105 protein-coding genes (2 of these 105 cut by a window edge) are annotated in these 113272 nt (G+C 72.6%); 53 read left to right on the top strand and 52 right to left on the bottom strand.

What is annotated here, in order from left to right; all coding sequences use genetic code 11:
- Nucleotides 1–99, bottom strand: partial view of a DUF2277 domain-containing protein gene (locus QUV83_RS07410; RefSeq protein WP_289563557.1) — the beginning only. It extends 174 nt beyond the left edge of the window; only the first 99 of its 273 coding nucleotides appear in the window; the start codon lies at nt 97–99; the stop codon falls past the left edge of the window.
- 123 nt (nt 100–222) lie between these two features.
- On the opposite strand from QUV83_RS07410, the gene QUV83_RS07415 reads away from it, so the two are divergent.
- The 4 genes from QUV83_RS07415 (at nt 223) to QUV83_RS07430 (ending at nt 7194) form a co-directional block, all read left to right on the top strand.
- Nucleotides 223–723 carry a GyrI-like domain-containing protein gene (locus QUV83_RS07415; protein ID WP_289563558.1) on the top strand — a complete coding sequence of 167 codons (501 nt, stop codon included), beginning with the start codon at nt 223–225 and terminating at the stop codon, nt 721–723.
- A gap of 91 nt (nt 724–814) precedes the next feature.
- On the top strand, nt 815–3916 hold the full coding sequence (gene aroA / locus QUV83_RS07420) for a 3-phosphoshikimate 1-carboxyvinyltransferase (RefSeq protein ID WP_289563559.1): 3102 nt from the start codon (nt 815–817) through the stop codon (nt 3914–3916).
- Nucleotides 3913–5112, top strand: coding sequence for an acyl-CoA dehydrogenase family protein (locus tag QUV83_RS07425; protein ID WP_289563560.1), 1200 nt, complete (start codon nt 3913–3915; stop codon nt 5110–5112). The genes aroA and QUV83_RS07425 overlap by 4 nt, the downstream gene beginning before the upstream one ends.
- A 6-nt stretch (nt 5113–5118) precedes the next feature.
- Nucleotides 5119–7194 carry an FAD-dependent oxidoreductase gene (locus QUV83_RS07430; protein WP_289563561.1) on the top strand — a complete coding sequence of 692 codons (2076 nt, stop codon included), beginning with the start codon at nt 5119–5121 and terminating at the stop codon, nt 7192–7194.
- Here QUV83_RS07430 and purT read toward each other — a convergent pair.
- A complete protein-coding gene (gene purT / locus QUV83_RS07435) occupies nt 7175–8374 on the bottom strand; it encodes a formate-dependent phosphoribosylglycinamide formyltransferase (protein ID WP_289563562.1) in 1200 nt (399 codons plus the stop codon). The genes QUV83_RS07430 and purT overlap by 20 nt on opposite strands.
- Before the next feature lie 224 nt (nt 8375–8598).
- Between purT and QUV83_RS07440 the strand changes: the two genes are divergently transcribed.
- Genes QUV83_RS07440 through QUV83_RS07455 form a run of 4 tightly spaced genes read left to right on the top strand, consistent with a single transcriptional unit; the run spans nt 8599 to nt 13075 of the window.
- A complete protein-coding gene (locus tag QUV83_RS07440) occupies nt 8599–9948 on the top strand; it encodes an ABC transporter substrate-binding protein (RefSeq protein WP_289563563.1) in 1350 nt (449 codons plus the stop codon).
- Nucleotides 9949–9976: 28 nt separating this feature from the next.
- The gene (locus QUV83_RS07445; RefSeq protein WP_289563564.1) at nt 9977–10948 is read left to right on the top strand and encodes a carbohydrate ABC transporter permease; all 972 of its coding nucleotides are present in this window, start codon (nt 9977–9979) and stop codon (nt 10946–10948) included.
- Nucleotides 10941–11780: a carbohydrate ABC transporter permease gene (locus tag QUV83_RS07450; RefSeq protein WP_289563565.1), complete on the top strand. Its 840-nt coding sequence runs from the start codon at nt 10941–10943 to the stop codon at nt 11778–11780. Before QUV83_RS07445 ends, QUV83_RS07450 begins: the two co-directional genes overlap by 8 nt.
- Nucleotides 11781–11836: 56 nt before the next feature.
- Nucleotides 11837–13075 carry an MFS transporter gene (locus QUV83_RS07455; RefSeq protein WP_289563566.1) on the top strand — a complete coding sequence of 413 codons (1239 nt, stop codon included), beginning with the start codon at nt 11837–11839 and terminating at the stop codon, nt 13073–13075.
- 24 nt (nt 13076–13099) lie between these two features.
- On the opposite strand, the gene ligD is transcribed toward QUV83_RS07455, so the two are convergent.
- The 4 genes from ligD to QUV83_RS07475 form a co-directional block, all read right to left on the bottom strand.
- Entirely contained in the window at nt 13100–14170 is a 1071-nt protein-coding gene (gene ligD, locus QUV83_RS07460; protein ID WP_289563567.1) for a non-homologous end-joining DNA ligase, read from the bottom strand.
- A 52-nt stretch (nt 14171–14222) separates the two neighbouring features.
- Nucleotides 14223–14933, bottom strand: a complete 711-nt coding sequence (locus QUV83_RS07465) for a head GIN domain-containing protein (protein WP_289563568.1) — start codon at nt 14931–14933, stop codon at nt 14223–14225.
- A gap of 219 nt (nt 14934–15152) precedes the next feature.
- Nucleotides 15153–17561, bottom strand: a complete 2409-nt coding sequence (locus tag QUV83_RS07470) for a hypothetical protein (protein ID WP_289563569.1) — start codon at nt 17559–17561, stop codon at nt 15153–15155.
- A gap of 1 nt (nt 17562) precedes the next feature.
- Nucleotides 17563–18165 carry a hypothetical protein gene (locus QUV83_RS07475; RefSeq protein WP_289563570.1) on the bottom strand — a complete coding sequence of 201 codons (603 nt, stop codon included), beginning with the start codon at nt 18163–18165 and terminating at the stop codon, nt 17563–17565.
- A 412-nt stretch (nt 18166–18577) separates the two neighbouring features.
- On the opposite strand from QUV83_RS07475, the gene QUV83_RS07480 reads away from it, so the two are divergent.
- Genes QUV83_RS07480 through QUV83_RS07505 form a run of 6 tightly spaced genes read left to right on the top strand, consistent with a single transcriptional unit; the run spans nt 18578 to nt 21131 of the window.
- Nucleotides 18578–19060 (top strand): Asp23/Gls24 family envelope stress response protein, encoded by a 483-nt coding sequence (locus tag QUV83_RS07480; protein WP_289563571.1) that lies wholly within the window; start codon nt 18578–18580, stop codon nt 19058–19060.
- Nucleotides 19057–19374: a hypothetical protein gene (locus tag QUV83_RS07485; protein ID WP_289563572.1), complete on the top strand. Its 318-nt coding sequence runs from the start codon at nt 19057–19059 to the stop codon at nt 19372–19374. Before QUV83_RS07480 ends, QUV83_RS07485 begins: the two co-directional genes overlap by 4 nt.
- Nucleotides 19375–19398: 24 nt before the next feature.
- Entirely contained in the window at nt 19399–19581 is a 183-nt protein-coding gene (locus QUV83_RS07490; protein ID WP_289563573.1) for a DUF2273 domain-containing protein, read from the top strand.
- The gene (locus tag QUV83_RS07495; RefSeq protein ID WP_289563574.1) at nt 19574–19978 is read left to right on the top strand and encodes an Asp23/Gls24 family envelope stress response protein; all 405 of its coding nucleotides are present in this window, start codon (nt 19574–19576) and stop codon (nt 19976–19978) included. Before QUV83_RS07490 ends, QUV83_RS07495 begins: the two co-directional genes overlap by 8 nt.
- Entirely contained in the window at nt 19975–20553 is a 579-nt protein-coding gene (locus tag QUV83_RS07500) for a DUF6286 domain-containing protein (protein ID WP_289563575.1), read from the top strand. Before QUV83_RS07495 ends, QUV83_RS07500 begins: the two co-directional genes overlap by 4 nt.
- Nucleotides 20550–21131, top strand: a complete 582-nt coding sequence (locus QUV83_RS07505; protein ID WP_289563576.1) for a hypothetical protein — start codon at nt 20550–20552, stop codon at nt 21129–21131. The genes QUV83_RS07500 and QUV83_RS07505 overlap by 4 nt, the downstream gene beginning before the upstream one ends.
- Before the next feature lie 30 nt (nt 21132–21161).
- Here QUV83_RS07505 and QUV83_RS07510 read toward each other — a convergent pair whose 3' ends face one another.
- Together QUV83_RS07510 and QUV83_RS07515 are read right to left on the bottom strand one after the other, a co-directional pair.
- On the bottom strand, nt 21162–21905 hold the full coding sequence (locus tag QUV83_RS07510; RefSeq protein ID WP_289563577.1) for a YoaK family protein: 744 nt from the start codon (nt 21903–21905) through the stop codon (nt 21162–21164).
- The gene (locus QUV83_RS07515; protein ID WP_289563578.1) at nt 21905–22609 is read right to left on the bottom strand and encodes a FadR/GntR family transcriptional regulator; all 705 of its coding nucleotides are present in this window, start codon (nt 22607–22609) and stop codon (nt 21905–21907) included. The genes QUV83_RS07510 and QUV83_RS07515 overlap by 1 nt, the downstream gene beginning before the upstream one ends.
- A 291-nt stretch (nt 22610–22900) precedes the next feature.
- Between QUV83_RS07515 and QUV83_RS07520 the strand changes: the two genes are divergently transcribed.
- The 7 genes from QUV83_RS07520 (at nt 22901) to QUV83_RS07555 (ending at nt 29794) form a co-directional block, all read left to right on the top strand.
- Complete coding sequence (locus QUV83_RS07520) at nt 22901–23821, top strand: ABC transporter substrate-binding protein (protein ID WP_289563579.1); 921 nt, start codon at nt 22901–22903, stop codon at nt 23819–23821.
- Nucleotides 23822–23873: 52 nt separating this feature from the next.
- Entirely contained in the window at nt 23874–25457 is a 1584-nt protein-coding gene (locus QUV83_RS17665; protein ID WP_354003931.1) for an amino acid ABC transporter permease/ATP-binding protein, read from the top strand.
- Between the two features lies 1 nt (nt 25458).
- Entirely contained in the window at nt 25459–25872 is a 414-nt protein-coding gene (locus QUV83_RS07535) for a RidA family protein (protein ID WP_289563580.1), read from the top strand.
- Nucleotides 25869–27002, top strand: a complete 1134-nt coding sequence (locus tag QUV83_RS07540) for an acetamidase/formamidase family protein (RefSeq protein WP_289563581.1) — start codon at nt 25869–25871, stop codon at nt 27000–27002. Before QUV83_RS07535 ends, QUV83_RS07540 begins: the two co-directional genes overlap by 4 nt.
- Before the next feature lie 190 nt (nt 27003–27192).
- Nucleotides 27193–28335 carry an LLM class flavin-dependent oxidoreductase gene (locus tag QUV83_RS07545; protein WP_289563732.1) on the top strand — a complete coding sequence of 381 codons (1143 nt, stop codon included), beginning with the start codon at nt 27193–27195 and terminating at the stop codon, nt 28333–28335.
- Nucleotides 28332–28964, top strand: a complete 633-nt coding sequence (locus tag QUV83_RS07550) for an FMN reductase (protein WP_289563582.1) — start codon at nt 28332–28334, stop codon at nt 28962–28964. The genes QUV83_RS07545 and QUV83_RS07550 overlap by 4 nt, the downstream gene beginning before the upstream one ends.
- Nucleotides 28965–29026: 62 nt before the next feature.
- Entirely contained in the window at nt 29027–29794 is a 768-nt protein-coding gene (locus tag QUV83_RS07555; RefSeq protein WP_289563583.1) for a carbon-nitrogen hydrolase family protein, read from the top strand.
- A 10-nt stretch (nt 29795–29804) separates the two neighbouring features.
- Here QUV83_RS07555 and QUV83_RS07560 read toward each other — a convergent pair whose 3' ends face one another.
- Complete coding sequence (locus tag QUV83_RS07560) at nt 29805–30632, bottom strand: SGNH/GDSL hydrolase family protein (protein ID WP_289563584.1); 828 nt, start codon at nt 30630–30632, stop codon at nt 29805–29807.
- Nucleotides 30633–30800: 168 nt separating this feature from the next.
- On the opposite strand from QUV83_RS07560, the gene QUV83_RS07565 reads away from it, so the two are divergent.
- The 3 genes from QUV83_RS07565 to QUV83_RS07575 are packed head-to-tail and all read left to right on the top strand — an operon-like array spanning nt 30801 to nt 32972.
- A complete protein-coding gene (locus tag QUV83_RS07565) occupies nt 30801–31526 on the top strand; it encodes a YoaK family protein (protein WP_289563585.1) in 726 nt (241 codons plus the stop codon).
- Nucleotides 31527–31560: 34 nt separating this feature from the next.
- A complete protein-coding gene (locus tag QUV83_RS07570; protein ID WP_289563586.1) occupies nt 31561–32301 on the top strand; it encodes a YoaK family protein in 741 nt (246 codons plus the stop codon).
- The gene (locus tag QUV83_RS07575; protein WP_289563587.1) at nt 32298–32972 is read left to right on the top strand and encodes a YoaK family protein; all 675 of its coding nucleotides are present in this window, start codon (nt 32298–32300) and stop codon (nt 32970–32972) included. Before QUV83_RS07570 ends, QUV83_RS07575 begins: the two co-directional genes overlap by 4 nt.
- Here QUV83_RS07575 and mqo read toward each other — a convergent pair.
- Nucleotides 32956–34434, bottom strand: coding sequence for a malate dehydrogenase (quinone) (mqo, locus tag QUV83_RS07580; protein ID WP_289563588.1), 1479 nt, complete (start codon nt 34432–34434; stop codon nt 32956–32958). The two genes, QUV83_RS07575 and mqo, sit on opposite strands and share 17 nt — an antisense overlap.
- A 124-nt stretch (nt 34435–34558) precedes the next feature.
- Between mqo and QUV83_RS07585 the strand changes: the two genes are divergently transcribed.
- The 6 genes from QUV83_RS07585 to QUV83_RS07610 all read left to right on the top strand — a co-directional run bounded on the left by QUV83_RS07585 (nt 34559) and on the right by QUV83_RS07610 (nt 38094).
- Nucleotides 34559–35068 carry a hypothetical protein gene (locus QUV83_RS07585; protein WP_289563589.1) on the top strand — a complete coding sequence of 170 codons (510 nt, stop codon included), beginning with the start codon at nt 34559–34561 and terminating at the stop codon, nt 35066–35068.
- Nucleotides 35069–35127: 59 nt separating this feature from the next.
- The gene (locus tag QUV83_RS07590; protein WP_289563590.1) at nt 35128–35325 is read left to right on the top strand and encodes a hypothetical protein; all 198 of its coding nucleotides are present in this window, start codon (nt 35128–35130) and stop codon (nt 35323–35325) included.
- A gap of 68 nt (nt 35326–35393) precedes the next feature.
- A complete protein-coding gene (locus QUV83_RS07595) occupies nt 35394–36635 on the top strand; it encodes a molybdopterin molybdotransferase MoeA (protein ID WP_289563591.1) in 1242 nt (413 codons plus the stop codon).
- Nucleotides 36632–37258 carry a molybdenum cofactor guanylyltransferase gene (gene mobA, locus QUV83_RS07600; protein ID WP_289563592.1) on the top strand — a complete coding sequence of 209 codons (627 nt, stop codon included), beginning with the start codon at nt 36632–36634 and terminating at the stop codon, nt 37256–37258. Before QUV83_RS07595 ends, mobA begins: the two co-directional genes overlap by 4 nt.
- A gap of 93 nt (nt 37259–37351) precedes the next feature.
- Nucleotides 37352–37597, top strand: a complete 246-nt coding sequence (locus QUV83_RS07605) for a hypothetical protein (RefSeq protein ID WP_289563593.1) — start codon at nt 37352–37354, stop codon at nt 37595–37597.
- Between the two features lie 155 nt (nt 37598–37752).
- On the top strand, nt 37753–38094 hold the full coding sequence (locus QUV83_RS07610; RefSeq protein WP_289563594.1) for a DUF6457 domain-containing protein: 342 nt from the start codon (nt 37753–37755) through the stop codon (nt 38092–38094).
- 15 nt (nt 38095–38109) lie between these two features.
- On the opposite strand, the gene moaA is transcribed toward QUV83_RS07610, so the two are convergent.
- Entirely contained in the window at nt 38110–39192 is a 1083-nt protein-coding gene (gene moaA / locus QUV83_RS07615) for a GTP 3',8-cyclase MoaA (protein WP_436231894.1), read from the bottom strand.
- Complete coding sequence (locus QUV83_RS07620) at nt 39189–39671, bottom strand: MogA/MoaB family molybdenum cofactor biosynthesis protein (protein ID WP_289563595.1); 483 nt, start codon at nt 39669–39671, stop codon at nt 39189–39191. The genes moaA and QUV83_RS07620 overlap by 4 nt, the downstream gene beginning before the upstream one ends.
- Nucleotides 39672–39760: 89 nt before the next feature.
- Between QUV83_RS07620 and QUV83_RS07625 the strand changes: the two genes are divergently transcribed.
- Nucleotides 39761–40531, top strand: coding sequence for a helix-turn-helix transcriptional regulator (locus QUV83_RS07625; RefSeq protein WP_289563596.1), 771 nt, complete (start codon nt 39761–39763; stop codon nt 40529–40531).
- Here QUV83_RS07625 and QUV83_RS07630 read toward each other — a convergent pair.
- Nucleotides 40522–41229, bottom strand: coding sequence for an alpha/beta fold hydrolase (locus QUV83_RS07630; RefSeq protein ID WP_289563597.1), 708 nt, complete (start codon nt 41227–41229; stop codon nt 40522–40524). The genes QUV83_RS07625 and QUV83_RS07630 overlap by 10 nt on opposite strands.
- 94 nt (nt 41230–41323) lie before the next feature.
- Between QUV83_RS07630 and QUV83_RS07635 the strand changes: the two genes are divergently transcribed.
- Nucleotides 41324–41815 carry a DsbA family protein gene (locus QUV83_RS07635; RefSeq protein WP_289563598.1) on the top strand — a complete coding sequence of 164 codons (492 nt, stop codon included), beginning with the start codon at nt 41324–41326 and terminating at the stop codon, nt 41813–41815.
- Between the two features lie 16 nt (nt 41816–41831).
- Here QUV83_RS07635 and QUV83_RS07640 read toward each other — a convergent pair whose 3' ends face one another.
- Both QUV83_RS07640 and nhaA read right to left on the bottom strand, forming a co-directional pair.
- Complete coding sequence (locus QUV83_RS07640; RefSeq protein ID WP_289563599.1) at nt 41832–43547, bottom strand: alpha/beta hydrolase; 1716 nt, start codon at nt 43545–43547, stop codon at nt 41832–41834.
- Entirely contained in the window at nt 43544–44908 is a 1365-nt protein-coding gene (gene nhaA, locus QUV83_RS07645; RefSeq protein ID WP_289563600.1) for a Na+/H+ antiporter NhaA, read from the bottom strand. The genes QUV83_RS07640 and nhaA overlap by 4 nt, the downstream gene beginning before the upstream one ends.
- A gap of 110 nt (nt 44909–45018) precedes the next feature.
- Here nhaA and QUV83_RS07650 point away from each other — a divergent pair, with 110 nt between their 5' ends.
- Nucleotides 45019–45831: an SDR family NAD(P)-dependent oxidoreductase gene (locus QUV83_RS07650; protein ID WP_289563601.1), complete on the top strand. Its 813-nt coding sequence runs from the start codon at nt 45019–45021 to the stop codon at nt 45829–45831.
- 27 nt (nt 45832–45858) lie between these two features.
- On the opposite strand, the gene QUV83_RS07655 is transcribed toward QUV83_RS07650, so the two are convergent.
- Entirely contained in the window at nt 45859–46302 is a 444-nt protein-coding gene (locus QUV83_RS07655; RefSeq protein WP_289563602.1) for an HIT family protein, read from the bottom strand.
- A gap of 25 nt (nt 46303–46327) precedes the next feature.
- A complete protein-coding gene (locus QUV83_RS07660) occupies nt 46328–46879 on the bottom strand; it encodes a DUF1697 domain-containing protein (RefSeq protein WP_289563603.1) in 552 nt (183 codons plus the stop codon).
- A 131-nt stretch (nt 46880–47010) separates the two neighbouring features.
- Here QUV83_RS07660 and QUV83_RS07665 point away from each other — a divergent pair, with 131 nt between their 5' ends.
- A complete protein-coding gene (locus QUV83_RS07665) occupies nt 47011–47769 on the top strand; it encodes an alpha/beta hydrolase (RefSeq protein ID WP_289563605.1) in 759 nt (252 codons plus the stop codon).
- 78 nt (nt 47770–47847) lie between these two features.
- On the opposite strand, the gene QUV83_RS07670 is transcribed toward QUV83_RS07665, so the two are convergent.
- From QUV83_RS07670 to QUV83_RS07680, 3 genes are all read right to left on the bottom strand, one after another.
- Nucleotides 47848–48417 (bottom strand): NYN domain-containing protein, encoded by a 570-nt coding sequence (locus tag QUV83_RS07670; RefSeq protein ID WP_289563606.1) that lies wholly within the window; start codon nt 48415–48417, stop codon nt 47848–47850.
- 107 nt (nt 48418–48524) lie between these two features.
- The gene (locus QUV83_RS07675; RefSeq protein WP_289563608.1) at nt 48525–49988 is read right to left on the bottom strand and encodes an endo-1,4-beta-xylanase; all 1464 of its coding nucleotides are present in this window, start codon (nt 49986–49988) and stop codon (nt 48525–48527) included.
- Nucleotides 49989–50105: 117 nt separating this feature from the next.
- Nucleotides 50106–50999 carry an FKBP-type peptidyl-prolyl cis-trans isomerase gene (locus QUV83_RS07680; protein WP_289563610.1) on the bottom strand — a complete coding sequence of 298 codons (894 nt, stop codon included), beginning with the start codon at nt 50997–50999 and terminating at the stop codon, nt 50106–50108.
- Between the two features lie 270 nt (nt 51000–51269).
- Here QUV83_RS07680 and QUV83_RS07685 point away from each other — a divergent pair, with 270 nt between their 5' ends.
- On the top strand, nt 51270–51776 hold the full coding sequence (locus QUV83_RS07685) for a flavodoxin domain-containing protein (protein WP_289563612.1): 507 nt from the start codon (nt 51270–51272) through the stop codon (nt 51774–51776).
- 22 nt (nt 51777–51798) lie between these two features.
- Here QUV83_RS07685 and QUV83_RS07690 read toward each other — a convergent pair whose 3' ends face one another.
- Nucleotides 51799–52704: a serine/threonine-protein kinase gene (locus QUV83_RS07690; RefSeq protein WP_289563614.1), complete on the bottom strand. Its 906-nt coding sequence runs from the start codon at nt 52702–52704 to the stop codon at nt 51799–51801.
- Between the two features lie 265 nt (nt 52705–52969).
- Here QUV83_RS07690 and QUV83_RS07695 point away from each other — a divergent pair, with 265 nt between their 5' ends.
- Together QUV83_RS07695 and hemQ are read left to right on the top strand one after the other, a co-directional pair.
- A complete protein-coding gene (locus QUV83_RS07695) occupies nt 52970–54130 on the top strand; it encodes a ferrochelatase (RefSeq protein WP_289563735.1) in 1161 nt (386 codons plus the stop codon).
- Nucleotides 54127–54876, top strand: a complete 750-nt coding sequence (gene hemQ / locus QUV83_RS07700) for a hydrogen peroxide-dependent heme synthase (RefSeq protein WP_289563615.1) — start codon at nt 54127–54129, stop codon at nt 54874–54876. Before QUV83_RS07695 ends, hemQ begins: the two co-directional genes overlap by 4 nt.
- Before the next feature lie 9 nt (nt 54877–54885).
- Here the strand turns inward: hemQ and QUV83_RS07705 are convergent, their stop codons facing one another.
- The 5 genes from QUV83_RS07705 to QUV83_RS07725 all read right to left on the bottom strand — a co-directional run bounded on the left by QUV83_RS07705 (nt 54886) and on the right by QUV83_RS07725 (nt 60199).
- Nucleotides 54886–55974, bottom strand: coding sequence for an LLM class flavin-dependent oxidoreductase (locus QUV83_RS07705; RefSeq protein ID WP_289563616.1), 1089 nt, complete (start codon nt 55972–55974; stop codon nt 54886–54888).
- A 58-nt stretch (nt 55975–56032) separates the two neighbouring features.
- Entirely contained in the window at nt 56033–57307 is a 1275-nt protein-coding gene (locus QUV83_RS07710) for a Glu/Leu/Phe/Val family dehydrogenase (RefSeq protein ID WP_289563617.1), read from the bottom strand.
- Nucleotides 57308–57454: 147 nt separating this feature from the next.
- Nucleotides 57455–58561 carry a M15 family metallopeptidase gene (locus tag QUV83_RS07715; RefSeq protein WP_289563618.1) on the bottom strand — a complete coding sequence of 369 codons (1107 nt, stop codon included), beginning with the start codon at nt 58559–58561 and terminating at the stop codon, nt 57455–57457.
- A 2-nt stretch (nt 58562–58563) separates the two neighbouring features.
- On the bottom strand, nt 58564–59367 hold the full coding sequence (locus QUV83_RS07720) for an aldo/keto reductase (RefSeq protein WP_289563620.1): 804 nt from the start codon (nt 59365–59367) through the stop codon (nt 58564–58566).
- 58 nt (nt 59368–59425) lie between these two features.
- Nucleotides 59426–60199: a helix-turn-helix domain-containing protein gene (locus tag QUV83_RS07725; protein ID WP_289563621.1), complete on the bottom strand. Its 774-nt coding sequence runs from the start codon at nt 60197–60199 to the stop codon at nt 59426–59428.
- Nucleotides 60200–60322: 123 nt separating this feature from the next.
- Here QUV83_RS07725 and QUV83_RS07730 point away from each other — a divergent pair, with 123 nt between their 5' ends.
- Nucleotides 60323–63625 (top strand): proline dehydrogenase family protein, encoded by a 3303-nt coding sequence (locus QUV83_RS07730; protein WP_289563622.1) that lies wholly within the window; start codon nt 60323–60325, stop codon nt 63623–63625.
- A 62-nt stretch (nt 63626–63687) separates the two neighbouring features.
- On the opposite strand, the gene QUV83_RS07735 is transcribed toward QUV83_RS07730, so the two are convergent.
- The 7 genes from QUV83_RS07735 to QUV83_RS07765 all read right to left on the bottom strand — a co-directional run bounded on the left by QUV83_RS07735 (nt 63688) and on the right by QUV83_RS07765 (nt 69814).
- Complete coding sequence (locus tag QUV83_RS07735; protein WP_289563623.1) at nt 63688–64077, bottom strand: fluoride efflux transporter FluC; 390 nt, start codon at nt 64075–64077, stop codon at nt 63688–63690.
- Nucleotides 64074–64556 (bottom strand): FluC/FEX family fluoride channel, encoded by a 483-nt coding sequence (locus QUV83_RS07740; protein ID WP_289563625.1) that lies wholly within the window; start codon nt 64554–64556, stop codon nt 64074–64076. The genes QUV83_RS07735 and QUV83_RS07740 overlap by 4 nt, the downstream gene beginning before the upstream one ends.
- On the bottom strand, nt 64553–65590 hold the full coding sequence (locus tag QUV83_RS07745; RefSeq protein ID WP_289563627.1) for a LacI family DNA-binding transcriptional regulator: 1038 nt from the start codon (nt 65588–65590) through the stop codon (nt 64553–64555). Before QUV83_RS07745 ends, QUV83_RS07740 begins: the two co-directional genes overlap by 4 nt.
- 103 nt (nt 65591–65693) lie before the next feature.
- Entirely contained in the window at nt 65694–66614 is a 921-nt protein-coding gene (locus QUV83_RS07750; RefSeq protein ID WP_289563629.1) for a carbohydrate ABC transporter permease, read from the bottom strand.
- On the bottom strand, nt 66611–67615 hold the full coding sequence (locus tag QUV83_RS07755) for a carbohydrate ABC transporter permease (RefSeq protein ID WP_289563630.1): 1005 nt from the start codon (nt 67613–67615) through the stop codon (nt 66611–66613). The genes QUV83_RS07750 and QUV83_RS07755 overlap by 4 nt, the downstream gene beginning before the upstream one ends.
- A gap of 89 nt (nt 67616–67704) precedes the next feature.
- Nucleotides 67705–69012 carry an ABC transporter substrate-binding protein gene (locus QUV83_RS07760; protein WP_289563632.1) on the bottom strand — a complete coding sequence of 436 codons (1308 nt, stop codon included), beginning with the start codon at nt 69010–69012 and terminating at the stop codon, nt 67705–67707.
- 286 nt (nt 69013–69298) lie between these two features.
- Complete coding sequence (locus QUV83_RS07765) at nt 69299–69814, bottom strand: DUF2505 domain-containing protein (RefSeq protein WP_289563634.1); 516 nt, start codon at nt 69812–69814, stop codon at nt 69299–69301.
- A gap of 109 nt (nt 69815–69923) precedes the next feature.
- Between QUV83_RS07765 and QUV83_RS07770 the strand changes: the two genes are divergently transcribed.
- A complete protein-coding gene (locus QUV83_RS07770) occupies nt 69924–71411 on the top strand; it encodes a sensor histidine kinase (RefSeq protein ID WP_289563636.1) in 1488 nt (495 codons plus the stop codon).
- Nucleotides 71412–71597: 186 nt separating this feature from the next.
- Here the strand turns inward: QUV83_RS07770 and QUV83_RS07775 are convergent, their stop codons facing one another.
- Nucleotides 71598–71846: a WhiB family transcriptional regulator gene (locus QUV83_RS07775; protein ID WP_066582690.1), complete on the bottom strand. Its 249-nt coding sequence runs from the start codon at nt 71844–71846 to the stop codon at nt 71598–71600.
- Nucleotides 71847–72303: 457 nt separating this feature from the next.
- Between QUV83_RS07775 and QUV83_RS07780 the strand changes: the two genes are divergently transcribed.
- Nucleotides 72304–72720 carry a hypothetical protein gene (locus QUV83_RS07780; RefSeq protein WP_289563639.1) on the top strand — a complete coding sequence of 139 codons (417 nt, stop codon included), beginning with the start codon at nt 72304–72306 and terminating at the stop codon, nt 72718–72720.
- Here the strand turns inward: QUV83_RS07780 and QUV83_RS07785 are convergent.
- The 6 genes from QUV83_RS07785 to QUV83_RS07810 form a co-directional block, all read right to left on the bottom strand.
- Complete coding sequence (locus tag QUV83_RS07785) at nt 72706–76728, bottom strand: FtsK/SpoIIIE domain-containing protein (protein ID WP_289563641.1); 4023 nt, start codon at nt 76726–76728, stop codon at nt 72706–72708. The genes QUV83_RS07780 and QUV83_RS07785 overlap by 15 nt on opposite strands.
- Nucleotides 76729–76825: 97 nt before the next feature.
- Nucleotides 76826–79459 (bottom strand): ABC transporter permease, encoded by a 2634-nt coding sequence (locus QUV83_RS07790; protein WP_289563643.1) that lies wholly within the window; start codon nt 79457–79459, stop codon nt 76826–76828.
- Nucleotides 79459–80283, bottom strand: a complete 825-nt coding sequence (locus QUV83_RS07795) for an ABC transporter ATP-binding protein (protein WP_289563645.1) — start codon at nt 80281–80283, stop codon at nt 79459–79461. Before QUV83_RS07795 ends, QUV83_RS07790 begins: the two co-directional genes overlap by 1 nt.
- A 155-nt stretch (nt 80284–80438) precedes the next feature.
- Nucleotides 80439–81155 carry a response regulator gene (locus tag QUV83_RS07800; RefSeq protein WP_289563646.1) on the bottom strand — a complete coding sequence of 239 codons (717 nt, stop codon included), beginning with the start codon at nt 81153–81155 and terminating at the stop codon, nt 80439–80441.
- 16 nt (nt 81156–81171) lie between these two features.
- On the bottom strand, nt 81172–82515 hold the full coding sequence (locus QUV83_RS07805) for a sensor histidine kinase (RefSeq protein WP_289563647.1): 1344 nt from the start codon (nt 82513–82515) through the stop codon (nt 81172–81174).
- A 94-nt stretch (nt 82516–82609) separates the two neighbouring features.
- Nucleotides 82610–84559, bottom strand: a complete 1950-nt coding sequence (locus QUV83_RS07810) for a cellulase family glycosylhydrolase (protein ID WP_289563649.1) — start codon at nt 84557–84559, stop codon at nt 82610–82612.
- Nucleotides 84560–84712: 153 nt separating this feature from the next.
- Here QUV83_RS07810 and QUV83_RS07815 point away from each other — a divergent pair, with 153 nt between their 5' ends.
- The gene (locus QUV83_RS07815) at nt 84713–85405 is read left to right on the top strand and encodes a response regulator transcription factor (RefSeq protein ID WP_066582682.1); all 693 of its coding nucleotides are present in this window, start codon (nt 84713–84715) and stop codon (nt 85403–85405) included.
- Between the two features lie 2 nt (nt 85406–85407).
- Complete coding sequence (locus tag QUV83_RS07820; protein ID WP_289563651.1) at nt 85408–86730, top strand: ATP-binding protein; 1323 nt, start codon at nt 85408–85410, stop codon at nt 86728–86730.
- Nucleotides 86731–86749: 19 nt separating this feature from the next.
- Here QUV83_RS07820 and QUV83_RS07825 read toward each other — a convergent pair whose 3' ends face one another.
- Nucleotides 86750–87256, bottom strand: coding sequence for a GtrA family protein (locus QUV83_RS07825; protein ID WP_289563653.1), 507 nt, complete (start codon nt 87254–87256; stop codon nt 86750–86752).
- A gap of 168 nt (nt 87257–87424) precedes the next feature.
- Between QUV83_RS07825 and QUV83_RS07830 the strand changes: the two genes are divergently transcribed.
- Nucleotides 87425–88606 (top strand): 5-(carboxyamino)imidazole ribonucleotide synthase, encoded by a 1182-nt coding sequence (locus QUV83_RS07830; protein WP_289563654.1) that lies wholly within the window; start codon nt 87425–87427, stop codon nt 88604–88606.
- Nucleotide 88607: 1 nt separating this feature from the next.
- The gene (purE, locus tag QUV83_RS07835; protein WP_289563656.1) at nt 88608–89153 is read left to right on the top strand and encodes a 5-(carboxyamino)imidazole ribonucleotide mutase; all 546 of its coding nucleotides are present in this window, start codon (nt 88608–88610) and stop codon (nt 89151–89153) included.
- A gap of 42 nt (nt 89154–89195) precedes the next feature.
- Here the strand turns inward: purE and QUV83_RS07840 are convergent, their stop codons facing one another.
- The 5 genes from QUV83_RS07840 to QUV83_RS07860 all read right to left on the bottom strand — a co-directional run bounded on the left by QUV83_RS07840 (nt 89196) and on the right by QUV83_RS07860 (nt 95249).
- A complete protein-coding gene (locus QUV83_RS07840; protein ID WP_289563658.1) occupies nt 89196–90104 on the bottom strand; it encodes an LCP family protein in 909 nt (302 codons plus the stop codon).
- Nucleotides 90105–90625: 521 nt separating this feature from the next.
- A complete protein-coding gene (locus QUV83_RS07845; protein ID WP_289563660.1) occupies nt 90626–91951 on the bottom strand; it encodes an LCP family protein in 1326 nt (441 codons plus the stop codon).
- 73 nt (nt 91952–92024) lie between these two features.
- Nucleotides 92025–93020 carry a dTDP-glucose 4,6-dehydratase gene (gene rfbB / locus QUV83_RS07850; protein WP_289563661.1) on the bottom strand — a complete coding sequence of 332 codons (996 nt, stop codon included), beginning with the start codon at nt 93018–93020 and terminating at the stop codon, nt 92025–92027.
- 64 nt (nt 93021–93084) lie between these two features.
- Nucleotides 93085–94161 (bottom strand): glycosyltransferase family 2 protein, encoded by a 1077-nt coding sequence (locus QUV83_RS07855; RefSeq protein ID WP_289563662.1) that lies wholly within the window; start codon nt 94159–94161, stop codon nt 93085–93087.
- A complete protein-coding gene (locus tag QUV83_RS07860; protein ID WP_289563664.1) occupies nt 94158–95249 on the bottom strand; it encodes a glycosyltransferase family 4 protein in 1092 nt (363 codons plus the stop codon). The genes QUV83_RS07855 and QUV83_RS07860 overlap by 4 nt, the downstream gene beginning before the upstream one ends.
- Before the next feature lie 205 nt (nt 95250–95454).
- Here QUV83_RS07860 and QUV83_RS07865 point away from each other — a divergent pair, with 205 nt between their 5' ends.
- The 4 genes from QUV83_RS07865 (at nt 95455) to QUV83_RS07880 (ending at nt 101047) form a co-directional block, all read left to right on the top strand.
- A complete protein-coding gene (locus QUV83_RS07865; RefSeq protein WP_289563666.1) occupies nt 95455–96291 on the top strand; it encodes an ABC transporter permease in 837 nt (278 codons plus the stop codon).
- Nucleotides 96292–96374: 83 nt separating this feature from the next.
- Entirely contained in the window at nt 96375–97496 is a 1122-nt protein-coding gene (locus QUV83_RS07870; protein WP_289563667.1) for an ABC transporter ATP-binding protein, read from the top strand.
- Nucleotides 97489–98535: a class I SAM-dependent methyltransferase gene (locus QUV83_RS07875; protein ID WP_289563669.1), complete on the top strand. Its 1047-nt coding sequence runs from the start codon at nt 97489–97491 to the stop codon at nt 98533–98535. Before QUV83_RS07870 ends, QUV83_RS07875 begins: the two co-directional genes overlap by 8 nt.
- Before the next feature lie 34 nt (nt 98536–98569).
- Nucleotides 98570–101047: a glycosyltransferase gene (locus tag QUV83_RS07880; RefSeq protein WP_289563671.1), complete on the top strand. Its 2478-nt coding sequence runs from the start codon at nt 98570–98572 to the stop codon at nt 101045–101047.
- Between the two features lie 103 nt (nt 101048–101150).
- Here the strand turns inward: QUV83_RS07880 and QUV83_RS07885 are convergent, their stop codons facing one another.
- Together QUV83_RS07885 and QUV83_RS07890 are read right to left on the bottom strand one after the other, a co-directional pair.
- Nucleotides 101151–101549 (bottom strand): DUF2304 domain-containing protein, encoded by a 399-nt coding sequence (locus tag QUV83_RS07885; protein WP_289563673.1) that lies wholly within the window; start codon nt 101547–101549, stop codon nt 101151–101153.
- Nucleotides 101546–102289, bottom strand: a complete 744-nt coding sequence (locus tag QUV83_RS07890; RefSeq protein ID WP_234346480.1) for a glycosyltransferase family 2 protein — start codon at nt 102287–102289, stop codon at nt 101546–101548. The genes QUV83_RS07885 and QUV83_RS07890 overlap by 4 nt, the downstream gene beginning before the upstream one ends.
- A gap of 215 nt (nt 102290–102504) precedes the next feature.
- On the opposite strand from QUV83_RS07890, the gene QUV83_RS07895 reads away from it, so the two are divergent.
- The 5 genes from QUV83_RS07895 to QUV83_RS07915 are packed head-to-tail and all read left to right on the top strand — an operon-like array spanning nt 102505 to nt 108124.
- On the top strand, nt 102505–103581 hold the full coding sequence (locus tag QUV83_RS07895) for a DegT/DnrJ/EryC1/StrS family aminotransferase (protein ID WP_289563677.1): 1077 nt from the start codon (nt 102505–102507) through the stop codon (nt 103579–103581).
- 2 nt (nt 103582–103583) lie between these two features.
- Nucleotides 103584–104543, top strand: a complete 960-nt coding sequence (locus tag QUV83_RS07900) for a glycosyltransferase family 2 protein (RefSeq protein ID WP_234346479.1) — start codon at nt 103584–103586, stop codon at nt 104541–104543.
- The gene (locus QUV83_RS07905; protein WP_147525055.1) at nt 104530–104952 is read left to right on the top strand and encodes a GtrA family protein; all 423 of its coding nucleotides are present in this window, start codon (nt 104530–104532) and stop codon (nt 104950–104952) included. Before QUV83_RS07900 ends, QUV83_RS07905 begins: the two co-directional genes overlap by 14 nt.
- Nucleotides 104949–105899 carry a WxcM-like domain-containing protein gene (locus QUV83_RS07910; protein WP_066582667.1) on the top strand — a complete coding sequence of 317 codons (951 nt, stop codon included), beginning with the start codon at nt 104949–104951 and terminating at the stop codon, nt 105897–105899. The genes QUV83_RS07905 and QUV83_RS07910 overlap by 4 nt, the downstream gene beginning before the upstream one ends.
- Nucleotides 105896–108124, top strand: coding sequence for a hypothetical protein (locus tag QUV83_RS07915; RefSeq protein ID WP_289563682.1), 2229 nt, complete (start codon nt 105896–105898; stop codon nt 108122–108124). The genes QUV83_RS07910 and QUV83_RS07915 overlap by 4 nt, the downstream gene beginning before the upstream one ends.
- A 273-nt stretch (nt 108125–108397) precedes the next feature.
- Here the strand turns inward: QUV83_RS07915 and QUV83_RS07920 are convergent, their stop codons facing one another.
- The 4 genes in view from QUV83_RS07920 to QUV83_RS07935 are tightly spaced (at most 48 nt apart) and all read right to left on the bottom strand, a layout consistent with a single transcriptional unit that may run on beyond the window.
- Nucleotides 108398–110824: a hypothetical protein gene (locus QUV83_RS07920; RefSeq protein WP_289563684.1), complete on the bottom strand. Its 2427-nt coding sequence runs from the start codon at nt 110822–110824 to the stop codon at nt 108398–108400.
- Entirely contained in the window at nt 110824–111393 is a 570-nt protein-coding gene (locus tag QUV83_RS07925) for a hypothetical protein (protein WP_289563685.1), read from the bottom strand. Before QUV83_RS07925 ends, QUV83_RS07920 begins: the two co-directional genes overlap by 1 nt.
- A 48-nt stretch (nt 111394–111441) precedes the next feature.
- The gene (locus tag QUV83_RS07930; protein ID WP_066582663.1) at nt 111442–113052 is read right to left on the bottom strand and encodes a DUF2142 domain-containing protein; all 1611 of its coding nucleotides are present in this window, start codon (nt 113050–113052) and stop codon (nt 111442–111444) included.
- A gap of 40 nt (nt 113053–113092) precedes the next feature.
- Nucleotides 113093–113272: the 3' portion of a hypothetical protein gene (locus QUV83_RS07935; RefSeq protein WP_066582662.1), read on the bottom strand. 1302 nt of this gene lie beyond the right edge of the window; 180 of the gene's 1482 nt are visible here — the last part of the coding sequence; its start codon lies beyond the right edge, outside the window; it ends in the stop codon at nt 113093–113095.

Raw genomic sequence — 113272 nt, forward strand, 5'->3', positions numbered from 1 at the left:
GCCGCTGACCTTGCGCACGAACTGCAGGGCCGCGGCGTGCACCTCGTCATCCGAGGCGGCGGGCTCGAAGTTGTGGAGGGTTCGGATGTTCCGGCACATCCTTCGAGGCTAGGAGTCGCCAGCCCCGAAGGGAACAGCAGCGCAGCGCAGGACGTCGTGGGCCTCCCGGCCTAATGTCGGGATTGCCTCACGCCCGTGGGGCGCCGTCTCCGAGGAGCCGACATGCCGCAGCCCAGCATCCAGCAGCGCGACGCCCAGCCCTACCTGGGCATCCGCGAGTCGATCACCATGTCCTCCTTCGACAAGGTCGTGGAGCGGCTCGACCAGCTCGCGATCTGGATGGCGGCGGCGGGCGTCGAGGCGTCGGGGCCGCAGTTCATCCGCTACCACGTCATCGACATGGACCGCGAGCTGCTCGTGGAGGCCGGCGCGCCCGTCGCCGAGCCCGTGCAGGGGGAGGGCGACGTGGTCGCCGGGGTGCTGCCCGCGGGGAGTTACGCGACGGTCACCCACACCGGCCACCCGGACGAGCTCATCGGTGTCACAGGCGACCTGCTGGCCTGGGCGGAGCGCGCCGGGCTCGACTTCGACAGGTGGGACGACCCGCGGGGCGACGCCTGGGCCTGCCGGGTCGAGTCCTACCTGACCGACCCGGACGACGAGCCCGACATGACCCGCTGGCAGACCGCGCTGTACTTCCGCCTGGCCGATCCTCCGCGCTGACCTCACGGCATGCCCCATGGTGGTGGCCGCCCCCGCCCACTAGCGTCGTGGACAAAGCGGACATTGCTGACGGCACGGGGGGCGCTCAGGCATGTATCTGTCAGTTCTCGGCACGCATCAACCCATCGGCGGCGCCGTGCAGGTGCCCAACTCGAAGTACCACGCGCATCGGGCGCTGATCCTCGCGTCGTTGGCGCCGGGAACCAGCCGCATCACGGGCCTCACCGACGCCCGCCACGTCCAGTACACGGTGGCGATGCTGCGCCAGCTCGGCGTCCGCATCGACGTCCAGGACGGCACCTACGTGGTCCACGGCGGCCCGTACCGCCCGCACCGCGACGTGGTCACGGCGGGCAGCTCTGGCACCACGCTGTACTTCATGGCCGGCCTGGCCGCGCTGGGCGACCGGGATGTCACGGTCACCGGGCAGAAGTACTTCCAGCGCCGCCCGATCGGCCCGCTGCTCGCCGCGCTGCGCCAGATGGGCCTCGATGTGGCCTCCGCCGACGACTGCCCGCCCATCCGGGTGCGCGCCGCCCGGCCACGCGGCGGCGAGGTGCACATCGCCGGCACCCTCTCGCAGTGGATCTCGGGGCTGCTGTTGCTGGCGCCGTTCGCGTCGTCCGCCACCACGGTGGTCGTGGACGGGCCGCTCAACGAGCGCTCCTACCTGCAGCTCACCGTCGAGATGATGAAGCAGTTCGGGCTGCACGTGCAGGTGTCCGACGACTGGCGCCGCTTCGAGGTGGAGCCCGACCAGCAGGCCGTGGCCACCGATCTGCGGATGCCGCCGGACATCGGCTCGGCGGCGTTCGGGCTGGCCGCCGGGGCCCTGCACCCCTCTGACATCGTGCTGCACGGGCTCCGCTCGACCAGCTCGGCGCGGTCCGACCATCCCGAGGCGCATCTGCTGGACATCGCCACGGCGATGGGCGTGCCGATGGCCTACGACCCGCAGGTCGACGCGGTGCGGGTGCGGCATGACGGCGCACGGCTGCGCCCCGCTGACATCGACTGCCGCAGCGTGCCGGACATGCTGCCGATCCTGTCGGTGCTGGCCTGCTTCGCCGACGGCGAGAGCGTCTTCCGCAACGTCGAGCATGTGCGGCTTAAGGAGTCAGACCGGGTGGCCGCGATGCTGCAGCTCAACAGCATGGGCGCGGATGTGCGGATCGAGGGCGCCGAGCTGCGGGTGCGCGGGGTGCCCGGGCTCAGCGGCGCGGACCTGTCGTCCTTCAACGACCACCGGGTGCTGATGTCGCTGGCCGTGGCGGCCTCCGCTGCGGAAGGGCGCAGCACCCTCACCTACCCGCACGCCTACCGGATCTCCTACCCGGAGTACCTGGAGTCGATGACGACCTTCGGGCTGGACATGCGGGTGGACGACGGCCGGCTCCGTCGCCGGGCGCCCCACCACCCGGCGGTCCGCACAGCTCGGGCGGCAAGGCCGCACACCATCGCCGGGCCGGGGATCGACGCGGCGGCGCAAGTCACCGGCGGCCAGTGGGTGCGGCGGTGGGCGGCCGAGCGGCCCAACGAGACGGCAGTCGTGGACGCGCGCGACAACGCCACCGGGCATCTGACCTGGGCGCAGCTCGACGCCGAGGCGGATCGCGCGGCCGCCGCGCTGCTGGGCCTGGGGGTGCGGCAGGGGGACCGGGTGGCCTTCCAACTGCCGAACTGGCGGGAGTTCGTGGTGCTGTCGACGGCTGTGCTGCGCGTCGGCGCGGTGGTGGCCCCGATCATGCCGATCTTCCGCGAGCGCGAGGTCGCATTCGCCCTGCACAGGTCGCGCGCGCGGGTGATGGTCGTGCCGGACGAGTTCCGGGGCCGGCGCCACGCGGAGGAGCTCGACGGCATCCTGCGCGCCGGCACGGGCCGGGACCCGGGGTACGGGCTGTTCCTGGAGCACGTGCTCGTGATCGGCGAGGTCCCGGAGCGCTGTCGGCCCGGCGTCGCGCCAGAGCCCGGGGATGCCGCCGCGCCCGACGAGCCGGGTCGCACACCCCGCTGGCACAGCTGGGCCGAGGCGATGGCCGGGGCCGAGGTGCGGCGCGACGTGCTCGACGACCGCGCCCCACGCCCCGACGACGCCGCGCAGCTCCTGTTCACCTCCGGCACCACCGGCGAGCCGAAGGGCGTGCTGCACCGGCACCAGACGCTCAGCCGCGCGGCGGCGATGGAGGTCGCGCACCTGGGCCTGACCAGCGACGACGCGATCTTCATCCCGTCGCCGCTCGCCCACCAGACGGGCTTCCTCTACGGGATGTGGCTGTCCTTCGTGCTGGGCGCCCCGCAGATCCTGCAGCCCGTCTGGGACCCGGTGCGCGCGCTGCGGCTGCTGGGCGGCTGGAAGGGCACGTTCGCGCAGGCCGCGACGCCGTTCCTCACCGACCTGGTCAAGGCGGTGGAGGCCGGGGAGCCCGCGCCCGCGAGCCTGCGGATCTTCGTGAACACCGGCGCCGCGGCGCCCCGACACCTGGCCGAGCGCGCCACCCGCGTGCTGGGCGCCGCGGTGTGCGGGGCGTTCGGCACCACCGAGACGTGCCTGGGCAGCCTGGCCGCCCCGCAGGACGACCCGGCGCTGGTCTGGGGCACCGACGGGCGGCTGCTCGACGGGGTGCGGGCCCGCATCGTCAGCGACGACGGCCACCTCATCCCGGCGGGCGGGGAGGGCAACTTCGAACTGCACAGCCCCACGATGTTCGACGGCTACCTGGACCGCCCCGACCTCACCAAGGAGGCGCTCACCGAGGACGGCTGGTACCGCACCGGCGACCTGGCCACCCTCGACGACGCGGGGTTCCTGCGGATCACCGGCCGGGTCCGCGACGTGGTGAACCGAGGCGGGGAGAAGATCCCCGTCGCCGAGATCGAGCAGCTCCTGTACCGGCATCCCGGCGTCGACGACGTGGCCATCGCCGCGATGCCCGACCCACGCCTGGGCGAGCGGGCCTGCGCGTTCGTGGTCCCCGCCGCCGGGGCGACCCTCACCCTGGCCGACCTCACCGCCTACCTGGACGGCCACCAGGTGTCCAAGCACTACTGGCCGGAGCGGCTCGAGGTGCTGGAGAGCCTGCCCCGCAACGCCGTGGGCAAGGTGCAGAAGTTCCTGCTGCGGGACCTCGCCCGGCAGTTCACCACCACATCCCACGCAGCCCCATCCGCCGACACCCCAGGGAGCACCTCGTGAGCATCGCCGCCATCACCGCCGACGGCCGGGGCAGCAGCATCCCCGACCAGGAGTTCGACCAGCTCCTCGCCGAGGTCACCGCCTGGGTCGAGGGCCCGGGGGAGGCCTGGGCGGAGCGCATCGAGGCCGACGGCGACGTGCCCGACGCGCTGTGGGACGAGCTGGTGGGCCTCGGCTACCTGGCGCTCGCGGCGCCACGCGACCTGGGCGGGCGCGGCGTCAGCTTCGTGCAGTGGATGGGGCTGATGGAGGTGTTCTCCCGGTCGCACGCGTCGGTGCGGATGATCGTGCACGTGGTCAACGGGACGTGGCGGGCCATGAACCCCTACGCCGACGAGCGCCAGCGCGAGCTGTTCATCAAGCCCGCGATCGCCGGGAAGCTCACCGTCGCGTTCACGCTGACCGAGCCCGGCAACGGCACGGGCGCGGACATCACCTCCACGGTGCGCCGCGAGGGGGACGTGTACCTGCTGACCGGGCGCAAGCACCTCATCACCTTCGGGGTGCGGTGCGACTACTGGCTGCTGTTCGCCCGGCTGGCCGGCAGCAGCGGCAAGGAGGGCACTGTCGCCCTGCTGGTGGACCGCCAGACCCCCGGCGTGGTCGTCGAGGACAGCTCGCAGACCATGGGCGTGCGCGGCACCGACCACGCCACCCTGCTGTTCGAGGACGCGCCGGTGCCGGTGTCGCAGCGGCTCGGCGCGGAGGGCGAGGGGCTCGCGGTGGCGCTCGGCGGGTTCCTCACCCCCAGCCGCATCTCCGTGGCGATGAGCTGTGTGGGCCTCGCGCAGCGCGCGCAGCAGCTCGCCGTCGCGTACGCCACCGAGCGGGTCACCTTCGGCAAGCCGTTGGCGTCCCGGCAGGCCATCGCGTTCCAGCTCGCCGAGAACGCGGCGGATATCGAGGCTGCGAAGGCCCTGACCCTCACCGCGGCGCGCGCCTGGCAGGACGGCGACGACCGGGCCCCCGCGCTGTCCTCGATGGCCAAGCTCACCGCCGTGGACATGCTCACCCGCGTCACCGACAAGGCCCTGCAGGTGCACGGCGGCATCGGCTACTGGAAGTCGATGCCCATCGAGCGGGTGTACCGCGACGCCCGCGCGCAGCGCTTCGAGGAGGGCACCAACGAGATCCAGAAGACGGTGATCGCCCGGGACCTGCTGCTTCGCGCGGGACTCGGCAGCGGCCAGGGCTGAGCGTCGATGCTCACCCGGGTCTTCTCGCCCGTCCGGATCGGGAGCCTGCGGCTGCCGCACCGGGTGGTCATGGGCTCCATGCACCTCAACCTCGAGCACGACCCGCCGGCGCTCGCGGCCTTCTACCGTGAGCGTGCCGAGGGCGGCGCCGGGCTGATCGTCACGGGCGGGGCGGGGGTGGACCGGGCGGGCGCGGGCAGCCCGGAGTACCTGGTGCTCAGCGAGCCCGGCGCCTGGGACGCACTGGAGCCCGCGCTCCACGCCGTGCATCAGGCGGGCGCCCTGCTCGCGCTGCAGCTCTTCCACGCCGGGCGGTACGCCATGGGCGTCACGCCGGTGGCGCCGTCGGCGGTCTTCTCCCGCTTCTCCCGGCAGACGCCTGCCGCGATGACCGAGGAGCAGATTCAGCAGACCATCGCGGCCTTCGCGGCCGCCGCCGCCACCGCGCTGCGACGCGGATTCGACGCCGTCGAGGTGATGGGCTCCGAGGGGTACCTGATCAACCAGTTCGCCTCGCCGCTGACGAACCTGCGCGACGACGCATGGGGCGGCGACGAGGACCGCCGGGCCGCGTTCCCGCTCGCCGTGCTGGCCGCGGTGCGGGCGGCGGTGGGCGCCGACTTCCCGGTGATCGTCCGCACATCGGGCGCAGACTTCGTCGACGGGTCCAGCACACCGGAGCAGAGCGCCGACCTTGCGCTGCGGCTCGCGGGGGGCGGCGCGGACGCCCTGAACATCGGCATCGGATGGCATGAGTCGTCGGTGCCGAGCGTGCAGTCCCTGGTTCCGCACGGCATGTGGCTCGACATCGCGGGGGGCATCCGGCGCCGGATCGCGCAGGCGGGCCTGGACGTGCCCGTCATCGGCTCCAACCGCGTCAACTCGCTCCCGCTCGCCGAGCAGGCGCTTGCGCGGGGCGACGTCGACCTGGTGTCGATGTCCCGCCCGTTCCTGGCCGACGCGCGCCTCGTCGCCACCTCGCGCGACGGCGACCTCGACCTGGTGAACGAGTGCATCGCGTGCAACCAGGCCTGCATCGACCGCTCTCTCGGCGTCGAGCGCGTGTCCTGCCTGGTCAACCCGCGTGCCGGGCGGGAGCTGGAGTTCCCGCTCCTGGTGCGAGGGCCCGAGCCCCGTTCGCCCCGCGTGGCGGTGGTGGGGGCTGGCCCCGCCGGCATGCAGGCCGCCGCCACGCTGGCCGCCACGGGGGCGCCGGTGGACCTCGTCGAGGCGTCCGACTCGATCGGCGGGCAGTTCCTGCTCGCGGGCCAGGTGCCCGGCAAGGAGGACTACCTGGCGACAGTCCGCTACTTCCGCCACGAGCTCGCCCGGCTCGGGGTGCGCATCCGCACGGGCGCCGCGCCCAGCGCCGCCGACCTGGCGGACCACGCCCACGTGATCGTCGCGACGGGGGTGCGCCCCCGCCGGGTGGCGCTGCCCGGCGCCGGCGCGCTGCCGGTGCTCGACTACCAAGAGGCGTTCGCGGCGCCGTGGCGGGTCGGTCGCAGGGTTGCGGTGATCGGGGCGGGCGGCATCGCCGTGGACCTGGCGCACCTGCTGGTGGAGGGGGTCGGGCTCGGCGGCCCGGATGGCGTGCAAGGGCGTGGGGGCGACCATGCCGACAGCCGGACCGCCGAGCGTGCCCGCTTCCGGCGCGAGGCCGGGCTGGACCAGCCGCACGCGGGAGCCCCCGCACGGGAGATCACGCTGCTGCGCCGGGGCCGCCACATCGGCGAGGGCATCGGGCCGTCCACCCGGTGGGCCGTGCTGCAGGCCATCCGCATCGCGGGGGTGCGCAGCAGGACGGGGGTCGAGTACCGCCGGATCACCCCCGACGGGCTCGTCGTCGCCGATGCTGACGGCGTCGAGGAGGTGATCCCGGCCGACACCATCGTGGTCGCCGCCGGCCAGGAGCCGCACGCCCCGCTGGCGGCGGAGCTGGCGGCGCTCGGCATCCCGCACACGGTGATCGGCGGGGCGCTGGACGCCTCCGGCCTCAACGCCGTGCGCGCGTTCGAGCAGGGCCTGCGGGCCGGGACAGCAGTGGCCGCCGGCCTGGCGGTCAGGCTGGCCGCGCCGTGACCTTGCTCGCCGCCAGGGCCGCCTGCGCCCGGGCCGTCTCCACGTCGTCGTCGTGGACCAGCGCCACGCCCATGCGGCGGCGGACCCCGCTGGCGGGCTTGCCGAACAGCCGCAGGTCGCTGTGCGGCACGCGCAGGGCCTCGGCGACGCCCTCGAACACCACAGCCTCGGCGTCCACGCCGCCGTAGACGACGGCGCTGGCGCCCGGGCTCAGCAGCGTGGTGTCCACCGGCAGCCCCAGGATCGCCCGGGCGTGCAGGTCGAACTCGCTCTGCCGCTGCGTGGCCATCGTGACCATGCCGGTGTCATGCGGGCGTGGGCTGACCTCGCTGAACCACACATCGTCGCCGCGCACGAACAGCTCCACGCCGAACACGCCCCGCCCGCCGAGGTCGCCGGTCACGGCCCGCGCGATCTCCTGCGCCCGGCTGAGGGCCACCGGCGACATGGGCTGCGGCTGCCAGCTCTCCACGTAGTCGCCGCCCACCTGGCGGTGCCCCACGGGCTCGCAGAAATGCGTGCCGACAGTGCCGTCGGCCTGCACTGCCCGCACGGTGAGCAGGGTGATCTCGTAGTCGAAGTCGACGAACCCCTCGACGATGACCCGTCCGCCCGCCACACGCCCGCCCGCCATGGCGTGCTCCCAGGCCGGGCCGATGTCGTCGGGCCCGTCGAGGCGGCTCTGGCCCTTGCCGGAGCTGCTCATCACCGGCTTGACCACGCACGGGTACCCGATGGCGTCGATCGCCGCCCGCAGCTCGTCCTCCGAGTCGCAGAAGCGGTAGGGGCTGGTGGGCAGGCCCAGGGTCTCGGCGGCGAGGCGCCGGATGCCCTCGCGGTCCATCGTCAGGCAGGTCGCGCGCGCCGTGGGGACCACCTGGACCAGGCCGTCCCGCTCGAGCCCCTCGAGCGCTGACGTGGCGATGGCCTCGATCTCCGGCACCACCAGGTCGGGGCGCTCGGCCAGGATGAGGTCCCGCAGGGCCTGCGGGTCGGTCATGTCGAGGGTGTGCGCGCGGTGGGCCACCTGGTGGCCGGGGGCGCCGGGGTACCTGTCGACGGCGATGGTCTCCACGCCGAGCCGCTGCAACGCGATCAGCACCTCCTTGCCGAGCTCGCCGGAGCCCAGCAGCATCACGCGGGCGGCGGCGGGGGACAGGGGCGTGCCCCAGGGCTTCATGGCGGAGGTGCTCCTTCGGGGGGTGAGACCGGGTCGGGCCATTCTCCCGCGTCGCGGCGCCCACGAGGCGCGCGCGCTGGGCCGCAGCCCGTGGACGCGCTCCCGACGCGCTGTCACGCGAGACCGCGCATACCATCAAAAAGGGCTCAATGCACGCATCGACGCCCCGTGTGGACCGGCCGCCATCCGGACGCCGATCCCGTGATGACCAGGGGGGACATCTCGTGAAGACACGATCTCTGGGCGCCTCCGTCGTCGCCGCAGCCCTGCTGCTCGGCATGACGGCCGCCTGCACCAGCGACTCCGACGGCTCTGATAACTCCGATGGTGGCGGCGCCACCGAGGAGGGAGGGGGCGGCGGAGGAACCCTGACCTACTGGGCCAGCAACCAGGGCACGAGCATCGACAACGACAAGGAGGTGCTCACCCCCGTCCTCGAGGCGTTCACCGAGCAGACCGGCATCCCGGTCGAGCTCGAGGTGATCGGGTGGAACGACCTCCAGACGCGCATCCAGACCGCCGTGACGTCCGGGCAGGCCCCGGACGTGGTGAACATCGGCAACACGTGGGCGGCGTCGCTGCAGGCCACCGGCGCGTTCATGCCGTTCGGCAGCGAGGAGATGGACGCCATCGGCGGCGCCGACAAGTTCGTCGAGACGGCGCTGGCCACCGGCGGCGCCGAGGGCGAGGACCCCACCTCGGTGCCGGTGTACGGGCTCGCGTACGGGCTCTACTACAACAAGGCCATGTTCGAGGCGGCAGGCGTGCAACCGCCCACCACCTGGGAGGAGATGGTCTCGGCCGCCCAGGCCACCACCGACGCGGCCGCCGGGGTGTACGGCATGACCCTCGCAGCGGGCAGCTACACCGAGAACAGCCACTTCGCGTTCATCAACGCCGCGCAGAACGGCGCCGAGCTGTTCGACAGCGACGGCAACCCGACGTTCACCGAGGACGGCGTCGTCGAGGGCGTGCAGCGCTACCTCGACCTCATGCAGGAGGACGGGGTGGTCAACACCTCGAACGCCCAGTACGACAACGGCGCCCTCGCCGTCGCGGACTTCGCCACCGGCAAGGCCGCGATGATCCTCACGCAGAACAACGCGGGCGCCACCATCGCCGCCAACGGGATGCCCGAGGACGCGTTCGGAGTCGTCGCCTTCCCGGCGCCGGCCGACGCCGAAGACGACATCGCCAGCCACGTGGCCGGCATCAACCTGTCGATCTTCGACAACACCGACAACAAGGACGGCGCCCTGCAGTTCGTCGAGTACATGACCAGCCCCGAGGTGCAGACCCAGCTCGGCCTGCCGTTCTCGACGCTGCCCGTGCTCGTCGACACCGAGCCGTCCTTCACGGACAACGCCGAGCTGGCGGCGACGTTCACGGACATCTACAACAACCGGTCCGCGCCGCTGCCGTTGGTGCCCGCCGAGGACCAGTTCGAGAACACCGTCGGCAAGGCGATGAACCAGATGTTCGCCACCATCGCCACCGGCGGCACAGTCACCGAGGACGACGTGCGCAGCGCGCTGCAAACGGCTCAGGACCAGGTCCAGACAGCCGTCGGCTAACCGTCACACCCTGACGAGGAGGCGTCTGATGGCGACCACAGCGGTCTCGGAGAAGGACGACGCCGGTCAGGAGCAGCAGCCACCGGCCCGGCCGCGCAGGCGGTCGGGCTGGTGGCTGCCGTATGCGCTGCTCGCCCCGGCGATCCTGTTCGAGCTGGTGATCCACGTGATCCCCATGGTCACGGGCGTGTGGATGAGCACACGCCAGCTCACCAAGTTCTTCATCAGCAACTGGACTGCGGCGCCCGCCGTCGGGCTGCGGAACTTCCAGGTGGCGCTGGACTTCGACTCGGCGGTGGGGAAGGCCCTGCTCCAGTCGTTCCTGGTGACGTGCGCGTTCACGCTGCTGGTGGTGGTGATCTCGTGGACGTTCGGGATGGCCGCCGCCGTGGTGCTCCAACGGTCGTTCCGCGGGCGCTCGGGGCTGCGCACGATGTTCCTGGTGCCCTATGCGCTGCCCGTGTACGCGGGGGTGCTGACCTGGAACTTCATGTTGCAGCGCGACACCGGCGCGGTGAACCACATCCTGGTGGACAACCTGGGGCTGATCGATGACCGGCCGTTCTGGCTGATCGGCTCCAACGCGTTCTGGTCGGTGGTGGTGGTGGCGATCTGGCGGATGTGGCCGTTCGCCTTCCTCATGCTGATGGCAGGGCTGCAGTCGGTGCCGCAGGACGTCTACGAGGCGTCGGCCGTGGACGGCGCGCACGCCTGGCGGCAGTGGCGGTCGATCACGCTGCCGATGCTGCGCCCCGTCAACGTGGTGCTGGTGCTGGTGATGTTCCTGTGGGTGTTCAACGACTTCAACACGCCGTACGTCCTGTTCGGCACGGGCCAGCCCGCCTCGGGCGACCTCATCTCGTTCCACATCTACAACGCCACGTTCCTCACCTGGAACTTCGGGCTCGGCGCGGCGATGTCCGTGCTGCTGCTCCTGTTCCTGCTGCTCGTCACCGGCATTTACCTGCTCATCGTGAACCGGGAGTCGCGCCGTGCATGACACCACCGGGTTCAAGGTCTTCCGCGTCATCACCGTCACGGTGCTCGCGGTGTTCACACTCGTGCCGCTGTACGTGATGGTCGGCTCGTCGCTCAAGCCGCTGGGCGACGTGCGCGGGGCGTTCACGTGGTGGCCGACGAACCTGACAGTGCAGCCGTTCATCGACATGTGGTCGACGGTGCCGCTGGCCCGCTACTTCATGAACAGCCTCATCGTCTCGACGGCGGCGACGATCGCCAGCGTCACCATCGCGATCTTCGCGGCGTACGCGGTGTCCCGGCACCGGTTCAAGGGCCGCGGGGTGTTCACCACCACCGTGCTGTCCACCCAGATGTTCCCCGGGGTGCTGTTCCTGCTGCCGCTGTTCGTGATCTTCGTGAACTTCACGCAGACCTTCGGGGTGCAGCTCATCGGCACGCGGCTCGGCCTGATCATCACGTACCTGACGTTCTCGCTGCCCTTCGCCATCTGGATGCTCGCCGGGTACTTCGACGGCATCCCGCGCGAGCTCGACGAGGCGGCCCGCGTGGACGGCTGCTCGCACATCGGCGCGCTGCTGCGCGTGGTGCTCCCAGCGGCGCGGCCGGGGGTGATCGCCGTGTCGATCTACGCCTTCATGACGGCGTGGGGGGAAGTGCTGTTCGCGTCCGTGCTCACCAACGACGCGAACAGGACGCTGTCCATTGGGCTACGCGAGTACTCCACGCAGATCAACGTCTACTGGAATCAGGTGATGGCCGCGTCACTGGTGGTGAGCGTGCCCGTGGTCATCGGATTCCTGCTGCTGCAGAAGCAGTTCGTCGCGGGGCTCACCTCGGGGTCGGTGAAGTAGGCCGAGAAGCCGTAACGGAACATTGCATGCTACAAAGAGCGGTGCCCGATCGCCCCATGAAGAACGCCGTCGCCGTGCCCGCCGTCGCGGGAGCGCTGCACGTCGTCGCCCTCATCCTCGTCAGCCTCAACCTGCGCGGCGCCATCGCGGCGGTGTCGCCCGTGCTGGACGACATCCGCGCCGACCTCGGGCTGTCCGCCGGCCAGGCGGGCCTGCTGACCACGCTGCCCGTGCTGTGCTTCGCGGTCGGGTCGCTGCTGGTCCCGGGCATCGCGCGCAAGTGGGGTGTCGACCGCGCCGTCGTCGTCGCGCTGCTCTTCATCGCCGCGGGCATCGCACTGCGCCCATGGGGCGGCTCCACCCAGCTCCTCATCGGCACCGTGGTGATCGGCGCGGGCATCACCGTCGGCAACGTCCTCATCCCCGTGCTGGTCAAGCGCGACTTCTCGCACCGGCTCGGGGCGATGACCGGCGCCAGCACCGCCTCCCTGACCGCCGGCGCGGCGATCACCGCCGCGCTGATGATCCCGCTGGCACACGGCCTCGGCTGGCGCACCGCGACGGCAGTGTGGGCCGTGCTCGCACTCGCCGGGGCGTGGCTGTGGGCGGTGTCCTCGCGTGGGCGCGGCGACGTCGAGGTGCCGGCCGCCAGCGGGCGCTCCACCGTGTGGCGCTCCGGCGGCGGCTGGGCGCTCGGCGTGTACTTCGGCTGCCAGTCCGGCCTCTACTACGCGATGACCGCCTGGCTGCCGGGCATGCTGCGCGACGTCGCCGGGCTCAGCGCCGGCGCCTCGGCCACCGCCATGTCCGTGTTCCAGGTGCTCGGCATCTCCGGCGCCCTGCTGGCGCCGATGCTGGCCACCCGCGCCCGATCGCCCCGCATGGTGGCGGGCTCCCTGGGCGTCATCTGGGCCGTCGCGTTCGTCGGGCTGCTCACCGCGCCCAGCCTGTGGGCGGTGTGGATCGTGGTGACCGGTGTCGTCCAGGGCGGCGCCATCGCCGTCGCCTTCACGTTCATCGCGCGGCGCAGCGTCGACGGCGACACCGCGCGGTCGCTGTCCGCGATGGTGCAGGCCGTCGGCTACGCGCTCGCGGCCTGCGTGCCCGTGCTCATCGGCGTGATGTCCGGCGCCGGGTGGCATGCGTCGCTGCTGGTCATGATGGGTATCTCGGTGACGATGGCTGTCGCCGGCGTCGTCAGCGGCGGCTCCAGCCCCATCGGGACCCCGCGCGTCACGCCCCCGGTCGCAGACGACGCGGACGCCGAGGCCGGGCTGCCCGTCGGGCGGGCCTAGCCGCTCGGCAGACCGGCCTGCCGCTCAGCGGGCGCGGTCCCGGTCCTTGCTGGGCTGCACCCGCTTGGGCTCGCCCGGCATCTTCGGGTACTCCGGCGGGTAGGGCAGGTCCTGGTGGCCGTGGTCGCGCTCGTCCTTGTCGGCCAGGTCCAGCAGCGGGCGGATCGAGTACGCGGGGCCGTCGACGGCGCTCAGCGCGGCGAACAGGTCGCCGACCTCCGCGAACCGGGCTGGCATCGTCGTCACGTCGAAGTCGTCCGGGTGGGCGTCCGCCACCTCGTCCCAACGCAGCGGCGCGGACACCGTGGCCCGCGGGTTCGCGCGCACCGAGTACGCGGAGGCGATGGTCCTGTCGCGGGCCATCTGGTTGTAGTCGATGAAGATCTTGCGGCCGCGCTCCTCCTTCCACCAGTGCATGGTCACCTGCTCCGGCAGGCGGCGCTCCACCTCCCGGCCCAGCGCGATCGTGGCCCGGCGCGCCTGCGTGAACGTCCACTGGGGCTCGATGGGCACGAAGATGTGCAGCCCGCGCCCGCCGGACGTCTTGGGCCAGCCCTCCATGCCCATCTCGTGCAGCACCTCCCGCACAACAGGCGCCACCCGCACCGCGTCGGTGAAGTCCGTGCCGGGCTGCGGGTCCAGGTCGATGCGCATCTGATCGGGCGCCTCGACGTCCGCGCGGCTCACCGGCCACGGGTGGAACGTGATCGTGCCCAGGTTCGCCGCCCACGCCACCACGGCCAGCTCGGTGGGGCACACCTCGTCGGCGGTGCGGCCGCTGGGGAACGCGATGCGGGCCGTCTCCACGTACTCGGGGGCGCCCTGCGGCACACGCTTCTGGTAGAACGCGTCGCCTGTGGAGTCGGCGCGGGTCGCCATCTTCGCGCCCTCGAACACGCCCTTCGGCCAGCGCTCCAACGTCGTGGGCCTGTCGATCAACGCGCCCAGGATGCCGTCGCCCACAGAGAGGAAGTACTCGACCACGTCGAGCTTCGTCAGCCCGCGCGCGGGGAAGTAGACCTTGTCCGGACTGCTCACGCGGACGGTGCGTCCCTGCACGTCGAGCTCCACCGCCGGCGTCTTCGTGGGCGCCATGGCAGCCACCGTAGACGCGGGCGGCCACCGCTGCCCGGGGAAGCCTCGCGCGTCAGCGCCGCTCGATGCTGCCGGACCCGCGGGTGGTGCTGTTGACCTGCGGGTCGCCGTCGTAGCGGACGGAGCCGCTGCCCGCGATCGTCGCGTCGAGGCGGTCGCTCACCCGCACCTCCACGTTGCCGGAGCCGGCCACATCCACCACTGCCTCGCGGGAGTCGAGCGTGAGGCCGTCGTAGTCGCCGCTGCCCTTGATCTCCACGTCCTGCAGGGTCGCGGAGCCCTCGAGCTCCACATCGCCGCTGCCGGAGATCGACACCCGCAGCTCCGCCGCGTCCACCTCGTCGAGCCGGACATCGCCGCTGCCCTTGATCGTCACGGACAGCGTCTCGCCCGACGCGAGCTGGCCGCGGACGTCGCCGCTGCCGGCGACGGTCAGGTCCGTGAGGCGGGGGAGCGTCAGCGTGTAGTCGATCGCCCCGTGGTTGCCCCAACTGCCGTCCGTGTCGAGCACCAGGGTGTCGCCGCTGACCTCCGAGGTGAGGTGGTCCAGCACGTTCTTCCCCGCGGTGACGGTGAGCGACGGCTCGTCGCCGACCGCCACCGTGAGGTTGCCCGACGTCTGCAGGCGCACCTCTGTCACGTCGCTGATCGAGCGCTCCTCGGTCACCTGCTCGCCCTGGTTGGTGATCACGGGGCCGCAGCCCACCAGCGCGACAGACAACGCGAGCGTGCTGGTCAGAAGGGCGATCGAGCGGGAGCGCATGGATACCTCGTCCGGGCTGATGGGCGCCGGCCTGGCTCGCTGGCGCTCTGCGACCAGTCTGGTCGGATCACCGCCGGGTGGCATCAGGGGGCGCCCGGACCCGGCCCTGGTTCTGGGCGGTCCCGCCTCAGGGTGCGCGGTCAACGCCAACGGGCGCCGCCTGCGAGGCCAGAGCCCGCACGCGACGCCCGTGTGGCGTCGATGGGATCGGATGAGCGACTAGGCGAACCGGCGCCGGGCGAAGGCGGCGAGCGCCCCGCCGAGCCCGAACAGCGCCGCGGCCGCCGCGCCGCGGCCCACCGAGCTGGCGCCCGAGCCATCGGCCCCGGCGATCTCGATCGAGTACGCCGTCACCGACGCCGCACCCTCGGGGCCGCCATACGCCATCGACTCCTCAGTGGCACGCGCGGCGCCGGCCTCGATCACGGCGTACTTCACGCCGTAGTCGGCGGCCGTCGACGCGCCCGTCTCCACGAGCACCGAGGTGCCCTGCTCGGAGAGCTGCTCCGCGCCGTCCACGATCGCCGGGGCGCCGTCAGCAGCCGTGCCGAGCCCGTCGGCCAGCGTCTGCGACCCGTCGGCGGCAGTGCGAAGCCCGCCCGCCAGGCGCGCGGCGCCCTCGGCGAGCTGGCCGGTGCCGGTGGAGAGCTGGCCGGCGCCGGTGGCGAGCTGCCGGGTGCCGCCGGCGAGCTGTGCGCTGCCGGCTTGCAGCGACGAGGCGCCGGCGGTGAGCTGGCCGAGGCCTCCGACCAGTGTCTTCGTTCCCGCGAGCAACTCGGCGGCGCCTGTGGACAACGAGCCCACCCCACCTCGCAGAGTCTTGTCGGCTGAGGTCTGGCCGGCAGTGCCGATGGCGCCGAGCACGGAGGCCTGCACCCCGACGACGAGCGAGTCCACGCCGCCGTCCACGCCGACGAGCCCCTCGTCGAGGCCGACCGAGGCCGCCTTGCAGGCTGCGCCGGTGGCCGTCGCGTTGAGACCGCACTGGATGGTGACGAGCCCAGGCACGACCCCGTCCTTGAGCACATTCCCGAGGACGGTCAGTCCTGGCCCGAGATTGACCGTGGACGAGGCCGGCGCCGCGAGGTAGGTGAGGGCGATGGCTTCGAGTTTCGCCTTCTTGAGAGGGTCGCCCGTGACAGGGTCGCCCTCCTTCGCGGCGACGCCATTCACGAAGTTCCCTAGTGCCTGGACGCGCGCGGTCGTCGCGTCGGGCGTGGCGGGAAGTGTGACTGTGGGGTTGGTCGCGCCGAGGGCGAGGAGGACATCCCCCTCGGATGACACGGTGGCGCTCAGCGACTTGGCCCCTGCGAGCAGCCCGGCGACACCTGCACGCAGATCGGAGACCCCCACCTTGAGCGGCTCCGCGCTCTTGGGCAACGCGTCGACGCCGCCGTACAGGCGGGCGAGCCCGTCATCCACGGTGGTGAGACCCCCGGCGATCCGCTCGAGTCCGCCCACCAGCTCGGGGACTTTGGCGCCTGCGGTGGAGAGCCCGGTTCCGAGGGCTGCGGCCCCCGACGCCACCTGCTGGGCGCCGGCATCGGCCGAGCGGGCGCCCGCAGCGAGGGCGTCGGCGCCCGTGTCGGCGGCCTTGGCGCCGGTGGCGAGCTGGCTGGCGCCCGGCGCGGCGGTGTCGTTGAGGCCGGAGGCGAGCTGGTCGGCGCCGTCGCGGAGCTGGAGCAGCCCGTCGAGCAGCGTCGCGGCGCCGTCGCGGAGCTTGAGCAGGTTGGCGTCGATCTCGGTGGCGCCGGCGGTGAGGGCGATGCCGGACTCGGCGCCGCCCTGGTAGCTCGCGGAGCCGCCCTTGAATGAGGGGCTCTTGAGCGGGGAGACGGGCAGCGCGGTGACCGACGCGGGCGGGATCTTGCCGTCGCGGATCTGCGCGGTGTAGCCGAACTCGGCGGTGGGGGACCCGATGGGCGGGAACAGCGTCATCGTGTAGGAGAGCTTGGTGCCGCCGCGGCCGTCGCCGGCCATGTTGGCCTCGTCGGAGGTCACGGCGGTGAAGGTGGAGGGCAGCGTCGTGGTGAGCTGGCCGACCATGGGGATGACGGTCTCGGCTGTGGTGGTGGCCTGCTTGCCGGTGCCGTCGTCGTAGGCGACCTCGTCCTGGCGGGTGGTCAGGTTGGTGACGGTGTAGCGGACCTCGAGCTCGCCGGACTTGCCGACGACGGCGCCGGGGCCGACCTTCACGCCGTCCAGGTGGTACTCCACGTCGACGCTGATGGGCAGGTCGCCGTCGAAGTCGCTGACGGTGCGCAGGCGCTGCTCGCCGTCCACGGTGACGGTGGCCTGCATGGCGCCGTCCTTGACGGTGAAGCCGCCGAACCCGTCGAGGTTGCGCAAGCCCTTGGTGGACACGGGGTTGGTGACGGTGCGGGTGCCGTGGCCCGTGAAGGCGAGCTGCTCGTACACGCGTGCGGCGGTGAGCTTGCCCGTGGCGTCGAGGCGCGCCTGGACGGTCTCGGTGTTGCTCACCTGCACGTCGCCGCTGTCGGTGGCTGCCCGCACGGCGGTGGCCGGGGAGGACGCGAGGAGCAGGGCGAGCGGGAGGCCGAGCGTGACGACGCCGGCACGGCGCGCCGTGGTGGCGCGTCGGCTGGCGGGGGTGGTGGTCGTGGTCATCTCAGGCCTCCGGGGCGGGCTCGAAGGGGCGGTAGGAGGTGGGCTCGGCGACGTGCGTCGGGCGGTTGTGCTCGGGCTCGGGCGGCAGCGCCTCCTGGTCCTCGCGGGCGCGGTCGTGTGCGACGGAGGGGCTGAGCAGCGCCGTGGCGAGGACGCCGGCGCCGGCGGTGAGCAGCACGGCGGTGGCGGCGATCGGCGAGGTGGTGGCGAAGGCCGACGGGTCGGCGGTGTAGGCGGTCTCGTAGGCGCCGGCCATGGCGGCGGCGCCGAGCAGGGCGGCCCACAGGGGGAGCCGTCCGCGGGTCCCCGCGCTGACCGCCAGGCAGATCATGAGCACGATGAAGACGGCCACGGCGCGGCCGGCGGCGGCGTCGGGCAGTGCGGCGGCGCGCAGCAGGTAGCCGATCCAGGCGGCGGTGAAGCCGGCTGCGAAGGCGGCGATGCGCTGGCCGGGGGTGCGGTCGGGCGCGATGCCGAGGGCGCCCCCGAGGGCTGCCCCGAGCAGCGCGACGCCCTGGACCTCGGGGCCCAGGATTCCGGAGAGCAGGACGGCGCCGGTTGCGACGACGGCGAGGAGAGCCCCCGCGAGCACGTTTCTGGTCATGACCACCTCGTTGTGGTGAAGGTCTGGAGGAGCCAATGCCCGTCTGGATGGGGCAGCCTCATCGCTGCGCCTAGGACTTAGGTCCCAACGGGTCGAGCGAGCACTGTCTAGCAGCGCCCGGTATGGGTCGAACAGTGAGTACTAGGTACTTCGCGTCTCAGGGTCGGACATCGTTATCACCCCGTGACCTGGGCTGTGCGGCCCGCTGGCGAGCGGGTGCGGCGGAGCCCGCCCGGTGCTGCACTGGAGGTTGGGGTCATGACGTGACACCCCGACGCCGAGCCGGCGCCGCACGGAGGTCTCAAACGCCGGCGCACCGCGTCGCCACGGACGCCGCGAGGCAGCCAGGGCTGCATCGCCACACACGCGCCGCCGGGCAGCCCAGGCCGGCCGACGGAGGAAGAGGCACATCGTGAGCGAGCAGTCAGGCAGCTCCACCCCCTCGACCAGCGGGGGCAGCGGGACCAGCAGGCAGCACAGCGCCCTCGACAGCGCGCAGGGCAGCACGACCATCGCGGACGGCGTGGTCGCCACCATCGCCGGCCTCGCCGCCAAGGAGATCCAAGGCGTCCACGGCCTCGGCGGAGGCGCCGCGCGGACCGTCGGCGCCCTGCGCGAGCGCATCCCCGGCGCCCGTCCCAACTACTCCCAAGGCGTGAGCGTCGAAGTCGGCGACCACCAGGCCTCCGTCGACCTCGAGGTCATCATCGAGTACGGGGTGCCCCTCGCCGACGTGGCGTCGGCCATCCGGCGCAACGTCATCAACGCCGTCGAGCGCATGACCGGGCTGCACGTCACCCAGGTCGACATCTCCGTGGTGGACATCCACCTGCCGGAGGACGACACCGAGGGCGACGACTCCGGCTCCAGCGGCCAGGCACAGCGATCGTCATGAGCACTGCGACGCCACCGAGCGCGTCGCCCCCGGGAGCGGCGCCCGACCCCGCCGACGCCGTGCGCGCCGCGGTGCTGGGCGTGCCCGGTGTCGCCGCGATGCACGGCGGGGCCTTCGCCGAGGTGGCGACCTACCTGCCCGGTCGCCGGGTCACCGGAGTGCGGATCGAGCCAGAGCGCACCGAGGTGCATGTCGTCGTCGCCAGCGAATCGCCGATCCCCGGGGTCGCGAGCGCGGTGCGCGACGCGGTGCAGCAGATCAGGCCGTCGCCCGTCGACATCTTCGTCGAGGACGTGGCCATCCCCGACGCCTAGCCACACCCCGAACCAGGAGCTGACATGTCCGCCACAGTCATCGGCATCTTCGTGGGAATCCTCCTCGCCATCGCCGCCATCCTCGGAGGGTTCGGGGGATTCCTGCTCGCGCTCGGGCTCGGGCTGATCGGGCTCGTGGTCGGCGCCCAGATCGAAGGACGCGTCGACCTCGGGTCGATGGTGCAGGCGGGCCGTCGCCGTGGCTGACGACCTCGCCCCGCACGGCGCCGCCCCAGACGACACCGCCGCGGCGGCCGCCGCCGACGAGCCCGGGAACCGCGGCGGCCTGCGGATCGCCGACAGCGTCATCGCGCGCGTCGTCGAGGCCGCGGCGCTCGCCGTCGACGGCGTGGCCGGCCCCGAGAAGAAGGCCTTCGGGCGGCGGCTGCCCCGCAGCCAGGCCACCGTCGCCGGGAAGCACGCCAGGATCAACCTCGAGATCGCGACGCTCTGGCCGCGTTCCGCCGCGGACGTCGCCATCGCCGTGCGCGACCGGGTGCGCGAGCAGGTCAGCACCCTGCTGGACCTGACAGCGGACTCCGTGGGCGTCGACGTGCTCCGCGTCGTGCGGCCGCCGGAGCCGGCTAAGGCGCGTGCCCGATGAGCGGCCAGCACGCGGCGCCCGGCGCCTCGCCCCTGCGCCCGGCACGCCAGACCACAGGCTCCGGGGTGATCGGGTTCGTGGGGCCGGTGCTCGCCGTCCTCACCATCGCCCTCGGCGTGGCCCTGCTGTGGGACGCGCTCGCCGTCGCCGGGGTGCTGCCCGGCGACGGGTGGATCGTGCCGGCGCTCGATGCGCTGGACGGCCAGGCCCGGACCGGCTGGGCGCTCGCGGCGGGGATCGTCGCCGCAGTCGTGGGCCTGTGGCTCATCGTGATCTCACTGCGGCGACGGCGGCGCAAGTCGCTGTGGCTGCGGCAGGCGGTCGGCGTGGCCATCAGGCCCCGCGACGTGGCCCGGCTCGCACGCGTGGCCGCGGACGACGTGGACGGGGTGCTCGAGGCGAAGGCCACCGGGGGGAGGCGCAACGTGAACGTGGACGTGCGCACCACCGGCGACCCGCACACCGGGGAGCGGGTGCGCGAGGTCGTGATGACCCGGCTCGCGCCGCTGGCCAAGCCGCCCAAGGTCTTCGTCAAGGCGCACGGCGCCCCTCCCGCGACGGAGGCGCCGCTATGAGCCGCGCGGTGATCGGCTGGGACCGGGTGGCGGCGTTCCTGCTCGGGCTGGTGCTGCTGGCCGCCGGGCTCGCGGTCGTGGCCTGGTGGACGGGCTACCTCGACGACGTGTGGTCGGCGGCCCCCGACACCCTCGACACGACCGCCGCGGCCGACCTGGCCGGCGAGACGTGGTGGCCCTGGGCGCTGGGTGTGGCCGGCGGGGTGCTCGTGCTGCTCGGCCTGTGGTGGCTGCTGGCGCACATCCCGCGCCGCTCCGCCGGCCCGCTGCGTCTCAACGGGTCCGGCACGGGCGGCGAGCTGAGCATCGACGGAGCCGAGGCCGCCCAGGCCGCCGCCGAGTCGCTGACCGCGACGCCGGGCGTGCGGGCGGCGTCGGGCTCGTTCATCCGCGACCGCGGCGAGCTCGTGGCCGGGCTGCGCGTGACCATCGACCCGACCGCCGACCTCGACGAGGTGGCGAGCGCCGTGGAGGTGGCCAGCGCCGACCTGCACCGGGTGCTCGGACGCGACGATGTGCGGTGCCGCGCGCAGGTGCTGGTCGCGGCGAACCCGCGGCCGGGGGGCAGGGTCTCCTGAGGAGCAGGGTGTCCTGAGGGGCGTGCGCGCTCAGCGCGTTGCGAGTTGGTCGACTGCGAGCGCGCCCGCTGGCGCGTCAGCCCGCTCGGCATGGTGCTGCGCGCGTCGGGCCACGAGCAGTGTGGCCACGCCCGCCGCGAAGACGACCCCCGACGCGGCCAGGGCGCCTGGCCCGTCGCCCACCCGCAGCACTGCCGCCCCGAGCGCGGCCCCGGCGCCCATCGACACCACGGCGAGGAATCGGTGCCGCCACTGGAGCGCCGTCTGCCGGCCGCCGCCCAGGCGGCTCTCGCGCGTGACATTGGCCAGCGTGTTCGTCACCACGACTGTCGTGATGTCGGTGTTCCCCACGGGCTTCACGGCCGCCACCTGCGCGCCCATCAGGGCCGCGAGCACCGCGGTGAGGGTGATCTGCCAGGCCGGGCCCAGATCGCCGAGCGCGGCCCAGGCGCCCACGAGGGTGAAGATGAGCGCGGCCCCGACGCCGAGCACCCAGCCGCTGCGGACCGGCAGGCCAACGGGGTGCCCGCGCCGCACGAGCCGCCCGCCGAGCATCGACCCGAGCGCGAAGCCGCCGAGCGCGAACGCGTTGTTCAGCAGGGGGATGCCGCTGACGCCCACGAGGGCGAAGGCCAGGAACAGCACGTTGCCCGTCATGTTGCCGGTGAAGACGCCGTCGAGGGCCAGGTAGCTCACGGCGTCGATGGCGCCGGTGGCGGCGGTCAACAGCAGCAGCCCGCTGGTGTACAAGCCGGCGGGGGTGGGACGGGGCATCAGGAGTCCTCCAGCAGGGTGTGGATGTCGAGCAGGTGCGCGTGCATCGCGGCGGTGGCGGCGTCGGGGTCGTGGGCGTCGACGGCGGCGTAGATGTCGCGGTGGCCGGCGAGCGATCGGGCGCGGCCGGCCTTGGTGGTGTGGGAGCGGCGGCGGATGGGCAGCGTCCACTCGCCCATCAGCCCGTGCAGGGTGGTGAGCAGCGGGTTGCGGGCGGCCTGGGCGAGCAGCAGGTGGAACTCGAGGTCGAGCTCCACCGACCGGGAGGGCGTGAGCGGCCCGACGGACGCGTCGAGCACGTCGTGGAGCTGGAGCAGGTTGGCGGGGGTGGCGCGGCGGGCCGCGAGGCCGGCGACGGACGGCTCCACGATGAGGCGCAGCTCGGCGGCGTCGGCGATCGCGGCCCCGCCCGGGCCGCCGGCGCCGGCCGTGAGGTCGTGCAGGTCGCGTTGCTCGGCGGAGGTCTCGACGACCACGGTGCCGCGTCCGGGCCGGCGCTCGATGAGGTGCTTGGACTCGAGCTCGAACATCGCCTCGCGCAGCGAAGCCCGGGACACGGCGAGCTGCGCCGCGAGCTCGCGCTCACCGGGCAGGCGCTGCCCGGGGGCGAGCTGCCCGGTGGCGATCAGGCGTTCGAGGTGCGCGGCGAGGGTCACCGAGATGGTGGGGGACCTGCGGGCTAACGGCGGGACCGGTGTCGGCACGAGGTGCTCCTCTTCGGTGTCGGGCTCGGCGCAGAACGGCTGGCGGCGGCTGCGCGAGACGGCACGTTAGCACCCGTGCGGTCGGATGGTCTGACCAATGTTTCGGCGTGGGTCGAGCCTGTAAACAGTCTGTTTCCGCGCCCGGAATGCCCGGATAGGGCCCTCGTCCCGGGGTTAGCGTCTGCTCCCACCGGTCAGACCATCCGACCGGAGACACCAACGGCGGCGTCGCGTCCCCAGCGCTCCCGCCGGGGCCCGGCGCCGTCGCCCGGCGACCGGAAGGCATGCGCGATGCTCCCCACGAACACCTCCCGCACGGCAGCCCTGGCCACAGCCGCGCTCGCGGCCCTGCTCGCACTGACGGCCTGCTCCAACGCCGAGGCCGAGGCCGCGGGCGAGGCGGCCTTCCCCGACCTCGCCGACTCCGCCGCCTGTGTCGAGCTGCGCGAGCAGAACCCCGACCTGGTCGGCACGACCAAGACCAACGCGCTCAACCCGCACACCCCCGGCTACGAGGTGGTCAACCCGGAGAACCCCGACGAGTTCATCGGCTTCGACATCGACCTCGGCGACGCGATCGGCGACTGCCTCGGCTTCGACGTCGACTACCTGCCCGTCGGCTTCTCCGAGCTCGTGCCCACCGTCGCCAGCGGCCAGGCCGACTGGATCGTCTCCAACCTCTACGCCACCGAGGAGCGCGCGCACGGCGGGGTCGACTTCATCAGCTACTCCAAGGTCTTCGACGGGATCCTCGTCGCCACGGGCAACCCGAAGTCCATCACCGGCATCGACACCTCGCTGTGCGGCACGACAGTCGCCCTCAACAAGGGCTACGTCGAGGTCCCGCTGGTCGAGGCCGTCGCCCCCGACTGCGAGGCGGCCGGGCTCGAGGCGCCCACGGTGAGCCTCTTCGACTCCAGCGCCGATTGCGTGCAGGCCATCCTCTCCGGCCGGGCCGACGCGTACATGAACGACGTCAACACGGTGAAGGGCTACATCGCCGCCCACCCGGACGACCTCGACTCGGCCGAGACCGTGATGCTCGACTACGAGATCGGCATCGGCGTGCTGCAGGGCGACCACGCCTTCCGCGACGCCGTCCAGGCCGCGCTGGTGGAGATCCAGGGCTCCGGGCTGCAGGCCGAGCTGGCCGGCAAGTGGGCCCTCGACGAGAACGCGCTCGCCGAGCCGACGGTGCTCAGCGTCGGGTGAGCGCCCGCTGACCACCACGGGCGACTGACGACTCACGCGAGGGCGGCCTGACATGACCGAGTTCCTGCACTACCTGACCCTGCCCTACCTGCTCGACGGCATCGTGTTCACCCTGCGGCTGACCGCCATGGGATTCGTCGGCGGGATGATCCTGGGCCTGCTCCTCGCGGCGATGCAGCTCACCCGCTTCCGGGCGCTGACCTGGGCCGCCAGGGCGTACGTGACCCTCTACCGGGGGACGCCGCTGATCCTGCAGCTCGTCTTCGTGTTCTCCGTGCTGCCGCGGGCGGGGATCGTGCTCTCCCCGCTCGCGGCGGGCGGCCTGGCCCTGGCGCTCAACGAGGCGGTGTTCTTCGCGGAGATCTTCCGCTCGGGCGTCAAGGGGGTCGACCCCGGGCAGGTGGCCGCCGGCCGGGCCCTGGGCCTGCGGCCGGCGCTGCTCATGCGGCGGGTCGTGGCGCCGCAGGCGCTGCGGTCGATGGTGCCGTCGCTGGGCAGCGAGGCCGTGGCCACGATGAAGAACTCGGCGCTCGCGTCGATCATCGCGGTGCCGGAGCTGACGCTGCGCACCCAGCAGCTCGCCTCCGCCACGTTCGACTACTTCGAGATCTACTTCGCGACGGCCGTGATGTACCTGGTGCTGACGGCGGCGCTCACCCTGGTCCAGCTCGCGGTGGAGCGTGCGCTGGACCTGGACCGCCCGGCGCGGGCGTCGCTCCGCGGCTGGATCGGCAGGCGGGGCAAGGCCGGCGCCGCGACCCCGGTGGCCGAGCCCGACCCGCGCCGGGCCCCCGACCGCACCGACTCCGGCCTCGGCTCCGCGGCGCGGCTCACCCAGGCCGACCCGCCGCCGCGCAGCTTCGGCGAGGCGCTCATCGAGGCATACGGGCTGCGCAAGTCCTACGGCGAGAACGAGGTGCTGCGCGGCATCGACCTGCAGGTCCGCGAGGGCGAGGTCATCGCGCTGCTGGGGCCCAGCGGATCGGGCAAGAGCACGCTGCTGCGCTGCCTCAACCACCTCGAGGGCTTGGACGGGGGAGCGGTGCTGGTGGGCGGCACCGCCATCGGCTACGGCGACCGGGGCGGCGAGCTGGTGGAGCGGCATGTGGCCCGCCAGCGCGTCGAGGCCGGCGTCGGGATGGTCTTCCAGCAGTTCAACCTGTTCCACCACCTCACCGCCCGTGAGAACGTCGCGGCGCCCCTGCGGTGGGTGCACGGCTGGTCCCGGGAAGAGGCCGCCGCGCGGGCCGACGAGCTGCTCGCGCAGGTCGGCATGTCGCACCGCGCGGACGCCCTCCCGCGGCACATGTCCGGTGGCCAGCAGCAGCGCGTGGGCATCGCCAGAGCCCTCGCGTCCCACCCGAAGGTGCTGCTGCTCGACGAGCCGACCAGCGCCCTCGACCCCGAGCTGGTCGCGGAGGTGCTCGGCGTCATCCAGGGCCTCGCGCGCCAGGGCGGCCTCACGATGATCATCGCCACCCACCAGCTCCGGTTCGCCCGCGAGGTCGCGGACCGGGTCGTCTTCATGGCGGGCGGGGTGGTCGTCGAGCAGGGCACGGCAGAGCAAGTGATCGGTGACCCACAGGTCGAGGCGACGCGTCGCTTCGTCCGTGCGATGGACTCGGCGGAGGTCTGAGATGAGCAAGGCACGCACGCACCACGTCTTCCCCGCGTCGGCCGGGGTCCCGCCCCAGGTCGGCCCGTTCAGCCACGCGGTGCAGTGGGGCGACCTGCTGTTCGTGACGGGGCAGATGCCCACGGACCCCGCCACCGGGCTGCTCGTGCCCGGCGGGCTCGTGGAGCAGACCCGCCAGGTCATGGCGAACTTGCGGGCAGTGGTCCGGGCCGCGGGCGCGGAGCTGTCGGACACGTTGATGGTCCGGGCCTACCTGACGGACTTCGACGACTTCGACGAGTTCAACGCCGAGTACCGCACGTGGTTCGACGACCCGCTGCCGAGCCGCACGTGCGTCGGCGTCACGGGCCTCGCGGTGGGCGCGCTCGTCGAGGTGGACCTCGTCGTGGGCGTCCGGGGAGAGGGTGTCCTGTGAGCGCCGCGACGATCCTGCGCAGCACGGCGCTGCAGCCCGGCAAGGGCTCCGTCCTGGGGCGGCACTACCTGCCCTCGCGCGCCGAGGAGGTGCGGTGGGGCTGGCTGCCGAATGCGGACGCGGCGCCGGTGCTGCGGGTGGCCGATGGCGCGACGGTCACCATCGACACGCTGTCCCACGAGGGCCTGCTCGCCGACCAGGGCCGCGACCCGGCGCGGTACGTGCGCCAGTTCGGCGCGGTGGACGTGCTCGACGACGCGGTGGAGGTCGCCGCGAGCGACCTGGCGAATGGGCCGGACGACGGCCCGCATGTCGTGACCGGCCCGATCGCGGTGACGGGCGCCCGCCCCGGCGACATGCTGCGGGTGGACGTGCTGGACCTCGCCTACCGGGTGCCGTACGGGTTCGTGAGCAACCGGCACGGCTACGGCGCGCTGGCGGGGGAGTACCCGCAGGACCTGCGCTCCACGCCCACCCGCCATGTGGACCGCATGATCACCGACGGCTCGGTCAGCCACTTCGCCTGGGTTGAGCGCCGCTCGGGCCGGGAGGTGGGGGTGATGGACGCGGGCCGCGGCCGCACGGTGCAGTTCACGCTGGCGCCGTTCCTCGGGTTGATGGGCGTCGCCCCGGCCACCAGCGACGCGGTGCCGTCGGTGCCGCCGGGGGACCACGGCGGCAACATCGACATCAAGCACGCGGGCGTCGGGGCGACGCTGTACCTGCCGGTGGCCGTGGACGGGGCCCTGTTCTACACGGGCGACCCGCACTTCGCGCAGGGCAACGGCGAGGTGGCGCTGACCGCGCTGGAGGCCTCGCTGCGCGCGACGCTGCGGCTGAGCGTGGTGCCCGCCGCGCAGGTCCGCGGAGTGCTGGGCGGGGTGCGCACCCCGGTGGTCGAGACCGCGACGCACTGGATCCCGACGGGGATGGACGCGGACCTCGACGAGGCGATGCGCCAGGCGGTGCGCCATGCGGTGGCGTTCTTGCACGGGCGGTTCGGGGTGCCGCGCTCGGTGGCGCTGGCCTACCTCTCGGCGGCGGGGGACTTCGAGGTGAGCCAGGTGGTGGACGCGGTCAAGGGCGTGCACTGCCTGATCCCGAAGGCGGACTGGGCGGCCTGGGTCTAGCGGGGAGGTGAGGGCGGCCGGTCGACGTGATGGCGTCGGCCGGCCGTCGTGCTGCGCGGGGAATACCTCGAGGGGTCGCCCGGTTGGGCAGATAGTTGAAGATTTGACGACCTCGACGAGTGGTGGTTGAATGTTTGACAACGCCAGATCGCTGAACCCGTCACAGAGCAGGAGCACCCACATGTCGCAGATGCACTTCGGCATCTTCACCGTGGGGGACGTCACCACGGACCCCGTCACCGGCCGCACGCCCACCGAGGCGGAGCGCATCAAGGCGACAGTCACCATCGCCAAGCACGCGGAAGAGGTCGGCCTCGACGTCTTCGCGACCGGCGAGCACCACAACCCGCCGTTCGTCCCGTCCTCGCCGACGACGCTGCTGGGCTACATCGCCGCGCAGACGGACCGCATCCTGCTGTCGACGTCCACGACGCTGATCACCACCAACGACCCGGTGAAGATCGCCGAGGACTACGCCTACCTGCAGCACCTCGCCGACGGCCGCATGGACCTGATGATGGGCCGCGGCAACACCGGCCCCGTCTACCCGTGGTTCGGCAAGGACATCCGCCAGGGCATCAACCTGGCCATCGAGAACTACGCGCTGCTGCACCGGCTGTGGCGCGAGGACGTGGTCGACTGGGAGGGCAAGTTCCGCACCCCGCTGCAGTCCTTCACCTCCACGCCCCGCCCGCTCGACGACGTGCCGCCGTTCGTGTGGCACGGCTCGATCCGCAGCCCCGAGATCGCCGAGCAGGCCGCCTACTACGGTGACGGCTTCTTCCACAACAACATCTTCTGGCCCATCGAGCACACCCGGCAGATGGTCGAGCTCTACCGCCGCCGGTTCGAGCACTACGGCCACGGCCGGGCCGACCAGGCCATCGTCGGGCTCGGCGGCCAGGTGTTCATGCGGCCCAACAGCCAGGACGCGAAGCGCGAGTTCCGCCCCTACTTCGACAACGCGCCCGTCTACGGCCACGGCCCGTCGATGGAGGAGTTCACCGCGCAGACCCCGCTGACCGTCGGCAGCCCGCAGGAGGTCATCGACCGCTACGCCACGATGCGGCACGAGGTCGGCGACTACCAGCGCCAGCTCTTCCTCATGGACCACGCGGGCCTGCCGCTCAAGACGGTGCTCGAGCAGCTCGACCTGCTGGGCGGGGAGGTTGTGCCCGCGCTCCGCAAGGAGTTCGCCATCGGCCGCCCGGCGCACGTGCCCGACGCGCCGACCCACGCCGCCCGCGTCGCCGCCGCGGGGGACCGCCCGACGCGCGAGCGCGCCCTCGTCGTCGACGACGTCACCGGCGCCTCCCCGGAGGAGTCGCGATGACCCGCCGCACGCTAGCGGTCGTCTCGAGCGGGCTGCGCGAGCCGTCCTCGACCCGCCTCCTCGCCGACCGGCTCACCGCGGCCACCGTCCGCGAGCTCGACGCCCTGGGCGTCCAGGCCGATGTCGAGGTCGTCGAGGTGCGGCTGCTCGCCCACGACCTGACCAACATGCTGCTCACCGGGTTCGCCGCCGGCGACCTGCGGGCCGCCCTCGACACGGTGGCCCGCGCCGACGGGCTCATCGCCGTGACGCCGATCTTCTCCGGCTCGTTCTCCGGGCTGTTCAAGAACTTCTTCGACGTCACGGAGCAGGGCGCGCTCGCGGGCATGCCCGTGCTGCTCGGGGCGACCGCCGGCACCGCCCGGCACTCCCTCGCCCTCGACCACGCGCTCCGGCCGCTGTTCGCGTACCTGCGGGCCATGGTCGTGCCCACCGGGGTCTTCGCGGCCACCGCGGACTTCGGCGCGACGGCCCAGCAGGACGTCTCCGACGAGTCGGGGGCGCTCGACAGCAGGGTCCACCGGGCGGCACGCGAGCTCGCGGGCCTCATGGGCGCGCGGGAGCCGCGCGCGGTCGCCGACCCGTTCGCCAACCCCACGTCCTTCGAGGACCTGCTCGCCGGCCGGTGAGCCGTGACAGCGTGGGCGCCCGCCTCTCGGCGGGCGCCCACGCTGTCGCTACGTTTGTCCCCATGGCAGACGACCTCGTCCTCGCGCTGGCCCAGACCACCCCGGTCCCCGGCGATCTGCCGGCCAACGTCGCGCACGCCGTGGATGTGGCCGACGCGGCCGCGGCCGAGGGCGCCCAGCTCCTGGTCTTCCCCGAGCTCTCACTGATCGGCTACGACCTGGCGCTGCTGCCCGACGACGCGTGCTGGGCCTCGGGCGTTGACGACCCCCGCCTGGAGCCGCTGCGCGCACGCGCCCGTCGGCACGGGATGTGGATCGTGGCAGGCGCCCCGGTGCGCGAGCCCGGCGCCGCGCCCGTCATCGGGTCGATCGTGATGGGCCCCGCCGGGCAGGGCCATGTGCACCCCAAAACCCACCTGCACGGCTCCGAGACGGGCTGGTTCACCGCGGGCCGCCCACAGCCGCCGATCGACGTGGACGGGTGGCGGGTCGCGCTCGCGGTGTGCTTCGACATGGCGCACCCCGCCCATGCGGCGCGGGCGGCCGCGGCCGGCGCGGACCTGTACGTCTCGTCCTCCGTGTACGTCGAGGGCGAGGAGCGGCGCCACGACCTGCACCACGGCGCCCGTGCGATGGACCACCGCATGTACGCGGCCATGGCGGGGCTCACGGGGCCCAGCGCGATCGGATCGGCCATCGGCGGCACGGCGGTGTGGGCGCCGGATGGGAACCGGGTGGCGGGCCTCGACGGCCGCCCGGGGCTGCTGGTGCACCGCCTGCGCTCAGCCGAGATCGAGCGCCACCGCCCGCGCCACCGCCCGCGCCGCTAGCCCCGCACCGCTAGCCCCGCGCCGCCAGGGCCTCGAGCACCAGCCGGGCCACCGCCATGTGCCCCGCGGCGTCCGGGTGGTACGGCGGCACGTTGAGCCCCGGGAAGAACCCCTCGACCCACGGCTCGGGCGACCCGGCATGGTGCTCCCGGCTCGCGGCGGACGCCCGGACCAGGATGGCCCCGTGCTCGCGGGCCACGGCTGCCGTCGCGTCCTCGAGGGCATGCGCCACCTGCCACAGGAACTCCTGCTCCTCGCTGGTCACCGGCACCTCGGGGACCTCCGTGCCCTGCGGCGGCAGCACCGTGAGGTAGTCGACCAGGACGACGTGCGCGGCGGGGGAGTGCACCCGCACCGCGGAGAGCACGTCGCCGAGCCGGGGCCCGACTCCGCGCAGCGCGTCCTCCACGCGGGCCCTGTCGACGGGCGGCGCGGTCGGCGACGCGAGGCTGCCCCTGCCGTGCGGGAGCTGCCCGCGCTCGGCGGCGTGCACCGCCGACCATGACCTGAGCGCGGCGATGAACCCGACGTCGTTCGCGCCCGCCGTCACCGTCACCAGGCTCGTGTCGGGCAGCAGCGCGTCGACCTGGCGCGGCAGCGGCGCCCCGTGCACGCCCGCCGACTCGGGGATGTCGATCAGGTCGTCGATCGACGCGCCCCGGCAGGTCACATCGGTGAGCGAGAGCTCGAGCTCCCCGGCCACGAGATGGGGGTAGTTGCCGTCCGAGCGCGCGCACTCCACATCGAGGGTCACGGGGATGCCCGGACCGGCCGCGAACGAGTCGCCCAGGGCGACGTAGCCGCTGCCGACGGGGAGGAAGTCAGGTCGGCCCGTCATGTCCCCAGGTCTACGCCGTCCCCGTGTGGGCCGCATCCGCAGCCCGCCCGCGCTCGCCGACGGCGCCTCGCGCTCGCGCGGACTGCCCGGCGCCGACCTAGCCTGAGGGGACTGCGGCGGGCCACGGGCGGACGTGGCGCGCGCACCTCGGGCCGGGTCCGGAGGGCGGTGCGGCCGTTGGGAGGGCTGCCCGTGCTGGACACGCCGCATGCGGGCCCCCGTCGCCTGGACCTCGCCCTCATGCTGGTGCTCACCTTCACCACCGGCATTGTCGACGCGGTCGGCTACCTGGGCCTGGACTTCATCTTCGCCGGGAACATGACAGGCAACGTGCTCATCCTCGGCATGGGGATCGGCAAGGCCGCGGACGTGCCGGTGGCGGGCCCCGCGCTCGCGCTGGTGATGTTCGGTCTGGGGGCCGCCATCGGGGGCCGCCTGCTGCGGGGGAGCCCGCAGGCCTGGGGGCGCGGGACCACCACGGCGGTCGCTGTCACGGGCGCGGCGACGGCGGCGGCGGCCCTGCTGTTCGTCATCCTGCCGCCCGACTCCGGGACGTCCGAGCCCGTGGCCGTCCGGGCGGTGGCCGTCGCGCTGCTCAGCGGCGCGATGGGGCTGCAAGCCGCGGCCGCGCGCCAGCTCGGGGTGGCCGACGTGACCACAGTGGTCGTCACGTCCACCCTCACCCGCCTCTTCGCCGACCTGGGCTCCGGCGCGTCCGGGCTGTGGGCGCGGCGTGCCGGGGCGGTGGTGCTCATCGGGGCCGGGGCGGCGGTGGGCGCGGTGCTGCTGCGCGTGCACATCGCGGTCGCGCTCGGTGTCGCGGCGGTGCTCGTGCTCGCCGTCGCCGGGGTCGGGGCGGCCCCGCGGCGGCACGGGGCGCGGTCCGCGGCCTGAGCGCGGCCTGCCACGCGAGCGAGGGGGCGTCGGGATGGTCTTCGAGTCGCTGCGGCGCCAGACGCGCCGACGCGTGACCGCGCTCCTGCTCGTGCTCACCTTCGGCACCGGGGTGGTGGACGCGGTCAGCTACCTGGTGCTGGACCGGGTCATCGCGGGGAACATGTCCGGCAATGTGCTGCTGCTCGGCATGGGGCTCGCCGGGGCGGGAGGGCTGCAGGTCGCCGGCCCGGCGGTCGCCTTCGCGGCGTTCTGGCTGGGCGCGCACCTGTGCGGCCGCGCGCTGCGCAGGGCCCCCGACGGGTGGACGGCCCGCGTCTCCGGCCTGATCGCCGCGTCCGGGGTGGTGGTGGGGCTGGTGGGCGTCGGCGTGGCGCTCATCCCGCCCGCCACGTCACAGCCCTCGGGCTTGGCCGCCGCCGCAGTGCTCGGCGCCTGCATGGGGACGCAGGCGGCGGCGGCCCGCGCCACGGGCGTCGCCGACCTCGTCACCGACGCGATCACGGGCGCGCTGGTGGGCCTCGGGCTCGAGTTCCGCCACAGGCGCCCCGACCGGGAGCGCTGGGGGCGGCGGATGGGCAGCTTCGCGCTGATCGGCGTGGGGGCATTCGTGGGCGCGCTGCTCATCCGCGTGCACGCCGGGCTCGCGCTGGGCCTGGTGGCGGCGCTCAGCGTCGGCGTCGCCGCGGTGGGGCAGGCGCTGCTGGAGCACGGCGACGACGAGGGCGACGCGCGTGCCGAGCGGCCGGATGGGCCCCCGGAGGCGGGGCCGTGACCGGGCGCCGCGCGGAGCGGATCGAGGTCGCCCTGCTCCTGACGCTGACCTTCGCCACCGGGATCGTCGACGCCGTCGGCTACCTGGAGTTGGACAGGGTCTTCATGGGGAACATGACGGGCAACACCGTGCTGCTGGGCGCCGCGCTGGCGGGCTCCGGGGGCCTGCGGGCGGCCGGGCTGGCGCTGGCGCTCGCGGCCTTCTGGGCGGGCGCGGCGGTGTGCGGGCGCGCGTTGCGGAGCAGGCCGCAGGTCTGGACGGCCCGCACCACGGCGCTGTTCGGGAGCATCGGCCTGGGGGTGGGCGTCGTTGGCGTGCTGGTCGCGCGGACCCCGCCCGAGCCGTCGAGCGCCCTGGCGTTGGCCGCCGCGGGCGTGCTCGGCGCGTGCATGGGCGTGCAGGCGGCGACGGTGCAGCACCTCGGCGTCGTGGACGTGCCGACGTCGGCCATCGACGAGCAGGTCACGGGCCTGGCGGCCGACGCTGGCCGGCGGCGTGACCAACCGTGGGCGCGCCGCGCCCTCAGCATTGTGCTGCTCGGCTCGGGCGCCCTGGTGGGCGCCCTGCTGCTGCGGGCGCACATCGGGCTGGCCCTGGGCGTCGCGGCCGGGCTCGCCGTCGCCGTGGCCGCCGTCGGGCAGGCGTTGCTGGTGGTCAGGGCTCCGCGGTGACCTGGTCCCCGGCCTCCCACTGGTGCAGCGCCAGGGCGTCGTCCCAGTCCTCGCCGCCGAGGGCCGGCATCATCTCGCGCAGGCGGGGCGCCCACGTGGCGGCCCGGTCCGGGAAGCAGCGGTCCAGCAGGTCGAGCATGGTGGCCACGGCTGTCGACGCGCCGGGCGACGCGCCCAGCAGGCCGGCGATCGTGCCGTCGGAGGAGGTGACGAGCTCGGTGCCGAACTCCAGCACCCCGCCCTTCTTCGCGTCCTTCTTGATGACCTGCACGCGCTGGCCCGCGGTGATCAGCTCCCAGTCGCGGGGGTGCGCGGAGGGCATGAACGCGCGCAGCGTGCGCAGCCGCCGGGTCGGCGACGCGGCCAGCTCGCTGACCAGGTACTTCACCAGGTCGAGGTTCTGCAGGCCGACTGCCACCAACGGCACCACGTTGCCGGGGCGGATCGAGCGCACCAGGTCCAGCGGCGAGCCGTGCTTGAGGAACTTCATGCTGAAACCGGCGTAGGGGCCGAAGAGCAGCGCCGCCTCGCCGTCGACGACGCGCGTGTCGAGGTGCGGCACCGACATGGGCGGGGAGCCGACGTCGGCCTTGCCGTAGACCTTGGCCTGGTGCTGGCGCACGATCTCCGGGTTGGTGGTCCGCAGGAACTGGCCGCTGATCGGGAAGCCGCCGTAGCCCTTGGCCTCGCTGATCCCCGACTTCTGCAGCAGGCGCAGCGCGCCGCCGCCGGCGCCGATGAACACGAACCGGGCGTCGATCGTGCGGCGCCGGGGCGAGGCGTTCCAGCGGCGGTCCCGCACGCGCAGGCGCCAGGTGCCGTCGCGTCGCTGCCGCAGGCTCCGGACCTCGTGCTCGAGGCGCACGGTGGCCCCGCGCGCGGCGACGTCCCCGATCAGTGCGCGGGTCAGCGCGCCGAAGTCCACGTCGGTGCCCTCGGGGGCGCGGGTGGCGGCGATGGGCTCGTCGAGGTCGCGCTCGGTGACCAGCAGCGGGGCCCAGGAGCGGATGACCTCGGGGTCGGTGGAGAACTCGAGGTGCGAGAAGTGCGGGTGGGCGCGCAGCGCTTCGGCCCGTCGGCGCAGGTAGTCCACGTCGGCGGCGCCGCGCACGAAGGTCATATGCGGTGCGGGGGACAGGAACGCGTCGTCGGCCAGCCGCCCGGAGGTGAGCAGGTGGCTCCACAGCTCGCGTGACAGCTCGAACTGCTCGTTGATGGCCACGGCCTTGGAGATGTCGATCGTGCCGTCGGGCCGCTCGGGGGTGTAGTTCAGCTCGCAGAGCGCGGCGTGGCCGGTGCCCGCGTTGTTCCAGGGGTTGGAGCTCTCCTCGGCGAGCGCGGGGCGCCGCTCGAGGATCTCGATCTTCCATGTCGGCTCGAGCGTCGAGAGCATCGCCGCCAGCGTCGCGCTCATGATCCCGCCGCCGACGAGGACGACATCCACAGTCTGCTGAGAACTCACCCGCCGAATCGTAGGATGATCCTGCCCGTCACCCGAACGGCTGTCCGCAGAGCGGTCAGCGGCGGCCCGGGCTGTGCGCCGGCCAGCGAGTGCGACCCCGGCCCACCGGTGGCAGTTTGGGCAGATGAACGCCGACTCTCCGGGCAGTGCCGGGCTCGACCGCAGGCTGCTCGCCATCTACCTGAACGACCACATCGCCGGAGCCACTGCCGGGGTCGGCCGCATCAGCCAGATGGCGGAGGCCAGCGCCTCCACCCCGATCGGCCCCCGCCTCGCGGATCTCGCCACCGAGATCAGGACGGAGCGGGACTGGCTGGTCGACACGACCCGCCGCCTGGGCGTGCGGGTCGACCAGGGGAAACTGGCCGTGCTGTGGACGGGGGAGCGCCTGGGCCGGCTCAAGCCCAACGGCCGGCTGACGCGCAGGTCGCCGCTGTCGGTGCTGCTCGAGCTCGACCTCATGCAGTCCGCCGTGGCCGGCAAGAAGTCGCTGTGGCACGCCCTGCAGGACTGGTCCGCGCCGCTGGGGCTCGACCCCGTGGTGCTCGAGGAGCTCGTGATCTCCGCCGACCGGCAGCTCGAGGAGCTCGCCAGCCTCGCCGCCGTGGCGCGCCGGGCGGCGCTGCGCGCGTGAGCGGAGCCGGCGGACGCCCCTCGGGTGCGGAGCCCGCCGAACGGTGACAGCGTGAGGAGATGAACTCGACAACGCCCGCAGGGCAGCACGACGGGCCGGACGACCCGGACTACGACACCGACGGCGACCCGGACAACATGAACCCGCGCTCAGGCGTCAACGCGAAGAGCGGCGCGGCGGACGACCCGGACTACGACACCGACGGCGACCCGGACAACATGAACCCCCGGCACGATTCGAACGCCGAGCAGAGGTGACCCACCACCGCCGTCCGCTGCGACGAGGGTCCTAGGGGCCCTCCGCGTCGGCGGCTAGCGTGGGCGCCATGCCGACGCACGAAGGTCCCCGCACTGTCGCCGACCACCTGGCGGAGGTGCTCGCGCTGGTCGCGGCCCTGCCGCCCGTCTCCGTCCCGCTCGACGACGCGCTCGGCCTCGTCCTCGCGCAGGACGTCACGGCGCCCGAGGCGCTGCCGCGTTTCGCCAACTCGGCGATGGACGGCTACGCGGTGCGGGCGCATGACGTGGCCGGGGCCTCGGTGGAGCACCCCGTGACCCTGCCGGTCGTGCTCGACCTGCCCGCGGGCGCCGACGCGCAGACCGCCATCGCCCCGGGGACCGCCGCGCGCATCATGACCGGCGCCCCCGTGCCCCCCGGCGCCGACGCGATCGTGCCCGTCGAGGCCACCGACGCGGGCGTCCAGACGGTGGTGATCACCGCCCCGGCCACCCTGGGCGCCCATGTGCGCCGTGCCGGGGAGGACGTCGCCGCCGGCGCCGTGGTGCTCGCCGCCGGCGAGGAGCTGACCCCGTACCGGATCGCCGCGATCGCCTCCGTGGGCCGCGCCGAGGTCCTGGCCCACCGGCGCCCGCGGGTGCTCCTCATGTCGACGGGCTCCGAGCTGGTCGTCCCCGGGGAGGCCATGCGCCACGGCCAGATCCCCGACTCCAACTCCTACCTGCTCGCCGCCGCCGCCCGGGCCGCAGGCGCGAGCGTGGTGCGGCTCGGCGCCGTGCCCGACGACGCGGACGCGCTGCGCGCCGCCCTGGGCGCGGACCGCCCCGAGGTCGACCTGGTCATCACCTCCGGCGGTGTCAGCCAGGGGGCGTACGACGTGGTCAAGGAGGTCCTCATCGGGCTGCCCCAGATGCGCTTCGTGCCCGTCGCGATGCAGCCCGGCAAGCCGCAGGGCCTGGGCCGGCTCGAGGACGGCACGCCGGTGCTCGCGCTGCCCGGCAACCCGGTGAGCGCCTTCGTGTCCTTCGAGGCCTTCGGCCGGCCCGCGCTGCTCGCCCTGCGCGGCCTGACAGGCGCCGCGCTGCACCGCCCGCGCGTGCGCGCCCGCGTCACCGAGGGCTGGTCCTCGCCCCGCGGGCGCGAGCAGCACATCCCCGTCGTCCTCACCGAGGGCGAGCACGGCCTCGAGGCGCGGCCCGCGGCGAACCGGGGATCCGGGTCGCACCTGGTGGCCTCGCTGGCGCTCGCGGACGGGCTGGCGATCGTGCCGCGCGACGTCACGGCGGTGGGCGTCGGCGACGAGGTGGCGGTCGTCCGGATCGCGCCATGAGCGAGGCGGTCCCGCGGGCCGGGGCCTCGGACCCCGAGGGCGTGCCGTTCGACGCGGTGGTGCTCGCGGGCGGGCGGGCCAGCCGGCTCGGCGGCGCGTCCAAGCCGGATGTCGTGGTCCGTGGCCGCCGGATGCTCGCGCATGTGCTCGACGCCGCGCACCAGGCCCGGCAGGCCGTGGTGGTCGGCCCGCCCGCGCTCGAGGTGCCCGCCGGAGTCCGGCTCACGCTGGAGGACCCGCCCGACGGCGGCCCGGCGGCAGGGATCGCCGCGGGCCTCGCGGCACTCGAGGCGCCCGGGGACTGGGTGCTGCTGCTGGCCTGCGACGTCCCACTCGTCGCCGCGGCGGTCCCGCGGTTGAGGGACGTCGCCGCCGCCCGACGCGACGACCCGCAGCTCGACGGGGTGATGCTCGTGGACGCCGACGGCCGCGAGCAGCCGCTCGTCGGGCTCTACCGGCGGGCTGGCCTCCTGGCCGGGCTGGCGCGGCTGGGCGCCGAGCGCGGGGTCCGGGGGGCCTCGGTGCGCGCCGTCCTGGCGGGCCTCCACGTCGAGCGCCTCGCCGACGAGGGCGCGTCCGCCGACGTCGACACCTGGGAGGACGTGCGCCGCGTCGACGGCTGACCCTCGGCGGCTGGGAGTCCGCGCTCTCGGCTCTTGCGCGAGGTGCGACGCGTCCCAGACGCCGGCGACTCCTGGGGATCGGCCGCGGATGCCGTGTCTCCCGAGACCGAGCCCGACCTGATCCAGGCGGAGGCGACGAACGGTCGTGTCGGGTACGTGCGCAAGGCGGAGCTCGACGAGGCGAACGGGTCGACGGCCGCGGAGTCCTTCACCTCGCCCGAGGACGTGTTGAGGTGGCAGGAGACCGAGGGCGCCGAGGACCGCTGGGTGAACGTGTACTCCTCGGTGACGCGATCGGCGGTGATCGGCGCGTTCCTGATCGCCGGCGCGCACTCGTAGCAGGCGATGCCCGCTGCCGACACCACGTGAGGCGCCCCCTGACTCGAGGCGCCCCACCTGGGTCTGACGAGGTGCCCGCACGACCGTCCGGGCGCTCGCCCGTGTCGCGTGGCACGATGAGTGAGAAGCGGCATGTGCGACAGGGGAGGCGCAGCATGACCGGATCCACACCCGGCCCACACCCGGCGACGCGGCTGATCGCCGCGCCCACGACGCCGTTGGCCGCCTGGGCCGACATCCTGGCCCGCGATCTCGGGATCGAGGCGGTCATCGTGGACGAGGACGCGCTGGCCGCCCTCGCCCTGCACGCGGCGCGCAGCGTCGGACGGCCAGGCGCATCGCCGCTCACCGCCTTCTTGGTGGGCTATGCGGCGGGCGTCGGCGCCGGCCCCGTCGCGGACGCGATCGACAGGGCGGACGACCTGGCCACCGACTGGTACGCGCGGTACAACGCGATGGGCGGCCCGCACGACTGGTCGCGGCCCGCTCCGGGCTAGTCCGGCCCGCGACCGCTACCCGCCGATCGCGCTCATCGGCCGATCGGGCTGCAGGAACGACGGGTCGTTGATGCCGTGCCCCGGCAGTTTGCCGGCGACACAGCCCGCGAACGCCCCGACGAGCGCCGTGTCGTCCGCGCCGCCGCGCAGCAGCGCCCGCAGGTCCGTCTCGGTGCGGGCGAACAGGCAGGAGCGGAGCTGGCCGTCGGCGGTGAGCCGCAGGCGGTCGCAGGCCCCGCAGAACGGCGCCGACACGGACGCGATGACCCCGACGCTCGCGGGTCCGCCGTCCACCAGCCACCGCTCGGCGGGCGCCGCCCCGCGCCCCGGCAACGGGGTGAGAGTGAACGCCGCGGCGAGCCGCTCCAGGATCTCCGGCCCGGTGACCATCGAGCTGCGCTCCCAGGTGTGCCCGGCGTCGAGCGGCATCTGCTCGATGAACCGCATCTCGTAGCCGTGCTCGGTGGCGTACCGCACCAGGTCCACCAACTCGTCGTCGTTGACCCCGCGCATCGCGACGGCGTTCAACTTGACGGGCCGCAGCCCCGCGGCGTCGGCGGCCGCGATGCCGGCCAGGGTGTCGGCGAGGCGGTCCCGGCGGGTCAGGGCCAAGAACCGCTCGGGGCGCAGCGTGTCGATGCTGATGTTGACCCGGGCGAGCCCCGCGTCCGCGAGCGGGCCCGCGAGCTTCGGCAGCCGCAGGCCGTTGGTGGTCAGCGACACCTCGGGCGCCCCGTGCGGGCCGCGCAGCGCGGCGAGCGCCGCGACGACCTCCACGACGTCGGGCCGCAGCAACGGCTCGCCGCCCGTGAGGCGCAGCTCCTCGATGCCCGCCTGCTCGACGGCGACGGTGGCGACCCGCACCAGCTCGGCGGTGCTCAGCAGGTCGGAGCCCGCGATCCACGGCACGCCCTCGGCGGGCATGCAGTACGTGCAGCGCAGCGAGCAGCGGTCCGTCAGGGAGATCCGCAGGTCCCGATGGACGCGTCCGAACCGGTCGGTGAGACGCCCACCGGCGCCCAGGGCGCCCGCCGGCGCCGGGTTGTCGGCCGACGCGTCACGGGGGACCGGGTCGGGCAGCGCCACCTGCTGGCTCAATGGTCACCGCCCACGAGCTGGTCGAGCAGATGCGGCAGCAGCGGCGCCAGCACCCCCATGCCCTGCTCCACGGCCTTCGTGGAGCCCGGCAGGTTCACCACCAGCGCGCCGCCCGCCGTCACCCCCGCGAGCCCGCGGGACAACACGGCGGTCGCCACATGGGCCTGCCCCTCACGGCGCAGCGCCTCCGCGAGGCCGGGCAGCTCGCGGTCGATCACCCCGCGGGTGCCCTCCGGGGTCTGGTCGCGGGGCGTCACACCCGTGCCGCCACTGGTGAGGACGACCCGCGACCCGGACGCGAGCGCCGCCTCGAGGGCCGCGGCGACTGAGTCGGCGCCGTCGGGCACCACGACCGGGGCGCCGACGGTGAGCCCGGCGTCCCGCAGCAGTCCCGCGGCGAGCGGCCCGGACCGGTCCTCCGCCTCACCCCGGGAGCACCTGTCGGAGACGACGATGACGGTTGCCTGCGCGGAGTCCATCCCGCCACCGTAGCGACCCCGCAGGGCGCCCCATGACGCCGGGCCGCTGGTCCTAGAAGAGCGCTGACCAGCCGACGGACAATGGACGCATGCCAAGTCAGCCGGTCAGCGCCCATCGAGCGCTTGCCTCGGACAAGCGCATGGCCATGGTCCGCATGCTCCAGCGCTTGGGGCGCCCCCTGGGCGCCGACGAGATCGCGTTCGAGGTCGGACTCCACGTCAACACTGTCCGCGAGCACCTGGACCGCCTCATCGAGTCGGGGCTCGTCACCACTGAGACGGAGCGGCGCCGCACCCGTGGCCGCCCACGCATCCTGTACAGCGCCACCGCCGAGCTGGAGGAGCCGAGCGACGCGAAGGCCCGCGACCAGCTCATCCGGGCGCTCCTCGCCGGGTACTCGACGGCAGGGGCCACTCCGCCCGACGCGGCCGCCCACGCCCACATCTCCGAGTCCGCCGAGCCTGCAGAGCCCGCTGAGGAGTGCGGCCGCGCATGGGCGGCCCAGCTCGCGCAGGAGTCCCCGCCCCTCGGCCACGAGGAGGTCGTGGCGCGCGCGCAGGAGGCCCGGCGCCAGCTCGACGACCTGCGCCGGCACCTGGAGGAGCTGGGCTTCGCGCCCGAGGCCGATCCGGACGCGATGCAGGTGCATCTGCACCGGTGCCCGTTCATCGACCTGGTGGGCCAGTCCTCCGACGTCGTGTGCCAGGTGCACCTCGGGCTGAGCCGCGGGGTGCTGGAGCAGCACGACGGGCCGATCGTGGCCGAGTGGCTCGAGCGCTTCGTCGGCCCGCACCACTGCGTGCTGCACCTCGGCGAGCGCACGGAGTCTGGACGGCTGGACGGCGCCGCTCACTCCTGAGCCCGCACCGCCGCCAGGACGAGCGCCGTGACGGCGTCGGGCTGGGAGAGCGCGATCGCATGCGAGCCGTCGACCTCCACTGTCGTGGCGCCGAGGCGCGCCGCGGCGGCCCGCTGCGAGTCGGGGTGGATCGCGTGGTCCTGCGTGGCGACGGCGAACCATGTCGGCAGGGTCTTCCAGGCGGGCTCCACCTCGAGCACGTCGTTGAGCCCGGCGAGCGCCACGGGGCGCTGGCTCACGGCCAGCAGCGCCGTCTCCTCCTCGGGCAGGTCGGCGGCGAACACCGAGCGGAACTTGTCCCGCTGGATGTACACCTCGGGGCTGTCGCTGCCCGGGTACGTGCGGGGCTCGAGCGACGTGGCCAGCTCGGGGTCGGGGAACTCCGCCACCGAGCCCAGCGCTGAGACGCCGTAGTCGACCCCGAAGGCCGCGACCAGCACCAGGGCTGTGACGTTCGGGGCCTTCGCGCCGGCGTAGGTGACGACCGGGCCGCCGTAGGAGTGCCCGACGAGCACCACGGGCCCCTCGACCTGCGACGCGGCGTTCGCGACGTACTCGCCGTCGTGGGTGAGGCCGCGCAGCGGGTTGGCCAGGGCCTGCGCCGTCACGCCCTCGGCCTGGAGCCGGTCGATCACACGGGACCAGCTCGAGCCGTCGGCGAAGGCGCCGTGCACGAGCAGGACTGTGGGCTGCGGCATGGGACCCTCCCGGGGCATCTCGGACATTCCTCACCTGACAGCAGACCAGGCTCCGCGCAGGGCGGCAAGGCGAGCCGCGGGGCATGCTGGGCGGATGGCGGCTGAACAGTTCCGTGGTGACGCGGGCGCGCCGGTCACGGTGGTGGAGCACGGGGACTTCGAGTGCCCGTACTGCCATGCGGCGGCGCCCGTGCTGGCGAGCCTCGTCGAGGGCTCAGGCGGCAGGGTGCGGCTGCTGTGGCAGGAGTTCCCGCTGTTCGAGATCCACCCGCACGCGTTGGCGGCGGCGCTGGCCGCGGAGGCCGCGCGGGCTCAGGGGCTGTTCTGGCCCATGCACGATCTGCTGTTCGCCGATCAGGACGCGCTCGACGACGAGTCGCTGCGGGGCCGCGCGCGGAGCCTGGGCCTCGACCCCGGGAGCGTCGTGGGGGAAGCGGCGCAGCGGCACGCCGACGAGGTGTCCCGTCAGTACCGCGCAGGCGTCGCGGCCGGGGTGCGGGGGACGCCCACGCTCTTCATCGACGGGCGCCTCTACACGGGCAAGCTGACGCTCGCCGACCTGCGGGCGGCGACAGGGCTCGACTGACCTGGCGCCGGTCCGCTCACCCGGCGCCCGAGGCGTTGCTGCCCGCCGGGTCGACGCTTGAGCGGGCCATCTCCTCGCGGAGCAGCGCGGTGTCCTCATCGGTCCACCCGGGCGGGGGAGCGATGGCCGGCCAGGCGCCGGAGTACGCGAGCCGGTAGCGGTGGCCGTGGCCGTCCGGCACGTCCTGCGCCAGGAACAGGTCGATCGTCACGTCGAAGAACGTCGCCACGGGGAACCAGCGCACGCTGGGCAGCACATCCGGCCCGCGGGGCTCGCGCAGCCAGTCGGGCTGGTGCAGCAGCAGGTCCGGGGACCACCACACCACGCCGTCGGACGCGTGCTGCACGTACAGCACCCGGGGCTCCTCCCAGGGCCCGGGCAGCTCCCAGATGTTCGCCACGGACGCCACGTCCGTGCCCCACCGGACCGCCCGCCCGCCGTCGACCACGGGGCTGATCTCCGGCGAGCCCGGGTCGCGGTGGTCGGTGAGGTACGCCCACTCCTCGGTGAAGCTCGGCGTGCCGACCCACAGCGCGCCGTCGGTGCGGGCGCGCAGGTCCTGCAGGCCGGAGAAGGCTCCCTGGCCGCCGTAGCTGCCGAGGGACTCCCCGAAGACCAGCAGCAGCGGCCGGTCGCCCTCGGGGCGGTCCGACCAGGCCGCGTGCACCGCCTCGAACAGGGCCTTGCCCGCGGCGGGCGGCGTCGACCGGTCGGAGACGAAGCTGACCCAGCTGGGGACGAACGAGTACTGCATCGCGGCGATGGCCGTGTTGCCGCCCCAGCTCAACTCCAACGCCTCCGACATCGACGGGTCGACCCAGCCGGTGCCGGTGGTCGTGGCCACCACGAGCACCTCCCGATCCCAGGCCCCCGTGCGATCCAGCTCGGCGACGACCTGCGCCGCGACCTCTGTCAGCGTCTCGCCGGCGTCCAGGCCCGCGTACACCCGGACGGGCTCCCGCACCGCCAGTGGCAGGCCGGTGCGCTGCGCGAAGACCTGGAGGTCGTCGACGCCCGGCCCGCCGGACACGAACGTGCGGCCCTGCTGGCCCAGGGAGTCCCACGACACCCCCGACCCGGGCGACCCGCTGCGCTCCGGCTGCGTCGGCTGCTCGACGCCCGGCTCGGTGGTCCTGTCCACCCGCGCGTACGTCGCGCGCAGCCCGCCGATGAGCCAGTGCGACAGCGCGCCGTCGATGGCCAGCACCGTCAGCACCGCGATGAGCACCGCGGCGATCGCGCGGCTCAGCACGGGCGGCGCCCAGCGGCCGAGCAGCCGGCCCAGCACCCGGGCCACCGCGCGCAAGCCCCGGGCGATCAGCACCAGGACGAGCGCGACCAGCACCGCGAGCCCGAGCACCTGGAACGAGTGCGCGGACGTGGGCTGCGACATGCCGAACAGGTCGCGGACCTCGCGCTGCCAGGACGCGCTCTCGGCGAGCGCCAGGGGGACGAGCACCGCGGCGGCCAGTGCGAGCGCCCACCACCCGGCCCGGCGCCAGCGCGGGGAGCGTGGCGCGCGCACGCCGATCCCACGGGCCGCCCAGGCGACGGCGACGCCGCAGCCGTACCCGATGGCCGCGCAGATCCCCGCGGCGGCGCCCTGGAACACGGGCGGGCGGGGGATGAGCGAGGGGCCGAGCGTCGCGGCGAAGAGCACCAGGGCGCCCGCCAGGCCGATCGGCGAGAAGGCCCGCAGGAACGCGAGCGCCCGTGCCCGCAGCCCGCTCACGCGTTGCGCCACGGGGTCGGGGGCAGCGGCGGAGGCTCATCGGACTCGGGCGAGCACAGCGGCAGGCGCTGCCCCAGCTGCCGCAGCACCACGGTGCCGAGCACCGCCGCCAGCAGCGACCCTGCGAGCACGCCGATCTTGGCCTGCTCGCGCAGCGCGTCGTCGTCGAAGGCCAGCTCGGTGATGAACAACGCGATGGTGAACCCGATGCCCGCCAGCATCGCCCCGCCCAGCAGGTGGCCGTACCGGACCCGGCCGGGCAGCTCGCCGAGCCCCAGGCGGATCGCCAGCGTGGACGCCCCGAAGATGCCGACCGCGTCACCGACCACCAGCGCCACGACGACGCCCAGCGTCACAGGCGAGGTCATGGCCGCGCGGAGCGCCTCGGCGTCGAGGGGGACTCCGGCGTTCGCGAGGGCGAACAGGGGGACCACCACGTAGGCGCTCCACGGGTGCAGGCTGCGTTGCAGCCGCTCGCCGGCGGGCACCGCGGCGCGGGCGGCCAACTCGGTCAGGTGCTCGCGGTCGGCGGTGGTCTCCGCCGCGAGATGGTCCGCGTACCGTGCGACGACGTCGACGTGCTCGCGCGCCGAGGGGCGCACTGGGATGAGCAGCCCCAGCAGCACGCCCGCGAGGGTCGGGTGCACGCCGGCGGCCAAGACCGCGCACCACAGCAGCACGCCCGCCACGACGTACGGGGCCAGCCGCCACACGTTCAGCCAGCGCAGGGCGAGGATGCCCACCAGCACCACCGCCGACGCCGCCAGGGCCCACACGTCGATCGTGTCGGTGTAGAAGACCGCCATCACCGTGATCGCGCCGATGTCGTCCACGATGGCCAGGGTCAGCAGGAACAGCCGCAGCCGGTCGGGGCACGCCGGGCCGAACAACGCGAGGATGCCCAGCAGGAACGCGGTGTCGGTGGACATCACGATCCCCCACCCGTGCGCGGCCTCGGTGCCCGCCGTGAACGCCAGGTACAGCAGCGCCGGGACGGCCATGCCGCCGAGCGCGCCCAGCGCGGGCACCGCCACCGTGCGCTTGTCCCGCAGTTCCCCGCTGGTGACCTCGCGGTGGATCTCCAGGCCCACCACCAGGAAGAAGACAGCCATCGCGGCGTCGTTCACCCAGTGGTGCAGGTCCAGCTCGAACTCCGCGCCGCCGATGGACAGCCCTGCGGGCGTGGACCACAGCGCCTCGTAGGACGCCGACCACGGCGAGTTGGCCCACGCCAGCGCGACGAGGGTCGCGGCGAGCAGGAACACCGCGCTGCCGGCCTCCGTCGTCAGGAAGCGCAGCACCCCGGGGTTCATGTTCGGCAACCGCACCCGCAAGGGCGGCCCGGGGCTGGCAGAGACCACCAAGCGACCTCCGTTCGGCGACGCGTGCCTCCAAACTCTCAGCCGCGAGGACAGTGCGCGAGCGGGCGCCGGGCGACGCGTCGCCGCACGCCATGGGAGACCATGGGCCCATGGCTGACACACCGCAGACAGCACTCGTCACCGGCGCCGGTCGGGGGATCGGGCGCGCCATCGCGCTCGGGCTCGCCTCGGCGGGATGGTCGGTCGGCCTCGTGGGCCGCACGCGCTCGCGGTTGGACGCGGTCGCGGAGGAGTGCGTCGCGCTCGGCGTGGACGCGCCCGTCGCCGTCGCCGACCTGGTGGACCCGGACGCCGCCCACGCCGCCGTCGCCGAGGTGCTCGATGCCTTCGCGCCGCGCGGCGGCCTGGGCCTGCTGGTCAACAACGCCGGGGTGGTCGAGTCCGCCGAGCTCCCGTTCGCGCAGGACGACCCCGCCGACATGTGGCGGGTCATCGAGGCGAACGTCCGCGGCCCGCTGCTCGTCACCCATGCGGTGCTGCCCGGCATGCTGGCCCGCGGCGCCGGGCGCGTGGTCAACCTGAACTCCGGCGCCGGGCACCGCCCGATGCAGGCCTACACCGGGTACGCCATCAGCAAGGGCGCCGTCGCCCGGCTCACCCGGCTGCTCGACGCGCAGTACCGCGACGCCGGCCTGCGCGTCTTCGACCTGGCGCCCGGCGTGGTCCGCACGGACATGACCGCCTCGATGCCCACGCATGACGACCGCACGGAGTGGACGCCCGTGGAGGCGGTCGTCGAGTTGGTGCAGGCGCTCGGCGCCGGCGAGCTCGACGTGCTCTCCGGGCGGTTCATGCGCGCCGGCGCCGACACCCCCGCGTCGCTGCTCGCCGAGGCCGATCGGGTCGTCGCGGCGGACGCCCGGGTGCTGCGGCTCGCCGACCTGGCCGAGCTCCGCGAGTAGCTGAGCCCGGGGACCTCGGGGCCGGGCTCAGCCCGGGGAGCCGAGCGTGGCCGGGACGTGCTCGCCCTGGCCCTGCCCGCGCAGCGTCTCCCGGACCCTCTCCGCGGCGGCGTCGAGCTCTGCGGCGGGCACGTCGTGGCGCGCGTTGGCGAACGTCAGGCTCTGCTCGTCCCACGCCGGGAGCACGTGCAGGTGCAGGTGCGGCACTTCGAAGCCGGCGGTCAGCAGCGCGACGCGCGGGGCGTCCCACGCCTCCTGCTGCGCCTTGCCGATGAGCTGGGCGACCCGCACCAGGTGCGCGAGGACGTCGGCGGGCGCGTCGGTGATCTGGACGATCTCCTCGCGCGGGACCACGAGCGTGTGCCCGTCGGTGATGGGCGCGATGGTGGTGAAGGCGACGGCGACGTCGTCGGCCCACACGAAGCGGCCCGGGATCGCCCCGGAGATGATCTGCGAGAACACGGTGGCCATGTCGCCAACTTAGCCCGGGCGGCGCTCAGGCACGCGCGCGCAGCAGCTCCTGGACGGCGAGCACCGTGCGCCAGTTCCGGCCAGTGCCGGGCTGCCCCGCGGCGCGGTCGAGCACGTCGGGCGTCAACCGGGAGCGGCCGATGCCGTCGGGGTAGTGCGCGTAGGCGTGCGCGCCGTCCCACACGACTCGCTCCGCGCCGTGGCGGCTCGCGTCGAGCATGGGATCTCGCACCGGGTCGGCGTAGAAGACGACCAGGACGTGGCCGGGATCGGCCCGGGCCTCGTCGTCGAAGGGGTTGGCGGCGATCACGGCGTCGATCTGCGCCGAGGTGCGCACCACCACGTCCACGTCGAGGGACAGCCGCTCGCGCAGGCCTGTGGCGATGGCGGCGGACACCGTCGCCGGGTCGAACGCCCCCGTGCCCTCGCTGACGACGAAGACGGCGTTCCCGCTGTTCAGGTGGGTGGCGATGTCGCCGTGGCCGAGCTGCTCGAGGACGGCGCGCAGGTCCGCCATGGGGACCTTGCGCCGTCCGCCCACATTGACCCCGCGCAGGAGGGCCGTCGCCGCCGTCATGCCAGTGAGCATGGCGGCGCCGCGCGGTCGGGACAAGCAGGGCCAAGACGGCAACCCCGTGGATGGCGGCATCGCCGCCGAATGGGTGAACACCCTGGCGTCGGCGGGCCTGCGACCAGTAGGAATCCGCTATGTCCCTCTCGATGCGAACCCGGCCCCTCGCGCTCAGTGTGGTAGCGCTCCCACTCCTCCTCGCCGTGTCGGCCTGCGACACGACGGCCGAGCCCGCCGCCGAGGGCTCCGCGCCCGCCGCGACCACCGCCGGCCCGCGCGCGATCGACACCCCCGACTGCGCCCCCGAGGGCGCCCGGGCCGTCGTCGCCGGCACGGAGGACGACCCCGCCATCATCGTCCTGCTCGGAGACGGCCCCCAGGGGATCGTCTTCGCGCCCCAGTCCGGCGCCGACTACTGCCAGTGGGCCGACGAGCTCGCGCGGTACGCGGGGGAGGGCTACCGCGTCGCGTCGTTCGCGTGGAGCGAGGACGGGGCCCTGGCCGTCGAGGCGGCCGTCGACGTGCTCCGCGGCGAGGGCGCCGAGGACGTCGTCCTGGTGGGCTCCTCGAAGGGCGCCGGATTCGTCGCCGGCCTCGCCGACGACCTCGAGCCCGCACCGGCCGGCGTGATCGCGCTGAGCCCCGGGGTCGAGGTCGAGGGCGTCGACGCGACGTCGGCCAACAGCGCCTACACCGGGCCGCTGCTGGTGATCGCCAGCGAGACCGACGGCTCGATCCGGGCGTCCGAGTCACGGCAGGTGGCCCGCGCCGACGACCCGGCCACCTACGTCGAGCTGCCCGGCGGCGCGCACGGCGTCGCGATCTTCACCACCGACGCCGGCCCGCAGGTCATCGACCAGATGGACGCGTTCATCGCCGCCGCATTCACGTCGTGACAGCCGGACGCGCGTCGTGACGGCCCGCGCGCGCGTCGTGACGGCCCAGGGGTGGGCCGCACGACGCGCGCCGGGACGTCAGAGGTAGCGCAGCGGGTCGAACTCGTCGAGCGGGATGATCCGCAGGCGCGGCAGCTGCACGTTGAACGCCTTGACGTCCGTCTCCAGGTCGAACACCTGGAGGCCGCGGTCCTGGAGCTGCGCGAGCCCGGCGTTGGTGAACTCGCGGAAGGCGAGCAGCCCGACCCGGCGGTCGCCGCCGAGCAGGTCGTCGACCTCGGGGATGAAGTCGCCGTCATGCGACGCGAGCAGCACGTCGCCGTCGCGGTCGGCCAGCGCCGTCAGGGTGCGCTTGATGCCGATGTCGACGACCTTCTCGTACGACTCCCCGGCCAGGGGGATCGGCTGGAAGCCGATCGCGACGAGGGCCTGCACGAAGGACATCGGCATCGTGCCGTTGGAGGCGTTGAGGAAGAACAGGCCCTTCACCGGGTTGCCCCAGGCGCGCTCGGCGAAGTCGAGGATCCGCTCCCAGCGGGGGCGCTGCTCCGGGGTGGGCCGGCCGTTGAGGATCGACGAGCCGAGGGTGGCGTCGATGTTCTCGCCGTCGACTAGGACGTAGGTGGTGCGACCTTCCCCGTTCTGCATCGGCACAGCGTACGACGCGCGGCCGTGCGCCGGGCGCGGGTCGCCCCACACGCGAGGTCCCGCCCGGCGCCCGGTGGTGACGGGGCGCCGGGCGGGACCGGGCGGGCTCAGGCGACGGTGCAGGTCGCCCCGTTGAGCGTGAAGGCGCTCGGAGCCGGGTTCGACCCGGTGTGCGAGGCATTGAAGCCGAACTGCGCGCTGCCGTTCGCCGGGATCGACGCGTTCCAGGCGGCGTTCTTAGCGGTCACCTGTGAGCCCGACTGCGTGGTCACCGAGCTCCACGCCTGCGAGATCGTCTGGCCGCCCGAGAAGGACCACGCCAGCGTCCAGCCGTTGACCGGTGTGCTCGAGGTGTTGGTCACCGTCACGTTGCCGGTGAAGCCGGTGTTCCACTGGTTCACCGAGTAGGCCACGCGGCACGATCCGGTCCCGGTGGGCGGGGTCGTGGGCGGGGTGGTCGGGGTGGACGTCGGCGTGACGGTGGGCGTCACCGTGGGCGTGACGGTCGGTGTGGGCGTCCCCGTGGTCCCGCCCAGCGCCGTGGCGATCGCGTTGTACGCGGGCTTGGCGTTGTAGTTGTTGTCCCAGACGAGCGCGGCGCCCTCGCCGGGGAACACGTCGGGGATCCACGAGTACTTGTCGGTGATGCCCCACAGCGTCACGCCCTGGCAGCGGCTCACCGCCCCGCAGATCTGGAAGACGCGCGAGTAGTCGGCGGCCTGCGCGGCGAGCTTCGAGGAGTCGGACGGCGTCGACATGCGGATGTCGAGCTCGGTGATGCGCACGTCGACGCCCAAGTCGGCGAAGCGCTGCAGGTTCTGCTGCATCGTGGACGGCACCTGGCCGACGATCAGGTGGGCCTGGAACCCGACGCAGTCGATCGGCACCCCGCGGGCCTTGAAGTCGCGCACCAGGTTGTAGATCGCTGTGCTCTTGGAGTTGACGCCATCCGTCGAGTAGTCGTTGATGCAGAGCTTCGCGGCCGGGTCCGCCGCGCGGGCGGTGCGGAACGCGGTCTCGATGTAGCCGTCGCCGAGCTTCTGCTGGAACACGGACTGCCGGCGCGATCCGTCGTCGTTGAAGGCCTCGTTGACGACGTCCCAGGAGGTGACCTTGCCCTGGTAACGGCTGGCGACGGTGGTGATGTGGTTGTTCATCGCGCTCGTGAGCTGCGCGGCGGTGCCCAGGTTGGACACCCAGCCCGGCAGTTGGGAGTGCCAGACGAGGGTGTGGCCGTACAGCTCCTTGCCCGTGGTCTGCGCGTAGTTCGCGACCTGGTCGGCGGCGCTGAAGGTGAAGTTGCCCTGGCTGGACTCGGTGGCGTCCCACTTCATCGCGTTCTCGGCGACGACGAGGTTGAACTCCGCGTCGGCGATGGCCTTGTACTGCGACTCGCTCAGCCGGTTGGGGTCCAGGGCGAACCCGATGTCCTTGCCCTTCGCGTCGGCCAGCGACTTGAGCGTGGTGGCCGCGACGGAGGGCAGGGCGAAGGCGGTGCCGATCAGGAGCGCCGCGGTGGCCACGGCGGCTGCCACACGTGGCGCCCGGGGTGTGGTGCGGGTCGGTGTCATGGCGGGGAGTCCTCCTCGTTGAGGTCAGGCGATCGCCGTGCAGCCTTGCGTGCACGCCAGTTGGACACCAGGGGTGAATCGTTTTGCATATCGTTGTCAACATCGATATCGACAGCGCTACGGCTGGCCCACCAGGTCCATCACGATCGCCACAGCCGGGTTGCCGCCGCCGTCGCCGGGGAGCTGGACCAGCACCCGGCTCCCCAGCGGGACCCCCGCCAGGCCGGCGAACGCGCGATCGGCGGGCGACACCAGGAACTGCTCCGGAGCCCCCGACTCCCAGGAGTTCCCGGCGCTGGCCCCGTTCCAGTCCACCGCCGCGTACTGCGCGATCACCGGCCCCGGCGACACCGACGGGCCGGTGCCCCGCGCGAGCACCGTCGTGACGACCTCGGTGGGGGGAGCCGAGCCAGGCGGCACGGTGACGCTCGCCGGGCCGCCCAGCGCGCCCGTCACCCGCGGGGCCACCGTGCCGGCCGCGACCGGGTTGGGCCACGCGTCCGGCTGGCCGCCCGACGTCCTGCCGTAGGAGCCGACGACGTCCACCACCAGCACCACCGTCTCGTCGGGGGACTCGGCATGCCGGGCGGCGTCCCCCGGGGCGGTGTAACCGACCTCCGGCGGCACCGACAACAGCACCCGGGCGCCGACGCGCAACCCCGACAACGCCTCGCCCCAGCCCGGCGGCAGCCCCGGAAGCGACGCCACGAGCGGCGCGCCGCCGTCATAGGAGCTGTCGAGCTCGGCGCCATCCCACACCTGCGCCAGGTAGTGCACCAACACCAGGCCGCCCGGCTCCACGGCGCCCCCGTCGCCCGGCTCCACCACCTCCGTGGTGAACTCCCGCGGCGGCGCGGACGCGGGGAAGCGGATCTCCGGACGGCTGCCGACGTCGCCCAGCACCGTCGGCAGGGCGGTGCGCCGTGAGGAGTCCAAGCCGCTCACACAGGAGGCGAGCAGCAACACGATGGCGAGGGCCGCCCCCAGCAGGGCGGCGGGTCGAGTGCTCATCTGGGCTCCCGGACGACAGTCCGCCGGTCGGTCCGGCCGGGGGGAGGCACGCGCCCGGACGCGCAGTCCGGGCCTCTTCAGCATGCCCCTTTCCTCCCAGTCCCGCCTGCCCGCCGTGGCGCTGGGGGACGGCGCCGCGGGGAGGCCCGCCGGCGCCCTCCTCGCAGGCGCAGGGACCTCCGGCCCACGTGTCGAGGCAGGTCGGGACGGACGATGTTCTGCAGAGCCGGGCTGCGGGGGCAGGGCACAGACGAGCAGGAGGTGCACGCGATGAGGATCTTGGTGACGGTGGCGTCCAGGCATGGGGCCACGCGTGAGATCGGGTCGGTGGTGGCGCGAGTGCTCACCGAGGCAGGCCACGCTGTGGACGAGCTCGACCCGGAGCAGGTGGCGGACGTGCGCGACTACGACGCGGTGGTGCTCGGGTCCGCGGTCTACACGGCGCACTGGCTCCCGGCCGCCCGCGCGCTCGCCGAGCGCTGCGCGCAGGACCTCGCGACGCGGCCCGTGTGGCTGATGTCCTCGGGGCTGGCCACGCAGCCTGCCGCGTCAGCCAACTCCCCCCACGAGGTGACCCAGATGCGCGAGGCACTGGGCGCCCGCGCGCACCGCAGCTTCGCCGGCCGGTTGATCCGCAGCGAGCTCACGTTCGCCGAGCGGGCACTCATCTCGGGCGCCCGCGCCCGGGAGGGGGACCACCGCGACCTCGACGCCGTGGCCGCGTGGGCGTCGCAGATCGCGGGCGAGCTCGCGGCGCTGGCCCCGGCGCACGCCTGAGCCACCGGCCCGACGGCCGTCGTCAGCCGAGTCGCGCCGCCACGCGGTCCCAGATCGCGGGGCGGCGCAGCCGGCGGAGCTGCTCGGCGACCTGGTCGGTGGTCGGGCGCTCCTCGGGGGTCGCGGCCGTCATCGACCGCAGCAGCCCGGCCCAGGCGGGGCCGAACGTGTCCGGCACCTCGGGGGCGTCGAGCAGGCGCGCGAGCGAGCTGGCCAGCGCCTCGCCGGGGTACGCGCGGCGGCCGGTGAGGCACTCGAGCAGCACCAAGCCGAGTGAGTAGACGTCGGACTGCGGGCCGAGCGGCCGCCCGAGCGCCTGCTCGGGGCTGAGATAGCTGGCCGTGCCGAACGTGGGGCCGCCCTCGGCGCCCGGCGTGGTCGCGCCGTCCATCGACTGGGCGATGCCGAAGTCGGCCAGCTTCGTGGAGGTCAGCGGCGCCTCCGCATCGCCGCTGAGCACGGCGTCCCGGGCGACGAGCACGTTGGCCGGCTTGAGGTCGCGGTGCACCACGCCCAGCGCATGCGCGTGCCCGAGCGCCTCGGCGAGCTGGCGGCCCACGTCGGCGACCTCCGCGGGCGGCATCGGCCCGGCGTCGATGTGGTCGCGCAGCGTGCGGCCCTCCACGAGTTCCATGACCAGGAACGCGAGCGGCTCACGCGCCGGGCCGAGGTCCGCGCCGACGTCGAGCAGGGCCACGAGGCCAGGGTGCGCGAGGCTGCCGAGCATGCGGGCCTCATCCGCGTAACGGCGGATCTCGCGCGGCGCGACGCCGTCGAGTGAGAAGACCTTGATGGCCACCGACCGGGTCAAGCGGCTGTCAGTGCCGCGGAAGACTGTGCCCATCCCCCCGTGGCCGAGGGGGCCGTCAACGCGGTAGCGGCGGCCGAGCACGCACCCGACCAGCGACCCGGGGTCGATCCTGTGCACCGGTCCGCGCTCCCTCGATCGTCGTCTCGACCCACTCCTCGACGGTAGGAGCAGTCATGGGCCCGCGCATCCGGGGCAGCCCGCCGCAGCGGGGGATCACACTGTCGCGCACGTCCCTGGGCGGCCTGATCTGACGTCCTGTCTCGACAACATCACGCAGGCCCCCGGGGCATCTGGAGGCGGGCGCCGCAGGCTCCGGCGCCATGATGCACAGGTGGACTCGACGACTGCGCACCCCAGTTCCGCCGCGCCGTACGACGCCCTGATGCTGTACTCCTTCGGCGGCCCGAACGCCCCCGAGGACGTGCTGCCCTTCCTGCGGAACGTCACGCGCGGCAAAGACATCCCCGACGAGCGGCTGGCCGTCGTGGGCCAGCACTACGCCCAGTTCGGCGGCCGCAGCCCCATCAACGAGCAGAACCTGGCGCTGGTCGACGCGCTGCGCGCCGAGCTCGAGCGCCGTGGCCTGGACTTGCCGGTGGCCTGGGGCAACCGGAACTGGGAGCCGTACACGATCGACGCGCTCACCGGGCTGCGCGAGGGCGGCGCCCAGCGCGTGCTGGCCATCGTCACCAGCGCCTACGGCTCGTACTCGGGGTGCCGCCAGTACCGGGAGAACCTCGCGGCGACCCTCGTGGAGATGGGCGCGACCACCCCCACCGGCGACGACGGCAGCGCCGGGATCGTCGTCGACAAGCTGCGCCACTACTTCAACCACCCGGGCTTCGTGCAGGCCAACGCCGACGCCGTGGTCGAGGCGTATGAGCGGCTCGCGGAGCGCACCGGCGATGACGTCGCGACGCTCGCCCGCAATGCCCCGCTGGTGTTCGTCACCCACTCGGTGCCGGACGCGATGGAGGAGGGGTCCGGCGCGCAGGCCCCCAGTTACCGCGCGCAGCACCTCGACGTCGCGGGGCTCGTCGCCGCGCAGGTCGGCGAGCGCCTCGACGCCGACGTCGAGTGGACGCTCGCGTACTGCTCGCGGTCGGGCCCGCCCAGCCAGCCGTGGCTCGAGCCCGACGTGAACGACCTGCTGAGCGAGCGGGCCGCCGCGGGCATGCGCGCCGTCGTGCTGTCGCCGATCGGCTTCGTCTCCGACCACATGGAGGTCGCGTTCGACCTCGACACCGAGGCGCTGGCCACCGCCCGCGAGCTGGGCGTCGTCGCGGAGCGCGCCGGCACGGTGTCGACGCGCCGCCCGTTCGTCGAGGGCATCGTGGACCTGGTGCTCGAGCGCGCGGCGGCGGAGCGCGGCGAGGACGTCGAGCGGGCCGTCGCGGGTAGCCTCGGCGCCTGGCCGGATGTGTGCCGGCCCGGGTGCTGCCGCATGCGCGCCGGCGAGGACAGCAAGATCCCCGCCGCATGCGGATCGGACCCGGTCCAGGACCCGTTGGTGGACTCGACGACAGGAGCGCAGCACGCATGAGCACGGCACACGCAGGAGCCCCCGAGGGCGGCCACTCCGCCGAGGTCGCCGAGTCGGTCAACGCCGAGATCCGCTACGCGATGTTCTCGGTCTTCGCACTCGAGGAGGCGCTGCCCGAGGACGACCGGGAGCGCGCGCAACTGGTGCGCGAGACGGAGTCGGCCATCACAGGGGACGGCACGGCGCCCGGCGACCTCGTCATCCGCGGCTGGTACGACGTCGCCGGCCTGCGTGCCGACGCCGACCTCATGGTCTGGTTCCACGGCGACTCGATCGAGGCCGTCCAGGGCGCCTATGAGCGGCTGCGGGCCAGCGCGCTCGGCCGCCACGTGGCGCCCGTGTGGTCGGTCGCCGCCCTGCACCGGCCCGCCGAGTTCAACCGCGGCCACATCCCCGCGTTCCTCGCCGGCGAGCCCGCGCGCGACTACCTGTGCGTGTACCCGTTCGTGCGGTCCTACGAGTGGTACGTGCTGCCCGACGCGGAGCGCCGCGCGATGCTCGTCGAGCACGGCCGCGCCGCCAAGGACTACGCAGACGTGCGCGCCAACACGCTCGCCGCGTTCGCCCTGGGCGACTACGAGTGGATCCTCGCGTTCGAGGCCGACGAGCTGCACCGCATCGTGGACCTCATGCGCGAGCTGCGCGCCACGCAGGCGCGACGGCATGTGCGCGAGGAGGTCCCGTTCTACACCGGGCCCCGCGTGACCCTGGCCGAGTGGGCCGACCGGCAGCCGCGCGAGGCCTGAGGAGCCGTCTCAGGCGGCCGGGTCGGGCAGCAGGCCCCACCCGTCCGCCAAGGCCTCGAGCGTGCGCACCCGGGTGGCCACGTCGTGGGTGGTGCTGGTGACGAGCAGCTCGTCGGCGCCCGTGCGGCTGACGAGCGCCTCCAGCTCGGCCACCGCGCGCTCTGCGGTCGTGGCGACCTGGGTGCCGGGGGACTGGGCGAAGAAGTCCTGGGCGGCTTGTGGGTCCAGCGCGGCCAGCAGCTCCTGTGCGTCCTGCGGCGAGACCACGGGCCCCAGCCGCCCGGTGCGCAGGCTCAACGCCATGACCCGGCTCGGCCCGGCCAGGTGGGCGGCCTCCTCCTCGGTGTCGGCGATGATGACCGACGCCGAGACCATCAGATGCGGCTGGTCCAGGACCTCCGACGGGCGGAACGCGGCCCTGTAAGCGGCCGCGGCCTCCTGGGTGCGCCCCGTCGAGAAGTGGCTCGCATAGCTGAACGGCAAGCCCAGCTCACCGGCGAGCTGCGCGCTGAACAGGCTCGACCCCAGCAGCCACACCTGCGGGGTGGACTCCTGGGCCGGGGTGGCGATGAGGCGCCGCGCCGCTGAGGAGCGCCGTCCTGCGGGGTGGTCGAGCAGCCCGAGCAGGTCGATCAGCTCCCGGGGGAAGTCCTCGGCGCCGAGCCCCTCGACAGTGCGCCGCAGCGCCGCCGCGGTCATCGGGTCCGCGCCGGGCGCCCGCCCGATGCCCAGGTCGATCCGGCCCGGGTGGAGCGCCTCCAACATCGCGAACTGCTCGGCGACCACCAGCGACGGGTGGTTCGGCAGCATCACCCCGCCGGAGCCGACGCGCACCCTGCGGGTGGCGCTGGCGAGGTGGCTGATGAGCACGGCGGGGCTGGTGGAGGCGACCGCGGGCATCGAGTGGTGCTCAGCCACCCAGAAGCGCAGGTAGCCGAGGTCGTCCGCGCGGCGGGCCAGCGTGGTGGAGTCGAGCAGCGCGTCGCGGCTGGTGGAGCCGGCGCTGACGGGGGCGAGGTCCAGCACCGACAGGGGCGGGCGGACGGCAGAAGAGCTGGGCTGACTGGGCTGGCTGGGCGCGGGGTTGGGCTGGGTCACACCGGGCCAACGCCGACGGGAGGCGCTTGCTTCCCGTCGGCGCGGGCCCGGGTGGACGTCAGGGGTACAGCCCGCGGATCTGGTGCGCCTCGGCGACGCGCCGCACCCCGATGGTCAGGGCCGCGTCACGCAGGCTCAGCCCCTCGGCGCGCGCCACCTGCGCGACGTTCGCGTAGGAGGCCAGCATGCGCTGCTCGAGCCGCTCCTCGATCTCCGCCTCCGTCCACCAGTACGTCTGGTTCGCCTGCACCCACTCGAAGTAGGACACGACCACGCCGCCCGCGTTGGCGAGGATGTCGGGCACCACCACGATGCCGCGATCGGCGAGGACCTGGTCCCCGGCGCCGGTGGTGGGGCCGTTGGCGCCCTCGACCACCCAGCGGGCCTTCACGGTCTGGGCGGTGACCTCGTCCAGCACGCCCTCCACGGCCGCCGGCACCAGCACGTCCACGTCGAGGGCCAGCAGCGCGTCGTTGTCGATCGGGTCGCCGCCGGCGAAGCCCACCACGGAGCCGGTGGCGGTCACGTGGGCGGTCAGCGCCGCGACGTCCAGCCCGTCGGCGGCCTGCACCCCGCCGTACTGGTCGGAGACGGCGATGACGCGGGCGCCCGCGTCGGCGAAGAACCGGGTCGCGTGCGAGCCCACCTTGCCGAAGCCCTGCACCGCGATGCTCACGTCCCGCAGGTCGACGCCGGCGTCGGCCAGCGCCGCGCGCGCCGAGTGCACCACACCGCGCGACGTGGCGGTGGCCCGCCCCAGGGAGCCGCCCATGGCCACCGGCTTGCCCGTCGTCACGGCGGGGATCGTGTACCCCTTGTTGACCGAGTAGGTGTCCATCACCCACGCCATCGTCTGCTCGTCGGTGCCGATGTCGGGCGCCATGATGTCCCGCTCGGGGCCGATCATCGGCATGATCTCGCTGGTGTAGCGGCGGGTGACCCGCTCCAACTCGGCCTGCGAGTACTGCCGGGGGTCGATCGTCACCCCGCCCTTGGCCCCGCCGTAGGGCAGGTCGACGACAGCGCACTTCCACGTCATCCACATCGCGAGCGCGCGCACCTCGTCCGGGTCGACGCCCGGCGCGTACCGCAGCCCGCCCTTGCCCGGCCCCCGCGTGATGTTGTGCTGCACGCGGTAGCCCGTGAACAGCTCCGTCCGGCCGTCGTCACGGCGCAGCGGGATCGCCACTGTGATCTCCCGGCGGGGGGTCGCGAGCATCGCGTGCAGCCCCTCGTCGTACCCCAGGATCTCGATGGCCGACGAGAGCTGGGCATGAGCCGTCGCGAGGGGGGAGCGCCCTGCGAGCGTGGACGACGAATCGGTCACCGTCATGCGGATGTGCCTCCTGAGCAGTCACGCTGGACGCGCCGTCGGCTCCGCTGCCGACCAGGGGACGCGTCCGCCCTCACCATGCCACCCCGGTCAGCGGGACGCCGCATCTGCCCGGGTGCCGAGCGCGGGTGAGTCCGCCTAGCGGGCTCAGGGCGCGTACTCGAAGTGCCAGTACTCGGGGTGGGGGCCGTCCTCGCGGACCCGCGCCGGGGCATGCCAGCCGTGCGCGGGGCCGTTCTCCACCAGCCAGGCGTACCGCTCGGTGCCGAAGCCGTACACGTCCGGCCACTCCTGCACATCCAGCGCGGTGCCCAGGCCGTGGCTGGACGTCCCCGGGCGCGCCGCCAGGGCGCCGAACGCGGCCTTCATCGCGACCTGGTCCGCATAGGAGCGGTACGTGAGGTCCATGGCGATGGACTCGCCGAACGCGGCGCGGAAGGCGTCGTTGAGCCCGGTCAGCGCGTCGGCGGCGTCGCACCGCAGGTACTGGGCGTAGCCGAGCTGATCGGTCCCCCAGGGGATGTGGCACATCACCGACATCGGCAGGTGGCCGTTCGAGCCGTCGCCCTCCGCCGTGGGGACCGAGGTGACCCACAGGATGTCGCCCGCGGAGTCCGTCGGTCGCCCGTCCGCGCCGGGGGCCGGGTCAGCGGCGCTCGCGCGAGCCTCCTCGGCCAGGCGGGCCTGCTCCGCCGCCTGCGCGTCGAGGGCCGCCAGCCATCCCCGATGCGCCGCCTCGAGCGCCGCGCGGGCCGACTCCGCCTCCATGCCGGCAGTGATCAGCGCTGCGCCGCTCACGGCGGCTGTCGCATCCCGCACGATGGCGGCCCCACCGCTGACCGCCACCGCGACCAGGCCCTCGAGCCGGGCCACAGCGGTGTCGAGGCCCGCGACGGAAGCGGTGAGCTGGGCCCCGGCGGCATCGACGGCGTCGGCGTCGGGCCCGTCGCTCGGCTGGTCCGCGGAGGGCTGCGTGGCGGTCTGAGCCACCGCGTCGGCGGTCGCCGCGGCCGCCTGGAGGTGGACCCGCGCCTGCCGGACGCCATGGGCGAGCGCGGCGGCGTCGAGCCGGGCGCCGGCCGCGACCAGCCCCCGCTCGGAGTCGAGCACCACCACCGCCTCGGGGGCCACGAGGGCGACGTCGCCCACAGGGCTCGTCCGGGCGCTCTGCAACGCGAAGACGGCCACGCCGATGGCCACGATGGCCAACGCCGCGCCCACTCCCGCGATGAGTCGCGCCCGGCTCGCCAGCATCGTCAGGCGCCGGACGCGGCCTCTGCCGCGCGACCGAGCGCGTCGATCCGCGCGACCTCGTCAGACGTCAGCGAGAAGCCCGTGACCTCGAGGTTCGCGGCGATCCGATCCCGGTTGACGGACTTCGGGATCACCACCACCTGGTGCTCGAGGTGCCAGCGCAGCACCACCTGACGGGGCGTCACCCCGTGTGCGGCGGCGATCTCGACGAGGCTCGGGTCGGCCAGGTCGGTGCGCTTGAACGGGCTGTACCCCTCGAGCGCCACACCGCGCTCGGCGTGGCCCGCCACCAGGTCCGGGTCGTGGTCGCCGGGGCTCCACGGGATCTGGTTGATCGCGGGCGCCTCGCCGGTGGCGGCCACCAGCTCGTCGATCTGGGCCAGCGAGTAGTTGGACACCCCGATCGCGCGGGTCAGGCCCTCGTCACGCAACGCGATGAACTGCTTCCACGTCGAGGGGGTAGCCGCCCCCGCCGGCGGCCAGTGCACCAGCCACAGGTCCACGTGGTCGACGCCGAGGTCCGCGAGCGAGCGCTCCAGCGTCTCGCGCTCCCGGCCCGCGGCGTCCGGGGGGAGCTTGGTGGTGAGGAACACCTCGTCCCGGGGGACACCGGAGTCGGCCAGGCCACGCCCGACGAGCGACTCGTTGCCGTAGCCGGTGGCGGTGTCCACATGCCGGTAGCCGAGCTCGAGGGCGTCGCGGACGGCGCGGCGGGCGTCGTCGCCCTCCGACTGCCAGGTGCCGAGTCCGAGGAGGGGGATGTCCGCGCCGCGCAGCGCGAGGGTGGGGAGGGGGGCAGGGGTCATCGGAACATGATGCCCGCGACCCTGTCGGGCGGCGACTGCGCGGCGCAGGACGCGCCGCTCACCCGGGCGCGCCCGCCGCCCGTCGCCGGTACTGCGCCGGGGTCTCACCGGTCAGCCGCCCGAAGGCACGGGTGAACGCCGCCTGGTCGCAGAACCCCGACCGGGCGGCGACCTCCGCGATGGGCACGTCGCCCGAGACGAGCAACGGCGCCGCATGGTCGATGCGGGCCCGCAGCACGAACTGCTGCGGCGAGAGGGAGAAGACCCTGCGCATCCGCCGGTCCAGGGTCGACGCCGAGCATCCCGCCGCCGCGGCCATGTCCGCCACGGTGACGGCCCCCGCGATCCGCTCGTGCACCAGTTCCACGACCCGTGACAGCGAGCTCAGCGCCACGTCGCCGGTGTCCTGCGTGCGCAGGTCCTCCGAGACGCTGACCAGGCCCACCACCCGGCCGGTGAGGCGGACCGGCTGCTTCGAGGTGAGGTACCAGCCCGGCCCGCCACCCGGGCGGCGGATCAGCTCCAGCACATGCCGCACCGGCTGCCCGGTGGTGAGCACCGCGGCGTCCTGCTGCGCGTAGTGCGCGGCCAATGACCCGATGAACAGGTCACCCGCGCAGCGGCCCACCACGGCGCGCCGCGACCGCTCCACCGTCCGGTCCACGAACGCCTGGTTCACCGCGACGTAGCGGCCGTCCACGTCCTTCGCGCAGAACATGGTGGTGGACAGCTCGTCCATCAGCGCGAGCATCGGCTCCCCGAGGGCCGTGAGCAGCTCGAGCGCGCCGGGCCACGTCGGCGCCTGCGCGGGGGCTGTGGTCAGGGGGCTCATCAGGTCCGGAGGCTACTCCGGTGCTGGCCACACGCCTGCGACACCCCGACACGCGCCAGAACGTCACACAGGACGCCGGATCGAGACAAGACGCCGAGGCCCCCCGAGTCGGACGATGGGCAGATGCACATCAGCCCCGCCGCCCTCGTCGACGAGTCGCTCGCGCTCGCGGACCGCTGGGTCGCCGCGACCACCGCCGGCGAGACCCCGCGCGAGCGGCGGACCACCGCGCGCCTGGCCGCCCTCGTCTCCGACCCCGTCGGCCTGGACCTGGCCGTTCGGTTCGTGGACCGGGTGGCCAGGCCGGAGGACGTGCACGTCGCCGCGCGCGAGCTCGCGGGCCTCGCGCAGGCGCAGTCCGCCGCGGCGGGGTTCCTGGGGCCCGTCGACCGTGTGCTGCTGGCCTGCGGCGCCCTGCTCGCCCCCGTGCTGCCGCGGATCGTGGTGCCGGCCGCGACAGTGCGGCTGCGCCAGATCGTCGGCCACCTGGTCGCGGACGCCGGTCCCGGCCTCACCGGGCACCTGGCCCGGGCGCGCGCCGAGGGGTTCCGCCTCAACCTCAATCTGCTCGGCGAGGCGGTGCTCGGCGAGCAGGAGGCCGCATCCCGGCTGGACCGGGTGACCGCCCTCATGGAGCGCGCGGATGTGGACTACGTCTCCGTCAAGGCGTCCGCTGTCGCCAGCCAGCTCTCCACCTGGGACACCGACGGCAGCCGCGACCGGCTCGTGGCCCGCTTGCGCCCGCTCTACCTGACGGCGGCGCGCCACGGCGTCTTCGTCAACCTCGACATGGAGGAGTACCGCGACCTCGCGCTCACCATCCGCGTCTTCGAGGAGCTGGTGCTGGACCCCGACCTGCTGCACGTCGAGGCGGGCATCGTGCTGCAGGCGTACCTGCCCGACGCGGTGGCGGCGCTCGACGAGCTCACCGAGATCGCCGCCCGGCGCCAGGCGGCCGGCGGCGCCCGCGTCAAGGTGCGGCTGGTCAAGGGCGCCAACCTCGCGATGGAGCAGGTGGAGGCCGAGCTGCACGGCTGGGAGCAGGCGCCGTTCCGCACCAAGGCCGAGGTGGACGCCCAGTACGTGCGCCTGCTCGATCGGGCGCTGCACCCCGAGCGGACCGCGCTGGTGCGCATCGGCGCCGCGAGCCACAACCTCTTCCACGTCGCCCTGGCGCACCTGCTCGCACAAGCCCGCGGAGTTGACGAGGCGCTGGACATCGAGATGCTGCAGGGCATGGCGCCCGCACAGGCACGCGCCGTGCGGGACGACGTCGGGACGGTGCTGCTGTACACGCCCGTGGTGGCCCGGAGCGACTTCGACGTGGCGATCTCCTACCTGGTGCGCCGCCTCGAGGAGAACGCCGCGCCGCAGAACTACCTGCACGCGCTCTTCGCCCCCGACAACGGCCACGGCCTCGGCTCACAGCGCGAGGCGTTCCTCGCGTCGGTGCGGGACGCGCAGGAGCCCACCAGCCCGCCGCAGCGCACACCCCGCGGCGAGCCGGTCGAGGCGGCCGCGGGTGAGTCTTTCGTGAACGCCCCCGACACCGACCCCGCCGTCTCCGAGCACCGCGTCTGGGCTCGCGAGCAGCTCACGCGCGAGGTCGACGTCCCCGTGGGCATCGTCGCCAACACCACGGAGGCAATCGACGAGGCAGTCGAACGGGCCTCAGCCGTCGCGGCCGCCTGGGCCGGAACGTCGCCCCACGAGCGGGCGCAGGTGCTGCGCCGCGCCGCCGTCCACCTCGAGCAGGCCCGCGGCGACCTGGTCGCGACGATGGTGCAGGAGGCTGGCAAGACCGTCGCCGAGGCCGACCCGGAGGTCAGTGAGGCCGTCGACTTCGCCCGCTACTACGCCGACCAGGCCGAGCGGCTCGCCGATGGGGGAGTGCCCGGCGCCCAGTTCCGGCCCGAGGGCCTGACAGTCGTGACCCCGCCATGGAACTTCCCCGTCGCCATCCCCGTGGGCTCGGTGCTCGCGGCGCTCGCGGCGGGCTCGCCCGTGATCGTCAAGCCCGCCCCGCCCACCCCGCACTGCGTGCAGGTGGCGATGGGGGCCGTGCACCGGGCCATGGACGAGCTCGGGGTCCCGCGTGCGCTGCTGCAGGTGCTGCTGGCGCCCGAGGGGGACGTCGGCCAGCGGCTCGTGACCCACCCCGCGGTGCGCCGCGTGCTGCTCACCGGCTCCATCGAGACCGCCCGGCTGTTCGCCTCCTGGCGCGCCGACCTCGACGTCCTCGCCGAGACATCCGGCAAGAACTCGCTGATCATCACGCCGTCGGCGGACCTCGACCTCGCCGTCGCCGACGCGGTGCGGTCCGCCTTCGGCCACGCCGGGCAGAAGTGCTCCGCCGCGTCACTGCTGATCCTCGTCGGATCGGCCGGACGGTCCGCGCGCCTGCGCCGCCAGCTCGTCGACGCCGTCACGTCGCTGCGCGTCGGGCCCGCGGACGACCTCGCCACCACGATGGGCCCGCTCACCGAGCCCGCCTCCGGCAAACTGCTCCGCGCGCTGACCACCCTCGACCCCGGCGAGACGTGGGCGGTGCGGCCCCGCCCACTCGACGACGAGGGCCGGCTGTGGACACCCGGGGTCAAGGCCGGCGTCGCGCCCGGCTCCTGGTTCCACCTCACCGAGTGCTTCGGTCCCGTCCTCGGGATCATGCGGGTCGAGACTTTCGACGAGGCCATCGACGTGCAGAACGCCGTCGCCTTCGGCCTCACCGGTGGCCTGCACTCCCTCGACGAGGACGAGATCGACAGGTGGCTCGAGCGAGTCGAGGTGGGCAACGCCTACGTGAACCGCCACATCACCGGGGCGATCGTCCAACGGCAGCCGTTCGGCGGATGGAAGGCGTCAGTCGTCGGGCCCGGGGCCAAGGCGGGCGGCCCGGACTACGTCGCCGAGCTCGGCGCCTGGGCGGACTCCGCCGACGTGCCCCGCGAGGACGCCGACTGGCTCGCCTGGGCGCTCGCCGACGACATGCGCTGCTGGTCGCAGGAGCTCGGTGTCGAGCGCGACCCCAGCGGTCTGCGGGCCGAGTCCAACGTGCTGCGGTACCGGCCCATCCCGCACCTCACCGTCCGGGTGGGCGCGGGAGCCCGTGAGGCCGAGGTGGAACGGGTGCTGGCAGCCGCCCGCCTGGTCGGCACACCCGCCGCCGTCAGCCGGGCCACACTCGAGGACGACGACACGTTCGCGCTGCGCGTCCGCGAGGGCGAGGTCGACGGGCGGATCCGCGTCGTGGGCAAGGTGGAAGGGCTGCGAGCCGCCGCGGCGACGCGCACAGGCGAGGTGACGGTGCTCGACGGCCCCGTGCTCGCCAGCGGCCGCCGCGAGCTCCTCACCGTGCTGCGCGCCCAGGCGATCAGCCGGACCCGCCACCGCTTCGGCCATATCGAGGCCCGCCCGGCGCCCCGCTGACACGCGCCGGCGCCGGACTGCCGAGCACAGCACCGTGCTGCCGAGGGTAGTGCTGTGGCTGCTCAGAGCAGCGCGTGGAATGTCAGAGCGGCTGCGCCCAGTCCCAGCGTGAGGTGCAGCGCCACGTCGGCGATCGCCCGCGCCAACCGGTGGGTGCGGACCAGCTCCACCACGTCGAGGGCGAACGTCGAGAACGTCGTGAGCCCGCCAGCGAGCCCGGCGCCCAGCACGGTGAGCCACTGCGTGCTGATCACCCCGCGTGTGGCGCCCGCCGCTGCGGCGCCTAGGAGGATCGATCCCAGCACATTCACTGTCAGCGTCGCCCACGGGAACGTCGGCCGTCCGAGCCCGCGCCGTTCGCGGGCCCGGGCGTGCAGCAGCTCGGTCGCGAACCTCAGCTGCGCTCCGACGCCTGCGCCTACGGCCACACCGAGCGCCACCCAGCCGTTCACCGCGGTCCTCGAGCCGTGGCTGCTCCCGACGGGCCCTGCGGCGGCGGAGGGAGGCTCTTCGCGGGCAGGCGCGATCCGAGCGCGACTCCGGCGGCGGCCGCTGCCACTCCCGCGACGACCGACGCCACCAGGTAGGCCGCGGCGGCCATGACATGTCCGCCGGTGGCCAGCACGTCGACCGCATGCGCATACGCCGAGAAGGTGGTGAACCCGCCGAGCAGCCCCGTGCCGAGTGCGGGACGCACCCAGGCCGGGGCGGCCCGACGGCCCACGACGCCCACCACCAGGAGTCCCAACGCGAACGACCCGAGGATGTTGACCGCGAAGGTGGTCCACGGGAACCGGCCGGTGGGCTCGGCAACGATGACTGTCGCCGTCCAGCGCAGCAGCCCGCCGACGGCCCCGCCGACACCGACGAGCGCGAACGTGGACAGCCGTGTCAGGTGGGCGACTGACGGCGAGGGATCGTGGCGGCTCACGCAGAGGCGCGGATCACGAGCTCCGACGGGAAGATCAGCGGCTCCTCCGCGTAGACGCCGCTGAGCTGGTCGAGCAGGCGGGCGCCGGCCGCACGGGCCATCGCGACAACCGGCTGGATCACAGTGGTCAGCGGGGGGTTCGTGGAGGTGGCGACCCCGAGGTTGTCGTATCCGACGACGGCGATGTCACCCGGCACGTCGCGGCCGAGCTCGGCGAGCACGCCCAGCGCGCCCGCGGCCATCAGGTCGGAGGCGACGAAGATCGCGTCGACATCGGGGTGCTGCTCGAGCAGCCGATGGGTGCTCGCGGCGCCGGAGGCGATGGTGAAGTCGCCGTGCACGATGGCGGCCTCGGAGAGCCCGGCGGCCCGGATGGCCTGCCGCCAGCCGGCGAGCCGGTCGATGCCCGCCGACATGTCGAGGGGCCCGGCGATGGTGCCGATGCGCCGCCGGCCCAAGTCGATGAGGTGCTGCGTCGCGATGCGGCCACCTGCGACGTTGTCCGCGTCGACGTACTGGGTGTCGCCTTTGGACAGGGGCCGCCCGACGAAGACGTTGGGGAGCTGCGACTGCCGCAGGGCCTGGTCCAGCGCGTCGTCGCGGTGGTGGGAGACGACGATGGCGCCGTCGACGTGGCCGTTGCGCAGGTAGCGGATGGTGCGGGCGCTGTCGCCCGGGCGGGCGATGACCAGCACGAGTTGCAGGTCGGACTCGGCGAGCGCGGTGCTCAAGCCGTTGAGGGTGCCCGCGAAGAACGGGTCGGACAGGACGCGCTCATCCGGCTCCGGCACGACCAGCGCGATCGAGTCGGTGCGACGGGTGACCAGCGAGCGGGCCGCGCGGTTCGGGGTGTAGCCGAGCTCGGCCACTGCGGCCTCGACGGAGGCGAGGGCCTCGGGGGAGACCCGCAGGCCGCCGTTGATGGCACGCGATGCCGTCGACCGTGAGACGCCCGCACGCTCGGCGACCTGCTCGAGCGTCGGCGCGGTCGGACGCGCGGCATCGGATCGATGCGTGGCATTGTCGACCGACATTGGTCGTCCCCTCCTGAAGCTGCCCGGAGCAGCGTGGTGTAGCACAGGTTGACTGCGCGCGGCGGTGGCGGAGGTGATCCGCCACCGCCGCGCTGTCAGTCTCTCAGCCCTTGACGGCGCCCTGCATGATGCCGGCCACAAGCTGTCGTCCTGCGAAGATGAACACGATGACCAGCGGGATCACCGAGAGGGTGACGCCCGCCATGACGAGCGACATGTCGTTGAAGTAGTTGCCCTGGAGCAACTGGACAGCCACCGGCAGGGTTGGGTTCGCCGATCCCAGCACGATGAACGGCCAGAAGAAGTTCGTCCAGGCCCCCACGAAGGTGAAGAGGCCGAGCATCGCGGCAGCCGGTCGGGCCGCCGGAAGCGCGACGTGCCAGAACGTGCGGATCATCGACGCGCCGTCCACACGGGCAGCCTCGATCAGCTCGTACGGAAGCGCTCCCTCAAGATACTGCGTCATCCAGAACACGCCGAACGCGGTGACCATCCCGGGCACGATGACGGCGATCAGGTCGCCCGTCCACTCGAGCTTCGACATCACGATGAACAGCGGCACGATGCCGAGCTGCGTCGGCACGGCGGTGGTGGCCACCACGAAGACGAGCAGTGGCCCGCGGCCCTTGAAGCGGAGCTTCGCGAAGGAGTAGCCGGCCAGCGTCGAGAAGATGACCACGGAGATCGCGGTCACCGAGGAGACGATGATCGAGTTCGACAGCGACTTCCAGAACTTGATGTCCGATTCGAGGACGCGCTCGAAGTTGGTGAACAGGTTGCTGTCGGGGATCAGCGACGGGATCGGGTTCTGCGCGATCGTCGTGGCGTCCGAGGTCGCCAGCAGGAACGCGAAGTACAACGGATACGCCGAGATCAGGATGACCAGCGTCAGGATCGCGTAGGTGAGCCACCCGGGACGACGGTCGGAGCCGGCGCCCTTCGACTTGCCGCGCCGGTTCGCGGCGGCGCGAGCGGCGCCGCGTCCTGCGGTCTGCTGGATGACGGGGATCGAAGGCGCGCTCATCGCTTCTGCTTCCTTCCGGACTTGGGCGCCGAGTCGGACGCGATGCGACGGGTGATGGAGAAGTTGATCAGCCCGATGATGAGGATGATGACGAAGAGGATCCAGGCGACTGCGGCAGCGCGCCCGAAGCTCTTCTGAGAGCCCCATCCGACCTCGTAGAGGTACATCGTCACGGTCATCCACTGTCGGTCGCCGCCGCCCTGGCCGGTCTGGTCGAACAGGCGGGGCTCGTCGAAGATCTGCAGTCCGCCGATCGTGGAGGTCACGACCACGAAGATGATGGTCGGGCGCAGCATCGGCACGGTGACGGAGAAGAACTGGCGCAACCGGTTGGCGCCGTCGAGGATCGCGGCCTCGTAGAGCTCGCGCGGCACGGCCTGCATCGCGGCGAGGAAGATCAGGGTGTTGTAGCCGATCCAGCGGAAGTTGACCATCGAGGAGATGGCGACGTGGCTCGCGAGGACGTCAGCGTGCCAGCGGATCGGCTCGATGCCGACGCCACCGAGGATCGCGTTGATCATCCCGGACTGGTCGGCGAAGAGCTTGCCGAAGATCAGGGAGACGGCGACGGGCGCCACGACGAAGGGCAGGAGGACGCCCATCCGCCAGAAGGTCTTGGCGCGGAGGTTGGCGTCCAGCACTGCGGCGATGGTGATCGCGATGAAGACCTGCGGCACCGAGGAGAGCAGGAAGATGCTGAAGGTGTTGCGCAGCGCCTTCCAGAAGAACGGCTGCTGGAGGACGTAGGTGAAGTTCTCGAGCCCGACGAAGTCGCCTTGGCCACCGATGAGATGCCATTTGTGCACCGAGACATACGCGGTGTACAGCAGCGGGAACAGGCCCACGATGGCGAAGAGGATGAAGAACGGGGAGATGTACAGGTACGGCGAGACCTTGACGTCCCACCGGCCGAGCCGCTGACCGAAGCCGAGCCGGCGCGGCTCGCGATCCGCGGACCGGTTCGGCCTGCGGTCGAGCTTCGGCGTCGTGGAGGTGACCATCAGAATCCTTCGAGGGGCGCTGAGCAGGACGATTACGGGGTAGAGCCGGGGCGCCGGTCGGTGAGACCGGCGCCCCGGCGCCTAGAGCGTCAGCCCAGCGTGTTCACTGCCTCGAGGAACTTCGTCCACGAGGTCTCGATGTCGTCGGTCTTCTGCACGTCGACACGCAGGATGGCGCTGCCCAGCGCGTCGTTCACAGCGAAGTAGTTCGGGCCCTTGAAGGGCGCGACCTTGATCGCGGCGGCACGGTTGGCGAGGATCTCGCCGGTGGGGGCGCCGTTGAAGAACTCGTTGGTGACCGAGGTCAGGTCCGGGCTCTTCAGGGCCTCCTGCTGGCTCGGGAACGTGCCCTGAGCCTTGAACGCCTTGATCTGCTGCTCGGGGGCGGTCAGCCACGCGGCGAGGGCCTGGGCCTCCTCCGGGTGCTCCGACTGCGTCGGGACGGTCAGGAAGGACCCGCCCCAGTTGCCGCCGCCGCCGGGGAAGACATCAGCGATGTCCCAGCCGGTGACGCCGGCCGCGTTGCCCTCGATGACGCCGAGCATCCAGCCCGGGGCGAGCATCGTGGCGAAGCCGTCGTTCTGGAACGAGGACGTCCAGTCGTCGCTCCACTGCTCGTAGTGGGCGGACAGGTTGTCGGTGACCGCGGCGGTCAGGACCTGGGTGTAGATGTCCTTGACCTCCTTGTTGTCGGCCGCGACGATCTCCAGCGTCTCGGGGTCCTCGTACGCGGCCTCGACCTGGTTGATCATGCCCTGGTAGATGGCGCCGGCCGAGTCGAAGAACGGCTTCTGCGTGGCGGCGTAGTACTCCTTGCCGACCTCGAAGTAGCGGTCCCACGTGGCGTCGTCGCCACCGAAGTAGTCGGCGACCTCGCCACGCTCCGACGGGAGGCCCGCGGCGGCGAAAAGGTCGGCGCGGTAGGCGATGCCCTCCGGGCCGGCGTCCGTGCCGTACGCGATGAGGCGGCCGTCAGAGTCCGTCGCCTGGTCTTCCTTCCACTGCAGCCAGCGGCCCTCGACGTCGTCCGACTTGAGGTCGTTGAACTTGTCCGAGTACTGGAGGAGCTCGGGCAGCCAGTCGACCTCGATGGCCTCGATGTCCGACAGGCCGGAGCCCGCGGCGAGACGCGTGTTGAGGTTCGCGCGCGCGTCGTCCGACTTGGCGACCTTGTTGTGCTCGATCTTGATGTTCGGGTTCAGGCTCTCGTACTCCGTGAGGAGGTCCTCGTAGCCGAACTGGTTGAACGTGGCGATCGACAGCGTGATCTGCTCGTCGCCGTCCGCGGCGGGCTCTCCGCTGCCGCCGCCATCCGAGCTGCCGCAGGCGGTGGCGAGGAGGGCGATGCCCGTGACCCCGGCCGCAGCCGCCCACATCTTGCGTGTGGTCTTGCGCACAATGACTCCCTTGTCAGTCGACGGCGTCGTCGCCGTACCCATGGGACACGCACCGCCCGGAACCGCTGGCAGCGGTGTCGTCCGGCTCGTGTGGGCCTTGGTGGACCCTCACATGAGAACGCTTCCACGGTGTGTAGCGGGAGCGTTCCCACGCGCTGTGAGGAACTCTGGCCGCGACCTGGGCGGGTGTCAAGGACGAAGGCGCCGAAAACAGGCGTGGTAGCGATCCCACGCGAACATACCTGCAGGTCAGAGCGATTTTGGCGGCGATGGTGTTACCGAATTGTTACGGCTGGGAACCCGGTTCGTGACCTTCCAGCCAGGCCGTCGCGACGGCCTCCTCCGCGGCGAGCGCGGAGCGGATCGCAGAAGCCGCCGCGTCCTCCACGGCGCCCGCGAACAGGGGGATGGCAGCCTTCAGGTCGCCCTCGTACAGAATCGTCGAGCCGACGCCGTCGGGAAACAGCCGCATCGACCCGGTCAGGCGCACCGGCGCGCCCGTGATCTCGACGACCACAGTGCCCGACCGGCCGCCGTCCTCGCCGGGAGGCTCCCAGGCCTCGACCTGTCGGACGTCGATCTGAGACCCGATGAAGGCCCGCATATTCGCGGGGATCTGGTCGGTGGGGAGCGCCCGCCGCGAGGTGACGGTGAACGCGCCGTCGTCGCCGGGCACCACGTCGACCTGCTGCTCGATCGCCCCGCTAGCCCGCACCTTCGCCTCGACATAGGCGGGGTCCGCCAGCATGGCGGCGACGGTGGGGGCAGACGCCGCAAGGGTGAAGCTGACGCGCAGGTGCACCGACCGGCTCCTTTCAGGGTGTCGACGTGCGCACAGCAGGTGGCACTGTGGTCGAGGCTATCGCCCCCGCTGCACGGCGGCGTGTTCCACGACGCCTACGCTGGACTCCGTGTCCACCCTGAGCGACCTCGCCACGCGCCACGCCTCGCTTGACGCCGCCGACCTCGAGTGGCTGCACCTGCTCGTCGGCGACTGGCAGGTGATCTCCGACCTCGCATTCGCCGACCTCGTCCTCTGGCTCCCCACCGAGGACGGGGACTTCATCGCCATCGCGCAGTGCCGCCCGAGCACCGGCGCGACAGTCCACTACGACGACGTGGTCGGCTCGCGCGCGCCTGACGGGCAGCGCCCGCAGCTGCAGCGCTCGCTCACCGAGGTGCGCGCGCAGCGCTCCCGCGAGCCCCGCTGGTTCGGCTCCTACGCCGTGCGCGAGGAGGCTGTGCCCGTTGTCCGCGAGGGGCGCGCCATCGCCGTCGTCGCGCGGCAGACGAACCTGGGCGGCGCCCGCACGCCGAGCCGGCTCGAGCTCAACTACGTGGAGTCCGCCGACGAGCTGATGGGCATGATCGGCCGCGGCGAATTCCCGGCATCGAACGCCCCGACCGGCCCTCGCCGGGGCGCGCCCCGCGTCGGCGACGGCCTCATCCGGCTGAACTCTGAGGGGGAGGTGCTGTACGCGAGCCCCAACGCGCTGAGCTGCTTCCACCGCCTGGGCGCGCTCGGAGACCTCGTCGGCAGGTCGTTGATCGAGGTCACCGCCGAGCTTGTCGAGCACAAGGCGCCGGTGGACGAGTCGATGCCGCTCGTCGTCATGGGGCGTGCGCCGTGGCGCACCGACATCGAGTCCAAAGGGGTGGCGCTGTCCCTGCGGGCCGTCCCGCTCACGGAGCGCGGCCAGCGCATCGGCGCGGTGCTGCTCTGCCGCGACGTCTCCGAGCTGCGGCGCCGCGAGCGCGAGCTCATCACCAAGGACGCGACCATCCGGGAGATCCACCACCGGGTGAAGAACAACCTGCAGACCGTCGCGGCGCTGCTGCGGCTCCAGTCGCGACGGATGAGCAACCCCGAGGCCCGTGAGGCGCTCGACGAGGCGATGCGCCGGGTCGCGACGATCGCCCTCGTGCACGAGACGCTCTCGCAGACCCTCGACGAGTCGGTGCCCTTCGACGACCTGGTGGGCCGCAGCCTGCGCTTGGCGGCCGATGTCGCGTCGGCGGGCAGCAGCGTGCGCACGGTCGTCAGCGGGACGTTCGGGCTGGTTCCCGCCGAGGACGCGACGGCGCTGGCCCTGGTGCTCACCGAGTTGGTCACCAACGCCGTGGAGCACGGGCTCTCAGCGGTGGGTGGCGGGACTGTCGAGGTCACGGCCGAGCGCGAGGGCCAGGCGCTGCGCGTCGTCGTGGCGGACGACGGGGGCGGGCTGCCGGAGTCGGCCGGCGCCGGGAGCGGGTTGGGCACCCAGATCGTGTCGACCCTCGTGGCGAACGAGCTGCGCGGGAGCATCGAGTGGGGGCCGCGGGAGGGGAGCCGTGGCACCCAGGTGGTGCTGGAGGCAGTGCTCCGCAATCCGAGCAGGGAGAGCGCCGGCTCGGTCTGAGCCGGGGTCGGGGTCGGGGGTCGGTCAGGCTCCCCGGCCGATCAGGCCTGGGCGTGTCCCTGTCTGCCGCCGGACGCACGAGAGCCGCCCCAGCGGAGGATGCTGGTGGCGGCTCTCTAGGTGCGCGCTGCCGGCCCGGGGGAGGTCCGGAGCGCCAAGGTCAGACAGTTGTGCTGGTCAGGCTGCTCAGCTCGCGCGACGCTGGCGCGCAGTGCGGCGCTTGAGGGCGCGACGCTCGTCCTCGGAGAGGCCACCCCAGACGCCGGCGTCCTGACCGGACTCGAGGGCCCACTTGAGGCACGTGTCGACGACCTCGCAGCGACGGCACACGGCCTTCGCCTCATCGATCTGCAGCAGCGCGGGTCCGGTGTTGCCGATCGGGAAGAACAGCTCCGGGTCTTCGTCCAGACACGCTGCGCGGTGGCGCCAATCCATGAAATCTCTCCTTGCACAGGGCAAGCCAAGGCCCTTCTCAGGACTCATCAGGCTTGGTGCGCGCAGCACGGCTCAGCGACATGGCGGCTCGTGGGTTCTACGCGCACGGGTGGGGGGATCAACTGCTGTGAATTAGCCTCACACCTGCAGGCGCGCAGCACAAGATCTATCAGCGCGCGGGTTTCTCGCGCGGCCTGAGGTCTTCATCACACCTGGACGCCACCTGTGAATGGAGTCGCCACTCTATCCTCTTCGGCGCACAGGGCGAAATCGGGTCCAACTGACCTGCCCCGGCGACGGCAAATCGCGCTGACCTGGGCATTCGTCCAGGAGCCCGACTCCGCATGACATCCCATGACTCGTACGAACCCGCAGCTCGCCCCCGGTCGCGGGTACTCGAGGCCCTCGTCAGGCGGACTCGCCGACGCGCCCCGGGCCGCTCACGTAGGGTCGGCGCGTGTCATTGAGACGTGCTCCTCGACTCCTCGCCCCAATCTGCCTGCTGGTCCTCCTCGAGGCGGCGTTGCTGGTCGGGCTGGGGGTGGCGTTCGGCGCCGAGATCTTCGGCGGCTCGCAGGTCGCAGGCGCGATGGCGTTCCTCGTGGTGTTCGCCCTCGGTGTGGCGGCGGTGCTCGTGGCCAGCGCGCGAGGGCTGTGGCGGGGGCGGCGGTGGGCGCGCTCGCCGGTGCTCACCTGGCAGCTCTTCCTCATCGTCCTGGCCGCCGGCTGGCTCAGCGTCGAGCCCACGGCATGGGCGGCGGCGCTCTTGGTGATCGCACTCGCGATCGGGGTCGGGCTCATGCTGCCCTCCGTGGTCGCGGCGACGACAGGACGTGGCGACGAGGCGGCCTCGTCACCGTCACCTGGGAACTAGCCGCGCGACCTGCACGGGGGTCAGTTCCCTGCCGCGCACGAGTGCCCCGCGCCCCGGGGCGTGCGCGCGCGAGGGATCGACGACAGTCGTGAGGTCGACGCCGAACACGTCGGCCGAGCCTGGTTCGAGCGGGTCCAGGACCAGCCCGGCGCGGATCGACCGCAGGCGGGCGATCGGCTCACGGTAGGCCGTGGCGGCACGGCCGGTGCGGGCCGACGCGATGAGCCTGAGGCGCAGGCCTCCGGGCCGCGCGGCCGCCGCCTGCGCGAGCCGCTCGGCCTCCACCGGATGCATCTGGTCGAGCGAGTCCAGGTCGTCCACCAGGAGGTCGACCTCCTCGAGGCCTTCGCGGTGCGCGCCGGCGAGCTCGTCGAGGAGGGCCGTGAGGCCTTCCGGCGCGGACGCCCACCGCGGGCCCTCGAGGCCGAGGAGCGCGGGGTCCGACCCGACCACGGCAACCGGCCTGCCCGCGCCGAGCAGGCCGGTGGCCAGCACGGCGAGGGCGGTGGTGCGCCCCGAGCCGGCGGGCCCCACGACCAGGGCTCCCCGGCTGACGTCGAGCCCGACCGCGCGGGCCTCGTCGCCACCGAGGCCGATCGGGATGAGGGCCTGACCGTGGCCCGCGCCGCCGGCCTCGTCGTCCATGAGATCGGAGATCGCGACCTCGTCAGGGATCGTCCGCAGCCTCAGGACGCGGGAGCCGTCGAGGGGGCGCGGCGCCGCCCGACCGTCCGGAAGGGCGACCTGGCATTCGCGGGCGTCGGAGCCGCGCAGATGCACGGCCCGCCCAGGCATGCGTGGCAGGCCCGTGAGCTCGGTGGGAACCCCGGCGAGCACCTGGTCCACCGCGTCCATGCCGAGCACGAGCCGATCGTGGAACTGCCCGCTGAGAGCGGCCACCCGCCCCGTGGCGCCCGAGCTCGCGGCCACCGTCACCCCGCGGGTGAGGCCGTCACGCAGCAGGTCGAGCAGCAGCCGCCCACCGGCGCCGCGGCCCACCGCGTCGAGGGCTTCGAGCGTGGCCTCCCACCCGTCCACGAGGACGAGCTGGTGTGCGCCGCCCGCGCGCACCGGGGCGTCGGGGAGGTCCCGGGGGTTGTCGCCGATCCGGGGACGGTCCGCGAGGAGGGCAAGCAGCCGGGCGAGTCGTCGCGGATCGTCGGCGCCCACGACTGTCCCCAGCTCGGCGATCGGCAGCGGGGGAGTGGTGAACCCGACGGCGTGCACGTGCCACCCGAGCTCAAGCGCCCCGGCGGCCGCTGTGCTCAGCGCGGTGGTGCGCCCAGAGCCGGGCGGCCCGACCACGAGGAGGTGGCCCTGACGAGGGCTCCATCGCACGAGCTCGCGACGTTGCTGGTCGGGGACGTCGGCCAGGGCGAGGGTGACGGTGTCAGGGACCGGGCTCCGGTCGGGGGGCAGGTCGGTGCGGCGCACCGTTCGGGGCAGCTCGGGCAGCCACGGGGCGGTCGGCAGCGTGCGGCCTTGGGCGGCTGACCGGACGGCCTCCACGAACCGGCGTGCCTCGTCGGGCTCGGAGTGGGCGGTGTCGGAGTCAGACGGCACGGCGCGGGATGGCACGGCGCTGGATGGCGCGGCGAACGCGGACCAGGGGGCCGCCAGGCGCACGGGCTCCGCCGCGCCAGTCGTCCGGGCTCGGGCCTGGGCGACGTGCAGGTGCTCGACCGGGCCGTTGCCCCGGCGCAGCACCGCGCGACCTGGCCGATTCGCGGGCAGGAGGGCGGCGTCGGGCGCGTCCAGGACGTCGAGGGACTCGGCGGCGTCGGTGACCCGCAGCGCGATCCGTAGCGCGATGTTCGCGCGCAGGTCGGCGTTGACGGCCCCGGCGGGGCGCTGGGTGGCCAGCACCAGGTGCATCCCCAGGGAGCGGCCCTGGGCGGCGAGGCGCAGGAGGCCCGGCACGAAGTCGGGCGCCTCGTCGGCGAGGGCGCGGAACTCGTCGATCACCACGAGGAGGCGGGGCGGGGGCGTGGGGCCTGCGCCGGGCACGTGACGTGCCCACCACGCGGAGACGTCGGCGCACCCGGCCTCCGCGAGGGCGTGCTCGCGTCTGCGCAGCTCGGCGCGCAGACCGGTGAGCGCGCGGAGCGCGAGGTGGCCGTCGAGGTCGGTGACCTGCCCGACGACATGTGGCAGGTCGGCGCAGGGGCCGAAACTGGCGCCGCCCTTGTAGTCGACGAGCGCGATCGCGAGCCGCTCGGGTGGGTGGGCGAGCGCGAGGGAGAGCACGAGGGTGCGGAGCAGCGCTGATTTGCCCGCCCCCGTCGTGCCCGCGACCAGGGCATGCGGGCCGTCGCGCACGAGGTCGACGCTGACTGGCCCCGAAGCGTCCCGCCCGAGCATCGCGTGAAGGCCGGAGTGGCGTCCGCCAGCCCAGGCTTGGGTGATCTGCTCGGCGTCGGGCTCGGGCACTCCCGGCAGGTCGCCCAAGGCCACGTCGTTCGGGAGGGCCGGTCCTGCGCCCGGCGCCGGGGCTGCCGTCCCGCGCAGCCCCGCGATCCGGCGGGCTTGTCGTTCGGCCCATTGCGCCGACACGAGGTGCAGGGGCGCAGGCCGGTCGCCGAGCGGTGTGCTGAGCTTGGCTCCCTCGGCGCGCACATGCAGCACGGTGCGGCACCAGGCGGGCGCCGCCGACGCCGTGGGCGCGAGCAGGACGAGGTGCTCGGCTTCGGCGCCGGGCGGGTGGCGTGGGGGGTGGCGCGCCGCGGCTGCGATGCTGTCCGGTCCGTCCACGACGGTGACGTGGGGTCTGAGGGCGGGGACGTCCGTGAGGTCCGCGGCGCTGGTGGGAGCGGGTTCCGCGATCCAACGGGCCCACGACCAGTCGTCGAGGTGGTCGGCGTCGGCCCGGACCGTGAGGCGGCCCGCGCCGTCCGAGCCCACAGCCCCGAGCAGCAGGGCGCGGGTGGCTCCGAGCGTCCACTGCCGACTCCCCACGAGCGCGATCACGCGGTCGGGCCCGCAGGCGTCGACCGCGAACCGGGTCGCGCCGGTGTGAGCCGCGCGCAGGGTGGCGGTGACGAGGTCAGCGGGATTGTCGATCGGCGGCGCGGGCCGCTCGTGCCCGCGGGCATTGCCCAGGGATGCGTCGCGGGCGCCGCCGCGGGCCGTCGCCTGGGCGGCCCGCGCCCGGCGGCGACGCCCCGCGATCACCTGCCCCACGGCCACCAGCGGTCCGATCAAGGCGCACAGCAGCAGCATCCGATGGCCGGTGGTGGCGGCGAGGGCCACCGAGCCGACGGTCGGCGCCATCCACGTCCAGGCAATGCCGCCTGAGAACCCCGACGCGTGCTCCTCGACGTCGTCCCGGGCCGCGTCGAGGGCGTCCGGGCCCTCGCCCGCCGGGCTCCGCAACTCGAGTTCAGAGGCTCCCGCCCTGATCCGGTCTCCGGGGCGCAGCCTCATCCACCGGCCGCTCAGACTCCGCCCCCGAGCCGGCAGCCGGCCACGCCAGCGCCCCCGGGCCCTGTGCAGCGTCGTGCCGTTCGCGGACCCGAGGTCCCGCACCGCCGCCCCGCGCCGATGCGGGCGCAGCTCGAGGTGCCGAGCGGACAGCATCGGGTCGGCGAGGACGTGACGCCGCGCGCTGTCCGCGATCAGGCCCGGCCACGACTCGGCGCCGGAGTGGTCGTCGGAGCCCCTGCGTCCGACGATCGTCGCGTGCGCCACCGTGAGGAGGCGCCCGCAATCCGGCCCCGAGAGGACCGCGAGATGCGCTGACCGCAGCGCCGCCTCGTCTTCCGGGAGCCGGCCCCGACCGAGCCTGAGCACGGCGCCCGCGACAAGCGGCGGGCTGCCGCACGGATGCGCGTCGTCCAGCGGTTCCGCACCCGCCGCCAGCCGCTGCGAGCCCGCCCAGCCGGCGTGCCCGGTGAGCCGCGCCAGGTGTGGGCGCAACTCGCCGAGCCGTGTGCCCTCGTCGGCCTCCACGTCCAGGACATGCCAGCCGCCCTGGCCAGCGGGGTCCGGGCTGTGGAGGGTGAGGCGCACATCGACAGGATCTGGCGCCCAGCGCGAAGGCGACCGGCCGGCCTGCGGATCTGGGGACGGCATGTCCCTCCACAGGCCGGCCGGTCGCCCGGCGGGCTCAGTCGACGGCGAGCGCCGCCACCGGCGAGGTGCGAGCCGCCGAGCGTCCCGGCAGCACCGAGGCCAGCAGCCCCGCGACCAGCGCGACGAGCACCACCAGCGACATGTCACGCCACGGCACCACCAGGGTGACGTCGGCGACAGTGCTGAGGACCGTCGCCGACCCCGCCCACCCATACAGCATCCCCAGCACGGCGCCGAGCACCGCGCCGACCCCCGCGATGAGCAGGCCCTCGATCGCGAGAGTGAGCCGGAGCTGGCGGCGCGAGAGCCCGATGGCCCGCAGCGTCGCCGACTCGCGCCTGCGCTCCAGCACCGACAGCGACAGCGTGTTCGCCACACCGACGACGGCGATGACGACGGCCACGCCGAGCAGCCCCACCACCACGGCGAGCAGCGTGTCGATGACCTGCTGGAACTGGGCGCGCTCGGCGGCGGCGCCCTGGATGGACACCGAGTGGTCCTGCAGCGCGTCCTGGATCCCGACGAACGCCGAGGCGGCGTCGTCGACGCTCGCGAGGCGGACCCACAGCTCGTTCGCGCTGGCGCCCTCCGGCACGATCTGGCTGTACGTGGCCGGCGTGACGAGGATCCCCGAGCCGCCGAAGTCCGCCACCACCACTGTCAGCTGTGCGGTCGGGGCCGACCACGAGTCGTCGCCGGTGTGGTTCGCCTGCTCGACGGGCACGGTGTCACCGTCGACGACGTCGAAGCGCGCGGCCACGTTCGGGGGCATCACCACGACGCCGTCCCTGAGCTCGTTCGCGGACGGGCTCGAGCGCATCACCTGCGCGGCGTCCGAGGCCTCGATGGCACGGAGCCCGATCCAGCCGCCGTTCTCGGCGGAGGACGTCCCGGCAGGCCCCACCGAGGCGCTGACCGATCGCACCGGGACCATCGTCTCCACCCCGTCGACCTGCCGGACGCCGAGCTCCACAGCGGGAGGCAGCACTGCCGTCGTCCCGTCCGCCCGATCAGGGACGGCGATGAGGACGTCGACCGGGTACTGCGAGTCGAGCGCCGTGTTGAGCGTCGTGCGGGCGCTGGCCGCCCCCGTGCTCATCATCGCGACGAGCGTCACCCCGATGAGCAGCGCGGTGCTGGTGGCGGCGGTGCGGCGCGGGTTCCGCACCGTGTTCGCCGCGGCGAGCTTGGCGCTCGGGCCAGTCCGGGCCAGGAGGCGCCCGGTTCCCGAGACGACCTTCGGCACCCAGAAGACAGCGCCCACGAGCACGCCGACGAACGAGGCGGCGCCCCCGGCGACGCCCAGGAGCAGTCCGATCGTCGGGTCGCTGGCGCCCATCACCACGCCGCCGACCAGCCCGAGCACGCCGCCCACCGTGAGCAGCGCGGCGAGCACGACCCGCACACGGCTGCTCCGCGAGGTGACGACCGGGGCGTCAGCGGGCCGCAGCGCCGCGATGGGCGGCACCCGGGTGGCCGCTCGTGCCGGCATGAGCGCCGCGAGGACCGTCATGAGGGTGCCCACCAGCAGCGGCGCCAGGATCACCGACGGGGTGACCGACACCGTCGCGGGCAGCGGCGCGTCCACGGCGACCCTGCGCAGCACCATGAGCGCCGACTGTGCGAGCACCGTCCCGCCCACGATGCCCGTCACCGAGGCCACGACCCCGAGGATCGTCGCCTCGATGAGCACCGACGCGCGGAGCTGGCGCTTGCCGGCGCCGACGCAACGCAACAGCGCGAGAGTCCGCGTGCGCTGGGCGACGAGCACCTGGAAGGTGTTCGAGATGACCAGGGCGGCGACGATGAGGGCCACCGCGGCGAAGCCCAGCACCAGCTTGGTGAAGATCTGCCCGTCGGCGCCGAAGGTGGCGATGAGCTCCTGCGCGGCCTCGTCCTTGGTGTAGACGGCCGTGTCGGCGGCCTGCGAGATCCTCTGCTGGGCAGCGATCACGTCGGCGCCCGGAGTGACCGCGAGCAGCACGTTCGTGTACCCGTCCACCAAGGGAGTCCCGCCGTAGAGGCGCTCGGCGTCGGCGGGGGTGACGACGCCAGCGCCGCCCTGCCCGGTGTAGGCGCCGAGTGGGTCGTCGAGCAGGCCCACCACGCGCAGCGTCATCGTCGAGGACTCCCACACGCCCTCGGAGGCTCCCGTGTCGGTGGCCGCGTCGGCATCCGTGCCGGCTGCCGGGTCAGCCGTGGGGGAGACGTCGGACCACACGGAGTAGGGCGCCTCGATCTCGTCGCCGATCGCCACCTTGAGGCGCTCCGCCATCGGCCCGGGCAGGGCGATCTCCCCGGCGTCGTCGGGCAGCACGCCCTCGACGAGGGTCTGCACTTCCAGGCGCGGGTCGGTGGCGCGCGGGGTGACGCCCACCCAGATCTGGGTCGGCCCGCGCTGCAACTCGACGCCGACCACAGTCGTCGGCTGCGCGGCGGCCACCTCCGGCAGCGCCGTGATCTCCTCGAGCATCTCGGTGTCGACGTACTCGGCGACGAGGTCCGCCTGCGCCAGGGACGCCGTGAGGGAGTCGTAGCCGGTGCGGGTGATCACCCCGCCTGCAAGGAGCGTGGCGGCGACGAAGGCCGTGCCGATGGCGATGGCGACGCCGCCCGCCGTCAGTCGCCCGATGCTCTGCCGCATCTGGGCCAAGGTCAGTCGCAGCATCAGATGCCCGCCACGCTCTGCGCGCCGGTGGCCGCGATGGGCTCGTCGAGCTGGCGCAGGGCGTCGAGGCCCGCGAGCACCGACTCCGGCGTCGGGTCGGCGATGTCCCCGGCGATGCGCCCGTCGGCCAGCAGCACGACGCGGTCCGCATAGGCGGCGGCCGTCGGGTCGTGCGTGACCATGATGATGGTGCGCCCGAGCTCGCGCACCGAGCGGCGCAGGAAGCTCAGCACCTCGGCGCCCGAGCGGGAGTCCAGGTTGCCGGTCGGCTCATCGGCGAAGACGACCTCGGGCTTGGTGATGAGCGCCCGGGCGATCGCCACCCGCTGCTGCTGGCCGCCGGAGAGCTCCGAGGGCCGGTGCGTCAGCCGCGCCTTGAGCCCGAGGGCCTGCACGAGCGTGTCGAACCACGCGCGGTCCACGGGGGCGCCCGCGAGCTCCAGCGGCAGGGTGATGTTCTGCTCGGCCGTGAACATCGGCAGCAGGTTGAACGACTGGAAGACGAAGCCGACCCGGTCGCGTCGCAGGCGCGTCAGCGCGTCGTCGTCGAGCGTGGTCACATCTGTCGCGCCGAGGAAGGCCTGGCCCGATGTGGCCGAGTCCAGCCCCGCGAGCAGGTGCATCAGCGTCGACTTGCCTGATCCGGACGGCCCCATGATCGCGGTGAACGCACCGGCGGCGAAGTCCACGTCGACGCCGGCGAGGGCGTGCACCGCCGACCCGCCTCGGCCGTAGACCTTCGCGAGGTCGCGGGCCCGGACGGCGATGGCAGGCGATCCAGGCTGCTGCCCGGGGGGTGTGTTCTGGTAGACGGTCGTGTCCACGACTAGCTCCAAGGTTCGGTGTGAGGCGACGTGGACGACGCTACGGACGACGGGGCGGTCGCCGCGTCGGGCTGCGGTCGCGACCTCGGTCCCCCCACGGGGGGATGGACGACGCCCGGTTGTGCGACCCGGGGGCCGCGTGGGCGTCGCCGACGTCAGCCTCCCGGGCGGACCAGGCCCGCCTCATAGGCCGCGACGACCGCCTGCACCCTGTCCCGCACGCCCAGCTTCGCGAGGATGCGGCCGACGTGGGTCTTGACGGTGGCCTCGGCGACGAACAGGTCCCCGCCGATCTCCGTGTTCGAGCGGCCGCGCGCCATCAGCACCAGGACCTCGCGCTCGCGGTCGGTCAGGTCGGCCAGGGCGGCGTGCGCGGGCTCGTCCTGCTGGGCGAGCCGCTCCGGGGGGAGCGCCGTCACCAGGTGCTCGAGGAGGCGCCGGGTGCTCGACGGCGCGATCACGGCGTCGCCGTGGTGGATGGTGCGGATCGCCCCGAGCATCTCCTCCGGAGGCGCGTCCTTGAGCAGGAACCCGCTGGCCCCGGCGCGGATCGCCGAGAGGACGTACTCGTCGAGGTCGAACGTGGTGAGCACGATGACCCGCGGCGCCGGCGCGTCCTCGGTGCCCGCCGCCGTGATGGCGGCCGTCGCGGCGAGGCCGTCCATCTGGGGCATCCGGACGTCCATCAGCACGACGTCCACACGGCCGTGGGCGGCGGGGCCCGAGCCGGGCGTCAACGCGCGGACGGCTTGGGCGCCGTCACCCGCCTCGAGCACCACCTCGAGGTCGGGCTGGGAGTCGATCACCATGCGGAAGCCGGCGCGGACGAGCTGCTGGTCGTCGACGAGCGCGACCCTGATCGGTGTGTTCATGCGTGCTGCCGGCCGTTCATCGGTGTCTCCTGGTGGGTGCTGCGAGGTCGGTCTGAGGGCCAGCGGGCAGGTGCGGCCCATTCGTCGGCGTCGTGGTCGGCGGGTCGGTGGGCTCGTGGTCGTCGGCGACCGGCGGCAGTGGCAGCCGGGCACGCACGCGGTACCCGCCGCCAGGCCGCGGGCCGACGCTGACCGTCCCGCCGAACATGGCGGCCCGCTCGCTCATGCCCAGCAGCCCCTGGCCCATCCCGTCGGACTCGGCGGAGGCGCCGCGCCCGTCGTCGGTGACCTCCACCGAGATCGCCGTGGGCTGCCACTGCACCACGATGGTCACGGCCGGGTCGGGGCCCGCGTGCTTGAGCACGTTGGTCAGTGACTCCTGGCAGATCCGGTAGACCGTGAGCCCGGCGCCCGGGGGCAGCGTGCGGGGTGTGCCCATCCGGACCAGCGAGACGCGCAGCCCGCTGGCGCGGACCTGCTGCACCAAGGCGTCCAGGTCGTGCACGGCGGGCATCGGCGACGTCGTCGGGGCATCGGCGACCTGCTGCGCGGCCCGGGGTGTGTCGACGAGGCCGGGGGAGCGCGGCCGGGACGCGGGCGCGTCCGCGGAGTCGGTGCGGAGCACCCCCAGGAGCCGGCGCATGTCGGCCAGGGCCGCACGACCCGTCTCGGAGATGGTGCCCAGGGAGCGGGTGGCGGCGGCCGGGTCGGCCTCGGCGGCGTACCGGCCCCCGTCGGCCTGGGCGATGATCACGCTGAGCGAGTGGGCGACGATGTCGTGCATCTCGCGGGCGATCCGGGAGCGCTCCGCGGCGGTGGCGAGCCGGGCCTGCTGGTCCCGCTCGACCTCGAGGCGGTGCGCGCGGTCGACGAGGGCGTCGATGGTCAGCCGGCGTTGGCGCCGCACCAGTCCGAAGGCCCACACGGCGAGGGCGATCGTGCCGGTGAAGATCGTTCCGCCGACCCACGAGATGGGGTCGTTGTACGACTGTGCGGCGCTCGACAGCGCGGCGCCGAGCATCGCCCCCGAGATGGCCATCCGGTGCGCCCAGCGCGGCCCGTGGACGGTCACCGAGTAGAGCGCGGCGAGCACCGCGACGTCGGCGGGGAAGATCAGCCAGTGGCCGGCCATCAGGTGCAACAGCGCGACGGTGTAGACGGTCACGGCCGACGCCACGGGGCGCGAACGCCGCCACGCCAGTGGGACGGTCACGGCGGCGGCCCACAGGAAGACATCGGCGGACGACCCGGTGTCGCGGGAGAACGGCACGGTGATGAGCATCGCGAGGCCGGTCAACGTGGCGTCGATGGCGAACCGGTGGGAGTTCTCCCACCGGTTGACGCGCTCCCACAGACCCACGTGGCGAGCCTAGACGCCACGCCTGCGGACCGGCTCAACCCGGGGGCTGACCGGCGCCGCGGCACGGGTCCGCCCCCGGGTGGAGGCCCGGCGGTCAGCCGACGCCCACCTCGTCGATCACATGCTCCCCGGTGTTGAACCAGATGTTGACGGCCCGCGTCTCGCCGAGCAGCGCGGCGCAGGCGTCGTCGAGGGTCGTGAGGTCGAAGGTGATCGCGTCGGCGCCCGTCGCCGGGGATGTGGTCCACGACAGCGGGGCCGCCTGGCACCAGGCCCACTCGGGCCCGAGCTGCAGCGCCAGGATGGGGCTCGTCCCGGTCGTGGCGACCAGGTCGAACCGCAGCGTGCTGCGGGTGCTGAGGTCGACGGGCTCGGAGAGCTGGGCTCCGAACCAGGAGTTGGCGCTGGTGATGGCCAGCCGTCCGGCGCCGTCCGCGGTGGCGGCGCTGTTCCCCGTCCATCCCTGGGCGCCGTCCGCGAAGTCGAACAGCGTCTGGGCGGCCGTCGCCGACGGCTTCACCGTCACCGTGACCTGGGCGGTGTTCGAGGAACGCCCGATCTGGTCCTTGACCTGGTACGACGCCACGGCCTTGCCCGCGAACCCCTCCGCCGGGGCGAAGGTCAGCTCGCCTGCGCGGGAGACTGCGAAGGATCCTTGCGGGGTCGTGAGCTCACGCTGCGTGCCCTTCGTCGCGAGGTCGAGGTCGAGCGTGCTGGGCGCGATCTTGACCTGGTAGGCGATGTCGTTCGCCGCCAGGTTGAGGGTGGCCGGTGTGCCGAAGTCGGTCTGCGCCACGTCGTCGTCGGCCACTGGCGGGAAGGTGAATCGCAGCGGGTTCGCCATCGTCGTCGCGAAGTTCTTCAGCGTGCGGGACACCGGCGAGGACGCGTACACCGTGAAGCCGTCGTAGTCGGGGTAGAGCGTGCCGTCCTCGCGCACGTCCGACAGGATCCAGAACAGTGCCCCGGCGCCGCCGCTGCGGTGCACGGCGTCCGTCCACTCCCGGTAGACGGCGTTGCGGGTGGCCTTGTCCTTGGAGCCGAACTCCCCGAGGATCGCGGGCTTGCCGACGGCGCGAGCGGCCGCGGAGTGGTCCTTGATCCACTGCGTGCCCCAGGCCGTGTCCTTGCCCCAGCCGTCGGGGTAGAGGTGGTAGCTGAGGTAGTCGATCGTGGGCAGCGCCGCCCAGGCCTGCGAGTCGACGCCCTCGTTGCCGTTGTCGGTCCAGTCGGTCCCGTCGGGCAGGTTGAGGAAGCCCTCGTCGCCCGTGCCGACCAGGTGGTTGCGGTCGATGGACTTGATGTGCGCGGACATCTCGGCGACCCACGGGGTGAGGGTGTCGACGGTGCAGCCCGGGTCCTTCGGGAACCTGCCCGAGCCCACGCAGCGCGGCTCGTTGGCGAGCTCCCACGCCATGATCGTCGGGTCGTCCTTGTACTTGACGCCCGTGAGCGTGTTGGTGCGCTCGAGGACGTGGCTGATCCAGTCCTTGAACCACTGCCGGATGGTCGCGTCGGTGTAGAAGTCGGAGTGGTGCGTGCCGCCGGCCCACGCGACGTACTGGTCCATGCCCCCGAAGTCCGACCAGTTGTTCGTCAGCGGCAGGATGAGCCGCACGCCCTCCGCCTTGGCCTTCGCCACGACGTAGTCGAGTTTCTCCAGGCCGTCCGGCCCGTCGTTGTACGCCGGGCGCTGGCCGTCCCAGTACTGGAAGTAGACGCCCTTGTCGCCCGTGTCGTCGGCGCTGGGGACGTCGAGGAAGGCCCAGGCGCGCACGACGGTGGAGCCTGACGCGGCGGCGTTCTCCAACACCGCGTCAGTCATGGCGGGCGCCGAGTACTCCAGGTAGTAGTTGTTGGTCCCGGCGAAGCGGTACGGCTTGCCGGCGAGGGTGAGCAGCGGGCCGGTGCGCTGGACGAACTGCTCCGCCACGGGCACAGGGGTGGGCCGGTGTGCTGTCGCGGGCGCCGCGGCGGCGACGGCGAGGGGGAGTGAGAGCGCGATCGCGGCTGCGGTCGCGACCAGTGGGTGTGGTCGGGACATCGTCGTCTCCTGGGATCACCGGGCGGCCTCGTTGTCGCCCGCGCTCAGCGAACCAGGACATTTCGGCAGAGTCAACCACTAACTTCGCGCATCGAACAAAGTGTCGTGGCGTGGAGCCGGGTCGTGAACCCGCCCATGACCTAGCATGGGCCGATGACCCACGTGCTGCTGGCGGAGGACGACCCCGCAATTGCCGAGCCTTTGGCCCGGGCCCTCGGGCGTGAAGGTTACGACGTGCACGTGCAAGGAACCGGTCAAGGCGCGATCGACCACGCGAGCGAGGCCGACCTCGTCGTGCTCGACCTCGGCCTGCCCGACATGGACGGGCTCGACGTGGCCCGCGCCATCCGCAACCAAGGCCTGACGACACCCGTCCTCGTGCTCACCGCGCGCGCCGACGAGGTCGACCTCGTCGTCGGGCTCGACGCCGGCGCCGACGACTACGTCACCAAGCCCTTCCGGCTCGCCGAGCTGCTCGCCCGCGTCCGGGCGCTGCTGCGCCGCACCGTCGGCGACGCCGCCGACGAGGACGAGCTGCACGCCCAGAACGTGCGCGTCGACGTCGCCGCCCACCGGGCGTTCCAGGGGGAGCGCGAGCTCCACCTCACCGCCAAGGAGTTCGACCTGCTGCGCGTGCTCGTCGGCGCCGCGGGCACCGTGGTCGGCCGAGACACCCTCATGCGCGAGGTGTGGGGCTCCGACCCCTCCGGCTCGACGAAGACCCTCGACATGCACGTCTCGTGGCTGCGCCGCAAGCTCGGCGACGACGCCAACGCCCCGCGCTACGTCACCACAGTGCGCGGCATGGGCTTCCGGTTCGAGACCGGCGAGGGCGACCGAGGCTGAACGTGCGCCGTCGCGTCCTCCAGTCGACGATCGCGGCGGTCACCGTCGCGGTGGTCCTCCTTGGCTTCCCGCTCGCGTTCATCGTCTCCCAGCTCGTCCGGGACAACGAGGTCAGCGCCCTCGAGGCGCGCGCCGCCGGCCTCGCGCGCTCCGTGGACTTCCGCATCGAAGAGGGCATCCCGCTCACCGCGCGCATGCTCGAAGTGGCCGTCGGAGGAGAGGGCACGCTCGAGGCCAGCGTCTTCGTCGTCGCGCCCGACGGCGCCCAGTACCAAGCCGGCCCCGCCATCGAGGGCCGCTACGTCTCCGTGCAGGCCGAGTCGGCCAACGGCGCCACGATCGCGCTCTACGTCTCCTGGTGGGACGTGTTCTGGATCAGCGCGCGCGTCATCGCCCTCGTCGTCGTCGCGGCCGTCGTGGCCTTCGGCGCCGGCATCGCCATGGCCATCTGGCAGGCCAACCGCCTCGCCGCGCCCCTCGTGTACCTCGCGGCGTCCGCCGAGCAACTCGGCTCCGGGCAGGTCCGGCCACAACTGCGCCCCTCCGGCGTCGAGGAGATCGACCTCGTCGCCGCCGAACTCGCACGCAGCGCCGACCGCATGGCCGGGCGGCTCGCCGCCGAGCGGCAGTTCGGCGCCGACGCCTCCCACCAGCTCCGCACCCCGCTGACCGCGCTGTCGATGCGCCTCGAGGAGATCGCCCTCGCCGCCCATGAGCCCGAGGTGCGCGAGGAGGCCCGGATCTCCCTCGAGCAGGTCGAACGCCTCGTCACAGTCGTCGACGACCTCCTCGCCCGCTCGCGCCGCGCGCAGGGCGGCACCACCGAGGCTGTGGTCCTCGCCGACGTCCTCCGCCAGCAGCGCGAGGAATGGGAGCCCGCCTACACGGCAGCGAACCGCCGCCTCGTCTTCGAGATCGACCCCGCCGTGCAGGTGCTCGCCACCCCCGGGGCCCTCGCCCAAGTGATCGCCACCCTGCTGGAGAACTCCCTCAAGCACGGCGGCGGAACCACCACCGTGCGCTCCCGGCCGAGCGGGCCGTCGGGCGCCGTGGTCGTCGAGGTCGCTGACGAGGGAGAGGGCGTGCCCGACGACCTCGCCCCCCGGATCTTCGAGCGGGAAGTCACCTCAGGGGCCGGCACCGGCCTCGGCCTCGCACTGGCCCGTGACCTCGCGTCAGCCGACGGCGGCCGGCTCGAGCTCGCCCAGCGCCGGCCCGCGGTCTTCGCGCTGTTCCTCGCCGGGGTGCCCGCGTCGCTGGCCCCCGACGTGGTGCTGCCGCGGGGGTCGATGATCTCGCCGAGGACGGACCGGCGGTGGCGGTGACCGCACGGTCGAGTGCGGCTCAGGCCTGAGGGCGGACCTCACCGTCGCCGAGCCCCACAGCAGGCCGTGCTGGCCGGACAGTGCCGTCCGGAGTCCGCAGGTCGGTGGATGGGGCTCGCGTTGTGAAGACCAGCTTCTTGTAGCCGATGTAGCGCACGATCGTGCCGAGCACGATGCCGAGCACCGTGGAGATGTTGTCCTCCAGCGGGGTGCGCAGGTCCAGGACGTAGTGCGTGAATGCGAGCGTCCCGATGCCGATGAACACCCCGAGCACGTTGATCGCCGCGTACAACGTCAACTCGCGCCCGCGGTGTGCTGTGCGGTGTGAGGAGAAGGTCCAGTGGCGGTTCCCGAGCCAGGAGACGAGAGTCGCGACTGCCACAGCGATGATCTTGGCGGTCAGGGGCTTATCCTCGAGCAGCCGCCCGGGCCCGAAGCGCAGCACGTTGAACAGGCCGAGGTCGACGACGAAGGCGACGGCTCCCACGGAGAGGAACCGGGTGAGCTCGAGCAGTCGAGAGCGCATGGCGCGCAGTGGATGCGCGTCGGCGGCGGAGGCAGGCACTGATCGACCCTATGCCCCGTGCCGGTGTGGCGCCTGTGAGCCCGATGTCTGAATCGCTTCCGTCGGGGTCGATGCATGGGACGTGGACGTTTCAAGGGGCTGGCGCGGCCTCGACTAGGCTCAGGCGTCGTGGCAGCAGCAGTGGTGGCAGTGGTCGGGGGCGGGCAGCTCGCCCGCATGATGGCGCCGGCGGCGACCGCGCTCGGGGTGCGCCTGCGGGTCCTCGTCGAGGACGCCGAGTCATCGGCCGCCCAGGTGGTGGTGGACGCGCCGGTGGGAGCCGCGAACGACCCGGCAGCCGTGGACGCGCTCGTCGAGGGCGCGCAGGTGCTGACCTTCGAGCATGAGCACGTGCCGAACGCCCTGGTCGAGAAGTTGATCGCCCGGGGGGTCGCCGTGCACCCGGGACCCGACGCGCTGGTGCACGCCCAGGACAAGCGGGTCATGCGCGAGCGACTCGGCGCGCTCGGAGTGCCGTGCCCGCGCTGGGCGCCCATTGCCACGGCCGCTGACCTGGACTCATTCCTCGGCCAGAACGGCGGGTCCGCCGTGGTCAAGACGGTGCGCGGCGGCTACGACGGCAAGGGCGTGCGCGTGGTGCGGTCGAGCAGTGAGGCCGCCGACTGGATCGCCGCGGCGCAGACCGGGGCGGGCGTGCCCGTCATCGCTGAGGAGATGGTCCCGTTCAGCCGTGAGCTGGCGGTGCTGGTGGCCCGCACCCCTTCCGGCGAGGTGCGCACCTGGCCGGTCGTCGAGTCGGTGCAGGAGGACGGCGTCTGCGCGGAGGTCATCGCCCCCGCGCCAGGACTCCACCCCGAGACCGCCCGTGCCGCCCAGGATCTGGCCGTCCGCGTCGCCGAGGGCCTGGGGGTCACGGGCGTGCTGGCGGTCGAGTTGTTCGAGGTCCCCGGCGCCACGCCCGACGAGCCCTCCCGCGTGCTGGTCAACGAGCTGGCGATGCGTCCGCACAACTCTGGCCACTGGACCATCGACGGCGCCGTGACCAGCCAGTTCGAGCAGCACCTGCGGGCGGTCCTCGACCTGCCCCTCGGTGACACGTCGCCCCGCGCCCCGTGGACCGTGATGGTCAACGTGCTCGGCTCGACGCTCGACGAGCTGACCGACGGCCTCGCGCCCGTGGCCCGGCTCGACCCAGCCGTGAAGGTCCACCTGTACGGCAAGGCAGTGCGGCCGGGGCGCAAGCTCGGCCACGTGAACGTCTCCGGCGACGACCTCGCCGACCTGCGGGCCCGGGCCCGCGCCGCCGCCGCGCTGCTGCGCGGCGACTCCCAGGACCAGAAGGAGATCTGAGATGAGCACGCAGCCGTTGGTGGGCATCGTCATGGGCTCGGACTCCGACTGGCCGGTGATGCAGGCAGCAGCCGACGCCCTCGCCGAGTTCGACGTCCCCGTTGAGGTGGACGTGGTCTCCGCGCACCGGCAGCCCGCGAAGATGATCGACTACGGGCGCTCCGCCGCGGCGCGCGGCCTGCGCGTCATCATCGCCGGCGCCGGGGGAGCGGCCCATCTGCCGGGGATGCTCGCGTCCGTGACGACGCTGCCGGTGATCGGCGTGCCTGTCCCGCTCGCCTACCTCGACGGCGTCGACTCGCTGCTGTCGATCGTGCAGATGCCGGCCGGGGTGCCGGTGGCCACGGTGTCCGTCGGCGGGGCGCGCAACGCCGGGTTGTTGGCGGTGCGCATCCTCGCGTCGGGCACGGACGAGGAGGCGGCCCGGCTCGCGGCGGCCATGGCCGCCTTCCAGGACGGGCTGCGCGAGCAGGCCGACGCGAAGGGCGAGCGGCTGCGGGCCACCGCCGGCACAGGGCAGCGCAAGCCCATCGGCTTCGGCGCCTGACTGCACGGAGAGCACGCCTGGCCCGGGGCGCCCGCGGGAAGCTCAGCCTGTCGGCGCGCCGCCCGTCGGCCCCGCGGGCCATGTGCCCGAGGCGATCGCCGCGAAGAACCCCGGCGTCTGATCCGGGTCCAGGCGGACCGTCGAGCCGACGTTCCCCGGCCGGTAGTCCATGCTGATGATCGGCGGGGTGCCCGTGATCCCGCCTTCGCCCTTGGCGTTGCGGAAGGCGAGCGCGAGGTCGCCCAGGTCGAGGATGCCCGTGCCCTCGCTCACCGTCAGGGCGCCCGTGCCCGCGGTCAACAGATCGACCTGCCGACCTGGCTGGAAGACCAGCCCGGGGTTCTCGACCTTGCTGGACAGCGCGCCGATCAGCTGCTGCTGACGCTCGGCGCGGCCGATGTCGCCCGTCGGGTCCGCCTTGCGCATCCGCGCGAAGGCCAGCGCCTCCACCCCGCCGACCTCGCGGCAGCCGGGGGTCCACACCATGCCGCTGTCCGCGTCGTCCACTGTCAGGTCCGAGCACAGCTCCACGCCGCCCACGGCGTCCACCACCTGCTCGATGCCGCCGAAGCCGACCTCGACGTAGTGGTCGACGGTCAGCCCCGTGAGCTGCTCGACGGTCTGAACCAGCAGCGGGGCGCCGCCCCAGGAGAACGCGGCGTTCAACTTCGACGGCTCATGGCCGGGGATCTCGACATAACTGTCCCGCGGGAGGCTGATCAGCGCCGTCGGCCCACTGTCGGGGACGTGTAGCAGCATGATCGTGTCGGTGCGCGCGCCCTGCGTCTCGGTGTCCTCGATGGCGCCGTCCGCACGCGAGTCCGAGCCGGCGAGCAGGTACGTGGTGCCCGGGGTGTCAGCGGCGCCGGACAGCGCGTCGACGTGGTCGATCTTGCCGTTGGCCCAGATCAGCAGGCCGATGGGCCAGGCGAGCATGAGCACCAGCAGCACTGCGACACCGAGCAGGATCTTCTGGCGGCGCGGCGCGCGGACTCGGGTGGGCGCGGTGGGAACGGGAGGACGGGCGCTGCCCCCCGGGGCGCGTCCACTCCGGGCGCCGACAACTGGTGGCCTGCCGCGCGCGGGCGCGGGCCGCTGCGCCGCCGGATCTGCAGGGCGTCCGGCGACCCGAACCGGTGGCACGGACGCCGGGGCCGCGGTGGAGCTCCCACGTGCTGTGGCCGGCGCGATGGCCGGAGGGCGCCCCGCCCCTGAGGCGGAAGTAGCGCGCGGTGGCGGTGGAGGCGTGGGCCGCCCGACACGAGCGGCGGGGGGTGGCGTTGCCGCGGGGCGAGGGGCCGCCGGACGTGCTGTGCCGGCGCCCGGCTCGCGATCGGACCCGGGGGAGAAGCTGGGTGGGACAGTCGGGCCTTGCGACGCGGGCCGCCCACCGCGGGCGGGCTTGGCCGTCCCACCTGGGCGCGCGCGTGAGCCGCGCGGTGGGGTGTTGCTGTCGCCGGCCATATCCGCGATCAGCCGCAGGTGGACGTGACGTCGTTCGCGGAGAAGGCTTCCTTGCCCGCCTTCTTCGTCTCGGCGGGTTCCGGGGCGGGCGGCGCCGCGGTCTCAGTCGCGGCCTGGGTGGGCTGCGAGGGCGGCGTCGCGTCATCTCCGGCCGCTGTGTCGGGCGCCGTGCCTGTCCCCGTGTCGGCTCCGGCCCCCGCGTCCGTGGCGGGGTCGGCAGGCGTCTCGGCGGCGGCCTCTTCGACGCCCAGCATGGGCCGGTCGTTGGCGATGTTGTCCCAGATCACATCAGCTTCAGAGGTCCACACCACCCGGTTGGGGTCGCTCGGGGCAGCAGCCCACGGGATGGTCATGAAGGTGATGTTGCTGGTGGAGATGTTGCGCAGGCTGAAGGCGAGGCCGGCGAGGCTGGTGGGCCGGGCGACGTTGGGGCTCGCCGTGACCGACTCGGTCGCCGCGTCGAGGAAACGGACCAGGCTCGTGACGTCGGTCATCAGGTTCTTCTCGAAGATCGTCTTGGCCATCGCCGAGAGGAACTCCTGCTGCCGCCCGAGCCGTCCGGTGTCCGAGCCGTCACCGAGCCCCACGCCCTTGCGCGCGCGGGCGAAAGCGAGCGCGGTGCTGCCGTCGAGGGTCTGCTGCCCGGCTGAGAGGTCCAGGCCGGCGTCGGAGGAGCGCATGTCGGTGGGGATGCACATGTCGATCCCGCCGAGCGCGTCGACCATCTTGATGAAGCCCACGAAGTCGATCACGGCGAAGTCGGTCAGGGGGACGCCCGTGGTGGCCATGACCGTCTTCATCGCGCAGGCGGCGGCGGAGGCCATGTCGCCACCGCGGTCCGCGCCGATCGCGAAGGCCTCGTTGAACATCGCGTTTCGGCGGGCGGAACTCGTCGACCCGTCGGTCATGGTGCAGGACGGGATGTCCACCAAGGAGTCGCGGGGGATCGACACGAGCTCGACCCGCGTCCGATCCGCCGAGATGTGCATGACAATCGTGGTGTCGGAACGCATCCCCGCGGCGTCTCCGCCGATGACCGCGTTCTCCCCGTCGCGCTGGTCCGAGCCCAGCAGCAGGACGTTCATCGCCTGCCCGGCGTTCGGGTCGCTCGGATCGACGCTCGTCGGGGTGGGCATCTCGCCGAGCAACCCGGTGAGGTCGACCTCGTCGATGTTCCCCTGCATCTTGCCGAGGGCCGTGGCCATGCCGGTCGCGCCGAAGGCGAGCGTGGCCGTCATGACGAGGCCGACGCCGCGCAGCACGTGATGCGAGCGCGGGCGCCGCGAGTGGCGGGCTGCGCGCGGGCGCGAGGAGGCTGCGTGGCGAATGGTCACCGGAGGAGCATATGAGGCGCGCGGCGCTCCCGTGGGGGAGCGCCGCGCGCCTCAGGTAAGAGATCTGTGGAGATCAGCGCCCAAGCTGGGCGTACTTCGCCTCCGTGGCGTCCTTCTGGGGGCGCCACCACGCCTCGTTCGCCTTGTACCAGTCGATGGTCGCGGCGAGTCCGTCACGGAAGTTCTCGTAGCGCGGGGTCCAGCCCAGCTCCTCGCGCAGCAGCGTCGAGTCGATCGCGTAGCGCAGGTCGTGCCCCGGGCGGTCGCTCACCAGGTCGTACGCGTCGCGGCTCTGGCCGGTCAGCTCGAGGATGAGCTCGACGACGTTCTTGTTGTTCTCCTCGCCATCCGCGCCGATGAGGTAGGTCTCGCCGATGCGGCCCTTCTCGAGGATGGCCCACACCGCCGAGTTGTGGTCCTCGACGTGGATCCAGTCGCGCACGTTCTCGCCTGTGCCGTACAGCTTGGGGCGCACGCCGTCGACGACGTTGGTGATCTGGCGGGGGATGAACTTCTCGACGTGCTGGTACGGCCCGTAGTTGTTCGAGCAGTTCGACAGCGTCGCCTCGACCCCGAAGGATCGGACCCACGCGCGCACCAGCAGGTCGCTCGCGGCCTTCGTGGAGGAGTACGGGCTGGAGGGGTTGTACGGCGTCTCCGGCGTGAACTTCGCCGGGTCGTCGAGCTCCAGGTCGCCGTAGACCTCGTCCGTCGAGATGTGGTGCAGGCGGGTGCCGTGGCGGCGCACCGCCTCGAGGATCGTGTACGTGCCGATCACGTTCGTCTGCACGAAAGGCCACGGGTTGGACAGCGAGTTGTCGTTGTGCGACTCGGCGGCGAAGTGGACGACCGCGTCGGCGTCCTTGACCAGCGCGTCCATCAGGTCCGCGTCGGCGATGTCGCCCTTGACGAACTCGACCTTGTCCGCGACCGGGGCGAGGCTCTGCTCGTCGCCCGCGTACGTCAGGGCGTCGAGCACCGTGACCTGGACCTCGGGGCGCTCGCGCACCGTCTGGTGCACGAAGTTCGAGCCGATGAAGCCGGCTCCGCCGGTGACGAGCAGGCGCATGGTGTCAGACCTCCAGGGACGGATGAGTGCGGCGAGTCTATCGGGATCGGACGTCGGCCCCGCCTCAGCCGCGGTAGCCGCCGGTTGCCATGGTGGGCGGCGCCGTCAGCAGGCGCTCGACCTGTGCGCGGGCGGTCCTCGACTCACGGCTCAGGCGGCGGCGCTTGCGGAGCATGCGGGGGAGCAGGCGGGTGAACGACGCGATCACCCGCAGCCGGGTGCGCACCATCGGCCACGGCTGGCGCCGGCGCAGCCCGATCGACGCGGTCGTCACCAGGTAGCGCAGCACCGCGCGCGTTGCCATCGGGGCCGACGCGTTCTTCGCCAACATCAGCAGCCGGTTGCGGCCGTCGTGGAACCGGAAGAGCTCGCTGCCCTCACCGGTGGACGCCGCGTGCTCATGGTGGACCACCGCAGCCGGGCAGTGCCGGATCTGGTAGCCGGCCAGCCGCAGCCGCCAGGACAGGTCCGTGTCCTCGTAGTAGAGGAAGAAGTCCTCGTCGAACGTCCCGACGTCGCGCAGGGCGGACGTGCGCAGGATGGCCGCGGCGCCGCAGAAGCCGAACACCTCGGCCGGGGGATGATGGGACGCCGCGTCGGCGAGCCAGCCACGGTCCATCCCGAAGCCGTCGGTGCGCACCACGTTCCCCGTGGAGTTGACCAGGGTCACTGGTCCCGCGGCGTCCGGCGCGTAGGCGCCGTCCGGCCCGAGGACGGCGCCGGCCTCCCCTGCCGACGCCGGCCGGAACCGCTGGGCGAGCAGCACGGTGGCGGTGAGGCAGGCCACGTCGTCCGGGGCCTCGTCCATGCCCCGCACCAGCGTGGCAACGAAGTCGGGCTCTGGCACCGCGTCGTTGTTCAGCAGGATCACGTAGGGCGACGCCGCGGTGTCGAGCACGAGGTTGTTGCCTCCCGCGAACCCGAGGTTCGCGGGCGACGCGACAAGGCGCGCCGCGGGATGGCGCGCGGCGACGAGCTCCGGCGTGCCGTCGGTGGACGCGTTGTCGACGACGACCACGTCCATCGTGAGCCCGCCCAGGTCCTGCCGTGCCAATGCCTCCAGGCAACGGTCGACCAGCTCGACGCCGTTATAGGTGACGGTCACCACCGTCACGTCGGCTCCCGCCGTCCGCCCGCTCATGCGGTGTACGCGTCGAGCGTGCGGTCGGCGCACCTCGCCCAGGTCAGCTCGCTGGCCCACGCCTGCCGGGCGGTGCGCGCGGCGGCGTCGTCGGGCCCGACGAGGGCGGTGCTCAGCGCGTCGGCGAGCGCCTCGGCGTCATCCGGGGGAGCAGCGACCGCATGCGGGCCGGCGACCTCGTGGAGCACGGGCAGATCCGAGATGACGACGGGCCGCCCCGCGGCGAGGGCCTCGAGGACGGGGAGCCCGAACCCCTCGTCGGTCGATGGCAGGACGAGGGTCCTGCTGCCAGCGACAAGGCTCCTGAGCTCGCTGTCGTCAAGCCATCCGGTCAGGTGGACGCCGGGGCGCCGGGTGAGCGACTCCTCGCGCCCGGCAGGCCCCGCGAGGACGAGGTCGGGCGTGCCCGGGACGGAGGCGCGCAGGACCGCATGGGCCTCGAGGAGCCGCGGCAGGTTCTTGCGAGGGTCGAGCGAGCCGACGAACACCACGTAGTCGTCCGGAAGCCCATGCGCGCGCAGCCACCCGGACTCGGCTGGCGGCGCGTCGAACCAGGCGTCCTCGACGCCGAGCGGCACCGCGACCACCTGGGCATACGGCAAGGAGTAGTGGTCGCGGACGGCCGCCGCGACGACCTCGGTCGGGGTGAGCACCTGGGCGCCCCGGCCCAGGGCGCGGGGGACGAGCTCGCGGTAGAGGAGGCTCGCCGCGCTGACCGTCTCGGCGTGCAGGGCGTAGGTCAGGTCGTGGATCGTCACGACCTCACGGGCGCCTCGAGTCGGGGGCGAGACGAAGTTGGTGCCGTGGAACACGTCGGTGGCGCCGACGAGCAGCTCGATCGGGGGGAACTGCGTGCGCCGCCAGCACTCCCGCAGCATGCGGGCGGGCACCCGGGGCCCGACCTGCTCAACGCCGCTCGGCAGGCCCGACAGGCGTCCGCCGCGGGCGGTCCAGGTCGTGACCCGCACGTCGGCGGCCAAGCCTCGCCGGGCGGCGGCGGCCGGAAGCTCCCGCACGAGGTTCTCCACGTACCGCCCGATCCCCGTGCGGGGGCCGAGCAGCGGGGTCGCGTCGAGCGTGATCAGCACCGCTGCATGCTCTCATGCGCGGCATGGACGATGATGATCACGAGACCGCGCCACGTCGGCGGTGACGGGACCGTGCGCCGCAGTGCGCCGGGCGCCCGTTTTGCCGTAAGTCGGCCGTCCCGTCCGGACAGTCGGCTCGTGTATCGTCTGCGACGCCTACCGGCCCGATCAGCGGGCCCGGTCGAAACAAGAACGGAACCCGCTGTTGGGCATCTTGACCGACACTCGCGAGGTTTATCAGTCCCGCGAGCTGCTCCATAACTTGACGCTCCGCGAGCTCCGGGGCAAGTACAAGGGGACGGCCCTTGGCTGGGCATGGTCGTTGATCAACCCCTTGGCCACCACTGCGATCTTCACGATCGTGTTCTCGACCGTGATGAGGGTCAACCCGCCCGTAGGCGTCAACGGCCTGCACAACTACTCTCTGTTCCTGCTGTGCGGCCTCCTCACCTGGAACTTCATGGCAGGCGCCTTCCAGACCGGAATGGGCTCGCTGGTCGCCAACGGCAACCTCATCAAGAAGACGTATTTCCCGCGACGGCTCCTGGTCATCTCGAACGTCGCTGCGGCATTCGTGTCGTATGCCATCGAGATGCTGGTGCTCGTCCTGATCTTCCTGGCGTTCCGCGTCAACGTGCTCCCCTACGTTCCGCTGATCCTGCTGGTCATGCTGCTGCTCGGGGTCTTCGCCCTCGCTCTGGCGCTCATGCTGTCGGTCGTCAACGTGTATTTCCGCGACATCGCGCACTTCGTCACGTTGTTCATGCAGCTGTGGTTCTACGCGACTCCGATCATCTACCCGATCACGCTGATCGAGGACGTCCGCGGCTCCGGGAACTGGGCCGACAGGCTGCATCTCGTCGACATTTACCAGTTGAATCCGATGGTGGGCTTCGTCGAGTCGATCCGCGACATGATGTACGCGGGCCATCTGCCCGACTGGCAGCCCATCGCCTACTGTCTAGTGGTCACAGTCATCCTCCTGTGGATCGGGAACCGAGTCTTTGGACGGATGGAGAAAAGGCTGGCTGAGGAACTGTGAACAATCCTGTCATCACCGTTGACAATGTCGCGAAGCGGTTTCGCATCTATCACGAGCGCAACCAATCGATCAAAGTCGCCCTCATGCGCGGCCGGCGCGCGAAGTTCGACGAGTTCTGGGCGTTGCAGGACATCGACCTGGAGATTCCCGAGGGCAAGACCTTCGGCCTCGTGGGACACAACGGCTCGGGCAAGAGCACGCTGCTGAAGTGCCTGGCGCGGATCCTCGTGCCCGACCGCGGGGACATCTCCGTCCGGGGCAAGGTCTCGGCACTGCTCGAACTGGGCGCGGGGTTCCACCCTGAGCTGTCGGGCCGCGACAACGTGTACCTCAACGGCTCGATCCTGGGCCTGACGAAGGCGGAGATCGACCGGAAGTTCGACGACATCGTCGACTTCGCCGGCCTCTCGGCGTTCATCGACACCCCGGTCAAGAACTACTCGTCGGGCATGTACGTGCGCCTGGGCTTCTCCGTCGCTATCAACGTCGACCCGGACATCCTCATGGTGGACGAGGTGCTGGCCGTCGGTGACGAGGAGTTCCAGCGCCGCAGCATGGAGAAGTTCAAGGAGTTCAAGGACGACGGGCGCACGATCGTCGTCGTCAGCCACGCGCTGGGCACCATGCGCGACATGTGCGACGAGGTGGCGTGGCTCGACCACGGGCGCCTGCAGTCGGTCGGCAAGCCCGGCGACGTCGTCGACGACTACATCGAGACCTCGCACACCGACCGCGACGAGGAGGCCGCCAAGGAGGGCCGCCTGCGTCACGGTTCGGGGGAGATCAGGCTGGAGGACGTCGAGCTCCTCGTCGACGGCGTGCCGACCACGACGGTGCGCACCGGCGACGACGTCACCTTCCGGCTGCGGTATGAGGCGTCGAGTGACGTCGACGACGCCGTCTTCGGCCTGGCCATCGCCACACTGTCCGGCCAGAACGTCACCGGTCCCAACACAAAGGACGGCGGTCTGCGGATCGACGTGCGGCGCGGGGCCGGTCAAGTGGATCTGCGCGTTCCCCGCATCATGCTGCTGGCGGGGACCTATGACGTGACGGTCGCGTCCACCGACTCGACGCTCACACACACCTTCGACCACCAGAAGAACCTCTTCCGGTTCGATGTGCTTGCAGGGCAGCCGACCGACCGGTTCGGCATCGTGAGTCTTGGGGGGACCTGGCAGAGCAACGGAGTGCAACATGGCTGAGCCGACGTACCGAGCCCCCGAGGCGCTTGAGCTGCCTTTCGACCAGTACCAGCGGTACGCCACGGCGGCGCGCGCCGTCGAGGGCCTCGGCGGCTGGTCCGGCCGTCGTGTGCTTGACGTCGGCGGCGCGCCGGGCTTCCTGGAGCTGTTCTTCGACGACGCCCAGGTGGCGGTCATCGACCGGTTCGGCACGCACGGGGGCAACTTCGTCGTCGCCGACGGCGCGCATCTGCCGTTCGACGACGACGCCTTCGACATCGTCATCTCACTGGACACCCTCGAGCACATCCCCGCGGAGTTCCGTGCGGCGTTCCTGTCCGAGTGCCGCCGCGTCGCCCAGGACTTCGTCGTCCTGAGCGCGCCGCATGACACCGAGGGCGTCGCCCTCGCCGAGAACGCGTTGCAAGCGTTCGTGACGGCACGGTTCGGCGAGGTGTTCGGCACGCTGCAGGAGCACATCGACAACGGGCTGCCGAAGATCGAGGACACGCTCACGGCACTCAGCGGCGACGGCTGGAACGCCGTCCGCCTCCCCAGCGGCTACCTGCCCCGGTGGCTGCTGGGCATGGTGTTCCACCACGAGCTCCTCGCGTCAGGCCTGCCCGCGCTGCCCGAGCTGCACCGGTTCTACAACGAGCGCCAGTCGCTCAACGACAACGCCGACCCGTCCTACCGCCAGGTGGTCGTGGCGTCCGGCCGCCGTGGCCTCGACGAGCTCGAGGCGCTCATCGACTCCCTGCGCAGCCCGGCCACGTCGCCCGACTCGGATGCGACGCTGGCAGCGATCGCGGGCACGGTGCTGAGCGCGCGGCTGTCCGGGACCGGGCAGATCGCCGATCTGCAGAACAAGGTCTCCCGGCTTGAGGCGGAGCTCGCGGGAGCACGATCCGAGACGCATAACCGGGACATCGAGCTGGCGCAGCTCCGCGCGCAGCTGGTGGTCGCACAGGGGAAGGCGGAAGCCAGCAGGTACAGCCTGGAGCGGGTCGCGAGCGCGGCTGCGCGGCGGCTCCGTAGGCCGGATGGGGGACAGCAGTGATCGATGGGGGACAGCAGTGAGCAAGGACATGGCAATGGGCACGGTTTCAGTCATCGTTGTGAACTACCGCGGTGCTGAGGACACCATCGCGTGCCTCAAGGCGTTCGCGGGCATCGACTGGCCTGCGGACAAGCTCGAGCTCGTCGTTGTCGACAACGCGAGCGGCGGCTCGGACGTCAAGCAGATCAAGCAGGCCGTCCCGCACGCGCGGGTGATCGAGTCGAAGAAGAACCTCGGCTTCGCCGGCGGCTGCAACCTGGGCGTGGAGAAGGCGAGCGGCGAGTACGTCGCCTTCATCAACAACGACGCCCGCCCAGACCGTGCCTTCCTCTCGGCCGCGATCCCCGAACTCGAGGCCAACCTCGACGTCGGCGCCGTCGCCACGAAGGTCCTCGACTGGGAGGGCAAGACGATCGACTTCGTCGCCGCCGGGATGTCCTGGTACGGCCAGGCGTTCAAGCTGGGCGTCGGCGAGGCGCCGGGCGAGGGGCCGGAGAGCCGACGGGACATCCTGTTCGGCACGGGCTCCTCGCTCATCCTCCGCAAGGACGTCTTCGAGAAGGTCGGCGGCTTCGACGACGACTACTTCATGTTCTTCGAGGACGTCGACCTCGGCTGGCGCCTGTGGGTGCTCGGCTACCGGGTGCGCTACGTGCCGCAGTCGATCTCGTACCACCGCCACCACGCCTCCATGTCGTCGATCGGCAGCTGGCGGGAGAAGTACCTGCTCGAGCGCAACGCGCTCTACACGATCTACAAGAACTACGGCGAGGAGAATCTCTCGCGGTTCCTGCCCGGCGCCATCGCGCTGGCCATCCGCCGCGGGGTGGTGCTCGGAGGCGACGACCCGACCGCGCTCGACCTGGCCCACGGCCACGACCCGTCCGAGGGCCCCACCGCCGAGGTGTCGCGCACCGTGCTCGCATCCACCTACGCGGTCGACGAGTTCGTGCGCAACCTCCCGGCAATGCGCGCCAAGCGAGACGTGCTGCAGGCCGCCCGCCGCCGCACCGACTCAGAGATCGTGCGCCTCTTCGGCGAGCCGATGCGCCCCAACATCCCCAACGCGGGCTTCGTGGACGCCTATCAGGCGGTCGTGGACGCATTCGACGTCGCCACCCCCTTCGGCGGTCGTCGTCGCATCCTGGTCGCCACGGGCGACACCGTCTCGAAGCGCATGGCCGGACCCGCCATCCGGGCGTGGCAGATCGCGAGCGCGCTCTCCAAGGAGCACGACGTCCAGCTCGTCACCACCGGCACCTGCGACCTGACGAGCGCCGACTTCCCGATCAAGCACGTCAACGGCCGCGATCTCGTCCAGCTGGAGAAGTGGGCGGACGTGATCGTGTTCCAGGGCTTCCTGATGCACGAGCACCCGGTGCTCAAGAACAGCGACAAGATCGTCGTCGTCGACATCTACGACCCGTTCCACCTCGAGCAGCTCGAGCAGGCGCGCGACCTGGGAGAGAAGGCCCGCCGCGAGGTCGTGCGGTCCTCGACGGCCGTGCTCAACGAGCAGATCCTGCGCGGCGACTTCTTCATGTGCGCGGCCGAGAAGCAGCGCGACTTCTGGCTCGGCCAGATGGCGGCGCTCGGACGGGTCAACCCGGCTGTCTATGACGAGGACGAGACGCTGAACTCGCTCATCAGCATCGTCCCGTTCGGTGTGGGCGATGAGCCACCTGTGGCCACGAGGCCGATGGTCAAGGGCGTCATCCCCGGCATCGGCAAGGACGACAAGGTCATCCTCTGGGGCGGCGGGATCTACAACTGGTTCGACCCGCTGACGCTCATCCGCGCGATCGACGTCGTCAAGGAGACGGTGCCGGAGGTCCGGCTCCTGTTCATGGGGGTCAAGCACCCGAACCCTGCCGTGCCGGAGATGCGGATGGCGGTCCAGGCCAAGGACCTCGCCCGCGAGCTGGGACTGCTCGGGACGCATGTCATTTTCAACCACGAGTGGGTGGCGTACGAGGAGCGGCAGAACTTCCTCCTCGAATCGGACATCGGTGTGAGCACGCACCTCGACCATGTCGAGACGGCGTTCTCCTTCCGCACGCGGATCCTCGACTACCTGTGGGCGTCATTGCCCATCGTCTGCACCGACGGGGACTCGCTGGCGGCCCTCGTGTCCTCGCGCAACCTGGGGCGTGTCGTCCCCGCCGGTGACGTCGACGCCCTTGCCGAGTCCCTGACCGAGGTGCTCACCAAGCCGGAGCTCGCCGCGGAAATTCGGGCGAACATCGAGGACGTGGCTCCGGAGTACCGCTGGAGCGAGGCGCTCCGCCCGCTGGTCGAGTTCTGCCGCAATCCGCGGCGGGCGCCCGACCTCGTCGACCCCGAGTCGGCGAAGGCCCTCGGAACCCCGGTCTCGGTGGTGCCCCCGCGGTGGGGCGGGCTGCGCGGGGACGCCGCGCTCGTGCGGGAGTACTTGCAGGACGGCGGAGTGGTCAACGTCGTGAGCAAGGCGGGCGGCCGGGTCAAGCGCCTGGTGCTTCCGCCGCGGGCGTGACAACCCGCTCGTAGATCGAGATCGAGGCCCTGACCGGGAATCCGGTCAGGGCCTCGTGTCGTGGTGGCGGCGGGCTCCCGCGGGACCCGCCTGGCTCAGGGGCTCAGGACAGCCGTGAGCCGCTGCTGTCGTCCTCGTGGGCGGCGGTCGACGGCAGGGTGTCCGAGCGGACATCCTCCACGTCGAGCCGGAGGAGCGCGACCTCCTCGGCAAGCGTCCGCACCTCCTCCTCCAGCGTCGACAGCTCCACGCTGTACTGCACGGAGATGAGCAGCAGCACGAGCATGGCGGCGAAGAAGAGCAGGTTGACCGGCGCCTCGAAGCCGAGCTGCGAGGCCGTCCAGGTGAGCAGGCTCGGCACGAGGCCGACGACGCCGGTGATGATGGCGATGACGATCCAGATCGCCGCGTACTTCTCCCTGATGCGCCGACTGCGCATCAGGAGCAGGATCACGAAGAGCGTGACGCCGGCAAGCGCCAGCGATGCGATGTACCCGGTCATGCGTCCTCCGCCAGACGGGCGCCTGTGGCCGGACGGCTCAGGGCGATGAGAAGTGCGAGCACAGCCCGCAGGAGGAACAGGCTCGCGCGCACCGGGTTGTGGGAGGGGCTCCCGCCCGCCCGGGCGCGCATCTCCACCGGGATCTGGCGGACGCGGAGCTTCGCGCGGGCCGCGATGACCAGTGACTCGATGGTGTCCCCGAGATACTCCGCGGGATAGCTCGGCGCGAAGAGCGCGATCGCCCGGGGGCCAGCGGCCTTGAACCCCGAGGTGCTGTCGGTGAGCTGGGTGCCGGTGACCCGGGAGAGCACCCACGACAGGCCGCGCATGGCCCACCGGCGGGGCCCACGGGCTGTGTAGTTCCCCCGACCGGCGAACCGGGCCCCGATGACCAGGTCGGCGTCCTCCTGTGTGAGGAGGTCCACCAGCCGGGGCACGTCGCGCGGGTCGTGCTGTCCGTCGGCGTCCAGCTGGACGACCACGTCGTAGCCGTGGCGTTGCGCGTACTTGAAACCGGCGCGCATCGCGCCGCCCACCCCCAGGTTGATGGGAAGGTCGAGGACGGGGACGCCGCAGCGTCGCGCGACCTCGGAGGTGCGGTCCGTCGAGCCGTCGTTGACGACGAGGATGTCCACATTCGCGACCGTCTCGTCGACCTCGGCCAGCACGCCCGGGAGAGCGTCCTGCTCATTCCATGCGGGGATGACGACGAGGACACGGCGTGGGAGCGGGACAGTCACGCCCATAGGGTACCGGCGCCCCCGTGACGCGATTCTCGGCGGCGTTCACGCAGGTGTGGGGCGCCGGCGGCACGGACGATTCGCAGCCCTTCCCACCCAACCCGCTAGAATCGGCCCGCTCGTCGGGCGACGGGTCGCAGGACCTTGCGGGGTGCCGGATCCAGCCGGCGGCGCGGCGCTAGAGGATTGAGGTTGCGGTGCAGCAGTGGGTTCCCATGAACGACCTGTCCAGGGCGATCAACGAGCAGCGGGCAGCCCTGGAGGGCGCCTGGTCTCGGGTGCTCGACTCCAGCTATGTGGTGATGGGGCCTGAGCACGCCGCCTTCGAGGCGGAGCTGGCGGCCCTGGTGGGAGCCACTGACGCGGTGGCGGTCGCCTCCGGCACGGACGCTCTGGAGCTGATGCTCCGCGCCACGATGCCGGGTGGCCGCGATGTGGTCGTCACCGCCGCCAACGCCGGGGGGTACACCACCACGGCGGCTCGGCGCGGGGGGTTCACGGTGCGGTACGTCGACGTCGACGCTCAGACGCACCTCGTCGACCCCGACGCCCTCCTCAAGGTCCTGGACGAGCGCGTGGGAGTCGTGGTCGTGACGCACCTGTACGGGCGCGCGGCCGACGTCGCCGCCGTGCGGGCTGTGTGCGAGCCGCGTGGGATCCGTGTGGTCGAGGACTGCGCGCAGGCGATCGGCGCCCGCACGGACGAGGGACCGGTGGGCTCGCGGGCCGACGCCGCGGCCTTCAGCTTCTACCCGACGAAGAACCTCGGCGCGCTCGGCGACGGGGGAGCGGTGACGACCTCGTCCGAGGAGATCGCCGCGAGGCTGCGCGCGCTGCGCCAGTACGGCTGGGACGCCAAGTACCGCATCGGCGTCGACGGTGGCCGCAACTCGCGGCTGGACGAGGCGCAGGCAGCGGTGCTGCGCACGCGCATGCCCCTCCTGAGCGCACAGAACGAGGCCAGGCGCGGCATCATCCAGCGATACGCCGCAGTCGGTGCGAGCGGCGTCCGGGTCCTCCCCGCCGAGGGCGCCGGGCACGTCGGGCACCTCGCGGTGGTCGTCGCGGACGATCGCGCGAGGCTCCGCGAGCACCTGGAGAGCCACCTCATCAGGACGGACGTGCACTACCCCGTCCCGGACCACCTGCAGGACGCCTTCCGCGACGAGTACGCCGACGTCTCCCTCCCGGTGACAGCGTCGCTGGCCGACAGGATCCTCACGCTCCCCTGCTTCGCGGAGATGACGCCGGACGAGGTCGACCGCGTCTGTGGCGCATTGGCGAGCTACTGACCGTGTCCTCCACCGAAGACATCAAGTACTCGGTCGTCGTCCCGGTCTACGGGAACGAGGGCACTGTCGAGAGCGTCACCCGGCGGCTCGAGGAGATCTCCCTCCAGCTGGACGGCCGGCTCGAGGTGGTGTTCGTCATCGACAGCTCGCCTGACCGGTCGGCGTTGGTCCTTGAGAAGGTGCTCCCCGCATCGACGATCGACTCACAGCTGATCTACCACTCGCGGAACTTCGGGTCGTTCGCCGCGATCCGCACCGGCCTGGCAGCCGCCCGCGGTGAGTTCATCGGGGTGATGGCGGCGGATCTGCAGGAGCCGCCCGAGCTCATGCTGACCTTCTTCGAGACGCTGGACACGGGCGAGTTCGATGTGGTCGTCGGCCGGCGCGAGTCACGTGAGGACCCCGCGCTCTCGTCGTTCATGTCGCGGAGCTTCTGGAACCTCTACCGCAAGCTGATCGAGCCCGAGATCCCTCGAGGCGGCGTCGACGTGTTCGGCTGCACCCGGGATGTCGCCCGACAGCTGCTCGCGCTCGACGAGTCGCACTCGAGCCTGGTGGGGCTGCTGTACTGGGTGGGGTACCGCAGGGCCGAGGCGCCCTACTCGCGCTCCAAGCGTGAGCACGGGAAGAGCGGGTGGACGATGCACCGGCGGATCCGCTACCTGCTGGACTCGGTGTTCTCCTTCACCGACCTGCCCATCTCGGTCCTCACCGGCATCGGCGCCGGGGGGATGGTGCTGACGATCCTCGCGAGCGTCATCGTCTTCGTCGGATGGGCGGCAGACCGGATCGCCGTCAGCGGCTACGCGCCGCTGATGCTGACCATCCTGCTGTCAACCTTCACGCTCCTGTACGGCCTGGGGGTGGTGGGCTCGTACGTCTGGCGCACCTATGAGAACAGCAAGCGGCGGCCGTCCTCCATCGTGATGAGCAACAAGGTCTTCGCACGTGCGCTCGACTGAGATGCGGGCGCTGCTGGGATCCGCGTTGCGGTTCGGCGTGGTGGGCGGCGCCAACACGCTGGTGACCGGTGTGCTGTTGTCGCTCCTCTCCCTCGTCATCGCCCCAGGGCTGGCCTACACCGTGGTGTTCGCCCTCGGAATCCTGTTCTCGACGTTCATGGCCGGGCGTTTCGTCTACCGCGTCGAGATGGCGCGCGCGCAGATCCTGCAATATGTGGCCATGTACATCGGCGTCTACGTCGTGGGCCTGGGGGTCCTCGCTGTCGCCGTCGGCCAGGGCTTGCCACCGGGATACTCGGGGCTTGTCGTGCTGGTCACCGCGCCCTTGACCTTCCTGGGCGGGCTTCTGATCGTTCGACGGACGGCGCCTGGACAGGCGGTCCGACAGCAAGAGGGGATGACGTCGTGACCGACTTCTTCGTGCATGAGCTGGGTGTCTGCGAGACGGCAAGCGTCGGGCGCGGTACTCGGGTGTGGGCTTTCGCCCATGTCCTCGCGGGGGCTGTGATCGGCGCCGACTGCAACATCTGCGATCACGTGTTCATCGAGAACGACGTCGTCGTCGGCGATCGCGTCACGATCAAGAGCGGTGTCCAGCTGTGGGACGGCATCCGGCTCGCGGACGACGTGTTCGTCGGGCCCAACGTGACGTTCACCAACGACCGGTTCCCCCGCAGCAGGCAGTACCCCGAGTCGTTCCCGACGACGCGCATCGACCAGGGGGCGTCGCTGGGGGGCGGGGCCGTCATCCTTCCCGGAATCCACGTGGGACGAGGCGCGATGGTGGGCGCGGGGGCTGTGGTGACAAAGGACGTCCCGGCGAACGCCGTGGTGGTGGGGAACCCGGCGCGCATCATCGGCTACGGGCCCAGTGCCGAGGCGCCCCGTGCCGCCCAGGTCCCGGCCATGCCCCAGAGCCTGATAGCCGGGGCTGCGACGGTCGCTCTGCGACGTGCCGACGACCTGCGGGGCTCCCTCGTCTCCACCGAGCTGGACGACGAGCTCCCGTTCCGGCCCGCGCGCTACTTCACTGTCTTCGACGTGCCCACCCGCGACGTGCGGGGGGCGCATGCCCATCGCAAGTGCGAGCAGTTCCTCGTCAGTTTGAGCGGATCGGTCACATGCGTGGTCGATGACGGCGTCCAGCGCCAGGAGGTCGTCCTCGACCGGCCGGACCTCGGCCTGTACATGCCGGCGATGGTGTGGGGGACCCAGTACCGATACAGCGCCAACGCGGTGCTCGGGGTCTTCGCCTCGCTGCCGTATGACTCAGACGACTACATCCGCGACTACGAGACCTTCCTCGAGGCGCGAGGATTGACCCCCACGCGGCAGAGCGCCGACCAGCCCTCATGATCCTGCGCTGGGACGCGATGCGGCGCAGCAGGCTCGGTCGAGCGCTGACCGGGGCACGCGCCCGTGAGGTCGCCTTGGTCGCCGCCGTGCTCGTGGTGTTGGAACTGCTGATGTTCTGGCACTACTTCACCGGCAACGTGGTCCCGGCGCCGGATGACTTCATCGGGTCGTACAACAACGAGCCGCTTGCCTGGTGGCGCGACGGCTCGCTGCTGAGCCCAGCTCAATGGATGCCGTACTCGTGGGGCGGCTTCCCCGCGGCGATCTCGATCCAGAACGGCTCGTGGTACCTGCCGATTGGCATCTTCGCCGCGATCACCCCCTACTCCATCCACGCTGCCGCGGCACTGCAGGCGCTGCACGTCGCCTTCGGCGCGCTCGGGGTGTACGTCCTCGGCCGGCGTTGGGGGCTCGCGCGCTCCGCGACGATGTTCGGCCTGGTGACCTACTTCTTCGCTGCCAGCTTCTACACGAACGCCCTGCACCCGGACATCGTCCGAGGAGCCGCGTGGGCGCCGTGGGTGATCGCAGTCCTGTCGCCGACCTGGGCCTGGAAGCGCTGGTGGGGGATCCCGGTCGCTGCCGTGGTGATCTGGCAGGCGTTGGCGGGGAGCTACCCCGGAGTCATCGTCGCGGGAGCCTACTGCGGGATCGCCTGGGTGGTGACCGCGCAGATCGTGCGCCGGCCGCGGATTCGGGACTTCCTGCTCCCGTTGTGTGTGGCGGGCCTGGGAGCCCTCCTGCTGTCGGCGCCGAAGTACCTGACGGCGATCGGCCTGCGGGGCACGGGATCGCCGACAGGGGTGGACGAGTCGATCTTCGACTGGCGCATGGTCGGCACCACGATTTTCCCCTACGACCTCGTCGGGTTGCCGAACGACCCCTCGATGCGGGCGTTCTTCCTGCCCGCGGCGTGCTGGGCGGCGCTCGCCCTCGTGCGCTGGCGCGACCCGCTCGTACGGGTCTGCGCCGTGGCCGGCGGAGTGGTGCTGGCCCTCGGCATGCCGTTCATGCCGTGGTACTCGGCGCTCGAGGCCCTTCCCGGGCTCGACCTCAGCCGATTCCGCATGGCCGACTTCCGCGTCTACCTCCTGCTCGTCGTGGTGGTCGCTGCCATGGCGGGGATCTCCGGCGCGCTCGCGCGGGCCCGCGCGGAGGAGCCCTCGCGTCGCCGCTGGGCGCATCCATGGGGGAGCGCCGCGCTGCTGGGGATGGTGCTGCTCGCCCTGGCCGTCGCCGAGCGCGCCAACTACCAGGTCGCACGCTGGGTCGAGCCGTGGACGCTGCTCGCCGCCTCGGCCGCCGTCGTGGCGTTGCTGGGCGGGTTCGGCCGGGCCCGATGGCACGCCAACCGCGGGGACCTGCGCCGATGGGTCGCGGTGCTGACAGTCCTGGGGGCGCTGTCGGGAATCTCCTGGGCGTATGCGATCACCGCGTCATGGCGCACCGAGCGGGCCGCCCTCGAGACAGCGGTCTGGGGTGAGACGTCCGACGAGCTGATCTCGGATGGCGCCGAGCTCGAGCTCTCCTCGACGCAGCGACCCGCACGCATCGCTCTCGATGAGCTTCCGGTCTCGGCTGGGGCGGTCAACTGGAACTCGTCCTTCTACCACCGCCAGGACGCAGTGGGAGGGTACGTCAACCTCAAGGGCCAGCCGGCTTTCGAAGCGGCCCTCGCGGCGCTCGCCAATCCGGACACCGCCGAGGAGACGACCGCGCTGTACGAGGCGCCCGGGCTGGGCATCGAGGTGGGCGCGGACGATGAGCTCCCGGCGCCGTCTGCCGTCGAGGAGTGCGCGGACTCTGGGGCCTGCGGCGAAGGGCTCGTCATCCTGCCGGACGCCTACGACGTGGGGGATCTCAGCTACCGGGTCACTGCGGCATCGAGCACGTCAGTGCTGTTCAACGAGGCGTATTACCCGGGGTGGTCCATCGAGGCATGTGAGGTCGGCGCCAGCGCGGACAACTGCCGGGTGGTGGAGCCTCGGATGGGCGCCGCTGGGCTCGTCCTCACAGATCTTCCGGCTGGCGACTGGATCGTCGATCTCGAGTATGCGACGCCTCACCAAAGCGCTGCCGGCGCCGCGTTCCTCACGGGGACGGTCCTGCTCATGGGAGCCTCGGTGACGATGGTGGTCATGGCACGACGCCGGCGATCCGCATCGGACCCTGCAGAGCCGTCCGACCACGAGATGACGCTCGACGAGCCGGTCCGAGCGGTGTAGCCCACTGCCTCAACGGGCGTGAAAGCGAGGCCTCCGGGTCGTCGAGCAGGAGATGCCCTCCTTCTCGCGCGGGCGGAGGCCTCGCGTGCCTGCGCGCTCACGTACTGGCTCCTGCCTGGCGCGGGCGCTCCCCTTGCCACACGCTGCGTGGTCCCCACGTCGCCCAAGCTCGGGCTGTGTGGTCGACAGCAGCCACCTCCGCCCCCAGATCGCCGGCCCCGGCTGGTCAGCTGCGAGTCCCGGTCGTGACTGGCGACCGGGAGCCCGCGAGCCTCAGTTGACGGTGACCGTGCGGCAGCCGAGGACGGTGTTGGGCCCGGAGGGGAGGTTGATGGCGTAGAGGCAGACCTGGTGGGTGCCGGGTGTGGCGGCGACGGTCAGGTCGTAGGCGTGGTTCGGGCCGACCGTGGGGAACGTGTCGTTGACGGCGGGGGAGGGCAGGTCGGCGTTGAACGCGTAGCCGACGCCGTCGACGTACATGTGCACCGGGATCGGCGCGGTGGTGTCCCAGTCGAAGGCCCAGCCCTTGGCGTTGATGGCGCCGTTCGCGCCGGTGAGCGAGTCGATCACGCCGACCGGGGCCTGCGACTGGGTGGAGGCGACGGTGACCGTGCGGCAGCCCAGGATCGTGTTGGGGCCGGAGGGGAGGTTGATGGCGTAGAGGCAGACCTGGTGGTTGCCGGGTGTGGCGGCGACGTTCAGGTCGTAGGCGTGGTTCGGGCCGACCGTGGGGAATGTGCCGTTCACGGCCGGGGAGGGCAGGTCGGCGTTGAACGCGTAGCCGACGCCGTCGACGTACATGTGCACCGGGATCGGCGCGGTGGTGTCCCAGTCGAAGGCCCAGCCCTTGGCGTTGATGGCGCCGTTCGCGCCGGTGAGCGAGTCGATCACGCCGACCGGGGCCTGCGACTGGGTGGAGGCGACGGTGACCGTGCGGCAGCCCAGGATCGTGTTGGGGCCGGAGGGGAGGTTGATGGCGTAGAGGCAGACCTGGTGGTTGCCGGGTGTGGCGGCGACGTTCAGGTCGTAGGCGTGGTTCGGGCCGACCGTGGGGAATGTGCCGTTCACGGCCGGGGAGGGCAGGTCGGCGTTGAACGCGTAGCCGACGCCGTCGACGTACATGTGCACCGGGATCGGCGCGGTGGTGTCCCAGTCGAAGGCCCAGCCCTTGGCGTTGATGGCGCCGTTCGCGCCGGTGAGCGAGTCGATCACGCCGACCGGGGCCTGCGACTGGGTGGAGGCGACGGTGACCGTGCGGCAGCCCAGGATCGTGTTGGGCCCGGAGGGGAGATTGATGGCGTAGAGGCAGACCTGGTGGTTGCCGGGTGTGGCGGCGACGTTCAGGTCGTAGGCGTGGTTCGGGCCGACCGTGGGGAATGTGCCGTTCACGGCCGGGGAGGGCAGGTCGGCGTTGAACGCGTAGCCGACGCCGTCGACGTACATGTGCACCGGGATCGGCGCGGTGGTGTCCCAGTCGAAGGCCCAGCCCTTGGCGTTGATGGCGCCGTTCGCGCCGGTGAGCGAGTCGATCACCCCGACCGGCGGGTTGGCCTGCGGCGCTTGCACTGTCACCGTCTGGCAGCCGAGGACGGTGTTCGGCCCCACCGGGAGGTTGATCGCGTAGACGCACACCGTGTGCTGGCCGTTGGCCACCGGGATGTTTGCCTGGAAACCATGCTGGTTCCCGGCGCCGGGGTACTTCGCGCCGATGTCCGCCCGGGTCTGGTTGGCCGTGATCGCGTGGCCGACGCCGTCCACGTAGACGTGCACCGGCACGGCAGTGGTCGGGACGTCGAGGTCCAGCGCCCAGCCGCTGACGGTGAGCCCGGAGTCCGTGCCGGCGAGTTGGTCGATCGAGCCGAGGGGGTTCCCCCCGGCGGTGGTCGACCCGAACCAGTCGGTGAAGTAGCTCCAGAAGTTGCGGTTCCCGTAGGAGGAGCACGAGTCACCGGTGCCGTATCCGGCGGCTAGCGCCGCCGCGTTCGGTTGGTACGGCGTGTAGTTGTACAGGCTGGCCGTCGCCTGGTTGTGAATCATGACGGGCGCGGACCCGCACGCGGCGTTGGGGTGGAAGCGGACGTTGTTGACGATGCCGGCGCGGTGGCCGAAGCCGTTGGGGTTGACGGCGTAGCTCTTGAGCTGCCATGCCGCCGAGTACACCTGGTTGAAGAACCCGTAGTACTTCGTGTCGCAGGCGGCAGTGTCAGGGCAGCCGTACCCCATGGCGCTCCGGTAGCGGTTCGCGTAGAGCGCGTTCCCGGAGGCGGTGACCAGGCCCTGCTCCTTCTGCAGCATGACGAGGAGCACCCGCGGGCTGATGCCGCACGCCTGGGCGACGTTGTAGATGATCGTGCTCGCGCGCTCACCGGCGGCGCCCTGGTATGGACGCGTGCATCGGGAGTCGGCGCTCCGCGAGGTGGTGTCCTGCGCGTAGTCCTTGAGGCACGGTGTGCCATCGGAGCCGGGCTTGCACCCCGCTCCGCGCGTGTCGAGGAACCCCTGGATGTCGGCGGCGCCCATCGTGGCGGTGTCGTAGAACGTCGTGTCGCTGATGATGAAGCCGGGGTTGAACCCGCTGAGGTCGGCTGCGCGCGCGTCCGAGGCCCCCGACGGGGACATCAGCTGGATGACCGTCAGGAGCACGGCCGTGCAGAGCGTGGCCAGGGCGAGGCGCATCGATCGCGTGGCGGGGACAGTCATCAGGGAACCTCGATCGTGGTCTGCGGCGATGTGCCGGTCCCGGTGGCGGACTCATACGTCAACGTCGCCGTCCAGGACCCCCGCGCGACCTTGCCGCCGGGGACCGAGACGGTCCCGCAGGACATCGTGGTCGCGTCGGGCACGGCCTCGGTCGACACGACGACCTCGTCGGCCCCGCGCGCGAGCCGCACGGTGCAGGTCCCCGCTGGCTCAGGGGCGATGGCTGCGAATCCCGCGACCTCGACGGCGCCTGAGGACGCGGACCACTGCGCAAACGTGATGCTGACCTCGACGGCAGCGGGGTTGACGGGCGCCGTGGGGGCCTGGTCGGAGGTGGGGACCCCCGCTGGCAGCTCCGAAGGGGGCGTCACCGGGGAGCTGGTGGGCGAGGGCGTCGCCGAGACTGTTGCGGAGGGGAGCGGGGAGCCAGTGGCCGAGGGGCTCTCCTGTCCACCCGCGCCAGCCTCAGTTCCCGCGTCGCCGCCGGTGCGGGAGGCGACGATCAGCCCGCCCGCCACGAGGGCGGCCACGACCGCCAGGATGATCGGGAACAGTAGTCGGGGGCGCACGCAGTCCTCTTCGCGATTCAGCGAGCCGGGTTCGGCTCGCCAGCGACATTAGCGGCTGGGCACGGCCTGACTGGGCAGCGAATCGCCGGGCACGGCCGACTCAATGGCTGGGCGTGGGTCACGAGCTTCCGGCAGCTCATCCGTTCGGCGCTCGACGCACATGGACCAGGCGAACCACGCGAGGGCCGCCCACGCCAGCGCGCAGAGGCCGAGGAGGACGCCCGGGTGGATCGGCGGGCTCCACGACTCGCTGTTGAGGCGCAACCACGAGGACCCGGCGCCGTTGACGAAGCGGTGGAGGTTCGCCGTGTACGCGGCGATGTGGCCCACCACCAGCAGGATGCCGACGGTCCCGACCAGGCTGCGCGCGAAGCGCTCGGGGACGCCCAGCTGCCCGTCGCGCGCGCTGAACGCCGCCAGGATCACTATCCCCACGGCGAGCGGCGCGATGTAGCGCCCCTGCCACACGATGCCGACGTACGGCGCCTGCGAGGCCTGCAGCACTGCCGGGAGCAGGAGGGTGACGCCGCCTAGGCCGAGGAGCACCAGCTTGTTGCGCCGGTCGGCGAGCGTCCATCCGATCACGACCATCACGCCGAGCACCGCCGCGAAGAGGAGGTAGCTCCATTGCGGCATGCGCGAGTCGAGCCACCCGAACACGCCCACGAGGCTCTCGAAGTAGTAGGCGGTCTGCTGCAGGGTGTCCCCGACCACGCGCGTGGGGGTGAGCTCCGGGTAGAGGATCTCGCCGGAGTTGGAGAGGCCGCCCACCGCGCGGATCCACACCACGGCGGCCAACGTCCCCACGAACGCGATCGACAGGTACGGCCAGCTGCGCCGGTCGGTCACCACCGCCTTCACATTCGACCAAGGCGCGGACAGGACCACCGTGGCGACGATCACCGCCAGGAAGAACGGGCTCAACGCGCGCGAGTTCACGAACAGGACGGACAGGACCGTCAGACGGATGAGGCGCCGATGCAGCAGGTCGGGATCGGGAGCGCGCACCAGAGCGAGCAGCGAGACCCACAGTCCGATGGCCCCGGCGATCTCCACGCTCTGCGGGTTGATCGCACTGGCGAGGTTGAGGACGGTCGGGGTGATCGTCAGCATCAGGCCCAGCATCAGCCACGAGCGGCGCCGCATCTCCACCACGGCGCGGAACGCCGACGCCAGCAGTGCCGCGGAGAGCAGGCCGCTAGCGAGGCGCATGAGGTACAGCGTCGCCTCGCCAGTGGGGAAGAGGCTCGGGATGCCGACGATCGCGTAGTAGATCGGGTTGTAGCGGGCCGCCGAGGTCGGGACGTCGGTGACGGCCGCCAGGTCTCCGTCGAGGTCCTGCTGGCACTGCGCTGACGTGTCCGGGCTGAACGCGAAGCAGTTGGGGAGCGTCAGGGCCTGGTCGTAGAGCTCAGGGACGCGGAAGGTGCCGTTGCCCGACGGCAGCCCCTCCTCGTCGCCGGTGAACTGCAGCCGTGCGCTGGCCGCGGCCTTGACCGTGTGCGAGCCCTCGTCCACGACGCCCATCAGCGGGTTCGCGAAAGACCACATCGCGGTGATCACGAAGAGGATGACGAAGCTCAGCCAGAAGGTGGCGCGGGGAGTGCCCAGGCGTCCATCCCGTGCTGCGGCGAACCGGCGAACGATCGACTCTCTCATCGTGCCCTTTCTCGGGGGTCCGTCTCCGGACACGTGTGGATCATGGCGCATGCGGCTGCTCCGAGGATCGATACACCCAGAACGCGCCGAGCGCGCCGACGAGTGCGATCACGACCAGCAGGGACAGTTGCGCGAGGCGCCCGTCGATCATCTGGTGGACGGTCGCGGCAGCCGCGCCGCAGAGGAGCGCGAGCAGCGCAGTGCCGATGGCCAGGCGGGC

Source organism: Cellulomonas cellasea, assembly GCF_030372105.1.
Lineage (GTDB): Bacteria > Actinomycetota > Actinomycetes > Actinomycetales > Cellulomonadaceae > Cellulomonas_A > Cellulomonas_A cellasea_A.

Bases quoted from the DNA above. Each gene is read 5' to 3' on its own strand.
- QUV83_RS07415 (WP_289563558.1), top strand. From the start codon at position 223: ATGCCGCAGCCCAGCATCCAGCAGCGCGACGCCCAGCCCTACCTGGGC.
- QUV83_RS07895 (WP_289563677.1), top strand. From the start codon at position 102,505: ATGAACGACCTGTCCAGGGCGATCAACGAGCAGCGGGCAGCCCTGGAG.
- aroA (WP_289563559.1), top strand. From the start codon at position 815: ATGTATCTGTCAGTTCTCGGCACGCATCAACCCATCGGCGGCGCCGTG.
- QUV83_RS07870 (WP_289563667.1), top strand. From the start codon at position 96,375: ATGCGCGGCCGGCGCGCGAAGTTCGACGAGTTCTGGGCGTTGCAGGAC.
- QUV83_RS07675 (WP_289563608.1), bottom strand. From the start codon at position 49,988: ATGACACCGACCCGCACCACACCCCGGGCGCCACGTGTGGCAGCCGCC.
- QUV83_RS07855 (WP_289563662.1), bottom strand. From the start codon at position 94,161: ATGAGCGGGCGGACGGCGGGAGCCGACGTGACGGTGGTGACCGTCACC.
- QUV83_RS07810 (WP_289563649.1), bottom strand. From the start codon at position 84,559: ATGTCCCGACCACACCCACTGGTCGCGACCGCAGCCGCGATCGCGCTC.
- QUV83_RS07710 (WP_289563617.1), bottom strand. From the start codon at position 57,307: ATGACGGTGACCGATTCGTCGTCCACGCTCGCAGGGCGCTCCCCCCTC.
- QUV83_RS07535 (WP_289563580.1), top strand. From the start codon at position 25,459: ATGAGCAAGGCACGCACGCACCACGTCTTCCCCGCGTCGGCCGGGGTC.
- QUV83_RS07745 (WP_289563627.1), bottom strand. From the start codon at position 65,590: ATGTCGGTCGACAATGCCACGCATCGATCCGATGCCGCGCGTCCGACC.
- QUV83_RS07915 (WP_289563682.1), top strand. From the start codon at position 105,896: ATGATCCTGCGCTGGGACGCGATGCGGCGCAGCAGGCTCGGTCGAGCG.
- QUV83_RS07650 (WP_289563601.1), top strand. From the start codon at position 45,019: ATGGCTGACACACCGCAGACAGCACTCGTCACCGGCGCCGGTCGGGGG.
- QUV83_RS07800 (WP_289563646.1), bottom strand. From the start codon at position 81,155: ATGAACACACCGATCAGGGTCGCGCTCGTCGACGACCAGCAGCTCGTC.
- QUV83_RS07430 (WP_289563561.1), top strand. From the start codon at position 5,119: ATGCTCACCCGGGTCTTCTCGCCCGTCCGGATCGGGAGCCTGCGGCTG.
- QUV83_RS07520 (WP_289563579.1), top strand. From the start codon at position 22,901: ATGCTCCCCACGAACACCTCCCGCACGGCAGCCCTGGCCACAGCCGCG.
- QUV83_RS07665 (WP_289563605.1), top strand. From the start codon at position 47,011: ATGTCCCTCTCGATGCGAACCCGGCCCCTCGCGCTCAGTGTGGTAGCG.
- QUV83_RS07475 (WP_289563570.1), bottom strand. From the start codon at position 18,165: ATGACCAGAAACGTGCTCGCGGGGGCTCTCCTCGCCGTCGTCGCAACC.
- hemQ (WP_289563615.1), top strand. From the start codon at position 54,127: ATGAGCACGGCACACGCAGGAGCCCCCGAGGGCGGCCACTCCGCCGAG.
- QUV83_RS07500 (WP_289563575.1), top strand. From the start codon at position 19,975: ATGAGCGGCCAGCACGCGGCGCCCGGCGCCTCGCCCCTGCGCCCGGCA.
- QUV83_RS07885 (WP_289563673.1), bottom strand. From the start codon at position 101,549: ATGACCGGGTACATCGCATCGCTGGCGCTTGCCGGCGTCACGCTCTTC.
- QUV83_RS07455 (WP_289563566.1), top strand. From the start codon at position 11,837: ATGAAGAACGCCGTCGCCGTGCCCGCCGTCGCGGGAGCGCTGCACGTC.
- QUV83_RS07720 (WP_289563620.1), bottom strand. From the start codon at position 59,367: ATGACCCCTGCCCCCCTCCCCACCCTCGCGCTGCGCGGCGCGGACATC.
- QUV83_RS07790 (WP_289563643.1), bottom strand. From the start codon at position 79,459: ATGCTGCGACTGACCTTGGCCCAGATGCGGCAGAGCATCGGGCGACTG.
- mobA (WP_289563592.1), top strand. From the start codon at position 36,632: ATGAGCGAGGCGGTCCCGCGGGCCGGGGCCTCGGACCCCGAGGGCGTG.
- QUV83_RS07560 (WP_289563584.1), bottom strand. From the start codon at position 30,632: ATGACGGGCCGACCTGACTTCCTCCCCGTCGGCAGCGGCTACGTCGCC.
- QUV83_RS07655 (WP_289563602.1), bottom strand. From the start codon at position 46,302: ATGGCCACCGTGTTCTCGCAGATCATCTCCGGGGCGATCCCGGGCCGC.
- QUV83_RS07620 (WP_289563595.1), bottom strand. From the start codon at position 39,671: ATGGACTCCGCGCAGGCAACCGTCATCGTCGTCTCCGACAGGTGCTCC.
- QUV83_RS07545 (WP_289563732.1), top strand. From the start codon at position 27,193: ATGCACTTCGGCATCTTCACCGTGGGGGACGTCACCACGGACCCCGTC.
- QUV83_RS07695 (WP_289563735.1), top strand. From the start codon at position 52,970: ATGCTGTACTCCTTCGGCGGCCCGAACGCCCCCGAGGACGTGCTGCCC.
- QUV83_RS07510 (WP_289563577.1), bottom strand. From the start codon at position 21,905: ATGCCCCGTCCCACCCCCGCCGGCTTGTACACCAGCGGGCTGCTGCTG.
- QUV83_RS07685 (WP_289563612.1), top strand. From the start codon at position 51,270: ATGAGGATCTTGGTGACGGTGGCGTCCAGGCATGGGGCCACGCGTGAG.
- QUV83_RS07585 (WP_289563589.1), top strand. From the start codon at position 34,559: ATGAACGCCGACTCTCCGGGCAGTGCCGGGCTCGACCGCAGGCTGCTC.
- QUV83_RS07550 (WP_289563582.1), top strand. From the start codon at position 28,332: ATGACCCGCCGCACGCTAGCGGTCGTCTCGAGCGGGCTGCGCGAGCCG.
- QUV83_RS07825 (WP_289563653.1), bottom strand. From the start codon at position 87,256: ATGCGCTCTCGACTGCTCGAGCTCACCCGGTTCCTCTCCGTGGGAGCC.
- QUV83_RS07555 (WP_289563583.1), top strand. From the start codon at position 29,027: ATGGCAGACGACCTCGTCCTCGCGCTGGCCCAGACCACCCCGGTCCCC.
- QUV83_RS07635 (WP_289563598.1), top strand. From the start codon at position 41,324: ATGGCGGCTGAACAGTTCCGTGGTGACGCGGGCGCGCCGGTCACGGTG.
- QUV83_RS07930 (WP_066582663.1), bottom strand. From the start codon at position 113,052: ATGAGAGAGTCGATCGTTCGCCGGTTCGCCGCAGCACGGGATGGACGC.
- QUV83_RS07815 (WP_066582682.1), top strand. From the start codon at position 84,713: ATGACCCACGTGCTGCTGGCGGAGGACGACCCCGCAATTGCCGAGCCT.
- ligD (WP_289563567.1), bottom strand. From the start codon at position 14,170: ATGGCGCCCACGAAGACGCCGGCGGTGGAGCTCGACGTGCAGGGACGC.
- QUV83_RS07875 (WP_289563669.1), top strand. From the start codon at position 97,489: ATGGCTGAGCCGACGTACCGAGCCCCCGAGGCGCTTGAGCTGCCTTTC.
- purT (WP_289563562.1), bottom strand. From the start codon at position 8,374: ATGAAGCCCTGGGGCACGCCCCTGTCCCCCGCCGCCGCCCGCGTGATG.
- QUV83_RS07660 (WP_289563603.1), bottom strand. From the start codon at position 46,879: ATGACGGCGGCGACGGCCCTCCTGCGCGGGGTCAATGTGGGCGGACGG.
- QUV83_RS07465 (WP_289563568.1), bottom strand. From the start codon at position 14,933: ATGCGCTCCCGCTCGATCGCCCTTCTGACCAGCACGCTCGCGTTGTCT.
- QUV83_RS07595 (WP_289563591.1), top strand. From the start codon at position 35,394: ATGCCGACGCACGAAGGTCCCCGCACTGTCGCCGACCACCTGGCGGAG.
- QUV83_RS07750 (WP_289563629.1), bottom strand. From the start codon at position 66,614: ATGAGCGCGCCTTCGATCCCCGTCATCCAGCAGACCGCAGGACGCGGC.
- QUV83_RS07445 (WP_289563564.1), top strand. From the start codon at position 9,977: ATGGCGACCACAGCGGTCTCGGAGAAGGACGACGCCGGTCAGGAGCAG.
- QUV83_RS07630 (WP_289563597.1), bottom strand. From the start codon at position 41,229: ATGCCGCAGCCCACAGTCCTGCTCGTGCACGGCGCCTTCGCCGACGGC.
- QUV83_RS17665 (WP_354003931.1), top strand. From the start codon at position 23,874: ATGACCGAGTTCCTGCACTACCTGACCCTGCCCTACCTGCTCGACGGC.
- QUV83_RS07670 (WP_289563606.1), bottom strand. From the start codon at position 48,417: ATGCAGAACGGGGAAGGTCGCACCACCTACGTCCTAGTCGACGGCGAG.
- QUV83_RS07590 (WP_289563590.1), top strand. From the start codon at position 35,128: ATGAACTCGACAACGCCCGCAGGGCAGCACGACGGGCCGGACGACCCG.
- QUV83_RS07775 (WP_066582690.1), bottom strand. From the start codon at position 71,846: ATGGATTGGCGCCACCGCGCAGCGTGTCTGGACGAAGACCCGGAGCTG.
- QUV83_RS07505 (WP_289563576.1), top strand. From the start codon at position 20,550: ATGAGCCGCGCGGTGATCGGCTGGGACCGGGTGGCGGCGTTCCTGCTC.
- QUV83_RS07725 (WP_289563621.1), bottom strand. From the start codon at position 60,199: ATGAGCCCCCTGACCACAGCCCCCGCGCAGGCGCCGACGTGGCCCGGC.
- QUV83_RS07880 (WP_289563671.1), top strand. From the start codon at position 98,570: ATGGGCACGGTTTCAGTCATCGTTGTGAACTACCGCGGTGCTGAGGAC.
- QUV83_RS07470 (WP_289563569.1), bottom strand. From the start codon at position 17,561: ATGACCACGACCACCACCCCCGCCAGCCGACGCGCCACCACGGCGCGC.
- QUV83_RS07755 (WP_289563630.1), bottom strand. From the start codon at position 67,615: ATGGTCACCTCCACGACGCCGAAGCTCGACCGCAGGCCGAACCGGTCC.
- QUV83_RS07485 (WP_289563572.1), top strand. From the start codon at position 19,057: ATGAGCACTGCGACGCCACCGAGCGCGTCGCCCCCGGGAGCGGCGCCC.
- QUV83_RS07625 (WP_289563596.1), top strand. From the start codon at position 39,761: ATGCCAAGTCAGCCGGTCAGCGCCCATCGAGCGCTTGCCTCGGACAAG.
- rfbB (WP_289563661.1), bottom strand. From the start codon at position 93,020: ATGCGCCTGCTCGTCACCGGCGGAGCCGGCTTCATCGGCTCGAACTTC.
- QUV83_RS07715 (WP_289563618.1), bottom strand. From the start codon at position 58,561: ATGCTGGCGAGCCGGGCGCGACTCATCGCGGGAGTGGGCGCGGCGTTG.
- QUV83_RS07730 (WP_289563622.1), top strand. From the start codon at position 60,323: ATGCACATCAGCCCCGCCGCCCTCGTCGACGAGTCGCTCGCGCTCGCG.
- QUV83_RS07610 (WP_289563594.1), top strand. From the start codon at position 37,753: ATGACCGGATCCACACCCGGCCCACACCCGGCGACGCGGCTGATCGCC.
- QUV83_RS07680 (WP_289563610.1), bottom strand. From the start codon at position 50,999: ATGAGCACTCGACCCGCCGCCCTGCTGGGGGCGGCCCTCGCCATCGTG.
- purE (WP_289563656.1), top strand. From the start codon at position 88,608: ATGAGCACGCAGCCGTTGGTGGGCATCGTCATGGGCTCGGACTCCGAC.
- QUV83_RS07490 (WP_289563573.1), top strand. From the start codon at position 19,399: ATGTCCGCCACAGTCATCGGCATCTTCGTGGGAATCCTCCTCGCCATC.
- QUV83_RS07920 (WP_289563684.1), bottom strand. From the start codon at position 110,824: ATGACTGTCCCCGCCACGCGATCGATGCGCCTCGCCCTGGCCACGCTC.
- QUV83_RS07570 (WP_289563586.1), top strand. From the start codon at position 31,561: ATGGTCTTCGAGTCGCTGCGGCGCCAGACGCGCCGACGCGTGACCGCG.